This is a genomic window from Streptomyces sp. NPDC051909 (genome assembly GCF_040681095.1).
GTDB lineage: Bacteria > Actinomycetota > Actinomycetes > Streptomycetales > Streptomycetaceae > Streptomyces.
In genome coordinates, this window is sequence record NZ_JBFAYA010000006.1 from 1 (window position 1) to 113,288 (window position 113,288).

103 protein-coding genes, 3 tRNA genes, 4 pseudogenes and 1 riboswitch (1 of these 111 running past the window's edge) are annotated in these 113,288 nt (G+C 71.6%); of the genes and pseudogenes, 74 read left to right on the plus strand and 36 right to left on the minus strand.

The annotated features are described in order from the left end of the window. Positions 1-262: 262 nt before the first annotated feature. On the plus strand, positions 263-397 hold the full coding sequence (locus AB0M18_RS11190) for a hypothetical protein (protein WP_365756588.1): 135 nt from the start codon (positions 263-265) through the stop codon (positions 395-397). A gap of 13 nt (positions 398-410) precedes the next feature. Here AB0M18_RS11190 and AB0M18_RS11195 read toward each other — a convergent pair whose 3' ends face one another. Further along, positions 411-1,712 carry an MFS transporter gene (locus tag AB0M18_RS11195; RefSeq protein WP_365756589.1) on the minus strand — a complete coding sequence of 434 codons (1,302 nt, stop codon included), beginning with the start codon at positions 1,710-1,712 and terminating at the stop codon, positions 411-413. Between the two features lie 83 nt (positions 1,713-1,795). On the opposite strand from AB0M18_RS11195, the gene AB0M18_RS11200 reads away from it, so the two are divergent. The 4 genes from AB0M18_RS11200 to AB0M18_RS11215 all read left to right on the plus strand — a co-directional run bounded on the left by AB0M18_RS11200 (position 1,796) and on the right by AB0M18_RS11215 (position 6,224). Then, positions 1,796-2,758, plus strand: coding sequence for a LysR family transcriptional regulator (locus tag AB0M18_RS11200; protein ID WP_365756590.1), 963 nt, complete (start codon positions 1,796-1,798; stop codon positions 2,756-2,758). A 229-nt stretch (positions 2,759-2,987) separates the two neighbouring features. After that, positions 2,988-4,343, plus strand: coding sequence for a nitrate/nitrite transporter (locus tag AB0M18_RS11205; RefSeq protein WP_365756591.1), 1,356 nt, complete (start codon positions 2,988-2,990; stop codon positions 4,341-4,343). 108 nt (positions 4,344-4,451) lie between these two features. Then, complete coding sequence (locus AB0M18_RS11210; RefSeq protein ID WP_365756972.1) at positions 4,452-5,609, plus strand: uroporphyrinogen-III synthase; 1,158 nt, start codon at positions 4,452-4,454, stop codon at positions 5,607-5,609. Positions 5,610-5,675: 66 nt separating this feature from the next. Further along, positions 5,676-6,224 carry a GNAT family protein gene (locus AB0M18_RS11215; protein ID WP_365756592.1) on the plus strand — a complete coding sequence of 183 codons (549 nt, stop codon included), beginning with the start codon at positions 5,676-5,678 and terminating at the stop codon, positions 6,222-6,224. An 18-nt stretch (positions 6,225-6,242) separates the two neighbouring features. On the opposite strand, the gene AB0M18_RS11220 is transcribed toward AB0M18_RS11215, so the two are convergent. Beyond that, positions 6,243-7,070 (minus strand): helix-turn-helix domain-containing protein, encoded by an 828-nt coding sequence (locus AB0M18_RS11220; RefSeq protein ID WP_365756593.1) that lies wholly within the window; start codon positions 7,068-7,070, stop codon positions 6,243-6,245. Between the two features lie 362 nt (positions 7,071-7,432). Between AB0M18_RS11220 and AB0M18_RS11225 the strand changes: the two genes are divergently transcribed. From AB0M18_RS11225 to AB0M18_RS11240, 4 genes are all read left to right on the plus strand, one after another. Then, positions 7,433-7,990: an ABATE domain-containing protein gene (locus AB0M18_RS11225; RefSeq protein ID WP_365756594.1), complete on the plus strand. Its 558-nt coding sequence runs from the start codon at positions 7,433-7,435 to the stop codon at positions 7,988-7,990. 62 nt (positions 7,991-8,052) lie between these two features. Then, entirely contained in the window at positions 8,053-10,431 is a 2,379-nt protein-coding gene (locus AB0M18_RS11230) for a UvrD-helicase domain-containing protein (RefSeq protein ID WP_365756595.1), read from the plus strand. A gap of 381 nt (positions 10,432-10,812) precedes the next feature. Then, the gene (locus AB0M18_RS11235) at positions 10,813-12,240 is read left to right on the plus strand and encodes an NAD-dependent malic enzyme (protein WP_365756596.1); all 1,428 of its coding nucleotides are present in this window, start codon (positions 10,813-10,815) and stop codon (positions 12,238-12,240) included. A 344-nt stretch (positions 12,241-12,584) separates the two neighbouring features. Then, entirely contained in the window at positions 12,585-12,866 is a 282-nt protein-coding gene (locus AB0M18_RS11240; RefSeq protein WP_128983783.1) for an HU family DNA-binding protein, read from the plus strand. Positions 12,867-13,316: 450 nt separating this feature from the next. On the opposite strand, the gene murA is transcribed toward AB0M18_RS11240, so the two are convergent. After that, the gene (murA, locus tag AB0M18_RS11245) at positions 13,317-14,657 is read right to left on the minus strand and encodes a UDP-N-acetylglucosamine 1-carboxyvinyltransferase (RefSeq protein ID WP_365756597.1); all 1,341 of its coding nucleotides are present in this window, start codon (positions 14,655-14,657) and stop codon (positions 13,317-13,319) included. Positions 14,658-14,955: 298 nt separating this feature from the next. Between murA and AB0M18_RS11250 the strand changes: the two genes are divergently transcribed. From AB0M18_RS11250 to AB0M18_RS11305, 12 genes are all read left to right on the plus strand, one after another. Further along, the gene (locus AB0M18_RS11250; RefSeq protein WP_365756598.1) at positions 14,956-15,516 is read left to right on the plus strand and encodes a YqgE/AlgH family protein; all 561 of its coding nucleotides are present in this window, start codon (positions 14,956-14,958) and stop codon (positions 15,514-15,516) included. Positions 15,517-15,555: 39 nt separating this feature from the next. Next, positions 15,556-15,852, plus strand: a complete 297-nt coding sequence (locus tag AB0M18_RS11255; RefSeq protein ID WP_265868080.1) for a DUF3039 domain-containing protein — start codon at positions 15,556-15,558, stop codon at positions 15,850-15,852. 210 nt (positions 15,853-16,062) lie between these two features. Further along, positions 16,063-17,745, plus strand: a complete 1,683-nt coding sequence (locus AB0M18_RS11260) for a beta-N-acetylhexosaminidase (protein WP_365756599.1) — start codon at positions 16,063-16,065, stop codon at positions 17,743-17,745. A gap of 257 nt (positions 17,746-18,002) precedes the next feature. Further along, positions 18,003-18,890 carry an FAD binding domain-containing protein gene (locus AB0M18_RS11265; RefSeq protein ID WP_365756600.1) on the plus strand — a complete coding sequence of 296 codons (888 nt, stop codon included), beginning with the start codon at positions 18,003-18,005 and terminating at the stop codon, positions 18,888-18,890. Beyond that, positions 18,887-20,149, plus strand: coding sequence for a (2Fe-2S)-binding protein (locus AB0M18_RS11270; protein ID WP_365756601.1), 1,263 nt, complete (start codon positions 18,887-18,889; stop codon positions 20,147-20,149). The genes AB0M18_RS11265 and AB0M18_RS11270 overlap by 4 nt, the downstream gene beginning before the upstream one ends. Beyond that, positions 20,146-22,428 carry a molybdopterin cofactor-binding domain-containing protein gene (locus tag AB0M18_RS11275; RefSeq protein ID WP_365756602.1) on the plus strand — a complete coding sequence of 761 codons (2,283 nt, stop codon included), beginning with the start codon at positions 20,146-20,148 and terminating at the stop codon, positions 22,426-22,428. The genes AB0M18_RS11270 and AB0M18_RS11275 overlap by 4 nt, the downstream gene beginning before the upstream one ends. A 127-nt stretch (positions 22,429-22,555) precedes the next feature. Continuing rightward, positions 22,556-23,104 carry a hypothetical protein gene (locus AB0M18_RS11280; RefSeq protein WP_365756603.1) on the plus strand — a complete coding sequence of 183 codons (549 nt, stop codon included), beginning with the start codon at positions 22,556-22,558 and terminating at the stop codon, positions 23,102-23,104. A 36-nt stretch (positions 23,105-23,140) separates the two neighbouring features. Further along, positions 23,141-24,664 (plus strand): hypothetical protein, encoded by a 1,524-nt coding sequence (locus tag AB0M18_RS11285; protein ID WP_365756604.1) that lies wholly within the window; start codon positions 23,141-23,143, stop codon positions 24,662-24,664. A gap of 20 nt (positions 24,665-24,684) precedes the next feature. Then, the gene (mycP, locus tag AB0M18_RS11290; RefSeq protein WP_365756605.1) at positions 24,685-25,911 is read left to right on the plus strand and encodes a type VII secretion-associated serine protease mycosin; all 1,227 of its coding nucleotides are present in this window, start codon (positions 24,685-24,687) and stop codon (positions 25,909-25,911) included. 430 nt (positions 25,912-26,341) lie between these two features. Next, positions 26,342-26,770, plus strand: a complete 429-nt coding sequence (locus tag AB0M18_RS11295; protein WP_365756606.1) for a hypothetical protein — start codon at positions 26,342-26,344, stop codon at positions 26,768-26,770. Between the two features lie 17 nt (positions 26,771-26,787). Next, positions 26,788-29,142: a hypothetical protein gene (locus tag AB0M18_RS11300; protein ID WP_365756607.1), complete on the plus strand. Its 2,355-nt coding sequence runs from the start codon at positions 26,788-26,790 to the stop codon at positions 29,140-29,142. A 25-nt stretch (positions 29,143-29,167) separates the two neighbouring features. Further along, a complete protein-coding gene (locus AB0M18_RS11305) occupies positions 29,168-29,812 on the plus strand; it encodes a hypothetical protein (protein WP_365756608.1) in 645 nt (214 codons plus the stop codon). A 51-nt stretch (positions 29,813-29,863) separates the two neighbouring features. On the opposite strand, the gene AB0M18_RS11310 is transcribed toward AB0M18_RS11305, so the two are convergent. Next, positions 29,864-29,935: transfer RNA gene (locus AB0M18_RS11310), tRNA-Cys, on the minus strand. Between the two features lie 177 nt (positions 29,936-30,112). On the opposite strand from AB0M18_RS11310, the gene AB0M18_RS11315 reads away from it, so the two are divergent. The 5 genes from AB0M18_RS11315 (at position 30,113) to AB0M18_RS11335 (ending at position 35,367) form a co-directional block, all read left to right on the plus strand. Next, positions 30,113-31,726, plus strand: a complete 1,614-nt coding sequence (locus tag AB0M18_RS11315) for an MFS transporter (protein WP_365756609.1) — start codon at positions 30,113-30,115, stop codon at positions 31,724-31,726. A 9-nt stretch (positions 31,727-31,735) separates the two neighbouring features. Then, positions 31,736-31,954 (plus strand): hypothetical protein, encoded by a 219-nt coding sequence (locus AB0M18_RS11320; protein WP_365756610.1) that lies wholly within the window; start codon positions 31,736-31,738, stop codon positions 31,952-31,954. Beyond that, complete coding sequence (locus AB0M18_RS11325; protein ID WP_365756611.1) at positions 31,951-32,346, plus strand: type II toxin-antitoxin system death-on-curing family toxin; 396 nt, start codon at positions 31,951-31,953, stop codon at positions 32,344-32,346. The genes AB0M18_RS11320 and AB0M18_RS11325 overlap by 4 nt, the downstream gene beginning before the upstream one ends. 135 nt (positions 32,347-32,481) lie before the next feature. Continuing rightward, the gene (locus AB0M18_RS11330) at positions 32,482-34,278 is read left to right on the plus strand and encodes a DEAD/DEAH box helicase (RefSeq protein WP_365756974.1); all 1,797 of its coding nucleotides are present in this window, start codon (positions 32,482-32,484) and stop codon (positions 34,276-34,278) included. Positions 34,279-34,725: 447 nt separating this feature from the next. Beyond that, a complete protein-coding gene (locus tag AB0M18_RS11335) occupies positions 34,726-35,367 on the plus strand; it encodes a helix-turn-helix domain-containing protein (RefSeq protein WP_352080204.1) in 642 nt (213 codons plus the stop codon). A 639-nt stretch (positions 35,368-36,006) separates the two neighbouring features. Here the strand turns inward: AB0M18_RS11335 and AB0M18_RS11340 are convergent. Beyond that, positions 36,007-36,993, minus strand: a complete 987-nt coding sequence (locus AB0M18_RS11340) for a helix-turn-helix domain-containing protein (RefSeq protein ID WP_365756612.1) — start codon at positions 36,991-36,993, stop codon at positions 36,007-36,009. 85 nt (positions 36,994-37,078) lie between these two features. Between AB0M18_RS11340 and AB0M18_RS11345 the strand changes: the two genes are divergently transcribed. Continuing rightward, entirely contained in the window at positions 37,079-38,119 is a 1,041-nt protein-coding gene (locus AB0M18_RS11345) for an acetylhydrolase (RefSeq protein WP_365756613.1), read from the plus strand. A 36-nt stretch (positions 38,120-38,155) separates the two neighbouring features. Beyond that, positions 38,156-38,959, plus strand: a complete 804-nt coding sequence (locus AB0M18_RS11350; RefSeq protein WP_365756614.1) for a S16 family serine protease — start codon at positions 38,156-38,158, stop codon at positions 38,957-38,959. Here AB0M18_RS11350 and AB0M18_RS11355 read toward each other — a convergent pair. The 4 genes from AB0M18_RS11355 to AB0M18_RS11370 all read right to left on the minus strand — a co-directional run bounded on the left by AB0M18_RS11355 (position 38,892) and on the right by AB0M18_RS11370 (position 41,836). Further along, on the minus strand, positions 38,892-40,292 hold the full coding sequence (locus tag AB0M18_RS11355) for an MFS transporter (protein WP_365756976.1): 1,401 nt from the start codon (positions 40,290-40,292) through the stop codon (positions 38,892-38,894). The two genes, AB0M18_RS11350 and AB0M18_RS11355, sit on opposite strands and share 68 nt — an antisense overlap. Before the next feature lie 61 nt (positions 40,293-40,353). Beyond that, the gene (locus AB0M18_RS11360; protein WP_365756615.1) at positions 40,354-40,566 is read right to left on the minus strand and encodes a hypothetical protein; all 213 of its coding nucleotides are present in this window, start codon (positions 40,564-40,566) and stop codon (positions 40,354-40,356) included. Between the two features lie 44 nt (positions 40,567-40,610). Then, complete coding sequence (locus AB0M18_RS11365) at positions 40,611-41,261, minus strand: helix-turn-helix domain-containing protein (RefSeq protein WP_365756616.1); 651 nt, start codon at positions 41,259-41,261, stop codon at positions 40,611-40,613. Positions 41,262-41,353: 92 nt separating this feature from the next. Then, positions 41,354-41,836 (minus strand): Lrp/AsnC family transcriptional regulator, encoded by a 483-nt coding sequence (locus AB0M18_RS11370; protein WP_365756617.1) that lies wholly within the window; start codon positions 41,834-41,836, stop codon positions 41,354-41,356. Positions 41,837-41,957: 121 nt separating this feature from the next. Here AB0M18_RS11370 and hppD point away from each other — a divergent pair, with 121 nt between their 5' ends. After that, complete coding sequence (hppD, locus tag AB0M18_RS11375; protein ID WP_365756618.1) at positions 41,958-43,103, plus strand: 4-hydroxyphenylpyruvate dioxygenase; 1,146 nt, start codon at positions 41,958-41,960, stop codon at positions 43,101-43,103. A gap of 258 nt (positions 43,104-43,361) precedes the next feature. Here hppD and AB0M18_RS11380 read toward each other — a convergent pair whose 3' ends face one another. Next, positions 43,362-44,825, minus strand: a complete 1,464-nt coding sequence (locus AB0M18_RS11380) for a hypothetical protein (RefSeq protein WP_365756619.1) — start codon at positions 44,823-44,825, stop codon at positions 43,362-43,364. Between the two features lie 98 nt (positions 44,826-44,923). Between AB0M18_RS11380 and AB0M18_RS11385 the strand changes: the two genes are divergently transcribed. Further along, a complete protein-coding gene (locus AB0M18_RS11385) occupies positions 44,924-46,312 on the plus strand; it encodes an FAD-linked oxidase C-terminal domain-containing protein (RefSeq protein WP_365756620.1) in 1,389 nt (462 codons plus the stop codon). An 11-nt stretch (positions 46,313-46,323) separates the two neighbouring features. On the opposite strand, the gene AB0M18_RS11390 is transcribed toward AB0M18_RS11385, so the two are convergent. Beyond that, entirely contained in the window at positions 46,324-46,815 is a 492-nt protein-coding gene (locus AB0M18_RS11390; protein ID WP_365756621.1) for an SsgA family sporulation/cell division regulator, read from the minus strand. Positions 46,816-47,136: 321 nt separating this feature from the next. On the opposite strand from AB0M18_RS11390, the gene AB0M18_RS11395 reads away from it, so the two are divergent. Both AB0M18_RS11395 and AB0M18_RS11400 read left to right on the plus strand, forming a co-directional pair. After that, the gene (locus tag AB0M18_RS11395) at positions 47,137-48,561 is read left to right on the plus strand and encodes an RDD family protein (RefSeq protein WP_365756622.1); all 1,425 of its coding nucleotides are present in this window, start codon (positions 47,137-47,139) and stop codon (positions 48,559-48,561) included. A gap of 47 nt (positions 48,562-48,608) precedes the next feature. Continuing rightward, the gene (locus AB0M18_RS11400) at positions 48,609-49,337 is read left to right on the plus strand and encodes an RDD family protein (protein WP_365756623.1); all 729 of its coding nucleotides are present in this window, start codon (positions 48,609-48,611) and stop codon (positions 49,335-49,337) included. An 87-nt stretch (positions 49,338-49,424) separates the two neighbouring features. On the opposite strand, the gene AB0M18_RS11405 is transcribed toward AB0M18_RS11400, so the two are convergent. Beyond that, positions 49,425-49,706 (minus strand): hypothetical protein, encoded by a 282-nt coding sequence (locus AB0M18_RS11405; RefSeq protein ID WP_365756624.1) that lies wholly within the window; start codon positions 49,704-49,706, stop codon positions 49,425-49,427. A gap of 333 nt (positions 49,707-50,039) precedes the next feature. Here AB0M18_RS11405 and AB0M18_RS11410 point away from each other — a divergent pair, with 333 nt between their 5' ends. Both AB0M18_RS11410 and AB0M18_RS11415 read left to right on the plus strand, forming a co-directional pair. After that, positions 50,040-52,454 (plus strand): immune inhibitor A domain-containing protein, encoded by a 2,415-nt coding sequence (locus AB0M18_RS11410; protein WP_365756625.1) that lies wholly within the window; start codon positions 50,040-50,042, stop codon positions 52,452-52,454. A gap of 144 nt (positions 52,455-52,598) precedes the next feature. Next, positions 52,599-52,901 (plus strand): hypothetical protein, encoded by a 303-nt coding sequence (locus AB0M18_RS11415; RefSeq protein WP_365756626.1) that lies wholly within the window; start codon positions 52,599-52,601, stop codon positions 52,899-52,901. Positions 52,902-52,919: 18 nt separating this feature from the next. On the opposite strand, the gene AB0M18_RS11420 is transcribed toward AB0M18_RS11415, so the two are convergent. Beyond that, on the minus strand, positions 52,920-53,513 hold the full coding sequence (locus AB0M18_RS11420) for an isochorismatase family protein (protein ID WP_365756627.1): 594 nt from the start codon (positions 53,511-53,513) through the stop codon (positions 52,920-52,922). 89 nt (positions 53,514-53,602) lie between these two features. Then, positions 53,603-54,931: a nicotinate phosphoribosyltransferase gene (locus tag AB0M18_RS11425; RefSeq protein WP_365756628.1), complete on the minus strand. Its 1,329-nt coding sequence runs from the start codon at positions 54,929-54,931 to the stop codon at positions 53,603-53,605. 105 nt (positions 54,932-55,036) lie between these two features. Between AB0M18_RS11425 and clpS the strand changes: the two genes are divergently transcribed. The 7 genes from clpS to AB0M18_RS11460 all read left to right on the plus strand — a co-directional run bounded on the left by clpS (position 55,037) and on the right by AB0M18_RS11460 (position 59,831). Then, complete coding sequence (gene clpS / locus AB0M18_RS11430) at positions 55,037-55,351, plus strand: ATP-dependent Clp protease adapter ClpS (RefSeq protein WP_361583099.1); 315 nt, start codon at positions 55,037-55,039, stop codon at positions 55,349-55,351. Further along, entirely contained in the window at positions 55,351-55,935 is a 585-nt protein-coding gene (locus AB0M18_RS11435) for a DUF2017 domain-containing protein (protein ID WP_365756629.1), read from the plus strand. Before clpS ends, AB0M18_RS11435 begins: the two co-directional genes overlap by 1 nt. 336 nt (positions 55,936-56,271) lie before the next feature. Then, complete coding sequence (locus tag AB0M18_RS11440; RefSeq protein ID WP_365756630.1) at positions 56,272-57,708, plus strand: amino acid permease; 1,437 nt, start codon at positions 56,272-56,274, stop codon at positions 57,706-57,708. A 96-nt stretch (positions 57,709-57,804) separates the two neighbouring features. Then, the gene (locus AB0M18_RS11445; RefSeq protein ID WP_365756631.1) at positions 57,805-58,230 is read left to right on the plus strand and encodes a M67 family metallopeptidase; all 426 of its coding nucleotides are present in this window, start codon (positions 57,805-57,807) and stop codon (positions 58,228-58,230) included. 107 nt (positions 58,231-58,337) lie between these two features. Continuing rightward, positions 58,338-58,454, plus strand: coding sequence for a putative leader peptide (locus AB0M18_RS11450; protein WP_365756632.1), 117 nt, complete (start codon positions 58,338-58,340; stop codon positions 58,452-58,454). Between the two features lie 133 nt (positions 58,455-58,587). Beyond that, positions 58,588-58,866, plus strand: a complete 279-nt coding sequence (locus AB0M18_RS11455; RefSeq protein WP_356074708.1) for a MoaD/ThiS family protein — start codon at positions 58,588-58,590, stop codon at positions 58,864-58,866. Positions 58,867-58,880: 14 nt separating this feature from the next. Continuing rightward, positions 58,881-59,831, plus strand: coding sequence for a cysteine synthase (locus AB0M18_RS11460; RefSeq protein ID WP_365756633.1), 951 nt, complete (start codon positions 58,881-58,883; stop codon positions 59,829-59,831). A 22-nt stretch (positions 59,832-59,853) separates the two neighbouring features. On the opposite strand, the gene AB0M18_RS11465 is transcribed toward AB0M18_RS11460, so the two are convergent. Beyond that, a complete protein-coding gene (locus tag AB0M18_RS11465; RefSeq protein ID WP_365756634.1) occupies positions 59,854-60,354 on the minus strand; it encodes a type II toxin-antitoxin system PemK/MazF family toxin in 501 nt (166 codons plus the stop codon). 202 nt (positions 60,355-60,556) lie between these two features. On the opposite strand from AB0M18_RS11465, the gene AB0M18_RS11470 reads away from it, so the two are divergent. Continuing rightward, positions 60,557-61,309, plus strand: coding sequence for an MBL fold metallo-hydrolase (locus tag AB0M18_RS11470; RefSeq protein ID WP_365756635.1), 753 nt, complete (start codon positions 60,557-60,559; stop codon positions 61,307-61,309). Between the two features lie 90 nt (positions 61,310-61,399). On the opposite strand, the gene AB0M18_RS11475 is transcribed toward AB0M18_RS11470, so the two are convergent. Together AB0M18_RS11475 and AB0M18_RS11480 are read right to left on the minus strand one after the other, a co-directional pair. Next, positions 61,400-62,665 (minus strand): PTS transporter subunit EIIC, encoded by a 1,266-nt coding sequence (locus tag AB0M18_RS11475; RefSeq protein WP_365756636.1) that lies wholly within the window; start codon positions 62,663-62,665, stop codon positions 61,400-61,402. Between the two features lie 247 nt (positions 62,666-62,912). Then, a complete protein-coding gene (locus AB0M18_RS11480; protein WP_365756637.1) occupies positions 62,913-64,214 on the minus strand; it encodes a PTS transporter subunit EIIC in 1,302 nt (433 codons plus the stop codon). Between the two features lie 140 nt (positions 64,215-64,354). Here AB0M18_RS11480 and AB0M18_RS11485 point away from each other — a divergent pair, with 140 nt between their 5' ends. The 4 genes from AB0M18_RS11485 (at position 64,355) to rdgB (ending at position 66,599) form a co-directional block, all read left to right on the plus strand. Continuing rightward, a complete protein-coding gene (locus tag AB0M18_RS11485) occupies positions 64,355-64,645 on the plus strand; it encodes a PTS glucose/sucrose transporter subunit IIB (protein WP_365756638.1) in 291 nt (96 codons plus the stop codon). Between the two features lie 84 nt (positions 64,646-64,729). Further along, positions 64,730-65,461 (plus strand): ribonuclease PH, encoded by a 732-nt coding sequence (rph, locus tag AB0M18_RS11490; protein WP_265869068.1) that lies wholly within the window; start codon positions 64,730-64,732, stop codon positions 65,459-65,461. Positions 65,462-65,568: 107 nt separating this feature from the next. Beyond that, positions 65,569-65,937, plus strand: coding sequence for a hypothetical protein (locus AB0M18_RS11495; protein WP_365756978.1), 369 nt, complete (start codon positions 65,569-65,571; stop codon positions 65,935-65,937). A 59-nt stretch (positions 65,938-65,996) separates the two neighbouring features. Then, positions 65,997-66,599 (plus strand): RdgB/HAM1 family non-canonical purine NTP pyrophosphatase, encoded by a 603-nt coding sequence (gene rdgB, locus AB0M18_RS11500; protein WP_365756639.1) that lies wholly within the window; start codon positions 65,997-65,999, stop codon positions 66,597-66,599. A gap of 1 nt (position 66,600) precedes the next feature. Here the strand turns inward: rdgB and AB0M18_RS11505 are convergent. Together AB0M18_RS11505 and bcp are read right to left on the minus strand one after the other, a co-directional pair. After that, positions 66,601-66,684: transfer RNA gene (locus tag AB0M18_RS11505), tRNA-Leu, on the minus strand. A gap of 54 nt (positions 66,685-66,738) precedes the next feature. Next, a complete protein-coding gene (gene bcp / locus AB0M18_RS11510) occupies positions 66,739-67,212 on the minus strand; it encodes a thioredoxin-dependent thiol peroxidase (RefSeq protein WP_365756640.1) in 474 nt (157 codons plus the stop codon). Between the two features lie 163 nt (positions 67,213-67,375). Here bcp and AB0M18_RS11515 point away from each other — a divergent pair, with 163 nt between their 5' ends. From AB0M18_RS11515 to AB0M18_RS11525, 3 genes are all read left to right on the plus strand, one after another. Then, positions 67,376-67,696 (plus strand): DUF3618 domain-containing protein, encoded by a 321-nt coding sequence (locus tag AB0M18_RS11515; protein WP_365756641.1) that lies wholly within the window; start codon positions 67,376-67,378, stop codon positions 67,694-67,696. A 23-nt stretch (positions 67,697-67,719) separates the two neighbouring features. Beyond that, positions 67,720-68,055 carry a co-chaperone GroES gene (locus tag AB0M18_RS11520; protein WP_265869063.1) on the plus strand — a complete coding sequence of 112 codons (336 nt, stop codon included), beginning with the start codon at positions 67,720-67,722 and terminating at the stop codon, positions 68,053-68,055. A 98-nt stretch (positions 68,056-68,153) separates the two neighbouring features. Continuing rightward, positions 68,154-68,215, plus strand: a riboswitch (guanidine-III (ykkC-III) riboswitch). Positions 68,216-68,253: 38 nt separating this feature from the next. Beyond that, positions 68,254-68,574 carry a multidrug efflux SMR transporter gene (locus AB0M18_RS11525; protein WP_365756642.1) on the plus strand — a complete coding sequence of 107 codons (321 nt, stop codon included), beginning with the start codon at positions 68,254-68,256 and terminating at the stop codon, positions 68,572-68,574. Here the strand turns inward: AB0M18_RS11525 and AB0M18_RS11530 are convergent. After that, the gene (locus AB0M18_RS11530) at positions 68,552-70,978 is read right to left on the minus strand and encodes a transglycosylase domain-containing protein (RefSeq protein ID WP_365756643.1); all 2,427 of its coding nucleotides are present in this window, start codon (positions 70,976-70,978) and stop codon (positions 68,552-68,554) included. The two genes, AB0M18_RS11525 and AB0M18_RS11530, sit on opposite strands and share 23 nt — an antisense overlap. A 158-nt stretch (positions 70,979-71,136) precedes the next feature. Between AB0M18_RS11530 and AB0M18_RS11535 the strand changes: the two are divergent. After that, positions 71,137-71,712, plus strand: a pseudogene (locus tag AB0M18_RS11535) (transposase); the annotation flags it as partial. A gap of 203 nt (positions 71,713-71,915) precedes the next feature. Beyond that, positions 71,916-73,184: a DUF445 domain-containing protein gene (locus tag AB0M18_RS11540; protein WP_365756644.1), complete on the plus strand. Its 1,269-nt coding sequence runs from the start codon at positions 71,916-71,918 to the stop codon at positions 73,182-73,184. Here AB0M18_RS11540 and AB0M18_RS11545 read toward each other — a convergent pair. Next, positions 73,162-73,473 carry a hypothetical protein gene (locus AB0M18_RS11545; protein WP_365756645.1) on the minus strand — a complete coding sequence of 104 codons (312 nt, stop codon included), beginning with the start codon at positions 73,471-73,473 and terminating at the stop codon, positions 73,162-73,164. The two genes, AB0M18_RS11540 and AB0M18_RS11545, sit on opposite strands and share 23 nt — an antisense overlap. A 330-nt stretch (positions 73,474-73,803) precedes the next feature. After that, positions 73,804-74,340 carry a hypothetical protein gene (locus AB0M18_RS11550; RefSeq protein ID WP_365756646.1) on the minus strand — a complete coding sequence of 179 codons (537 nt, stop codon included), beginning with the start codon at positions 74,338-74,340 and terminating at the stop codon, positions 73,804-73,806. 368 nt (positions 74,341-74,708) lie between these two features. Here AB0M18_RS11550 and AB0M18_RS11555 point away from each other — a divergent pair. Next, a pseudogene (locus tag AB0M18_RS11555) lies at positions 74,709-75,011 on the plus strand (glycosyltransferase); the annotation flags it as partial. Between the two features lie 172 nt (positions 75,012-75,183). Here the strand turns inward: AB0M18_RS11555 and AB0M18_RS11560 are convergent. The 8 genes from AB0M18_RS11560 to AB0M18_RS11595 form a co-directional block, all read right to left on the minus strand. Continuing rightward, on the minus strand, positions 75,184-76,491 hold the full coding sequence (locus tag AB0M18_RS11560; RefSeq protein WP_365756647.1) for a DNA cytosine methyltransferase: 1,308 nt from the start codon (positions 76,489-76,491) through the stop codon (positions 75,184-75,186). Between the two features lie 51 nt (positions 76,492-76,542). Next, entirely contained in the window at positions 76,543-78,282 is a 1,740-nt protein-coding gene (locus AB0M18_RS11565) for a DUF6339 family protein (protein ID WP_365756648.1), read from the minus strand. Next, positions 78,282-79,052, minus strand: a complete 771-nt coding sequence (locus AB0M18_RS11570) for a hypothetical protein (protein WP_365756649.1) — start codon at positions 79,050-79,052, stop codon at positions 78,282-78,284. The genes AB0M18_RS11565 and AB0M18_RS11570 overlap by 1 nt, the downstream gene beginning before the upstream one ends. Before the next feature lie 122 nt (positions 79,053-79,174). After that, entirely contained in the window at positions 79,175-81,118 is a 1,944-nt protein-coding gene (locus AB0M18_RS11575) for a hypothetical protein (protein WP_365756650.1), read from the minus strand. Then, complete coding sequence (locus AB0M18_RS11580) at positions 81,115-82,140, minus strand: PD-(D/E)XK motif protein (protein ID WP_365756651.1); 1,026 nt, start codon at positions 82,138-82,140, stop codon at positions 81,115-81,117. Before AB0M18_RS11580 ends, AB0M18_RS11575 begins: the two co-directional genes overlap by 4 nt. Then, positions 82,137-84,686, minus strand: a complete 2,550-nt coding sequence (locus AB0M18_RS11585) for a Z1 domain-containing protein (RefSeq protein ID WP_365756652.1) — start codon at positions 84,684-84,686, stop codon at positions 82,137-82,139. Before AB0M18_RS11585 ends, AB0M18_RS11580 begins: the two co-directional genes overlap by 4 nt. A 218-nt stretch (positions 84,687-84,904) precedes the next feature. Next, positions 84,905-85,387, minus strand: a complete 483-nt coding sequence (locus tag AB0M18_RS11590; RefSeq protein ID WP_365756653.1) for a very short patch repair endonuclease — start codon at positions 85,385-85,387, stop codon at positions 84,905-84,907. 69 nt (positions 85,388-85,456) lie between these two features. After that, the gene (locus AB0M18_RS11595; RefSeq protein ID WP_365756654.1) at positions 85,457-86,464 is read right to left on the minus strand and encodes an SEC-C domain-containing protein; all 1,008 of its coding nucleotides are present in this window, start codon (positions 86,462-86,464) and stop codon (positions 85,457-85,459) included. Positions 86,465-86,598: 134 nt separating this feature from the next. Here AB0M18_RS11595 and AB0M18_RS11600 point away from each other — a divergent pair. Beyond that, positions 86,599-87,252 (plus strand): annotated as a pseudogene (locus tag AB0M18_RS11600) (class E sortase); the annotation flags it as partial. On the opposite strand, the gene AB0M18_RS11605 reads toward AB0M18_RS11600, so the two are convergent. Beyond that, positions 87,219-88,673, minus strand: a complete 1,455-nt coding sequence (locus AB0M18_RS11605) for an MFS transporter (protein WP_365756655.1) — start codon at positions 88,671-88,673, stop codon at positions 87,219-87,221. The pseudogene AB0M18_RS11600 and the gene AB0M18_RS11605 overlap by 34 nt on opposite strands. A gap of 122 nt (positions 88,674-88,795) precedes the next feature. Here AB0M18_RS11605 and AB0M18_RS11610 point away from each other — a divergent pair, with 122 nt between their 5' ends. The 4 genes from AB0M18_RS11610 (at position 88,796) to AB0M18_RS11625 (ending at position 91,573) form a co-directional block, all read left to right on the plus strand. After that, positions 88,796-89,323 carry a helix-turn-helix domain-containing protein gene (locus AB0M18_RS11610; RefSeq protein ID WP_365756656.1) on the plus strand — a complete coding sequence of 176 codons (528 nt, stop codon included), beginning with the start codon at positions 88,796-88,798 and terminating at the stop codon, positions 89,321-89,323. A gap of 64 nt (positions 89,324-89,387) precedes the next feature. Next, positions 89,388-89,702: a DUF6412 domain-containing protein gene (locus AB0M18_RS11615; protein ID WP_365756657.1), complete on the plus strand. Its 315-nt coding sequence runs from the start codon at positions 89,388-89,390 to the stop codon at positions 89,700-89,702. A 96-nt stretch (positions 89,703-89,798) separates the two neighbouring features. After that, a complete protein-coding gene (locus tag AB0M18_RS11620; RefSeq protein ID WP_365756658.1) occupies positions 89,799-90,530 on the plus strand; it encodes a YidC/Oxa1 family membrane protein insertase in 732 nt (243 codons plus the stop codon). 185 nt (positions 90,531-90,715) lie between these two features. Continuing rightward, entirely contained in the window at positions 90,716-91,573 is an 858-nt protein-coding gene (locus AB0M18_RS11625; protein WP_365756659.1) for a fumarylacetoacetate hydrolase family protein, read from the plus strand. Positions 91,574-91,645: 72 nt separating this feature from the next. Here AB0M18_RS11625 and AB0M18_RS11630 read toward each other — a convergent pair whose 3' ends face one another. Further along, entirely contained in the window at positions 91,646-92,113 is a 468-nt protein-coding gene (locus AB0M18_RS11630) for a heme-degrading domain-containing protein (protein WP_365756660.1), read from the minus strand. After that, entirely contained in the window at positions 92,110-93,189 is a 1,080-nt protein-coding gene (locus AB0M18_RS11635) for a Gfo/Idh/MocA family oxidoreductase (protein WP_365756661.1), read from the minus strand. Before AB0M18_RS11635 ends, AB0M18_RS11630 begins: the two co-directional genes overlap by 4 nt. A 56-nt stretch (positions 93,190-93,245) precedes the next feature. Between AB0M18_RS11635 and AB0M18_RS11640 the strand changes: the two genes are divergently transcribed. From AB0M18_RS11640 to AB0M18_RS11685, 10 genes are all read left to right on the plus strand, one after another. Continuing rightward, complete coding sequence (locus tag AB0M18_RS11640) at positions 93,246-94,397, plus strand: ROK family transcriptional regulator (RefSeq protein WP_365756662.1); 1,152 nt, start codon at positions 93,246-93,248, stop codon at positions 94,395-94,397. 164 nt (positions 94,398-94,561) lie between these two features. Then, a complete protein-coding gene (locus tag AB0M18_RS11645) occupies positions 94,562-95,497 on the plus strand; it encodes a hypothetical protein (protein WP_365756663.1) in 936 nt (311 codons plus the stop codon). Between the two features lie 134 nt (positions 95,498-95,631). Further along, positions 95,632-96,384 (plus strand): GntR family transcriptional regulator, encoded by a 753-nt coding sequence (locus AB0M18_RS11650; protein ID WP_365756980.1) that lies wholly within the window; start codon positions 95,632-95,634, stop codon positions 96,382-96,384. Positions 96,385-96,528: 144 nt separating this feature from the next. After that, positions 96,529-97,650, plus strand: a complete 1,122-nt coding sequence (locus tag AB0M18_RS11655; RefSeq protein ID WP_365756664.1) for a TIGR03364 family FAD-dependent oxidoreductase — start codon at positions 96,529-96,531, stop codon at positions 97,648-97,650. Positions 97,651-97,667: 17 nt separating this feature from the next. Beyond that, entirely contained in the window at positions 97,668-98,345 is a 678-nt protein-coding gene (locus AB0M18_RS11660) for a phosphonatase-like hydrolase (RefSeq protein ID WP_365756665.1), read from the plus strand. Next, a complete protein-coding gene (locus AB0M18_RS11665) occupies positions 98,342-99,415 on the plus strand; it encodes an ABC transporter ATP-binding protein (RefSeq protein ID WP_365756666.1) in 1,074 nt (357 codons plus the stop codon). The genes AB0M18_RS11660 and AB0M18_RS11665 overlap by 4 nt, the downstream gene beginning before the upstream one ends. Continuing rightward, on the plus strand, positions 99,408-100,286 hold the full coding sequence (locus AB0M18_RS11670; protein WP_365756667.1) for a 2-aminoethylphosphonate ABC transporter permease subunit: 879 nt from the start codon (positions 99,408-99,410) through the stop codon (positions 100,284-100,286). Before AB0M18_RS11665 ends, AB0M18_RS11670 begins: the two co-directional genes overlap by 8 nt. Next, positions 100,273-101,070, plus strand: a complete 798-nt coding sequence (locus tag AB0M18_RS11675; protein ID WP_365756668.1) for an ABC transporter permease subunit — start codon at positions 100,273-100,275, stop codon at positions 101,068-101,070. Before AB0M18_RS11670 ends, AB0M18_RS11675 begins: the two co-directional genes overlap by 14 nt. Before the next feature lie 34 nt (positions 101,071-101,104). Then, a complete protein-coding gene (locus AB0M18_RS11680) occupies positions 101,105-102,175 on the plus strand; it encodes a 2-aminoethylphosphonate ABC transporter substrate-binding protein (protein WP_365756669.1) in 1,071 nt (356 codons plus the stop codon). 136 nt (positions 102,176-102,311) lie between these two features. Then, positions 102,312-103,856, plus strand: a complete 1,545-nt coding sequence (locus AB0M18_RS11685) for an alkaline phosphatase family protein (protein WP_365756670.1) — start codon at positions 102,312-102,314, stop codon at positions 103,854-103,856. Between the two features lie 55 nt (positions 103,857-103,911). Here the strand turns inward: AB0M18_RS11685 and AB0M18_RS11690 are convergent, their stop codons facing one another. After that, positions 103,912-104,691, minus strand: coding sequence for an HAD-IIA family hydrolase (locus AB0M18_RS11690; protein ID WP_365756671.1), 780 nt, complete (start codon positions 104,689-104,691; stop codon positions 103,912-103,914). A gap of 70 nt (positions 104,692-104,761) precedes the next feature. Beyond that, on the minus strand, positions 104,762-105,136 hold the full coding sequence (locus AB0M18_RS11695; protein WP_365756672.1) for a hypothetical protein: 375 nt from the start codon (positions 105,134-105,136) through the stop codon (positions 104,762-104,764). Positions 105,137-105,851: 715 nt separating this feature from the next. On the opposite strand from AB0M18_RS11695, the gene AB0M18_RS11700 reads away from it, so the two are divergent. The 5 genes and pseudogenes from AB0M18_RS11700 (at position 105,852) to AB0M18_RS11720 (ending at position 109,323) form a co-directional block, all read left to right on the plus strand. After that, positions 105,852-106,400: a GNAT family N-acetyltransferase gene (locus AB0M18_RS11700; RefSeq protein WP_365756673.1), complete on the plus strand. Its 549-nt coding sequence runs from the start codon at positions 105,852-105,854 to the stop codon at positions 106,398-106,400. Positions 106,401-106,437: 37 nt separating this feature from the next. Then, positions 106,438-107,634 (plus strand): RNA-guided endonuclease TnpB family protein, encoded by a 1,197-nt coding sequence (locus AB0M18_RS11705; RefSeq protein ID WP_365756674.1) that lies wholly within the window; start codon positions 106,438-106,440, stop codon positions 107,632-107,634. Between the two features lie 99 nt (positions 107,635-107,733). Beyond that, positions 107,734-107,952 (plus strand): annotated as a pseudogene (locus AB0M18_RS11710) (HAD hydrolase-like protein); the annotation flags it as partial. A gap of 80 nt (positions 107,953-108,032) precedes the next feature. Continuing rightward, the gene (locus tag AB0M18_RS11715) at positions 108,033-108,665 is read left to right on the plus strand and encodes a hypothetical protein (protein WP_365756675.1); all 633 of its coding nucleotides are present in this window, start codon (positions 108,033-108,035) and stop codon (positions 108,663-108,665) included. Between the two features lie 13 nt (positions 108,666-108,678). After that, a complete protein-coding gene (locus AB0M18_RS11720; protein ID WP_365756676.1) occupies positions 108,679-109,323 on the plus strand; it encodes a class F sortase in 645 nt (214 codons plus the stop codon). Between the two features lie 246 nt (positions 109,324-109,569). On the opposite strand, the gene AB0M18_RS11725 is transcribed toward AB0M18_RS11720, so the two are convergent. Then, positions 109,570-109,643: transfer RNA gene (locus tag AB0M18_RS11725), tRNA-Lys, on the minus strand. 183 nt (positions 109,644-109,826) lie between these two features. On the opposite strand from AB0M18_RS11725, the gene AB0M18_RS11730 reads away from it, so the two are divergent. Both AB0M18_RS11730 and AB0M18_RS11735 read left to right on the plus strand, forming a co-directional pair. Beyond that, positions 109,827-111,227 (plus strand): peptidoglycan-binding protein, encoded by a 1,401-nt coding sequence (locus AB0M18_RS11730; RefSeq protein ID WP_365756677.1) that lies wholly within the window; start codon positions 109,827-109,829, stop codon positions 111,225-111,227. 708 nt (positions 111,228-111,935) lie between these two features. After that, positions 111,936-113,288 carry the 5' portion of an SPFH domain-containing protein gene (locus AB0M18_RS11735; protein ID WP_365756678.1) on the plus strand. 765 nt of this gene lie beyond the right edge of the window, so the window shows 1,353 of its 2,118 coding nt (coding positions 1-1,353); its start codon is at positions 111,936-111,938; its stop codon lies off the right edge, out of view.

A 113,288-nucleotide genomic window follows, 5' to 3' on the forward strand; every position in this document is an offset into this window, starting at 1 on the left:
GTCGCGGGGGGGGGGGGGGGGGGGGGGGGGGGGGGGGGGGGCGGGGGGGGGGGGGGGGGGGGTGTGGGGGGGGGGGGGGGGGGCGCCCCCCCCCCCCCCCCCCCCGGGCAGGCACAGCACCGCAGGCCTCTACATCGCGTACGGGCGCAGCCCGCTGCCCGAGTGCACCGACTACGCGAACTCGCTGCAGAAGGCGACCGGGGACTGGGTCGGAAACGCGGCCCCGAACGGGGCCGGGACCACGTCAGGCCTGCTCGGCTACATGTTCTGGGCGGCCGAGAAGCCGTCCACCCGCGGGCTCGGCACCCAGGAGCCGGACGGCTGCGCGGGCGGGGTGGGCGCCGGGGCCACGGCGTTCGGCGTCCAGGTGCCGATGGGGCCGCTGCGGCAGAGCTGATCAGGAGATCCGGTCAGGAGCGGTTCAGCGCGCGTGCGCGGCGGCCCGGGAGGGTCGTCGCGCACAGCAGGAGGGCCAGGGCCGCCGCCGCGGGTGGGGTCAGGTAGCCGTAGAGCGGGGTCGGGGCGTGGTCGGCGAGCCAGCCGCCGGTCGCCGAGCCGGCGGCGATGCCGCCGAGGAGGGCGGTCACCGCGAGGGTCATGCCCTCGTTGAGGCGGCCCGGCGGGGTGAGGCGCTGGACCAGGCCCATGCCCGTGACCATGGTCGGGGCGGTGGCGGCGCCCGCGAGCAGCAGCGCGCCCGCGAGGGCGGGCAGGGAGCCGGTGAGGGCGGCGGCGAGGAGGGGGAAGGCCATCAGGATCGCCATCGCGGCGAGGCAGGCCGCGAGCGGGGCCGAGCGGCGGGCCCGGCCGTAGACGAGGCCGGCCAGGCAGGAGCCCGCGGCCTGGAGCGCGAGGACCGGACCGGCGGCCGGGCCGTCCACGTACGCCAGGGTGACGATCTCCATGGAGCCGAAGACCGCGCCCGTGGCGAGGAAGACCGCGAGCAGCCCCGGCATGCCGGGCGCCCGCAGCGGGGAACCCGCGGAGCCGCGCGCCGCGACCGGCGGCTCGGTGGACCGCTGCGCCGCGAAGATCAGCACCCCGGTGAGGAGGAGCGCGGCGGCGGCGAGGGCGCCCGCCTCCGGGAAGAACGCCGAGCAGAGGAACGCGGCGAGCACCGGGCCGAGCATGAAGCACAGCTCGTCGGCGGCCTGTTCGAAGGCGTTGGCGGTGTGCCGGGCGTCCGGGTCGTCCTTCAGCAGGTGTGCCCAGCGGGCCCGGGCCATGCCGCCCAGGTTGGGCATGGTGGAGCCGAGCACGGTGGCGGCGAACAGCGTCCAGACCGGGGCCCGCAGATGCGCGCACAGCACCAGTGTCAGCAGGCCCAGGACCGCCCACACGGTGGTCGGGACCGCGATCCGCGCCTGCCCGTGCCGGTCGACGAGCCGGGCCACCCAGGGCGCGGTGACGGCGCCCGCGACGAGGCCGGCCGCGCCGACCGCGCCGGCGAGGGCGTAGGAGTCGTACGTCCCGGCGATCAGGACGACGGTGCTGACGCCGAACATGCCCACGGGCAGCCGGGCGATCAGATTGCCGGCGGTGAAGGCGCGGGCGCCGGGGAGCGCGAAGAGGCGCAGATACGGGTTGCGGGGGAGCGGGCGGCGCGGGAGCGGGGCGACGGGCGCGGACGCGCCGGAGGAGTAGGACGGGGCCGGGGCGGGCCCGGCGGGAGTCAGGATCGGCGGGCGGGACGGGTCTGGCTGGTACGGCATGACTCCAGGCTCCGTTGGCATGCCCCTGCCGGTCCAACACCTATCCGGTGGCGATTCACGCACCCGTGTTGTTAAAAAGGCGTGTGGCCCACTCCGACGACCTCGACCCCCGACTCCTGCGCGCCTTCGTCGCCGTCGCCGAGGAACTGCACTTCACCCGCGCCGCCGGCCGGCTCTTCGTCGCCCAGCAGGCCCTCAGCCGGGACATCCGGCGGCTCGAACGCGCCCTGGGCGCCGAGCTGTTCCTGCGCACCACCCGGCAGGTCGTGCTCACCCCGGACGGCGAGCGGCTGCTGCCGTACGCCCGCCGGGTGCTCGCCGCGCACGACGAGCTCGCCGAGGCCTTCCGCGCCGAGCCCCGCCCCTTCCTCGTCGACCTCAACAGCGCCGGCCTCTGCCACGAGCGGGTGCTCCACCGGGCCCGCGAACTCGCCCCGGAGCTCGAACTGATGGCCCGCTACGAGAGCGGGCTCACCGGCGCCGCCCGGGACCTCCTCGCCGGGCGGCTCGACGCCTCCTTCGGGCGGTACGGCGGGCTCGCGCCCGGCCTGCGGGCCGGTCTGGAGGCGCAGCTCGTCCGGTACGAGCCGATGGCCGTGCTGCTGCCCGAGGGCGACCCGCTGGCCGGGCTGCCCAGGGTCCCGCTGGACGCGCTCGCGGGCCGTTCCGTCTACGCGGGCGCCGGCAACGACCGTACGCCCGAGTGGACCGACCTCGCCGAACGGCTCTTCGCCGGCCGGGGCATCCGGGTCGCGGCGCCCGCACCGCTCGTCGTCGGCAAGGAGGAGTTCCGCCGGGTGATGGCCAAGGCCCCGACCCCGGTGCTCGCCGTGGTCGATTTCCCGCCGATGCCGGGCAGCGTGCTGCGACCGCTGACCGACCCCGTACCGCTGTCACCGGTGAGCCTGGTGTGGCGCAAGGGGCTGCGGCACCCCGGTCTGGACGTCCTGCGACGGGCCGCGGCCGAGCTCGCCGCCCGCGAGGGCTGGCTCACCCGCCCGCCCGGCTCCTGGCTCCCGGAGGGCGAGGAACCCGGCCTGCCGTAGGGGACCTCGCAGGCCGTCCCGCAGGGGACGCCGTAGGGACCTCTCGTCGGGGACCCCGTAGGGACCTCTCGTAGGGGGCCTCGCAGGGGGCGCTCACCGCGGGCGCTCACAGCCGGGCCGCGCTCCGGGTGAGAGCAAGGTTCCGCGCTCGTCACCGTCCACCGCCGCCGTATGAAACGCGCCGTTCCTAGCGTCGCCCGCAACAGGACGAACAGCGTGGAGGTGCGGGATGAGCGGTCGGTGGATCGAACGCTGGGAGCCGGAGGACGAGACCTTCTGGCGAGAGACGGGCGAGCGGATCGCGAAGCGGAACCTCCTCTGGTCCGTGATCTCCGAGCACATCGGGTTCTCCATCTGGAGCATGTGGTCGGTCATGGTCCTCTTCATGGGGCCGGCGTACGGCGTCGACCCGGCCGGGAAGTTCTTCCTCATCGCGACCGCCACCCTGGTCGGCTCGCTCATCCGGGTCCCGTACACCTTCGCCGTCGCCCGCTTCGGCGGCCGGAACTGGACCGTCTTCAGCGCGCTGCTGCTCCTGCTGCCGACCGGCGTCGCGTACGCCGTGATGGAGCCCGGCACCTCGTACGGCACGTTCCTGCTCGTCGCCGCCCTCACCGGCGTCGGCGGCGGCAACTTCGCCTCCTCCATGACCAACATCAACGCCTTCTTCCCGCTGCGGAAGAAGGGCTGGGCGCTCGGCCTCAACGCGGGCGGCGGCAACATCGGCGTCCCCGTGGTCCAGCTCGTCGGTCTGCTCGTCATCGGCACCGCCGGCGCCATGCACCCGAGGATCGTCCTCGGCGTCTACGTCCCGCTCATCGTGCTCGCCGCCCTCGGCGCCGCGCTGTACATGGACAACCTCACCCCGGTGAAGAACGACACCGGCGCCGCCAAGGAGGCCGTGAAGGCGGGCCACACCTGGATCATGGCCTTCCTCTACATCGGCACCTTCGGCTCCTTCATCGGCTACAGCTTCGCCTTCGGGCTCGTGCTCCAGACCCAGTTCGGGCGCACCCCGCTGCAGGCCGCCTCGCTCACCTTCATCGGCCCGCTGCTCGGCTCGCTCATCCGCCCGGTCGGCGGCTGGCTCGCCGACCGGCACGGCGGCGCCCGCATCACCCTGTGGACCTTCGCCGCGATGGCCGCCGCCACCGGCGTCGTCATCTACGCCTCGGTCGCCGAGTCCCTGACCGTCTTCCTGGTCGGCTTCGTCGGGCTCTTCGTCCTCACCGGCCTCGGCAACGGCTCCACGTACAAGATGATCCCGGCGATCTTCCTCGCCCAGGGGCACCGCAAGGGCCTCGCGGGCGAGGCGGCCGAGGCGTACGGGCGGCGCATCTCCGGCGCCTCGATGGGCCTGATCGGCGCGGTCGGCGCGCTCGGCGGCCTCGGCATCAACCTCGCCTTCCGTCAGTCCTTCCAGACCGTCGGCTCCGGCACCGGCGCCTTCGTCGCCTTCCTCGCCTTCTACGCGGCGTGCATGCTCGTCACCTGGGCGGTATACCTTCGCCGGCCCGCCTCCGTGGCCCCCGTGCCGGACACCGCCGCCGGTGCCGAGCCGGACCGCGCGCCGGCCGAGGTGTGAGCGGCCGAGGGATGCGTCACAGTGGACCCGCACGGCCGTAACGACCAGGAAATACATGTGAACCGAGACGGACATCCTTCCCCGGCAGTGTCGGTCGGCATGGCGGACATGGACGAGCGGGACGAGCGGCGAGAGCCGGGCCACGGGCCCCTGGCGGGCTTCACCGTCGGCGTCACGGCGGCGCGGCGCGCGGACGAACTGATCGCGCTGCTGCGCCGGCGCGGCGCGGGGGTCGTCCACGGCCCCGCGCTGCGGATCGTGCCGCTCGCCGACGACACCGAGCTGCTGGCCGCCACGAAGGACCTCATCGACCATGCCCCGGACGTCGTCGTCGCCACCACGGCGATCGGCTTCCGGGGCTGGGTCGAGGCGGCCGACGGCTGGGGCTTCGGGGAGGCGCTGCTCGACCGGCTGCGCGGGGTGGAACTCCTCGCCCGGGGCCCCAAGGTGAAGGGCGCGGTGCGCGCGGCCGGACTCACCGAGTCCTGGTCGCCGTCCTCCGAGTCGATGGCCGAGGTCCTCGACCGGCTGCTCGGCGAGGGCGTCGCCGGGCGCCGGATCGCCCTCCAGCTGCACGGGGAGCCGCTGCCCGGCTTCGTGGAGGCGCTGACCGAGGGCGGGGCGGAGGTCGTGCCCGTACCCGTCTACCGCTGGATGCCGCCGGAGGACCTCGGTCCGCTCGACCGGCTGCTCGACGCGACCGTGGCCCGCGCCCTGGACGCGGTGACCTTCACCAGCGCCCCGGCCGCCGCCTCGCTGCTCGGCCGGGCGCGCGAACGCGGCCTGACCGAGGAGCTCCTGACGGCCCTTCGGCACGATGTGCTCGCCGTGTGCGTGGGGCCGGTCACGGCCCTGCCGCTGCAGGCCCACGGCATCGACACCCACCAGCCCGAACGCTTCCGGCTCGGCCCGCTGGTGCAGCTCCTCTGCCGCGAACTGCCCGCCCGCGCCCGGGTCCTGCCGGTCGCCGGGCACCGCGTCGAGATCCGCGGCCACGCCGTCCTCGTGGACGGCGAGCTGCGCCCGGTCCCACCGGCCGGCATGGCCCTCCTGGCCCTCCTCGCCCGCCGCCCCGGCTGGGTCGTCGGCCGCCCCGACCTGCTGCGCGCGCTGCCCGGCGCGGGCCGCGACGAGCACGCCGTGGAGACGGCGATGGCCCGGCTCCGTACCGCCCTCGGCACGCCGAAGCTGATCCAGACGGTGGTGAAGCGGGGGTACCGGCTTGCGCTCGACCCGGCGGCGGACACGAAGTACGGGGACGCATGAGCGCGGCCGGGGACGGGTCCCCGGATGAGGGCCTGTCCGGCGGCGCGGGGCGGTTACGGTACGCGGATGACCACCGTCGCGATCAGACCCGCCGAGACCGAGTCCGCCGCCGAAGCCGCCGCCCTCGCCGCCGCGTTGCTGCGCAACCGGGCGTACATGCGGCCCTGGGAGCCGCGCCGGGAGGAGGCGTACTACACCCCCGAGGCGCAGGCGGGGCGGCTCGCGGACGGCGCGCGGCGCTGGTTCGCCGTGGACGGGGACACCCTGGTCGGCGGCATCACGCTGACCGGGATCGTCCTCGGGCCGTTCCGCAGCGGCTCGCTCGGCTACTGGGTGGACGCGGAGTACGCGGGCCGGGGCCTGGCCACGGCCCTGGTACGGGAGGCGTGCCGGGCGGCCGCCGAGGAGATCGGCCTGCACCGGGTCGAGGCGAGCACGGTGCTCCACAACCACGCCTCGCAGCGGGTCCTCGCCAAGTGCGGCTTCGAGCGGGTCGGCACCGCGCCCCGCTATCTGCACATCGACGGCGACTGGCGCGACCACCATCTCTTCCAGCGGATCCTGCACGACGACCCGCCGCCCGGCTTCGGGGCCGCCGGCCCGGACGCCACCTAGGGCCTGTCCGGAGCGTCGCTAAGGGGTCGCGCGCAGCATCGGGGCGCGTGCGTGGGACTTCTCGGGGCCCGACCGGAACAGCATGATGATCAGGCGGGAGCCGGGCGCGGTGAGCGGCTGGGCGGCGCAGATCGTGACGTGGCCGGGGCCCAGGAGGGCGTGGCGCAGCGGGCGTTCGACCCCGTCGGGGTGGAGGTGCGCGCCGCCCGCCTCCCACAGCGGGCCGAGGAAGGTGTCGGCGCGGACCTCCCGCTCGATCTGCCGCAGCGTCACGTCCTCGGGGCGCGCGGCGAGCGCGGCGCGCAGCTGGGGGAGGACCGGCGGCGCCCACAGGGTGTGCCAGTCGATCAGGTTCTGCTCGCGTGCGCTCTCGTCGAAGAGCATCCAGCGCATGGTGTTCGCGGGGGCCCTGCCGCCCGGGTACATCTCGGCGAAGTGCCGGTTGTGGGCGAGGACGTTCCAGGAGGCGTCGCTGACGTACGCCATGTGCCCGATGCCGTCGACGGCCTCCTGCCACGCCCCGGGGACCTCCAGGCCGGAGGAGGGGGTGAGCGGGCCGGGCGGGTCGCCGATGCCCGCGTACCGGCAGAGCATCACCCACTCCCGCTCGTTGAGGCCGAAGAGGCGCCCTATCTGGCGCAGGTAGTCGGCGGGCGGGTTGGGGTAGCGCCCGGTCTCCAGGCGGTTGTACGTGTCGACCGCGCGGCAGGTCAGCTCGTCGACCTGCTGCTGCGCGAGGCCGCGGGCCCGGCGTCCGCGCCCGGTGGGCCGGGAGAGGCCGTGGGCCTCGGGGTCGATCAGTTCACGGCGCTCCTTGAGCAGGGCGCGCAGTGCCGTCTTGTTCACGTCTCTTTCACCAGCCCTCCGAATTGTCCGCACGCGAATTGTTAAGAAAAACGGTCCGTAGATAATAGACGGTTCAACATTCATGCTGTGGGTGCCCCGTGCTGAACGCCCGCTTTGCGGCGCTGACCTGCGGGGACACCACCGAACCACCGGACGGCCCTCCCCCGAGCCGACCGGTTCCATAGTCGGCCCGGGCGGCTCCCCCGTACGCCCGGGCCGACTGCTTTCCGCCACCCGGTCTCAGGCCCCAGATCTCAGGCCTCAGAGCTCGGCCTCCGCCCCGCCCTCTGGTCACCCGCGCGCTCCGGGAGCACTCTGGTCGGGCCGACGAGGACATCTCCGACGGGAAAGGTGGCAGGGGCATGCCAGGGCGATTCGAGGCCGGGCGGGTGTGTCTCGAACTCGCCGACGAGGCGCTCGACCGGGTCGAGGGGCTCGTCGTGTTCCTGCGCGGGGCCGGGGTCGTGCCCGCCGGGGCACGCCTCGCGGGGGTGGACCGGCGGTGGCTCGGGCCGTTCCGGGAGCTGCGGGACTGCGTCGCCGAGCTGGTCGGCGCCCAGCTCGCCGGGCACCCCGCCCGGCCCGCCGCCCTCGAACTGCTCAACGCGCTGGCCGCCGCCGCGCCGCCCGCGCCCCGGGTCGTACGCACCCGCTCCGGGCTGCTCGTGCGGACCCTCGGGGGTGAACCCGACTGCCGGGCCCTGCTGGCCGCCGTCGCCCGCGACGCCGTCGAACTCCTCACCGATCCGGCCGCCCGCGCCCTGCTCCGCCGCTGCGAGGGACCGGGCTGCCGGCGCTGCTATCTGGACACCTCACGGGGCCGCCGGCGGCGCTGGTGTTCCAGCGAGGAGTGCGGCAACCGGGCCCGGGTCGCCCGGCACCGTGCCGCGCATCCCCGGACCGGCCGCCACCAGGCCTGACATATCGCCCCCTGGTGGCGTACGCTCGACGGCTGCCCAGTGCACGTCAGAAGGGGGCCCGGGTGGCCGCGCAGGAAGCCGTCGACACGGTCAGAGACCGTGAGATCGGTGTCGAACAGGAACATCTGGATCAGGTCTACCGCCGCCTGGAGGAGAAGATCCACGAGGCGGAGTTCCTGATGCAGGACGCCGCCCGGAAGGGCCATGTCGGCACGCCCGGCGCGCTCGCCGAGCGCGACGCCCAGGTCTTCCGGGCGGGCGTCCACCTCAACCGGCTCAACAACGAGTTCGAGGACTTCCTCTTCGGCCGGATCGACCTGCTCCACGGCAAGGACGGCAAGAAGGGCCCCGACGGCGCCTACACCTCCGTCGAACCCGCCGAGGACGCCATCCGCACCGAGGGCACCCGGCAGTACGCCGACATCGGCGAGACCCTGCACATCGGCCGCATCGGCGTTCTCGACGCCGACTACGCGCCCCTCGTCATCGACTGGCGCGCCCCGGCCGCCGCCCCGTTCTACCGCTCCACCCCCGTCGACCCCGGCCGGGTCGTGCGCCGCCGCGTCATCCGCTCCAAGGGCCGCAGGGTCCTCGGCGTCGAGGACGACCTGATGCGCCCCGAGCTCAAGGCCACCCTCGACGGCCACGAGCTCCCCGTCATCGGCGACGGCGCCCTGATGGCCGCGCTCGGCCAGGCCCGCGGCCACACCATGCGCGACATCGTCGCCTCCATCCAGGCCGAGCAGGACCTCGTCATCCGCGCCCCCGCCGCCTCCGTCACGTACGTCGAGGGCGGCCCCGGCACCGGCAAGACCGCCGTGGCCCTGCACCGCGCCGCGTACCTGCTCTACCAGGACCGGCGCCGCTACTCCGGCGGCATCCTCATCGTCTCGCCGACCCCGCTGCTCGTCTCGTACACCGAGGGCGTGCTGCCCTCCCTCGGCGAGGAGGGGCAGGTGGCCATCCGCGCCCTCGGCTCCCTCGGCGAAGACACGTCCGAGGCCGACGCGTACGACGAGCCCGCCGTCGCCCGGGTCAAGGGCTCCTCCCGGATGCTCGCCGTGCTCCGCAAGGCCGCCCGCGGCGCCCTGGAGACCCCCGCGCCCAAGACCCCCGCCGGGGACCAGCTCGCCCTCGGCATCGACGAGGACGAGAACCCGGCGGCTCCCGCCGGCACCCCCACCCTCCTCCGGGTCGTCGCCTTCGGACGGCGCCTCGAACTCGGCGCCGACGAGCTCCGGCGGATCCGGCAGAACGTGCTGTCCGGCACCGCCCCCGTCAACCTGCTCCGCCCGCGCGCCCGCCGGCTGCTCCTGGACGCCCTGTACGCGAAGTCCGGCGCCGCCGGCCGGCACAGCGACCCCGAGCTCGCCGCCGAGCTGCGCTCCTCCTTCGACGAGGACGTGTCCACGGAGGACTCCTTCCTCGGCTTCCTCGACGCCTGGTGGCCCGAGCTCACCCCGCGCGGGGTCCTCGACGCCATGGCCGACGAGAAGCGGCTCGGCCGCTGGGCCCGCCGCGTCCTCAACCCCGGCGAGGTCCGCCGGCTCGCCCGCTCGCTGCGCCGCCCCGGCCTGTCCGTGCACGACGTGGCGCTCCTCGACGAGCTGGCCACGCTCCTCGGCGCCCCCGCCAGGCCCCGCAAGAAGCGCGAGTACGACCCGCTGGACCAGCTCACCGGCCTGGAGGAGCTCATGCCGGTACGGGAGGAGACCCAGCGCGAGCGGGCCGAGCGGCTGGCCGCCGAGCGCACCGAGTACGCCCACGTCATCGTCGACGAGGCGCAGGACCTCACGCCCATGCAGTGGCGGATGGTCGGCCGGCGCGGCCGGCACGCCACCTGGACGGTCGTCGGCGACCCCGCCCAGTCCTCCTGGTCGGACCCGGACGAGGCGGCCCAGGCCCGCGACGAGGCCCTCGGCACCCGCCCCCGGCGCCGCTTCGAGCTCACCGTGAACTACCGCAACCCCGCGGAGATCGCCGAGCTGGCCGCCAAGGTGCTCGCCCTCGCCATGCCCGGCAAGGAGTCGCCGCGCGCGGTGCGCTCCACCGGTGTCGTGCCCCGCTTCGTCCCCGTGGGGGAGAAGGGCGCGGCCGGGAAGGGCGCTCTGGCCGAAACCGTACGTTTGGAGGCCGAGCGGCTCCTGAGCGAGGTCGACGGAACGGTCGGCGTGGTCGTCGCCATGGACCGGCGCGCCGAGGCCGCCCGCTGGCTCGACGGGCTCGGCGACCGGGTGGTGGCGCTCGGCTCCCTGGAGGCGAAGGGCCTGGAGTACGACGCCACGGTGGTGGTCTCACCGGCGGAGATCGCGGACGAGTCGCCGGCCGGTCTGCGCGTCCTGTACGTGGCGCTGACCCGCTCCACGCAGGCGCTCACCGTGGTCTCGGGCGAGCGCGACCTGCCGGACGCGGACGGCGTACCGGACCTTCTGAGGGACTGATTTCGCGTCAACCCGCGCGGGAGGAATCACGTTCGGGGGTGGTTTGTTAGCCTGGTCGTGGCACCGGCTCGATCCAAGCCCCCGGGCCCAACCTTCGTCCCTCAGAGGGACCACTTGCCGCGAGGCGAGCATGGCGGGTCGGTGCCATCTGCTTGTAGAGGTCCCCGTCACCTTCAGGTGACGGGGACCTCTGTCGTTGGTCCGGGCCGCCGGCTCTTCTGTTTGGCAAGCATCTCTCGTATGGTGGAAACTACTTTCCGAAAACGAAAAGACCGTATTACCTGCTACCGGCAGGTAGGTGCGACGATCGGAGGGCGCCGCCGGGCGAACCAGCCGGGGCGGCGTAGCAACGAAGCTCAGGGAAAGCAGAGGAACACGGCCATGGCAACGGCGCCCAGCGTCTCGTACTCGATGACGGTCCGCCTGGAGGTGCCGGCGAGCGGCACGGCGGTCTCCCAGCTCACCACGGCCGTCGAGACCCACGGCGGCTCCGTCACCGGCCTCGACGTGACCGCATCCGGCCACGAGAAGCTCCGCATCGACGTCACCATCGCCGCGACCTCCACCGCGCACGCCGACGAGATCGTCGAGCAGCTGCGCGGCATCGAGGGCGTCACCCTCGGCAAGGTCTCGGACCGTACGTTCCTGATGCACCTCGGCGGCAAGATCGAGATGGCGTCCAAGCACCCCATCCGCAACCGTGACGACCTGTCCATGATCTACACCCCGGGCGTGGCCCGGGTGTGCATGGCGATCGCCGAGAACCCCGAGGACGCCCGCCGCCTCACCATCAAGCGCAACTCCGTCGCAGTCGTGACGGACGGCTCCGCCGTCCTCGGTCTCGGCAACATCGGCCCCAAGGCCGCGCTGCCCGTCATGGAGGGCAAGGCGGCCCTCTTCAAGCGCTTCGCCGGCATCGACGCCTGGCCGATCTGCCTGGACACCCAGGACACCGACGCCATCGTCGAGATCGTCAAGGCCATCGCCCCCGGCTTCGCGGGCATCAACCTGGAGGACATCTCCGCGCCGCGCTGCTTCGAGATCGAGGCCCGGCTGCGCGAGGCCCTGGACATCCCGGTCTTCCACGACGACCAGCACGGCACCGCCATCGTGGTGCTCGCCTCGCTGACGAACGCCCTGCGTGTGGTCGGCAAGGGCATCGGTGACGTACGGGTCGTCATGTCCGGTGCCGGCGCCGCCGGTACGGCCATCCTGAAGCTGCTGATCGCCGCCGGCGTGAAGCACGCCGTCGTCGCCGACATCCACGGCGTCGTGCACGCGGGCCGCGAGGACCTGGTCGACGCCAGGCCGGGCACGCCGCTGCGCTGGATCGCCGACAACACCAACCCGGAGGGCGTCACCGGCACCCTCAAGGAGGCCGTCGTCGGCGCCGACGTCTTCATCGGCGTCTCCGCCCCGAACGTGCTGGGCGGCGAGGACGTGGCCGCGATGGCGGAGGGCGCGATCGTGTTCGCGCTCGCGAACCCGGACCCCGAGGTGGACCCGGCGGTCGCCCGCCAGACGGCGGCCGTCGTGGCCACCGGCCGCTCGGACTTCCCCAACCAGATCAACAACGTGCTGGTCTTCCCGGGCGTCTTCCGCGGTCTGCTCGACGCGCAGTCCCGGACGGTCAACACGGACATGATGCTGGCCGCCGCCAGCGCCCTGGCCGACGTCGTCACCGAGGACGAGCTGAACCCGAACTACATCATTCCCTCGGTCTTCAACGACAAGGTCGCGGGAGCGGTCGCCGGTGCCGTGCGCACCGCGGCGAAGGCGGCCGGCGCGGGCGCCGACAACGGCAACTGACGGACGGGCGGGGGGTGCGCGTGTCGTGCGTCGCCGCACCCCAAACCCGCCTTTAGGGTGGTAGTCCGGCTCCGCATTGTCCGCGCGGAGTCGACGCTACGTCACCACCGAGGGCCACTGGCGCTTTTCGTGTGACCCCATGGGGTGCCGGATTGGCGTTCCCGCCGCTGGTGGGGGCAGGATGCGGTCTGGGCGCGAGGGTCTGTCACCAGACCCGGGTCCGGGCACTGTCCGAGGGCCCTGGCAGCATCGGCTTCGCAGTGCCCGACATGCGGCTCATGGCCGCGTGGCCCGCCTCACAGGCAACCCGCCTCACAGGCAAGAAGAAATACGGGAGTAACGAAATGAACCGCAGTGAGCTGGTGGCCGCCCTGGCCGACCGCGCCGAGGTGACCCGCAAGGACGCCGACGCCGTGCTGGCCGCCTTCGCCGAGATCACCGGCGAGATCGTCGCCAAGGGCGACGAGAAGGTCACCATCCCCGGCTTCCTGACCTTCGAGCGCACCCACCGTGCCGCTCGCACCGCGCGCAACCCGCAGACCGGCGACCCGATCAACATCCCCGCCGGCTTCAGCGTGAAGGTCTCCGCGGGCTCGAAGCTCAAGGAAGCCGCCAAGGGCAAGTAAGTCGCCTGCAGGCAGCGCGCCAGGAGGCCGTACGACGGCCTGAGGCAAGCGGAGAGGGCGGTCACCCTGTCAGGGGGTGACCGCCCTCTCGTATGCCCTCTGGCAGGCCCTCAGGGGTCCCTGAGGCCTGAGGGGCCGGTACGGGCCCCTCAGCCCCCTACGCGCCCCTCGGCCACTAACGGGCCCCTCAGCCCCTACGGGCTCAGACCAGCGCGCTGCCCGGCAGCTCGACCTTCGCGCCCAGCTCCACCAGTTTCTCCATGCTGTGCTTGCCCGGGGGACAACCCCCGGACCCCCGGCAACGGGCCCGGCGGGTGACCGCCGCGTCAGACGAGCGCGCTGCCCGGCAGCTCGACCTTCGCGCCCAGCTCCACCAGCTTCTCCATGCTGTGCTTGCCCGGGGGACAACCCCCGGACCCCCGGCAACGGGCCCGGCGGGTGACCGCCGCGTCAGACGAGCGCGCTGCCCGGCAGCTCGACCTTCGCGCCCAGCTCCACCAGTTTCTCCATGAAGTTCTCGTAGCCGCGGTTGATCAGGTCGATGCCGTGGACGCGGCTGGTGCCCTGCGCCGCGAGGGCGGCGATCAGGTACGAGAAGCCGCCGCGCAGGTCCGGGATGACCAGGTCGGCGCCCTGCAGCTTGGTCGGGCCGCTGACGACCGCCGAGTGCAGGAAGTTGCGCTGGCCGAAGCGGCAGTCGGAGCCGCCCAGGCACTCGCGGTACAGCTGGATGTGGGCACCCATCTGGTTCAGCGCCGAGGTGAAGCCGAGCCGCGACTCGTACACCGTCTCGTGCACGATGGACAGGCCCGAGGCCTGCGTCAGGGCGACGACCAGCGGCTGCTGCCAGTCGGTCTGGAAGCCGGGGTGCACGTCCGTCTCCAGGGCGATCGCGTTGAGCGAGCCGCCCGGGTGCCAGAAGCGGATGCCCTCGTCGTCGATCTCGAAGGCGCCGCCGACCTTCCGGTACGTGTTGAGGAAGGTCATCATCGAGCGCTGCTGCGCGCCGCGCACGTAGATGTCGCCCTCGGTGGCCAGCGCCGCCGACGCCCAGGAGGCCGCCTCCAGGCGGTCGGAGAGGGCGTGGTGGTTGTAGCCGCCGAGCTTGTCGACACCGGTGATCCGGATGGTCCGGTCGGTGTCCATGGCGATGATCGCGCCCATCTTCTGCAGCACGCAGATGAGGTCCTCGATCTCCGGCTCCACGGCCGCGTTGGACAGCTCGGTGACGCCCTCCGCGAGGACGGCGGTGAGCAGCACCTGCTCGGTCGCGCCGACGGAGGGGTACGGGAGGGCGATCTTGGTGCCGCGCAGCCGCTGCGGGGCCTCCAGGTACTGCCCGTCCGCGCGCTTCTCGATCGTCGCGCCGAACTTGCGGAGCACGTCGAAGTGGAAGTCGATCGGCCGGCCGCCGATGTCGCAGCCGCCCAGACCCGGGATGAAGGCGTGCCCCAGGCGGTGCAGCAGCGGACCGCAGAAGAGGATCGGGATCCGGGAGGAACCGGCGTGGGCGTCGATGTCGGCCACGTTGGCGGACTCGACGTGCGTCGGGTCGAGGATCAGCTCGCCCGGCTCCTCGCCGGGGCGGACCGTCACACCGTGCAGCTGGAGCAGTCCGCGGACCACGCGGACGTCACGGATGTCGGGCACGTTGCGCAGGCGGCTCGGCTCGCTGCCGAGCAGGGCGGCGACCATCGCCTTGGGCACGAGGTTCTTCGCGCCGCGGACGCGGATCTCGCCCTCCAGCGGGGTTCCGCCGTGGACAAGCAGGACATCGTCTGTGCCGGTCATGAATCTCGCGTTCCGGATCGTCGGTCGGGGTGGCCGTCAGGTGGGCCAGGGAAAAGGGTAAGGGGCGAGGACACCCCACTTGTATGGGCCAGGGGGCCCCTCGAACGTAATGAATTCGGCACAACACCCTCCGTCCCCGTGATCTTGCGGAGTGTCACCATCCGCTTCTTCCCGTTCCTCCTCCTCGCGCCCGCGCCGGTTCGGGGCTGACCTGCGACGGACTCGCGACGGCGCCCGCCTACCCCGGACCGGTCCGGACAACCCCCGCGAACGCCGAAAGTGCGGAATCATGTGTCGCATGACCGAGGTGTCCTCGCTCACAGGCCGGCTGCTCGTCGCCACCCCCGCGCTGGCGGACCCCAACTTCGACCGCGCGGTGGTCCTCCTGCTCGACCACGACGACGAGGGCTCCCTCGGCGTGGTCCTCAACCGCCCGACCCCCGTGACGGTCGGCGACATCCTCGCCCCCTGGGCCGCGCTGGCCGGCGAGCCCGGCGTCGTCTTCCAGGGCGGCCCGGTCTCCCTCGACGCCGCGCTCGGCATCGCCGTCATCCCCGGCGACGAGGGCCCGCTCGGCTGGCGGCGGGTGTACGGGGCGATCGGCCTGGTCGATCTGGAGGCCCCGCCCGAACTGCTCGGCCCCGCCATCGGCGCCCTGCGGATCTTCGCCGGCTACGCGGGCTGGGGCCCCGGCCAGCTGGAGGGCGAGCTGCGCGACGGCGCCTGGTACGTCGTCGAGTCCGAGCCCGGCGACGTCTCGTCCCCGCGCCCCGAGACCCTCTGGCGCCAGGTGCTGCGGCGCCAGCGCGGCGAGCTCGCGATGGTGGCGACGTACCCGGACGACCCGTCGCTGAACTGACCGCCGTCTTCCCTTCGGTCATTCAGTACCCTGGGCACCATGAGCACTCTCGAGCCCGAGCGCGGGGCAGGTACGGGAACCCTCGTCGAGCCGACGCCGCAGGTGTCCCACGGTGACGGCGACCACGAGCGCTACGCCCACTACGTCCAGAAGGACAAGATCATGGCGAGTGCCCTCGACGGCACTCCCGTGGTGGCACTGTGCGGCAAGGTCTGGGTACCGGGGCGCGACCCCAAGAAGTACCCGGTGTGCCCCATGTGCAAGGAGATCTACGAGTCCATGGGCTCCGGCGGAGACAAGGACAAGGGCGGCAAGGACGGCAAGGGCGGCAAGTAGTCCCCAGTCCTCAGCGGTCGGGGACGGCCCCCGGCGTCGGGCACCTGTGCGGTGCACGCGCCGGGGGCCGTTTCGTCGGCGCTGTTCCGTTGGCGCCGCTTCGTCAGGGGCCTTTCGTGGCGGAGTGGCGGAGTGGCGGAGACCGCTTGTCGTGCCGTCGGCTCGCCTCTAACCTCAGGCGTGTTGTGCAGCGCGAAACAGTCGTTGCATATGTTGCAACGCGCTCGGAGGGGGGCCGCCGTGGAGCTGGGGTTGATCCCCGCGCCCGTACGCGTCGAGGGGCCGCACCGCTGCGGCTTCGCCCTCGACGAGCGCACGGTCCTGGACGCCGCCCCCGGCACCGAGACCACCGAGCGGTGGCTGCGGGCCACGCTCGGTCCCGCCCTCCGGCTCCCGCTGCGGAACGCGGGCGGGCCGGACGGGCCCGACAGCATCCGCCTGCGCGTCGACGACACCCTCGGCCCCGAGGCGTACCGGCTCCACGTCGTCCTGGACCAGTACGTCGAGATCACCGGCGGCGGCCCCGCCGGGGTGTTCTGGGGCGCCCAGACCCTCCGTCAGCTCCTCGGGCCCGCCGCCTTCCGTAAGGCGCCCGTGCACCCCGAGCTCACCTGGGGCGTGCCCATGGTGGGCATCGAGGACGCACCCCGCTTCCCCTGGCGCGGCCTCATGCTCGACGTCGCCCGTCACTTCATGCCCAAGGACGACGTCCTCCGCCAGCTCGACCTGATGGCCGCGCACAAGCTCAACGTCCTCCACCTCCACCTCACCGACGACCAGGGCTGGCGCATCGAGATCAAGCGCCACCCCCGCCTCACCGAGGTCGGCGCGTGGCGGGCGCGGAGCACATGGGGGCACCGGGCGTCACCGCTGTGGAACGAGACCCCGCACGGCGGGTACTACACCCAGGACGACATCCGCGAGATCGTCGCCTACGCCGCCGACCGGCATATCTCGGTCGTCCCCGAGATCGACGTGCCCGGCCACTCGCAGGCCGCCATCGCCGCGTACCCCGAACTGGGCAACACCGACGTCATCGACACCACCGCCCTCTCCGTCTGGGACACCTGGGGGGTCAATCCGAACGTACTCGCCCCCACTGACACCGTCCTCCGCTTCTACGAGGGGGTGTTCGAGGAGGTCCTCGACCTCTTCCCGGCCGAGGTCTCGCCCTTCGTGCACATCGGCGGCGACGAGTGCCCCAAGGACCAGTGGAAGGCCTCGCCCACCGCCCAGGCACGGATCAAGGAGCTCGGCGCCGGCGACGAGGACGGGCTGCAGGCGTGGTTCGTGCGCCACTTCGACCGCTGGCTCGCCGCGCGCGGGCGGCGGCTCATCGGGTGGGACGAGATCCTGGAGGGCGGCCTGACGGAGGGCGGCCTCTCGGAGGGCGCCGCCGTGGCGTCCTGGCGCGGCTACGCGGGCGGGATCACCGCCGCCGAGGCCGGCCACGACGTGGTGATGTGCCCCGAGCAGCAGGTCTATCTGGACCACCGCCAAGCGCCCGGCGAGGACGAGCCGATGCCCATCGGCTACGTGCGCACCCTCGCCGACGTCTACCGCTTCGAGCCCGTGCCGCCCGGCCTCGCCCCCGAGGCCGCGGCCCACGTCCTGGGAACCCAGGCCAACGTGTGGACCGAGGTCATGGAGAACCGCGACCGCGTCGACTACCAGACCTACCCCCGCCTCGCCGCCTTCGCCGAGGTCGCCTGGTCCCGGCTGCCCGCCCCCGAGGCGCGCGACCTGGCCGGTTTCGAGCGCCGCATGACCGCCCACTACCCGCGCCTCGACGCCCTCGGCGTCGCCTACCGCCCGCCCGGCGGCCCCCACCCCTGGCAGCGCCGCCCCGGCGTCCTGGGCCGCCCCGTCGAGGGGTCGCCCCCGAACGTGTGAGACACGCATGCGCGACGCGTGTGAGGTACCTATCGCCCCGGTGTCACCCAAGGGCGGCAAAAGGGAAGTTACTGTCCCTCCTGGGATGCCCCCGCACCGCTCCCGCGGAGCCGTCCTTCGCGGACCCTCGCGACGTACGGCTCGGAAGATGTGCCAGAGTTGCCACGTCCAGGCTGTGAGCACGTACGGTACGGCCACACAGGCGTGACAGCCGGGGACGGTCGGGGATCACCGGGACACCGGGAAGGGGCAGCGGGTTGACCACGCACGCACCACAGACGGCATCACGGACGGCGCGGTCCGTGACGCTGCCCGCCTCGCTCGACGAGGCAGTGGCGGCGCTGACGGCCATGCCGGCCGCCGTTCCCGTGGCGGGCGGGACCGACCTGATGGCCGCCGTCAACCGAGGACAGCTGCGCCCCGCCGGCCTGGTCGGACTCAGCCGGATCAACGAGATCCGCGGCTGGCAGTACCAGGACGGCCACGCCCTGCTCGGCGCCGGTCTCACCCACGCCCGGATGGGCCGCCCCGACTTCGCGGCCCTCATCCCCGCCCTGGCCGCCGCCTCGCGCGTCGCGGGACCCCCGCAGATCCGCAACGCCGGCACCCTCGGCGGCAACATCGTCTCCGCCGCGCCCACCGGCGACTCGCTCCCGGTGCTCGCCGCCCTGGAGGCCGAGCTCGTCGTCGTCGGCCCGCTCGGCACCCGCGAGCTGCCCGTCAGCCACCTCCTGGCCGGCCGCGACCTGCTGAACCCCGGCGAGCTGGTGGCCTTCGTCCGCGTCCCGCTGCTGCACGCCCCCCAGGTCTTCCTCAAGGCCACCGGCCGCACCGGCCCGGCCCGCGCCACCGCCTCCGTCGCCGTCGTCCTCGACCCGGCCCGCCGCGGGGTGCGCTGCGCGGTCGGCGCCATCGCGCCGATGCCGCTGCGGCCGCTGGAGGCCGAGCAGTGGATCGCCTCGCTGGTGGACTGGGACGCGGAGCGGGGACTGGCCCCGGAGGCGCTGACGGCGTTCGGCGAGTACGTCGCCGCCGCGTGCATTCCGGACCCGCAGGGCGACGAGCAGTTGCCCCCGGCCGTACTGCACCTGCGGCGCACGGTCGCCGCGCTGGCCCGACGGGCACTGGGGAGGGCGCTGTCGTGAGCGACGAGTCACAGGGGAACCAGAGGAACCAGGGGAACCAGGGGACGGGCGGCTGGGAGCCGATCCCGCAGAGCGAGGGCTACGACGGCGACGCCACCGCCTTCGTCCAGCTCCCCCCGGAGTTCATGCTGGAGGGCACCCCGCTGGAGGCCCCCGGCCACGGGTACGTGCCCCCGCCGATGATCGTCCCGCTCACCCCCGTCGCGGCGGAGCAGGGCTACGAGTACGAGGCCGAGCAGGGGTACGAGAGCGAGCGGGGTTACCAGGGCGAGCAGGGCTACGAGGGGGAGCGGGGGTACGAGGGCGGGGCCGCCGCCTCGTACGCCGACACCGCCGCGTACGACACCGCGCCCGACCCCGGGGCCACCGGCCAGTGGACCATCCCGACCATCGAGGACGGGGCGGACGCCCTGGACGACTCGGGCGAGTACACCGCCTCCCGTCTGACGCAGTACGCGAGCAGTGCGCCTGCGACTCTGCCGGGCGGCGCGCCGGCGCCGTGGGCGGACGCGTTCACGGAGCCGGAGCGGGAGGCCCACGAGCCCGAGGCCCTGGACGCGGAGCAGATCCAGGAGGTGGCGGAGCCCGTACCCGCCCCCGTACCGGAGCCGGAGGCCGAGGCGGAGCCCGTACCGGACCCCGCACCCGTACCCGTACCGGAAGAGCTGCTGCCGCCCACCGACAGGTCGGCCGACAGCGACGAGCACCCCACCACCTCGTACGCGCTGCGCGTGAACGGTGTGGAACGGCCGGTGACGGACTCCTGGATCGGCGAGTCGCTGCTCTACGTACTGCGCGAGCGGCTCGGGCTCGCCGGTGCCAAGGACGGCTGCTCGCAGGGCGAGTGCGGCGCGTGCAACGTACAGGTCGACGGCCGGCTCGTGGCCTCCTGCCTGGTGCCGGCGGCCACGGCGGCGGGTTCCGAGGTGCGGACGGTCGAGGGCCTGGCGGTGGACGGCGAGCCGTCCGACGTACAGCGGGCGCTCGCCAAGTGCGGGGTGCAGTGCGGCTTCTGCATCCCCGGCATGGCCATGACCGTGCACGACCTGCTCGAAGGCAACCACGCGCCGACCGAGCTGCAGACCCGGCAGGCGCTGTGCGGCAACCTGTGCCGCTGCTCCGGCTACCGCGGTGTCCTCGACGCCGTGAGCGAGATCGTCGCCGGGCGCGGCCCGGCGTCCGGGGCCGGCGACGGCACCGATCCCGCCGCCCGCATCCCGCACCAGATCCCCCACCCGCACGACGGAGGCACGGCGTGAGCAGCGACCCGACGACCACGGAGCCCGAGGGCCTCGGCCTGGGTCTCGGCGTCTCGCTCCCGCAGGCCGACGCGCGGGCGAAGACCGAGGGCACCTTCCCGTACGCCTCCGACCTGTGGGCCGAGGGCCTGCTGTGGGCGGCCGTCCTGCGTTCCCCGCACCCGCACGCCCGGATCGTGTCGGTCGACACCTCGGCGGCCGTCGAGATGCCGGGCGTACGAGCCGTGGTCACGCACGCCGACGTGCCGGGCGCCGCGACGTACGGCCGGCAGGTCGCCGACCGTCCGGTCTTCGCCTCCGACCTGGTCCGCCACCACGGCGAGGCGATCGCCGCCGTGGCCGCCGACCACCCGGACACGGCGCGGCTCGCGGCCGCCGCCATCGCGGTCGAATACGAGGTCCTGGAGCCGGTCACCGACCCGGAGAAGGCGTTCGCCGCTCCGCCGCTGCACCCCGACGGGAACCTGATCCGGCACATCCCGCTGAGCTTCGGCGACCCGGAGGCGACCGGCGAGATCGTCGTCGAGGGCCTGTACCGGATCGGCCGGCAGGACACCGCACCGATCGGCGCCGAGGCCGGGCTCGCCGTGCCGCGACCCGACGGCGGCGTGGAGATCTACACGGCCTCGACCGACCCGCACACCGACCGCGACCTGGCCGCGGCCTGCTTCGGGCTCGCCCCCGAGCAGGTCAAGGTGGTCGTGACGGGCGTGCCCGGCGCCACCGGCGACCGCGAGGACCCGGGCTTCCAGATCCCGCTCGGCCTGCTCGCGCTGCGCACCGGCTGCCCGGTGAAGCTCACCGCGACCCGCGAGGAGTCCTTCCTCGGCCACGCCCACCGCCACCCCACCCTGCTGCGCTACCGCCACCACGCGGACGCCGAGGGCCGGCTCGTGAAGGTGGAGGCGCAGATCCTGCTCGACGCGGGCGCGTACGCGGACTCGTCGGCGGAGTCGCTGGCCGCGGCCGTGTCCTTCGCCTGCGGCCCGTACGTCGTGCCGCACGCCTTCGTCGAGGGCTGGGCGATGCGCACCAACAACCCGCCGTCCGGCCATGTGCGGGGCGAGGGCGCGATGCAGGCGTGCGCGGCGTACGAGGCGCAGATGGACAAGCTCGCGTCCCGGATCGGCCTGGACCCGGCGGAACTGCGGATGCGCAACGTCCTGGCGACCGGCGACATCCTGCCCACCGGCCAGACCGTGACCTGCCCGGCCCCGGTGGCCGAACTCCTCGCCGCCGTACGCGACTTCCCGCTGCCCTCGCTCCCCATGGACTCCCCGGAGGAGGACTGGCTGCTGCCCGGCGGCCCGGACGGCGCGGGCGAGCCCGGCGCGGTGCGGCGCGGTGTCGGCTACGCGATCGGCATGGTGCACATGCTGGGCGCCGAGGGCACCGACGAGGTGTCGACGGCGACGGTACGGGTCCAGAACGGCGTGGCCACGGTCATCTGCGCGGCCGTCGACACCGGCTCCGGCTTCTCGACCCTGGCCCGCCAGATCGTGCAGGAGACCCTGGGCGTCGACGAGGTGCACGTCGCCCCGGTCGACACCGACCAGCCCCCGGCCGGCCCGGCCACCCACGGCCGGCACACCTGGGTCTCGGGCGGCGCGGTCGAGCGGGCCGCGAAGATGGTCCGTACGCAGCTCCTCCAGCCGCTGGCCCACAAGTTCGGCATGTCGGCCGAGCTGCTCCAGATCAGCGACGGCAAGATCACCTCGTACGACGGCGTCCTGTCGACGACGGTCGCCGAGGCGATGGACGGCAAGGAACTCTGGGCCACCGCCCAGTGCCGCCCGCACCCCACCGAGCCCCTCGACGAGTCCGGCCAGGGCGACGCCTTCGTCGGCCTCGCCTTCTGCGCGATCCGCGCGGTCGTGGACGTCGACGTGGAGCTCGGCGCGATCCGGGTCGTGGAGATGGCCGTCGCCCAGGACGTCGGCCGCATCCTCAACCCGGCCCAGCTGACCACCCGCATCGAGGCCGGCATCACCCAGGGCGTCGGCGCGGCCCTCACCGAGAACCTCCGCACCTCCCGAGGCCTGGTCCGCCGCCCCGACCTGACCGGCTACGCCCTCCCCACCTCCCTCGACGCCCCCGACATTCGCATCGTGAAACTCGTCGAGGAACGCGACGTCGTCGCCCCCTTCGGCGCCAAACCGGCCAGCGCCGTCCCCGTGGTCACCTCCCCGGCCGCCGTCGCGTCGGCCGTCCGCGCGGCCACCGGCCGCCCGGTCAACCGCCTCCCGATCCGGCCTCAGGCGGCGGTGGTGACGGCCTGACCTCCCCCGGTGCGTGGCGCGGGACCGCAACCTGTGGATGGGCTTCGCTCGTCCTCGTGGTTACAGTGAACTCCTGGGCGTGAGCCAGGGGTTACGGGTGCGGGTGCACGGGGGAGGAGCGCCAGGCATGGAAGCCTATGTGGACGGGGCGGGCAGCGGCTACGCCCTGGGCGGCATGAGCCGGGAGGCCCTGCTCTACAACTCCGAGTCGATGCTGGAGTTCAAGCGAGGGGTCGACGAGCTGATCGCCGACCTCCTGGCCTCACCGGCCGCCCCCAAGAACATGAAGGCGGACCAGGTGGCCCGCGGCCAGTTCGGCGGGGGCGGGGCCGCGTGGATCGAGGCCAACGAGATCTTCACGTCGTACAAGAGCGTGCTCGCGGAACTGACCAGGCTGTCCGGTCTGTTGTCCGACTGCCTCGAGGGTCTGGGCATCGCCGTCGGCATCTCCAAGAACGGCATGGAGGACACCGACGAGGACATCCGGGCCAAGATGCTGGACATCAGCAGGCGGACGAGCGACGCCAAGGCCGCGGCCGACGCGAAGGCCGGCTACGACACGACACCGTCCGGCAAGCCGGACGCCACGGCTCCCACCCAGCAGCAGCCCGCGCAGCCCCCGGCCCAGCCGCAGGGCACCGAGACCGCCACCGGCGGCGCGGCAGGCCTCGGTTAGCCCGGCCACGAGACACGGGGAAGGAGTGACTCTCGAATGGAGCTGAACGAAGGCGGCGGGGGCGGCGGGAGAACGGACTTCCGCTCCATGTCGCACGAGCAGATGCTGAACTGGCTGAACGAGGCCAGCAGTTTCTACGTACGGGACGCGAGCGACCGGCTCACGAAGGCCGCGGCGAAGATGCGGGAGATCGCGAGAGAGCTGCAGAAGCGGCCCGGCCGCGTGGAGTGGGACAGCCAGACGGCGACGGCGTTCAAGGAGTGGACCGCCAGCCTGGCGAGCACGACCCACAGCCTCGCCGACTACAGCGAACACTCGTCGTCCTGGCTCGTCGAGGCCGCCGACGCCATCGCCACCGCCCAGAGCTCCATCCCGCGCTACACCTCGAACGCGCAGGCCAAGGAGAACCTGGAAGCGGCCCAGAAGTACCACAACGACCCCGACGCCCAGACGATCGCGCGCAACGCCCGCAACCAGATGGCCCCGGCAGACGCCGACGCCGCGGCGATCAAGGCGAAGGAGGACGCCAACCGGCAGGCGGCGGCAGCGGAGATGGAGCGGCTCTCGGCGACGTACGAGTGGTCGAGCCGGCAGATGACGGGCTTTCAGATGCCGTCGTTCCAGCCGCCGCCGGACACGTTCGTACCCGAGCGTGCTCGGGACGAGAGTTCCACCTATCTGTCGCGGCCGTCGGACCGAGAAGACAGTTCGACGGGTGTCACCGACTCCCGAACGCCCATGACGCGATCCGACGGCGACCGGACGACGGCCGACGTGGGGAAGATCCCACCGTCCCGAGAGGCGAACCGTCCCGTCCCTGTGGTGCGCCCCGAAGTGCCCGCCGACCTGGGCATCGACAGCGTGGGGACGTTGCCGCCGCCCACCACGACAGGTCCTTCGCCGACCACGAACCAGCCGCCGTTGGCCAAGCCGGACCCCGTCGCGACCCCGCCCTTCACCATTCCGACGGGTCCGACCGCCGTCCCGCCCCAGCCGAGCAAGTCCGCCCCAGGGCCGATTGCTCCCGTCACCGGAACTCGTACACCGCTCGGTCCTGGGGGCAGAAACCTCCCGGGCCCCAACAGCCCACTGCCGGGGATGCCGCGCGAGGGCATCACCGGCGGTCGTGCCGTTCCCACCAACCAAGGGCGGCCGGCCACGGGGATTCCGCGGAACACCGTGATCGGCCAGGAGCCCACCGGGCGCAACGGCAACGGTCTCGGCCGCGCCCCCATGGGTGGCCAGGGCATGGTGGGCCCCGCTGCCGGTGGCGGGCAGAGCGGCATCAGCGGGGGCCGGCGGCTCGCCTCGGAGCCCGGCGGCGTCGTCGGCGGCCGGGCGCAGCGGCCCGGTGCGGCAAACGCCCGCCCGTTCACGCCCGGGGGGTCGGGCCTCGTGCGCGACGGCGCGCAGGGGACCGGTCCCGTGGGGCGCGGCGGTTCCGTACCCGCTGCGGACCGTGACGAGGAACAGCGGGGCGAGCGCCCCGACTACCTTGTCGAGGACGAAGAGACCTGGCAGCAGGGCAGTCGCCGCGTGGCGCCGCCCGTCATCGACTGATCGGCGCGAGGAAGCAGCAGATGTCTAGCAGCAGTATTCGACGGCGTCGTGTCCGAGCCACCGCCTCGGCCGCCTTGGGGATGCTGCTGGTAGGCATCGCTTCCGTCCCCGCCCATGCCGAGAGCATTCGTTCGCAGCAGTGGCACCTGGACACCCTGCACGCCGAGGAAATCTGGCAGATCAGCAAGGGGGAAGGCGTCACTGTCGCGGTGATCGACAGCGGGGTGGACGACAAGAACCCCGATCTGCTCGGGCAGGTGCTCGACGGCAAGGACTTGGCTCCTCGTGAATCAGGAGACGAGCACACGGACTACGCCGCACACGGCACGGGCATGGCAGGCCTGATCGCAGGTACCGGACAGAGCAGTGGAGGCGACGGCGCGTTCGGCCTTGCGCCGGGCGTGAAGATCCTTCCGATTCGGGTCGCCGGGGTGTCAACGGCCAAAGGGAACACGCTGGTGAGTGACAGCGCGTTCAATCGACTGGTCTCTCAGGCCATCAGCTACGCGGCCGACTCCGGAGCCAAGGTCATCAACGTCTCTCTGGGGTCGAGCACCGGATCCCAGCAGCTCACCGACGCCGTGAAACACGCCTTGGACAAGGGATCCCTCGTCTTCGCGTCCGTGGGCAACAGCGCACAGAGCGGGAACGCGGTCGAGTACCCCGGCGCCACCCCCGGCGTCGTCGGCGTCGGTGCCATCGACCAGAAGCTGACCCGGCTCAAGAACTCCCAGTACGGACCCCAGGTCGACGTCGTCGCCCCCGGCAAGGACACGGTCCACGCCTGCGGCGGCGGCACCGGCCTGTGCAAGTCGACCGGCACCAGCGACGCCACCGCCCTCGCCTCCGCCTCCGCCGCCCTCATCTGGGCCGAGCACCCCGACTGGACCAACAACCAGGTCCTCAAGGTCATGCTCAACACCATCGCCGCGCCCAACGACGGCGCCGGCCGCAACGACTACATCGGCTACGGCGCCATCCGCCCGCTCCGCGCACTGAAGACCCCCGGCGACCCCGGTCCCGCCGACGTCCGGCCGATCCCGGACCTGCCGTCGGAGCAGACCGCCTCGGCCTCGCCGTCCACGGAGTCGCCCTCGAACACCAACACCCCCGCCCCGGCGCCTGCGCCGCAGGCGGACGACGCGGCGGGCGGGGGCGACACCACGCTCTGGATCGGCCTGGGGGTCGGCGCGGCAGTGCTGTTGGGGGCGGCTGTCGCCGTTCCCGTTCTCCGCCGTCGGCGTTGACCGAAGCGGTCCCCGGCCGGCCGGCAGGCCGGTCGACGGAGGCCGGCATATGGAGAGTTGGCCGATGCGCGCGCGGGAATCGAACGAGTCCGGGCGAGGCGGAGGACGGGGCGCGATGAATCGAAGGAGCTTCATGACGTGCTTCCTGGGCCGCCGAGGGCGGCTGATGGCGGCCCTCGCCCGCGCCGTCGCCGACCGGCTCGGCTGCACCGACACCAGCCTGGGCGAGGGAGTGCCTGCGCCACGTTGACCGAGTGGCCGTACTCGTACGGGTGCCAGTCGGCCGCCCTGCGGGCCTGGGCCCGCCCGGCCCCGCACCCCTGCCCGCCGGGGCGGGCAGGCGCGGTGTTGACGTGGGGCCCCTCAACCGGTCGTACGCGTGCGTACAGTCCGGTGCTCCGACAGCGAGGACGGTTGGGGTGGGGGAGTCGTGTCGTTCGACGAGGAATGGGCCGCCGCGCGGAGCGCCGCGGCGGATCGCGTGGGCATGCGCCTGAACCAGGCGGCCCCCGGATCAGGCGGCAGCGGAGGCGGAGGTGCCGATCTCGCGGTCCGGCAGGGCCACCTCGGCGCCATCGGCCATGCCGCCTACGAGTTGCACGGCCGCCTGGCCAGGGACGGCCACCATGCCCGTACCGACACGTCGGAGGCGGCTGCCGGCCTGTCGAGGAACGGCTTCCGCACCGGCGCGGCCCTGACCGCCGTGCAGGAGACCTGGGCCTCCCAGCTCGGCACCCTCCTCGACGCCTGCGCGCACATCTCCAACCACCTCGACCACAGCGCGGCCGCACACGCGAAGGACGACGAGGAGATCAGAACGGCGCTCGCCGTGTCCAGGATCAGCGAGTACTTCAAGTAGGGGGCGGGGAGGGCATCGTGCTGACCTTCGACGACGTGTACCACGCGCCGCTGGACAAGATGAAGGCCGCGGCGGACCGCTGGTCCGAGATGAAGGGCAAGCTGGACGCACTTGCCGAGGACGCGCGCAGGACCATGGCCGCGAAGGCCGAGGCCGACGACTGGCGAGGTGTGAACGCCGAGGTCACGAAGCCCTTCGTCGACAAGACCGCGAAGGAGTTCGCGGACGCGGCGAAGGCCGCCGACGGCATCCACAAGGTGCTCGAGAACGGCTATAACGCCTTCAGGAAGGCGAAGGCCGAACTCGCCACGATCGTCGAGACCGACGCCCCGCACCAGGGGCTCGTGGTGAAGGGCGACGGCGTCGTCGAAGCCGCCTTCTCGCTGGAGCGGGACGCCGTCGCGCACCACGACCGCGACAACGCCGAGGCCCTGCGCAAGCAGCGCGTCGACATCGCGGCGCTGCAGCGCCGCCTCGACGCGGTCATCGACACCTGCGACGACGCCGACGAGGCGTGCGCGAACGCGTTGCGGGCCGACATCACCGGCGACAAGAACCAGTTCAGCGCCCCGAAGTACGGCAGCCTGGACGCGGAGAAGGCGGACCGCGCGCTCGCCCTGGCCGGGAAGGGCCGGGAGATCTCCCACGAGGAGCTGGTGCGGCTCAACGAACTGCTGGGCGACAACAAGGACTCGAAGGAGTTCTCCCGGACGTTCTACGACGGGCTCGGGGCCAAGGGCACGCTGGAGCTGTTCGGACAGCTCTCCGGGGACGCGACCGGCGGCGTGAAGGTGGACAAGCAGCGCCTGGAGGACGTCCGGGCGCTGCAGAAGAACCTGGGCTTCAACCTGGCCACGGCGACGCAGGGCGGTGACGCGTGGACGGAGAAGTGGTCGACGGAGATACGGAGGCTCGGCACCGAGCGCATTCCGCTCTCCCCGCGCGACCACAACCCGGCGTTCGGCTACCAGCTGCTCGGCGGCATCATGCGCTACGGCGACTACCACCCCAGGTTCCTCGTTCCGATCGCCGAACACGTCGCCCAGCTCCACGCGAAGGACCCGCGCCTCTTCGCCGACAACAGGCCGGCGATGGGCGGCTGGTTCCACGACAGACTCAACCCGTCGGGCGTCAACGGCGCCGGATACGACCCGGTGATCCCGATGCTGGAGGCACTGGGGCACAGCCCGGAGGCGGCGAAGCTGTTCTTCTCCGCCGATCCGACGGCGTACGGGGAAGGCGGCGGCACCGGAGGCACGCTTGATCTCGGCAGGAACAAGGACGGCGAGGCGATCACCGACTACCTCGACTTCTTCGCCGACGAGACGTACGAGTCCTTCCACGACATCGACGGCCCCGACCGCGACCGGAAGAAGGAGGCCGGGGACTACATGCCGGACGCGTTGGGGCATGCGCTGGAGGCGGCGACGCTCGGTCACGCGTGGGACGATCCCAGGCCGGAGCTGAGGCGGGACGAGACGACGGCCGGGATCATGGCCAGAATCGTCGGCACGTACGGCGGCGATGCCGAGCTCCTCAAGAAGCACCATTCCGCCCTGGCGGACAGCCTCGGCAACATGGGCGCCGGCTACATCGACGACCTCAACTGGGCCCTGGCCGACAACGAGCCCGACAGCGCCCTCGCACCGAACACCAAGGGCAAGCACGCTGAGGCGGTGCTGGCGGCGCATCCGAGGCTCGGGCGCGACGCGGCGGTCGACTTCCTCAGTACGCTGGGTCAACACCCGGACGCGTATGCCACGGTGTCCACCGCCGATCGTCTATACACCACCAGTGTGCTGGAGGCCCAGGTCGGACAGGACGGCCGGATCGCCGAGGACCGGGCCCGGGAGGCCGCGCGTATGGGCGCCAACCTCCAAGGCGTGCTCGACGAGTCTCGTGCACGGCAGGTCGAGGCCGAGGGCATCAAGGCCCATGAGGACTACGAGAAGGCGCAGGCGAGCAAGGCCGCCTGGGTGGAGTTCGGGACCACGGCCGCGATCGCGGCCGGTGTCGCCTTCCTGCCGGCGACGGCCGCTGCCGCCGGAGCCGCCGCGATCGTTGTGCCGCTCGCAGTCGATACCGGCTCGGGTGCCATGGAAACGCTGGCGGGGCAAATTGTCGGCGACCGGTCCGACAAGACCGTCGAGGATCACAAGGACGCCACCGAGGACAAGATTCACGAGGGCACGAAGGGGATCTACCAATCCGGTAGGCGCGGCGCCGAATCGCCAGTGAGGCACTTCGTCTCGGAGCACCGCTCCCGGGTGAGCGGCGACTTCAAGCAGGATCTCAGCGATGCAGTCGACATCGGATACGGGAAGGGCAACTCCTTCGCCGGGCAGACGGGGAATGCCCCGGAGGCGGGCTGACCGGGCGATGCGGACGAGGAGCGCCATGGGGAGAACGGTCCGGTCCGGCGCCTTCGCGCTCACAGCCTTGCTTCTGCTCGGTGCCTGCGCCGACGGCGAGAAGCCGGAGCAGCGCGTCAGCGCCGGACAGCAATGCGACGACACGCTGTCTCCGGCCGCCGCCCGCGCCCTTGAGACGGTGCTGAGGACCAGGATGTTCGAGGACGCTCCGCGGGGCGGTCTGGACCGCGTCGTGGCGCAGCTGACCGAGGACCACGCGGCCGGAGGGCTGCGCTCGCGGAGCCGACGGCTGTGCCGTACCTCGCCGGCCGACCGTACGGATCAGGTCGACATTCTCTTCGGGCGCTATGACGACAGCGATCTCATCGGGGACGGCGGGCCCGTCGGACTGCACCCTTACGTGGTGGGCCGGGAGGCGTGGTCCGGGCCGGAGCAGGCATATCTGTTCGTCACATGCGCCAGCCCTCGGCTCAAGGGGTCCAAGGAGGCGCCCGCCCGCATCCGGGGGGCTCTGCGCTTCGTCTCCTCCGGATTGCCCGACACCCCCGCCATCCGCGAAGCCAACCTCACCGTCCTCCACTCCGTCACCCTCGCCCTCGTCAAGAAGCTCGGCTGCGAGAACAACGCGGGGCTCCCAGAAAAGCCCGTGTTCAAGCCCAGGCCTCAGTAGAAAGGAAATGGGGCGGCTCCAAAAAGCGGAGCCGCCCCATTTCCTTTCCGGAGACCGTGATCGGAATCGAACCGACGTAACTCGCTTTGCAGGCGAGCCCCTCAACCACTCGGGCACACGGTCGTGGTGACGAGAAAGACGTTAGGCGGGGGCGAAGAGCGGCCTCAATGGTTCTGCCGGGGCTGCAACACGACTGCCATGTCGCGTTCACGGTCGTGCCGTGGTCGTACGACCATCGGGGCAGGAGGGATGGGACTCACGACAGGGGCCACATCCGCCTACGACCCTTACGCTGGGCGTATGAGCGCCCCCGAACCGCGTGACGTCGACGTCGACGCCGACGTCACCGCACCGCCGTCCGCCGCCGTGCCCTCCGAATCCGCAGGCGGCGGGTCCGTGCTCGATCGGGGGCATCGGGCGCTCAGTGTCGGGATCGTGTCCGTCGTGCTGCTGATCGCGTTCGAGGCGACCGCCGTCGGGACGGCGATGCCCGTCGCGGCGCGGGAGCTGGACGGGGTGCCGTTGTACGCGTTCGCGTTCTCCGCGTACTTCACGACCAGTCTGTTCGGGATGGTGCTGTCCGGGCAGTGGGCGGACCGGAGCGGGCCGCTCGGGCCGCTGACCGTCGGGATGAGCTGCTTCGCGGCCGGGCTGCTGCTCTCCGGGACCGCCGGGACGATGTGGCTGTTCATCCTCGGGCGGGCCGTGCAGGGGCTCGGGGGCGGGCTTGTGATCGTCGCGTTGTACGTGGTGATCAGCCGGGCGTACGAGGAGCACCTGCGGCCGGCGATCATGGCCGCGTTCGCCGCGAGCTGGGTCGTGCCCTCGGTCGTCGGGCCGCTGGCCTCCGGGACGATCACCGAGCAGCTCGGCTGGCGCTGGGTCTTCGTCGGCATCCCGGCCCTCGTCGTGTTCCCGCTCGCGCTCGCGCTGCCCGCGATCCGGCGCACCGCGTCCGGCCCCGCCGACCCCGACGCGCCCGTCGTGCCGTGGGACCGGCGGCGGATCCGGCTGGCGTTCGCGATATCGCTCGGGGCGGCCCTGCTGCAGTACGCCGGGCAGGAACTGCGCTGGCTCTCACTGCTGCCCGCCGCGGCCGGTGCCGCGCTGCTCGTGCCCGCCGTACGCGGGCTGCTGCCCCGCGGCACCTACCGGGCCGCCCGCGGGCTGCCGTCCGTCGTACTGCTCCGCGGCATCGCGGCCGGTTCCTTCATCGCGGCAGAGTCCTTCGTACCGCTCATGCTGGTCACCCAGCGCGGACTGAGCCCCACCCTCGCCGGGCTCTCGCTCGCCGCCGGTGGCCTGACCTGGGCGCTCGGCTCCTGGGTGCAGTCGCAGCCGCGCACGGAGCCGTACCGCGAACGCCTTGTCGTCCTCGGCATGGTGCTGGTCGCGCTCTCCGTCGCCGCCGCCCCGAGCGTCCTGATCCAGGGCGTGCCGGCGTGGGTGGTCGCCGTCGCCTGGGCCTTCGGCTGCTTCGGCATGGGCATGGTCATCGCGTCCACCAGCGTCCTGCTGCTCAAGCTCTCCGCGCCCGAGGAGGCCGGGGCGAACTCCGCCGCCCTCCAGATCTCCGACGGCCTCTCCAACGTCCTCCTGCTCGCCGCCGGCGGCGCCGCCTTCGCCGCGCTCGGCGGCGGCGCGGTCGGCCACGCCGCCTCCGAGGCCGGTGCCGCCGCCGGGGCCGCCAGCGGTTCCCACCCGGCCGCCTTCGCCGCCGTCTTCCTGCCCATGGCCGGCGTCGCCGCGATCGGCGGCTGGGTCGCCACCCGCCTCGGAGAGGGGAAAGGGGAGGGGAAGGGAGAAGGAGAGGGGCACGGAAAGGGACAAGGAGAGGGACAAGGAGAGGGACAAGAAAAGGCGGACGGAACGGGGCGCGGAAAAACGGTCGCTCACGATCCCGCCGCTGCCTAGGGTGCGCGCATGCGACAGCACCCCGACCGCCCGGACCGGACCGACCGCCTCGACTTCGCCGACCGGCCCGACCTCGCCGATCTCGCCGATGCCCGCGGCGTCTCCGTCGACGACCTCGTCGACGAGGCCGTACGCCGGTACGTCGACCTCGAGACCACCCGCGTCACGCACGCCGCCATGCGGCTCGCCCTCCGCCACCACGGCCTCCTGAAGCGGCTCGGCACATGACCGGGACCCGCTTCCTCACCGTCGCCGAGGTCACCGCCGTCGCCCGCCTCGCCTTCACCGGCGACGGCGACCCCGAGCTCCGCGCGCCCGGGCTCCTGGAGTCCGCGGTGCACCGCCCTCGTGCCCGTATGTTCGGCGAGAGCGCGTACCGCGACCTCTACGAGCAGGCCGCCGTCCTCCTCCACGCCATCGCCTCGAACCACCCCTTCGTCGACGGCAACAAGCGTGCCGCCTGGCTCTCCGCCGCCGTCTTCCTCGCCGTCAACGGAGTCGATCTCGCCGACGCCGACCAGGACCGGGCATACGACCTGGTCGTGGGCGTGGCGAGCGGCGAGATGGGGGATATTCCAGACATCGCGGGGCGATTGGCCGTGCTTTCGGGAGGGGTGTGAGGGCGGATGTGAGGACTCTCTCACGGTGCCTCGACGCGGGCTCGTTCGTACGGGGTCGACGCGATCGCACCGGTAAGGTGGCCCGGTTGTCATATCTGGACGAGCGTCTGGACGAGCGTCGAACCGTAACCGGAGATCGTGACTACCACCGCCACCTCCTCACATCACCTCTCTCCCGCCTTCCCCGGCCGTGCTCCCTGGGGCACCGCCAACAAGCTGCGAGCCTGGCAGCAGGGCGCGATGGAGAAGTACATCCAGGAGCAGCCCCGTGACTTCCTCGCGGTCGCCACGCCCGGCGCCGGCAAGACCACCTTCGCGCTGACCCTCGCGTCCTGGCTGCTGCACCACCACGTGGTGCAGCAGGTCACGGTCGTCGCCCCCACCGAGCACCTGAAGAAGCAGTGGGCGGCCGCCGCGGCGCGGATAGGGATCAAGCTGGACCCGGACTACAGCGCCGGGCCGCTCAGCAAGGAGTACGACGGGATCGCCATCACGTACGCCGGCGTCGGCGTACGGCCCATGCTCCACCGCAACCGCAGCGAACAGCGCAAGACCCTCGTCATCCTCGACGAGATCCACCACGCCGGAGACTCCAAGTCCTGGGGCGAGGCCTGCCTGGAGGCCTTCGAGCCGGCCACCCGCCGACTCGCCCTCACCGGCACGCCGTTCCGCTCCGACACCAACCCGATCCCCTTCGTCACGTACGAGGAGGGGAACGACGGCATCCGCCGCTCCTCGGCCGACTACACCTACGGCTACGGCAACGCGCTCGGCGACGGCGTCGTCCGGCCGGTCATCTTCCTCTCCTACAGCGGCAACATGCGCTGGCGCACCAAGGCCGGCGACGAGATCGCCGCGCGTCTCGGCGAGCCGATGACCAAGGACGCCATCTCGCAGGCCTGGCGCACCGCGCTCGACCCGCGCGGCGAGTGGATGCCGAACGTGCTGCGCGCCGCCGACCAGCGGCTCACCGAGGTCCGCAAGTCCATCCCGGACGCCGGCGGCCTGGTGATCGCCTCCGACCAGGACTCGGCCCGCGCCTACGCCAAGCTGATCCGCGAGATCACCGGCACCAAGGCCACCGTCGTGCTCTCCGACGACACCGGCGCCTCGAACCGCATCGACGAGTTCAGCGAGAACACCGACCGCTGGATGGTCGCGGTCCGCATGGTGTCCGAGGGCGTCGACGTGCCGCGCCTCTCCGTCGGCGTGTACGCGACGACGATCTCGACCCCGCTGTTCTTCGCTCAGGCCGTCGGACGCTTCGTGCGATCCCGCAGGCGCGGCGAGACCGCGTCCGTGTTCCTTCCCACCATCCCCAGCCTCCTCGGCTTCGCCACCGAGATGGAGGTCGAGCGCGACCACGTGCTCGACAAGCCGAAGAAGGCGGGCGAGGACGAGGATCCGTACGCCGAGTCCGAGAAGGAGATGGCGGAGGCGGAGCGGCAGCAGGACGAGGACACCGGCGAGCAGGACATGCTGCCCTTCGAGGCGCTGGAGTCCGACGCCGTCTTCGACCGCGTCCTCTACAACGCAGCCGAGTTCGGCATGCAGGCCCACCCCGGCAGCGAGGAGGAGCAGGACTACCTCGGCATCCCCGGTCTCCTCGAACCCGACCAGGTGCAGCTGCTCCTCCAGAAGCGGCAGGCCCGGCAGATCGCGCACAGCCGCAAGAAGCCGGACAGCGAGGCGGACCTGTTGGAGCTTCCGGCGGAGCGGCGCCCCGTCGTTTCCCACAAGGAGCTGCTTGAGCTGCGGAAACAGCTCAACACCATGGTCGGCGCGTATGTGCACCAGAGCGGCAAGCCGCACGGCGTCATCCACACCGAGCTGCGGCGGGTGTGCGGCGGGCCGCCGAGCGCCGAGGCGACCGCCGGGCAGATCCGCGAGCGGATCAAGAAGGTGCAGGAGTGGGCCACCCGGATGCGGTGAGCCCCCACGCATGGCGATTCGAGGCCCGTACGCGGACGGCGTACGGGCCTCGGCCGTGTCCGGAACCTGCCCCCACGGTCGGCCCCGACCGGTCCCCCGACCGGCCCCCGACCGGTCCCCCGTTCGTCCCCCCGTTCGTCCCCCGTGCGCCCCCACGCTACGGGCGCAGGGCGGGCGATCTTGTCCGTCAAAGTCCCCTGTTCAGCCGACTTAGGTCCCGAACCGCCCGTATCCGGGCGTCGGCGCCCGGATTCTGGACGAGGTCTTCCGCTGAGCGGAGCACGCCGCTACTGTCCCGGCTCAAGCAAACGCCCCGTGGCAGCGCCGCCGCGGAGCGCAGCCGGTGTACCCCGTCCTGCCGGCGGCCTCTGACGTGCGTCGCCGATGGGACCGGTGTCGCAGCTCTCGTACGAGTCCGCTGTCACTCACTCCGAAGGAGAGGGCGTCGTGACCGCGGAGACCTCCCAGACGCTCGACCGGGGACTTCGAGTCCTCAAACTGCTCGCCGACACCGACCACGGCCTGACCGTCACCGAGTTGTCCAACCGACTCGGTGTGAACCGGACCGTCGTCTACCGACTGCTCGCCACGCTCGAACAGCACGCGCTCGTCCGCCGCGACCTGGGCGGCCGCGCCCGCGTCGGGCTGGGCGTGCTGCGGCTCGGCCGCCAGGTGCACCCGCTGGTGCGCGAGGCCGCGCTGCCCGCGCTGCGCTCGCTCGCCGAGGACATAGGCGCCACCGCCCACCTCACCCTGGTGGACGGGGCCGAGGCGCTCGCCGTCGCCGTCGTCGAACCCACCTGGACCGACTACCACGTGGCCTACCGGGCCGGCTTCCGGCACCCGCTGGACCGCGGGGCCGCCGGCCGCGCCATCCTCGCCGCCCGCCAGGGCGAGCTCATCGAACCCGGCTTCACCCTCACCCACGGCGAACTGGAGGCCGGCGCCAGCGGTGCCGCCGCGCCCCTGGTCGGCGTCACCGGCATCGAGGGCAGCGTGGGCGTCGTGATGCTCGCGGACGCCGTCCCGGAGCGCGTCGGCCCCCGCGTGGTGGACGCGGCCCGCGAGGTCGCCGACGCGTTGCGCTAGAGCGCGCGGCTGCCAGGACTACGGGCCTGGGGCGTACGGCCTCCCCTCGGTCCGGCTCCTGGAAGCGCGGGCGCTTGCGCACGCGTCTGCCGGGGCACGGGCCTGCGGCGGCCGGGCCTCGTCCGCCGGCATGTGCGCCCCGCCGCATGGCTGGGCCGTGGGCCTGCGCGCCGCCCCCTAGGGCTTCGCCCCGGGGGACCCGGGCCCGCGTGGGTTACGGTCCGGGGCGCGGCTCGCGTGCGTGGCCTGGTCGTGGGGTGTGGGTCGTAGGCCTGTGGCCGACCCCTGGGGCTCCGCCTTGGGGGATCCGGGCTCGCGTGGGTTACGGTCCGGGGCGCGGCTTGCGTGCGTGGCCTGGTCGTGGGGTGTGGGCCGTGGGTCTGCTGTTGACCCCTGGGGCTCCGCCCCGGGGTACCGGAGGCCTCCCGGCGGTACATCGTGCCCGGCCCCCTGGGGCTCGCCCAGGAGGACCGGCGAAGCTCGCTGCGGGACGCGCGCCCGCCCCCGCGCTCCCGGGGCTTCGCCCCGAGGCGTCCAGCGGGTTACGGCCCGGGGCGCGGGCCCCGCACGCGCGGCCCGCCGCACGGCTGGGCCGTCGGCCTGAGCCCGGCCCCCAGGGCTTCGCCACCGCCCCGGCCCCTAGGGCTTCGCCCCGGTGGGGCGGGGGCCCGTCATCAGGTCTGCCATCGCCGTGCGTGCGTGGTTCACCGATCTGCCCGTGCGGGTTGTCGTCAGCAGGCCGGCCGTTCTCAGGGCGGCCGCGTGCTCCGAGGCCGTCGCCGCGCTCACCCGTAGGGCGCGGGCGAGCTGGGTGGTGGTCAGGGGTTCGTCGAGCAGGCGGAGGAGGGACGCGCGGGTGCGGCCCAGGGCTGCTGCCAGGGGGTCGTCGGGGTTCACCTGCTCCTGCTGCTGCTCCGGTACGGGTGGGAGGGCGGAGGCGGACGGGTAGGTGAGGACCAGCGGGTGGGGCGGGAGATCCTGGAGGAGAGGGGCCGAGGGGTGGTGGAAGGTCGGGAGGAGGAGCAGGCCGCGGCCGGCGGGGCGGATGTCGCGGTCGGGGGCTGAGGGCCACTCCCAGACGGCGCCGTCGAAGCGGGTGCCCGGGGCGAGCGAGGTGAGGGCGGCGGCCAGGCCGTGTTCGGCGACCGTCAGGGCGTGGCGGGCGAAGGCGTCGCGGTGGAGGTCCTGGACCAGGGGCCAGACCGGCGCGAGAACCGTCTCGTACGCGGCCCGCTGAGCCCGGCGCACGGCACGCCAGGACGCCTCCTCGCCCGCGTGCAGGCCACGGATCCAGCGCGGCGCGGGGCCGGAGCCGTACACCCGCTCCAGCTCGGCCCGCACGACCGCCGGGCGCGTCGCGCGGATCCGGGCGAAGGCCTCGTCGAGCGTGTCGCCGAGGACGTCGAGGAAGGCCGGCGGGCGGCCGCCCGGCACCAGGTCGGCGAGCGGGTCCGCGGCGGCCGGCAGGGAGCGCAGGACCCGGGCGCGCCAGTGCCCGAACAGCGGGGCCGACGAGAGCGGCGCGACGGCGGTCGCCAGGGCCGCGTGAAGCTCCTGGAGCGGGGCCGGGCGCGGCGCGAAACGCACCCGGGCCAGATCGTCCGCCGTGAGATGGATCCGCAGCACCCGTACAACTCCCCGTTCTCCGCAAGCCTTTCGGTCAGGGCCTGAACCTTCGCGGTGCGCCCCGCCCCGCTCCCAGGATGCTCGCATGACCTCTCGACGGACCCTCCTCAAAGGCGCCCTGATCGCCCCCATCGCCGCCCGCTCACCGCTCCACCCTGCGTTGCCGCTGCCCGCGCCGACCGGGCCGTACCCCGTCGGGCTCCGCACCCTCGCCCTGACCGACCCCTCCCGTACCGACCCCTGGGTGGGCGGGGCACGGGAGGTGATGCTCACCGTCCTGTACCCGGCCGCCGGGGTGCGCGGCTGCCCGCGCGCTCCCCAGCTCACCCCGGCCGAGGCGCGGGAGTTCGCCGGGCTGGCGCCGTGGATCCACCAGGGCCTCCCGGCGGAGGGCACGGTGGACTGGGGGACCGTCCGCACTCACGGGCACGTTGGCGCGCCGCCACTGCCGGGGCGGCGACCGGTGCTCCTCTACAGCCCGGGCGGCGGGGACTTCCGCACCCTCGGCAGCAGCCTGGCCGAGGACCTGGCGAGCCACGGCCGGACCGTGGTCCTCGTCGACCATCCCGGCGACGCCAGCCAGGTGGAACTGCCGAGCGGACTGCGTACCACCGTCCTGTTCGGGCCGCCGGACCCGGCGGCCTTCCGCACCATGATCGACACCCGGGTGGCCGACCTCCGCTTCGTCCTGGACCAGGTCCCCCGCCTGCTGCCGGAGGCATCGTCCATCGGGATCTACGGGCACTCCGCCGGCGGCACCGCCGCCGTGTACGCCGCCGGTGCCGACCCCCGCGTCCGCGCCGTCGCCGACCTGGAGGGCTACCTCGATCTGGACCCGGTGCCGGACACCGACCGACCCCTGCTCCTCTTCCGCACCGACGGCTTCGCCGAGGGCGCCGCCCGGATCGACTCCTCCTGGGCGGGGGTCCCGGGGGAGCGGGCGCTGCTGCGGGACGCGAACCACTGGGCCTTCACGGACTACGCGGCCCTGGTGCCCCGACTGCAGGCCGCGGGGCTCGTCACAGCGGCGGCGCGGGCCGCCCTCGTCGGCACCGGCGACCCGGACCGGACGGTCGCGGCGGTACGGCGCCGGGTGGGCGGCTTCTTCGCCCGCCACCTGGCCTAGCGGGGCCCGGGGCGGGCGCCCAGTAGATTGGGGGGCGTGCTCTCCCGTCTCGCCGGTCTTCCGCGCACCCGTGCCCTCGCGCTCTGCGCCCTGCCCGTCGCCGCGCTGTTCGCCGTCGTCGGGCTCGCGCCGCTGCCGTACGCCATCGCACAGCCCGGTACGACCGTCGACGTGCTCGGCAAGGACCAGGGGCGTGAGGTGATCACGGTCACCGGTGTCCCGGTCCGCCCGACCGACGGACAGTTGCGGATGACGACGATCCTGGCGACCGGACCGTCGGCGTCCATCGACCTGGGCGAGGTGGCCGACGCCTGGTTCCGGACCGACCGGGCGGTGCTGCCGAAGTCCTCGGTCTATCCGACGGGGCAGTCCGACGAGGAGATCGAGCAGCACAACCTGGGGCAGATGAAGGAGTCGCAGGACGCCGCGACCCTCGCCGCCCTCGGCTACCTCAAGCTGGACCCGAAGAAGGTCGAGGTCACCCTCCAGCTCGCCGACGTCGGCGGCCCGAGCGCCGGACTGCTGTTCTCCCTCGGCATCGTCGACAAGATCGACGGGGACGGCGACGGCGGCGACCTGACCGGCGGCCGGACCGTCGCCGGTACGGGCACGATCGAGCCCGACGGCACCGTCGGCGCGGTCGGCGGGGTCTCCCTGAAGACGCAGGCCGCCGCCCGCGACGGCGCCACCGTCTTCCTCGTACCGAAGGCGGAGTGCTCCGACGCCCGGGCCGAACTGCCCAAGGGTCTGCGCCTCGTCCCCGTCACCGCGCTCAGCGACGCGGTGGCGTCCCTCCGGGCGCTGGAACAGGGACAGGAGTCGCAGGTCCCGAGCTGCTAGCACCCGCCCCGGCCGCCGTACCGGCCGCACCGGCGTCGACGGTCTCTCCGGCCACTCCGGCTCCTCCGGCCTCACCCGACGGCCTGGCCGGGGCGTCCAGCTCGCGCCAGACCGGGAAGAACAGCGGCGACAGGGTGGCCAGGACGAACGCCCCGCCGACCGTGAGCAGCGCCCACGTGATGCCCACGCTCTCGACCAGGAAGCCGGCGGCCAGGCCACCGAGCGGGGTGGTGAGCAGCACGGCGGCCGTGCTGGCGCCGCCCACGCGGCTGCGCAGCTCCTCGGGCACCACCTCGTAGAAGGCGGTGGTGAGGATCGGGTTGAGCACCCCGGCGCCGAGTCCGCCGAACGCCGCCGCCACCACCATCGGCGCGACGGTGTCGGTGAACGCGGCCGTGAGGATCGGCCCGGCGGATATCAGGAAGCCGACGGTGAAGACCGGCCGGCGCGGGAAGCGGTGGCCCACCGCGCCGTAGAGCAGCGCGCCGGCGAGAGCGCTGCCGCCGAAGACGGCGACCAGCAGGCCCTGCGCCGCAGAGCCGCCGAGCTCCTCGCGGGCGTGGATCGGCAGCAGCACCGCGGTCCAGCTCAGGGCGAGCCCGTTGGTGACCATCACCATGAGGTCGACGGCGAGCAGCAGCCGGGTGCGCAGCAGGAAGGAATAGCCCTCGCGCAGGTCGGCACGGTAGGCGGTCAGGTTCAACGCCGGTGCGTCGCGCAGGGGTTCGGCCGCCGGGACGCCGCGCAGGCCCGCCAGGACGAGCAGCGCGGAGAGCAGGAACGTGCCGGCGTCCACGTACAGCACCGTGTCGGCGCCTATCAGGGCCACGAGCAGGCCGCCGACGGCTGCGCCGGTCATCCGGGCGCCGCGCGAGACGGCGTCGTAGAGGCTGGCGGCGCGGGACAGCGGGGTGCCCGCGCACCGGGCGAGGTCGGGGACGAGCACATGACGCGAGGTCTCGCCGGGCGCGTGGAAGAGGCCGGTGACGGCCATCAGCGCGCAGAGCATCCCGAACTGCAGCAGACCGGCCCGGTTGAGCAGCGGGATCGCGGCGAGCGCGAGGGCGCAGATCAGATCGGAGGCGACGGAGACCCGGCGGCGGCCGATCCGGTCGATGACGGGACCGCCCGCGATGGCGGAGACGACCACGGGCACGGCGGCGCAGAAGGCGACCAGACCGGCCTTGCCGGCGCTTCCGGTGGTCTCCAGGGCGAACCACGGGACGCCGATGAGGGTGAGCGAATTGCCGCTGATGGAGATGGCGTTGGCCGACAGGACGGCGGTCAGCGGCAGACGGGAGCCGGAGTCGGAGTCGGAGTCGGAGCGTGAGATTGAGTGTGCGTGTGCGTCGGTGCGCGCGGGCACGGTGGTTCCCCCCGGTTTCGGTTGTCGGTCAGGCGGCGACGGCGTGCGCGGCGCGGGAGGCGGTGGCGCGACGTCCCTCGGGCAGCGCGAGCCGCAGCCCGAACTCGACGATCTGCCATCCGAGTTGGACGCGCACCGGGACGGCGGGCGTGGTGTGCGTGGTGGGGGCGACGAGGGCGGCGGACTGCTCGCGCTCGGCGGCGGCGAGCTGGTGCAGCGTCAGGTGGATGTCGGCGTGCATGGTGAGAGTGGCCTTTCCGGTGAGTGCTGCGCGGGGGAGCGGGGTCAGTTGGTGCCGTGCTGGGGGAAGGCGTGCAGGTGCATCCGTATCCGCTGGGTCTCGGAGCCCTCGGGGTCGGCGCCGGTGCGGTATTCCTCGATCAGGTCGTGGATCCTCTCGTTGAGCTCGTGCGCCCGTTCCGGCGAGAGGTGGAGCGTGAAGTCGCTCATGTCGGAGGAGTCCCGCCAGATCTCGTCCCACTGGTGGCGGGTGCCGAGGTAGGTGTTGAGCTCCTGGGTGTGGATGTTCGCGATCTCGTGGAGGTAGACCTCGACGGCGCCCTGGACCTCCGGGTCCGGGTTCTTGTACAGCGCGCCGTCGAACGTGGTGCCCTGCTGCATCGCCTTCCACCAGCGCTCCCGGCCCTTGCCGAGCTCCGGGGCGTCCTCGACGAAGCCGTGGGCGGCGAGCTGGCGCAGGTGATAGCTGGTGGCGCCACTGGACTCGCCGAGCCGCTCGGCGAGCTGGGAGGCGGTGGCCGGTCCGTGGTGGCGCAGCGCGCGCAGCATCTGGATCCGCAGCGGGTGGGCGAGGGCCCGCAAGGAGCGCGGGTCGAGGACCCGGCTCACCGGCGCCTCGCTCCCGCCCCCGTTCCCGTTCCCAGTCCCGGTCCCAGCCCCGGGCTCGTTCTCGTTCTCGTTCTCGTTCTCGGGCATGACACAACAGTAGAGTTGCAAAGAACCCTCTGCAACCCTTTTTTGCAGAACTTCTTTGCAACTCGTCCGAGGGGGTCCCGGGCGCTCCGGGGCTACCGCGGCGGGGGCGTGTCCTCCGCGGCCTGTTCCACCAGCGGGATGATCCGCAGCGGGACCGGGTTCTCCATGACGATCGCCGTGGAGGCCCGGACGATGCCGTCGAAACCGACGACCCGGTCGATCACCCGCTGGAGATCGGCGTTGGAACGGGCCACGAGCCGGCAGAGCATGTCGCCGTGGCCGGTGGTGGTGTGCAGTTCGAGGACCTCCGGGACCGTCGCCAGGTGGCCGCGCACGTCCGCGCCTTGGCCCTGCTTGATCTCCAGGGTGGCGAAGGCGGTGACCGGATAGCCGAGGGCCGCGGGGTCGACCTGGGGGCCGAAACCGCGGATGACGCCACTCGACTGAAGCCGGTCGAGCCGGGCCTGCACGGTGCCGCGCGCCACGCCGAGCCGACGTGAGGCCTCCAGGACCCCTATCCGGGGCTCCTGTGCGAGCAGCACGATGAGCCGCCCGTCCAGATGATCGATCGCCACGGCGGCCTCCCGGTGGTCATCATGTACAAGTCGTCCGCCCATACTGAAGGGTCACTGTGCAGATTGACCAGCCAACCAAGAAACTATTGCGCACCTTGCGAGTCGGCGGGACGCTCACCCTATGACTGAGACCATCGATCACACCCCGACCACCGCGCGTGAGGCCGATCCCTTCCCGGTGAAGGGAATGGACGCGGTCGTCTTCGCCGTCGGCAACGCCAAGCAGGCCGCGCACTACTACTCCACGGCCTTCGGCATGAAGCTCGTCGCCTACTCCGGACCGGAGAACGGCAGCCGCGAGACCGCCAGTTACGTCCTCACCAACGGCTCCGCCCGTTTCGTGTTCACCTCCGTCATCAAGGCCGCCACCGAGTGGGGCCGCTTCCTCGACGCCCACGTCGCCGAGCACGGCGACGGCGTGATCGACCTGGCGATCGAGGTGCCGGACGCCCGCGCCGCGTACGCCTACGCCGTCGAGCAGGGTGCCACCGGCCTGGTCGAGCCGCACGACGTGAAGGACGAGCACGGCACCGTCGTCCTCGCCGCCATCGCCACCTACGGCAAGACCCGCCACACCCTCGTCGAGCGCTCCGGCTACGACGGCCCCTACCTGCCGGGTTACGTCGCCGCCGACCCGATCGTCGAGCCGCCGGCCAAGCGCACCTTCCAGGCCATCGACCACTGCGTCGGCAACGTCGAGCTCGGCAAGATGAACGACTGGGTCGGCTTCTACAACAAGGTCATGGGCTTCACGAACATGAAGGAGTTCGTGGGCGACGACATCGCGACCGAGTACTCGGCGCTGATGTCGAAGGTCGTCGCGGACGGCACCCTCAAGGTGAAGTTCCCGATCAACGAGCCGGCGATCGCGAAGAAGAAGTCGCAGATCGACGAGTACCTGGAGTTCTACGGCGGCGCCGGCGTGCAGCACATCGCCCTCGCCACCAACGACATCGTCGCCACGGTGCGCGCGATGCGGGCCGCCGGTGTCCAGTTCCTCGACACCCCCGACTCGTACTACGACACCCTCGGCGAGTGGGTCGGCGACACGCGCGTGCCGATCGAGACCCTGCGCGAGCTGAAGATCCTCGCCGACCGCGACGAGGACGGCTACCTGCTGCAGATCTTCACCAAGCCGGTCCAGGACCGCCCGACCGTCTTCTTCGAGATGATCGAGCGCCACGGGTCGATGGGCTTCGGCAAGGGCAACTTCAAGGCTCTGTTCGAGGCGATCGAGCGCGAGCAGGAGCGGCGCGGCAACCTGTAGCCGCCGCTTCCCCCATACGAGGGGCCCGGCGCCGGGGTACGTCCCCGGGGCCGGGCCCCTGCATGCCCCCGGCGCACGCCGACCGCGCCCGGGGGCACCTCCGGGACTCCCCGGGCGAGTACGGGGGGCTCGCCCGGGGGCCGGACGCACGACGGACGGGAGCGGGGGACGTGCAGGGGGTCGCGTTCGGGACGTAGAGCGTGATTTGTGGCGCGGAAGCAGGGCGTCCGGGCTTCTCGGTCCCGACCGCGCCGTAAATCATGCAGTCCCGGACGCGGCCACCGGAGCGGCCCCCGCGCCACCCACACCCGCCGTCGCCCCACCCGCCGTCGCCCCACCCGCCGTCGCCCCACCCGCCGTCGCCCCGGCCGACTCCTCCGCAGGCCGCGCGTCCTTCGGGAGCTCGTCCGGGAAGTCGCCCAGCGCCGCCACCGCCTCCTTCGCCCGCGGCGCCAGCAGCGGCGAGAAGTACGGGTTGGTGCGGAGGGCCTCCGCGAGGTGGCGGCGGGCCGGGCCCAGGGCGTCCAGGGCGCGCTCGATCTCGGCGCGGTGGTACGCGAAGAGCGCGCTGCGCAGGCCCTCGTCGGTGGCGCGCTTGGCGTACTCCAGGGCCTCCTTCGGCTCGCCCGACCGGTACAGCGCCCAGCCCAGCGCGTCCGCGACCCGCACCGACCGGTGCCCGCCCGCCCACGCGGCCCGCAGCCGCCGCACCGCCGCCGCCGGGTCGCCGTGGTCCGCGTCGAGCAGGCCGAGCTCCACCTCGGCGCCCGGCCAACGGCCCGCCCGCAGCCGCTCGTACAGCCCGCGCGCCTCCCCGTCCCGGCCCAGCGACTCCGCCAGCTCGCCCGCTTCGAGCAGATACCCGGGCAGCGGAAGCCGGCCGATCGCCGCCCGCCAGTCCCGTACCGCCTCCTCCGTCCGCCCCAGCGCCGCCCGCGCCCGCGCCCGGCCCGCCAGCGCGGGCCCGTGATCCCCGACGAGCCCCAGCGCGGCCCCGTACTGCGCCAGCGCCTCCGCCGGCTCGCCCCGCTCCCACGCCAGGTCGCCGAGCCGGGACAGCGCGACCGCCTTCTCCGCTCCCGTCTCCGCGAGCGCCACCGCGTCCAGGGCCGCCGCGCCCGCGTCCTCGCGCCAGCCGCGGTCGCGGTACAGCTGGGCCGAGCGGCCGCTGACCGCCGCGCCCGTGTGCAGCTCGGCCAGCGTCTCGGCGGCCTTGCCCGCCGCCTTGTAGTCGCCGAGACCGTTGTACGCGTCGATGAGCACCGGGTACGCGGACCAGCGCTTCGGGTCCGCCTTCCGCACCCGCTCGCCCCACGCCCTGCCCGCCGCCCAGTCGCCGCGCGCGTTCGCGAGGGCCGCCATGCCCACCTGCGCGTCCAGGCTGCCGGGCGCGCGCTTCAGGGCCGCCTCGGCCCGCGGCAGGTCCGCGGGGTCGGCGCGCCGCAGCGCCCGCTCCGTGTAGGCCGAGCCGAGCACCGCCCAGGACGCCGCGTCACCGGGGTGGGCCCGCAGCCACTTCTCCCGGTCGCCGATCAGCGCGACCAGATCCGGCAGCGCCGCCTGCGCCCCCGCGGTCGCCGCGTGCGCCGCGCGCTCGGCCGGACCGGGCGGGGGCGGCGCGGACCGGCCGGCCAGCTCGGGAACGTACAGCAGCGCCGTCGCCGCGAGCACCGCGCCCACGCCCGAGGCGAGGACCGTCCGCGACACGTTCTCGGGTCTCATGGCGCACACTGTGCGCCCGTACGCCGCTGTACGAAGAGCACACGAGCCCCCGGCGACGGCGGGTTCACACCGATGGCCCCGGGTGCCACGCTGGACGCATGGACGATCTTCACGAGAGGCTCCACACCCTGCACACCCTTCTGCGCGCCGGGCTCCCGGCCGAGGCCGTGCTCACCGACCCCGACGTCATCGCCTCCTACGCCCACGACATGGCGAGCTTCTGCACGGCCGGCACCCCCGCGGCCGTCGTGCTTCCGCGCACCGTCGAACAGGTGCGGCACGTCATGCGCACCGCGACCGAACTGCGCCTGCCGGTCGTCCCGCAGGGCGCCCGCACCGGTCTGTCCGGCGCGGCCAACGCCTCCGAGGGCTGCATCGTGCTCTCCCTCGTCAAGATGGACCGCATCCTGGAGATCGACCCGGTCGACCGGATCGCCGTCGTCGAACCGGGCGTGATCAACGCCGTGCTGTCCCGGGCCGTCGCCGAACACGGCCTGTACTACCCGCCGGACCCCTCCAGTTGGGAGATGTGCACCATCGGCGGCAACATCGGCACCGCGTCCGGCGGTCTGTGCTGCGTGAAGTACGGGGTCACCGCCGAGTACGTGCTCGGGCTCGACGTCGTCCTGGCCGACGGCCGACTCTTCCGCACCGGCCGGCGCACCGCCAAGGGCGTCGCCGGATACGACCTGACCCGGCTGTTCGTCGGCTCCGAGGGCACCCTCGGCATCGTCGTCGGAGCCGTGCTCGCGCTCAAGCCGCAGCCGCCCGCGCAGCTCGCGCTCGCCGCCGAGTTCCCCTCGGCGGAGGCCGCCTGCGAGGCCGTCTGCACGATCATGGAGCGCGGCCACACACCCTCGCTCCTCGAACTCATGGACGGCACCACCGTCCGGGCCGTCAACAAGCTCGCCCACATGGGCCTTCCCGACACCACCGAGGCGCTGCTCCTGTGCGCCTTCGACACCCCTGACCCGGCCGCCGATCTGGCCGCCGTGGCGGAGCTGTGCCGGGCCGCCGGGGCGACCGAGGTCGTACCGGCCGACGACGCCGCCGAGTCCGAACTGCTCCTCCAGGCCCGCCGGCTCTCGCTCACCGCCCTGGAGACCATCAAGACGGCCACGATGATCGACGACGTGTGCGTGCCGCGCACCAAGCTCGCCGCCATGCTCACGGGCACGGCGGAGATCGCCGGGAAGTACGGGCTGACCATCGGGGTCTGCGCGCACGCCGGCGACGGCAACACCCATCCCGTCGTCTGCTTCGACCACGCCGACGAGGACGAGTCGCGCCGGGCGCGCGAGTCCTTCGACGAGATCATGGCGCTCGGCCTCGCGCTCGGCGGCACGATCACCGGGGAGCACGGGGTGGGCGTGCTGAAGAAGGAGTGGCTGGCCCGGGAGCTCGGGCCGGTGGGCGTGGAGCTGCAGCGCGGGATCAAGCAGACCTTCGACCCACTGGGCCTGCTGAACCCGGGAAAGCTCTTCTGAATCCGCTCGGCTCACAGCTCACCGTCACCGGACTCGTCCGACGGCCACGGGTCGCGCAGCCACAGCTCGTCCGCCACCACGGTGGTGGCGAGCAGTTCGGCGAGCCCGTCGTCGATGCCGAGCTGCTCGGTCTCGGTGCCCGGCGGGACCGCGCGCAGGGTCCGCTCCAGCCACGCGGACACCTGCGCGGACGGCGCCTCCAGGAGCGCGTCGCCGTCGGGGGAGGACAGCGCCATCAGGATGACGTTGCGGCCGTCGACCTTCGTCGGCCAGATCCGCACGTCCCCGTGGCCGCACGGCCGGAAGACGCCCTCCACGAGCAGCTCGCGGGCGAACGTCCAGTTGACGGGGTGCTCGGAGCCGATGTGGAAGGTGATGTGGACGGCGTACGGGTCGTCCACCCGGTACGCGAGCCGGGCCGGGACCGGCACCGAGCGCTCCGGGGACAGGACCAGCTTCAGCTCCAGCTCGCGCTCGACCACGTTGTTCTCGGTGTTCTGCATGGCGTGCGGCCTCTCTCTTGGGTCTCTCACGTACGGGCCCGCGGTGGGCCTGCACAGGGGGAGAGAGGGGTCGGGCCGGTTCATTACGCGACTTCGGGAAATTTTCTGAGGAATTTTTTCCGGGCCTCATGGGTAGGGCCCGAGAATCACGGTGAGTGACGAAATTCCGGGACTGTCGCTCGAAGGCGGGCTTTCTGGCGGGCTCCTTCTCCCTGCGGCGGCGTTCTTCGTTACTGTCCTCCCTGGGGCGCGGGGCGGTCGGCGCGGACGCCGCGCGGCCCGGGCGGATCAACGGCGTTGTGACTGAACGGAGTCGGGGCAGTGGCTACTCCACCTGGAGGCGGCGGAGAGGTACCGCAGGCGGGCTACTACCCGGACCCGTCGATTCCCGGGTACATCCGCTTCTGGAACGGCGGCGCGTGGGTTCCCGGTACGAGTCGGCCCGCGCCCAAGGAGGGCGAGGCGCCGCCGGCGCCGCCCGTGCCGGTCGCCCCGCAGGTGGCGCCGAGCCCGGCCCCGGCGCCACGACTCCCCGCGGCCCCGGCGGCCCCGGCCGTCCAGGCCGTCCCCGCGGTCCCGGCCGTCGAGGAGACCGGCCCGGTCTTCCTCGACGACGAACCGGAACCCGCCGCGGCCGCTCCCCAGGAGCCCGCCTCCGCCTGGCAGGCCAGCACCTCCCGGCAGACCGGCTTCGGCGGCGAGCGCGACCAGAAGGTCTCGTGGGGTGTCCAGGACGAGCAGCAGCCCACCGCGCCGGCCGCCTCCGCGGCCGCGGGCGTTGCCGCTGCCGCCGATCCGCGCGCCGCGGCCGCCTGGCCGTCGGCCGGCGGCCAGGCGGCGCCCGCAGGTCCTGCCGCCGCTTCCGGTGGCGGGGTCTCGATGCGCCGCGACCCGGCGACGGCCGTCGCTCCCCTGGAGGGGGCCGCCCCGGAGGCCCCGGCCACCCCGGCCCCGGCCCCCGCCTGGCCGGAGGCCGGCGGCACCGTCCCCGAGCAGCGCCCCGCCGCCGCGCCGGTCGCTCCGGCCGCGCGCCTCGGCGGCATGCCCGTCACCCCCGCGCCGGCCCCGGCCACGTGGAGCCCGCAGCCCGCGCACCCGGCCGTCCCGGCGCCCGTACCGACTCCCGCCCCCACGCCCGCTCCCGCCCCCACGCCCGCGCCGGCCCCCGCCCCGACTCCGGCCGCGCAGGACCCGCAGCAGCCCGTCGTGCCGTGGAAGCCACCCGTCGAGGACGTGTTCCAGGCGGCGGCGCGGGCGCAGGCGGCGGCGCGGCCCGCCGGGCTCGGACGGCGGCTGCTCGCCCGCCTGGTGGACGGCGCGGTGCTCGGGGCGCTGGTCGGCGCCGTGTCGTACCCCTTCGTGACCGCCGCGATCGAGCACCTCCAGGAGAAGATCGAGGCAGCCCGGCAGACCGGCGTCACCGTGCAGGTGTGGCTGGTCGACGGCACCACCTCCGTGCAGTTCGGCATCGTGCTCGCCGCGTTCCTCGTCCTCGGCACGCTGTACGAGGCGCTGCCCACCGCCAAGTGGGGCCGCACGCTGGGCAAGAAGCTGTGCGGCATCGAGGTCCGCGACATCGAGGGGCAGCACCCGCCGACCTTCGGCGCCGCGCTGCGCCGCTGGCTGCTCTACGGAGTGCTCGGGCTGCTCGGCATCGGCCTGTTCAACGTCGTCTGGTGCCTCTTCGACCGCCCGTGGCGCCAGTGCTGGCACGACAAGGCGGCCGGCACCTTCGTCGCCCGGTAGGGCCAGCCCGGATTGCGGGGGTCCGGTGCCCGGGGTGCACTGCCCCCATGAGCAACGACCAGCCGCCGCCGCCCCCGGGTCAGCCGCCGCCCGACGACGACCCGTTCCGCAAACGGCCCCCGCAGGAGCCGCCGCAGCAGCCCCCGCAGGAGCCTCCGTCGGGGAGCCCGTACGACCGGATGCCCCCGCCGCCTCCCTCGTACGGCGGTGGCGGCGGCGATCCGTACGGCGGCGGAGGACCGTACGGAGGGGGCGGGGGTCCTTACGGCGGTGGGCCCTACGGCGGGACCGATCCGCTCGCCGGGATGCCCCCGCTCGCCGAGTCCGGCCGGCGCATCGCCGCCCGGGTCGTCGACTGGCTCATCATCGCCGTGCCGCTGGCGGTCATCGGCATCCCGTTCGACGTCTACGACCGGGCCGGGAACGGCAACGACTGGGACGACACGGTCAACAGCCTCAACGGCGGCGGGCAGCTGGTCTTCCAGCTCATCACGATCGTCGCGTTCGTCGCGTACGACGCCGTCATGGTCGCCAAGGGCGGCCAGACGCTCGGCAAGAAGTGGCTGAAGCTGCGGGTCGCGATGCTCAACGACGGGTCCACGCCGTCGATGAACGCCTCCCTGATCCGCTCGGTCGTGCTCTGGCTGCCGACGCTGATCTGCTGCGCGTGCCTGTGGCCGCTGCTCCTGCTGATCCTGATCCTCGTGGACAAGCCGTACAAACAGGGCCTGCATGACAAGGCGGCGAAGACGGTCGTGGTGTCCGTCCCGCAGTAGTCACGCCCGCGGTAGTCCCGCCGGCAGTAGCCCCGCAGTGGTCCCGCAAGAGCAGGAAGCCGCCAACCGTACGAAACGGAAGAGCGGTTACGAACCGATCCGGGTGTCCGCGCCCGCGCCCACGGGTGCGGCGGGCACCCGGATCGCTGTGTCCCGGGCCACGTCGACAGAAGTCGCCGCGGAGGTCTTGACGTGCCGCGCTCCTACCGGCATCGTCACCGCAACCAGCACGCCGAGCATCAGACCCGCGGCGGAGATGACCGCGATGCCGAGGGTCGTGGTCGTGCCGGAGAGCAGCAGCAGGGCGACGGTCGAGAGTACGACGGTGGCCGAACCGGTGGCGTACTGAGCGGCGTTCGGTCGCTGCATGGCGGTTACCGTCCCTCGGGGGCGCTGGGCGAGTGCGACTCTACGACGGTGGATGCCCGGCCGCAGGGGAACTAAGCGTGACCTAACCCACGCTCCGATGCACGGGGGGCGCAGGGGCGCACGGTCATGTCGCATATGCGGGCGACGGAAGTTCGTTCGATGTTCGACTATCGGAAATCCGATCCCGCATAGTGCAGTTGGCCTGCACAAGTCAAGGTCTGTCTTTTCTGCTTCAACTCCGGTCGAATGTCGTCACTTGTGACGCGTCACCCGTCCGGCGGACACCCCACCACCGATCCGCCGCGCGAGGTGCGCCGGGGAGGACAGAAACAAGTGAACAACAGACGACGGGCGATCCGCGCGTCCGCGATCGTGGTGGCCCTTGCCGCCACCGCAGCGACCGCTTCGACCTTCACCGCGTGGGCGGACACGACCACCCCCGCGCAGGCCGCCACCGCGGCCCGGGCGAACGCCGCCGACAAGACCACGGTCGACCACGACCTCGACGGTCCGTACAGCAAGCAGCAGGCCGCGCAGCGCCAGGCCGCCATCGAGCAGGTGCTCAACGGCGAGACCAAGGTCGAGCGCCGCAACGGCTCCCAGGTCGTCAAGCTCGACAGCAAGAAGTACGTCGAGCTGGCCCGCGAGAAGACCGACAAGATCTTCACCATCCTCGTCGAGTTCGGCGACCAGGTGGACAACACGACCCTGGTCGACCGCAAGGACGACGACACGACCGAGCTCAAGCCGAAGTACGGCGGCCAGCCCGGCCCGCTCCACAACTCCATAGCCCAGCCCGACCGGTCGACGGACAACTCGACCGCCTGGCAGGCGGACTACAACCAGCAGCACTTCCAGGACCTGTACTTCGGCACCGGCAAGGACAAGAAGGGCCAGCCGAAGCAGTCCCTGAAGACCTACTACGAGAAGACCTCGTCCGGCCGCTACTCGGTCGACGGTGCGGTCTCCGACTGGGTCAAGGTCCCGTACAACGAGGCCCGTTACGGCTCCAACTACTGCGGCCAGACCAACTGCGCCAACGTGTGGGACACCGTGCGCGACGGCCTCGTCGCCTGGAACGCCGACCAGAAGGCCAAGGGCAAGACCGACGCCGAGATCAAGGCGACGCTGGCGCAGTACGACCAGTGGGACCGCTACGACTTCGACGCCGACGGCAACTTCAACGAGCCCGACGGCTACATCGACCACTTCCAGATCGTCCACGCGGGCGAGGACGAGTCGGCCGGCGGCGGCGTCGAGGGCAAGAACGCGCTCTGGGCGCACCGCTGGTACGCCTACGGCACCGACGCCGGCAAGACCGGCCCGGCGAACAACAAGTCCGGCGGCACCCAGATCGGCGACTCGGGCATCTGGGTCGGCGACTACACGATGCAGCCGGAGAACGGCGGCCTGGGCGTCTTCGCCCACGAGTACGGCCACGACCTCGGTCTGCCGGACCACTACGACACCGCGGGCGGCGAGAACTCGACCGGCTTCTGGACCCTGATGTCCTCCGGTTCCTGGCTCGGCACCGGCAAGGACTCGATCGGCGACCTCCCCGGCGACATGAACGCCTGGGACAAGCTGCAGCTCGGCTGGCTGAACTACGCCAAGGTCAACGACTGGCAGCGCGGCACCAAGACCACCCACAAGCTGGGCGTCTCGGAGTACAACACCAAGCTGCCGCAGGCGCTCCTCGTCGAGCTGCCGAAGAAGGCCGTCACCACCGACATCGTCGCTCCGGCCGAGGGTGCCACCCAGTGGTGGAGCAACATGGGTGACGACCTCAAGAACACCCTGACCCGCTCGGTCGACCTGACCGGCAAGACCTCGGCCTCCCTGGAGCTCCAGGGCTGGTACGACATCGAGCTGGACTACGACTACCTCTACACCGAGGTGTCGACGGACGGCGGCGCCAACTGGACCGCCGTGGACGGCACCGCCGACGGCGTGGCCATCCCGAAGGACGCCTCGGGCGCCCCGGCGCTGACCGACGTCTCCGGCACGCACAAGAAGCTCGTCTACAACCTGGACGCGTACGCGGGCAAGAAGTTCGACCTCCGCTTCCGCTACCAGACGGACGGCGGCGCGGGCGGCAAGGGCTTCACCGCCGACGCCATCACGCTGACCGCCGACGGTGCCGCCGTCTTCTCGGACAACGCCGAGAACGGTGACAACGGCTGGGTCGGCAAGGGCTTCTCGCGGGTCGGCAAGGGCTTCACGAAGGAGTACGAGCAGTACTACATCGCGGAGAACCGCCAGTACGTCTCGTACGACAAGACCCTCAAGGTCGGCCCGTACAACTTCGGCTGGACCGGCGACAAGGCGAGCTGGGTCGAGCACTACGCGTACCAGAACGGTCTGCTGATCTGGAAGTGGGACCTGTCCCAGAAGGACAACAACACCTCCCAGCACCCGGGCCAGGGTCTGGTCCTCCCGATCGACTCGCACCCGAGCCCGCTGAAGTGGCGTGACGGCACCCTGATGCGCAACCGCGTCCAGGCGTACGACTCGCCGTTCACCATCGCCCGCACCGACGGCTTCCAGCTGCACAGCAAGGACGTCGCCACGTGGGTCCCGTCGCAGGCCGGCAACCCGGTCTTCGACGACAAGAAGGGCGTGTACTGGTTCGCCGAGAACCCGCGCGCCGGTGTCCAGGTAACTGACACCAACACCAAGATCCAGGTCGTGAAGGAGCCGAAGGACGGCCAGTCCGTCACGGTCCAGGTCGGCCCCTCGGTGAAGTAGAAGTTAATTCTCCTGCGTCTTCGCAGGTCAGAGCATGATCGGCCGTCGCCCCCTAGCGGGCGGCGGCCGATCGTGTTTAGGTGCGTCTACGGCTCATCGCCGTCCGACCTTATTGACAGTAGTTCCACGGGGGAGTGGTTCCGCATGCCCAGCGGAGGGTTCTGCAGACTGCCGGGAGGCAGTGTCGTCGTCGCCATCGGCCTGCCCAGCCCGGCCGGCGACGGGGCCACCGTGCGCTTCCTGGTGCACGCGGCGAACCGGGCCCGCGCCCTGACCAGGCTGCGGAACCTGGGGCTGCGCGCGGTCTACCTCCGCGGCAACGCCGAGCCGCCCACCCCGGACGAGATCACGGCCGTGCTCCACCACCCCGAGGGGATGCTGTGGCGCAGCTGCCCGCAGGAGCTGTGGCACCCCATACGGTCGCTGCCGAAGGCCCCGGCGGCCTGAGGAAGGCCCTCAGGGGTGCTACGGGGCGACGACCGGCTTGCCGGTCAGCTCGACGCCCGCCGCGCGCAGCTCCTCCAGGGCCCGGTCCGTGGACTCCTTCGCCACGCCGGCCGTCAGGTCGAGCAGCACCTGGGTGCGGAAGCCCTCGCGGGCCGCGTCCAGGGCGGTCGCCCGCACGCAGTGGTCGGTCGCGATGCCGACCACGTCCACCTCGGTGACCTTGCGGGCGCGCAGCCAGTCGGCGAGCGTGCTGCCGTTCTCGTCGCGGCCCTCGAAGCCGCTGTACGCGGCCTCGTACGCGCCCTTGTCGAAGACCGCGTCGATCGCGCCGCTGGCGACGGCGGGCGCGAAGTTCGGGTGGAACCCGACGCCCTCGGTGCCGGCCACGCAGTGCCGCGGCCAGGAGGTCAGATAGTCCGGGTGGTCCGAGAAGTGCGGGCCCGGCTCCACGTGGTGGTCGCGGGTCGCCACCACGTGCTGGTAGCCGGCCCCGCCCGCCGCCCCGATTAGCTCGGTCACGGCGGCGGCGACATCGGCGCCCCCGGCCACCGCGAGGCTGCCGCCCTCGCAGAAGTCGTTCTGAACGTCCACAACGATCAATGCGCGGTGCATGGCGGGTGTCCTTGCCGAGACGGGGCGGGTGGGGTCGGATTCGAGCCTAGAGACTTCCCCCTCCCGGCGGGAGGGGGCGCCAGGAGGCGTTACAGGTATTCCGTGGGCAGCACCGGCTCGCCCCGCGACAGCTGGATCGCCGACATCGGGAGCGCGGCGCGGGCCGCGATGTGGCGGGCGCGGGCGGCCTCCAGGGGTTCCCGGGCCACCACGTCACCGCCCTTGACCAGCTCGACGAGCAACTGCCGGTCGACGAGCTCCGGCGGGACCTGGCCGGTGCCGACGACCTCGGCCTCGGCGACCCCGGCGGCGTCGGCGCGGCGGGCCGCCCACTTGCGGCCGCCGATGGAGGCCTTGCCGCCCACCGACTTCTTCGCCACCGGCGTCAGCGGCGCCTTCGGGTCGGCCGAGGAGGCCCGGGCGACCAGCTTGTAGACCATGGAGCAGGTCGGGTGGCCGCTGCCGGTGACCAGCTGGGTGCCCACCCCGTACGCGTCGACCGGCGCGGCCGCGAGCGAGGCGATGGCGTACTCGTCGAGGTCCGAGGTGACCACGATCTTCGTGTCGGTGGCGCCCAGCTCGTCCAGCTGCGCCCGCACCCGGTGCGCGACGAGCAGCAGGTCGCCGGAGTCGATGCGGACGGCTCCGAGCCCGGGGCCCGCCACCTCGACGGCGGTGCGGACGGCCTCGGTGACGTCGTACGTGTCGACGAGGAGCGTGGTGCCGTCGCCCAGCGAGTCGACCTGGGCCCGGAAGGCGTCCCGCTCGGTGTCGTGCAGCAGGGTGAAGGCGTGGGCGGAGGTGCCCACGGTCGGGATGCCGTAGCGGAAGCCTGCCGCGAGGTCCGAGGTGGCCTCGAAGCCGCCCACGTAGGCGGCGCGCGAGCAGGCCACGGCGGCCAGCTCGTGGGTGCGCCGGGCGCCCATCTCGATGAGCCGGCGGCCGCCCGCGGCGGCCGACATCCGGGAGGCGGCGGCCGCGATCGCCGAGTCGTGGTTGAGGATCGACAGGATCACCGTCTCCAGGAGCACGCACTCGGCGAAGGAGCCCTCCACGCGCAGGACCGGCGAGCCCGGGAAGTACACCTCGCCCTCGGGGTAGCCCCAGATGTCGCCGGAGAAGCGGTAGCCGGCCAGCCACTGGAGGGTCGGCTCGTCGACGATGCCCCGCTCGCGCAGGAAGCCGAGCACGGCCGGGTCGAAGCGGAAGTTCTCGACCGCGTCCAGGACCCGTCCGATGCCCGCCACCACGCCGTAGCGCCGCCCCTCGGGCAGCCGGCGGGTGAAGACCTCGAAGACGGACCGGCGGTCCGCCGTGCCGGCCCGGAGGGCCGCCTGGAGCATGGTCAGCTCGTACTGGTCGGTGAAGAGCGCGGTCGACGGAACATCCACCGGCAGCCCAAGGTCCGCAGCGTTCATATGAGGAATGCTAGCGGGTATTCGTCAGTTTGACGAATACCCCTGCCGGACGAGTGGACCCGCGCAGGTGACCCGTTTGTGCGACGGGCCGGTAAGGGTGGCAGCATGGGACAAGTGAGTGTTGCGCCTATCGAGATCGAGCGGACCGAGTCGGCCGAGGAGGTCTCCGCCGTCGTCGAACCGGACGTGCCGTGGGTGACCCTCGTGCACAACGACCCGGTGAACCTGATGAGCTATGTCACGTACGTCTTCCAGGCGTACTTCGGCTACTCCAAGGACAAGGCGCACAAGCTGATGCTCGACGTGCACAACAAGGGCCGCGCGGTGGTCTCCAGCGGCACCCGCGAGGAGATGGAACGGGACGTGCAGGCGATGCACGGCTACGGCCTGTGGGCGACCCTCTCCCAGGACCGCGGCTGATGGCGGGGCGTTTCGAGGCCGTTCCGGGCGGCGGCGCGGCCGTCGCGCTCGACGAGGTCGAGATCTCCATCCTGCGCTCCTTCGCCGTCCAGCTCATGGAGCTGATCGGTCCCGGCGACGAGCCGGCCGAGGACGCCGACCCGCTGGCCGCGCTGTTCGTCGAGGGCCCCAGCGAGCCGCCCGCCGACCCGGCGCTGCGCCGGCTCTTCCCCGACGCGTACGGGGACGACACCGACGAGCTGCGCCAGGCGGCCGCCGACTTCCGCCGCTACACCGAGAACGACCTGCGGGCCCGCAAGCGCGACGACGCGCACACGGTGGTGCGCAGCCTCGACTCGCTCAGCACCGACGCGGTGGGGGAGGGCGGCGGCATCCTCAAGCTGACCGCCGACGAGTCCCGCGCCTGGCTCGGCGCGCTCAACGACCTCCGGCTGACCATCGGCACCCGCCTGGAGGTCACGGAGGACGACGAGAGCGAGGAGCTGTACCGGCTGCCGGACGACGATCCGCGCAAGCCGATGGTGATGGCGTACCTGTGGCTGGGCGCGCTGCAGGAGTCCCTCGTCGAGACTCTGCTGCCGTAGGCGTGGCCGTCGCGGCGTGCGTCGCGGCGTGTTCGCTCAGCGGACGCTCAAATCCGGATAACGAATACGTTATCCAAGTGCCCTTCTTGCTCTGTTGAGTCCCTTTCGTCCGCTCTTTCGAGTGGTGTGGGTCACGCGCACAACGGTCGATCACGGTGAACCCCGTGATAAATCTTCACGACCACCCGGGGACGCCACCCCTGTCCCCGGGGGCGCTTTGACCGGCTGACCGCCGGTGGCACTCCATTCCACATCCGGGGGGATCAGGACCTGATCCGCAGCACGGACGGCCGAGTCGGCCGGTGCGCGGATCAGCATGGAGAAAGGCGCACCACCATGACCTCAGTGCAGGTCGACAAGCAGCACGACGGCAATGAGGCCGCGGACACCGCAGCCGGCGAGGGCTATCACCGGGCGCTCGGCGCCCGTCAGATCCAGATGATCGCGATCGGCGGCGCCATCGGCACCGGCCTCTTCCTGGGCGCGGGCAAGGGCATCTCCATCGCGGGCCCCAGCCTGATCCTCGCGTACGCCATCGCGGGCCTCGTCATCTTCTTCATCATGCGGGCGCTCGGCGAGCTCCTCATGTACCGCCCGGTCTCGGGCTCCTTCTCCGAGTACGCCCGCGAGTTCATCGGCCCGTTCGCGGGCTTCGTGACCGGCTGGACGTACTGGCTCTTCTGGGTCGTCACCGGCATCACCGAGGTCACCGCCGCGGCCACCTACATGACGTACTGGTGGGACATCCCGCAGTGGCTGTCCGCCCTCGTCTTCACGGTGATCCTCTACGCCGCCAACCTGATCTCGGTGAAGCTCTTCGGTGAGCTCGAGTTCTGGTTCTCCATGGTCAAGGTCACCGCCATCGTCGGCATGATCCTGATCTGCGCCGGCATCCTCACCCTCGGCTTCTCCGACGCCGGCGACACCGCGTCCGTGACGCACCTGTGGGACCTGGGCGGCTTCTTCGCCGGCGAGAACGGCATCGGCTCGACCCTGATGACCCTCCAGATGGTCATGTTCGCCTTCCTCGCCGTCGAGCTGGTCGGCGTCACCGCGGGCGAGTCCAAGGACCCGAAGACGGTCCTGCCGAAGGCCATCAACACCGTGCCGTGGCGCATCGCCGTCTTCTACGTCGGTGCGCTGATCATGATCCTGTCGGTCGTCCCGTGGACCGAGTTCCAGCCGGGCGTCTCCCCGTTCGTCGCCGCCTTCGAGAAGATGGGCCTCGGCATCGGCGCCGCCATCGTGAACTTCGTGGTGCTCACCGCCGCCCTGTCGTCCTGCAACTCGGGCATGTACTCCACCGGCCGCATGCTGCGCGACCTCGCGCTCAACGGCCAGGGCCCGAAGGTCTTCACCAGGCTGACCCGCAGCGGCACCCCGCTCGTCGGCACCACCGTCTCGGCCGCGCTGATGACGGTCGGCGTCTGGATCAACTACCAGTGGCCCGGCGAGGCGTTCAACTACGTCGTCTCCTTCGCCACCATCTCCGGCATGTGGGCCTGGATCGTCATCCTGATCTGCCAGATCCGCTACCGCCTCAAGGCCGACCGCGGCGAGCTGCCCCAGTCCTCCTTCAAGGCCCCCGGCGGCATCTGGCTCAGCGTCTTCTCGCTCGCCTTCATCGGCATGGTCATCGTGACCATGGGCATGGACAAGGACAACCGCGTGGCGCTGTACGGCGCCCCGGTGTGGGGCCTGATCCTGGCCGTCTCCTACCTGGTGCTCAAGGCCCGCAACCCCGAGGGCGCCGCGTTCGTCAAGAAGGCCTGACCGGCTCCGTACGGCTCCGACCTGCAAGGTCTCAGCATCCGGGCCGTCTCGTACCGCACCTCGGTACGGGGCGGCCCGTCTGCTTATCCTGTCGGCATGCTGACCATCACCCGAGCCCTGTACGACCAGATCGTGGAACACTCCCGCGCGGACCACCCCGACGAGGCCTGCGGCGTGGTCGCGGGACCGGCCGGCAGCGGCCGCCCCGAGCGCTTCATCCCGATGCTCAACGCGGCGCGCTCGCCCACCTTCTACGAGTTCGACTCCGCCGATCTGCTCAAGCTCTACCGCGAGATGGACGACCGCGACGAGGAGCCGGTGATCGTCTACCACTCGCACACGGCGACCGAGGCCTACCCGTCCCGCACCGACATCTCCTACGCCAACGAGCCGCAGGCGCACTACGTCCTGGTCTCCACCGCCGACACCGACGGCGCGGGCCCCTTCCAGTTCCGCTCGTACACGATCGTCGACGGCGTGGTGGAGGAGGAAGAGGTCAAGGTCGTCGAGGCGTACGAGTAGGGCGTACGGCCGGCGGCCCGCTCCCCGGGTCCGGCAGGCGAACGCGATCAGTCCGGGATGTGAGATCACATTCCGGAACCCGGACCGGGAATCGATACGATGAGCGCATGGTTTCCCACGACGTGAGCGAAGAGACGCCGGGCACCCCCCTGCTCGTGGCGCGGCTGCACGTCGACCTGTGCCGCCTCGCCAGCGCGATGTGTCCGCCGCGCGCCGCGCTCTGAGCGACCGACCGACCGCACGGCCCGAGCGCACGCCCCGCACCACCCCCCTTCGCGCGGGGGCCGCACGCGCGCCCATCACGCCACCACGCCCGCTGCACGCCAGCCACTACGCCCCTCTCAAGGAGCCCACGCCATGGCCATCGAGGTCCGCATCCCGACCATCCTCCGCACCTACACCGACGGCGCCAAGGCCGTCGAGGGCAAGGGCGACACCCTCGCCGAGCTCTTCGCCGACCTGGAGACGCGCCACACCGGGATCGAGGCCCGCATCGTCGACGGCGGCAAGCTGCGCCGCTTCGTCAACGTGTACCTGAACGACGAGGACGTCCGCTTCCTCGACGGCATCGAGACCAAGCTCGCCGACGGCGACAACGTCACGATCCTGCCGGCCGTCGCCGGCGGCATGGTCTGAGCGGACCGGTCCCCATGCGCTACGACTCCCCGCTGGCCGCGGTCGGCAACACGCCCCTCGTCCGGCTGCCGCGCCTGTCCCCCTCGGACGACGTCCGGATCTGGGCCAAGCTGGAGGACCGCAACCCCACCGGCTCGGTCAAGGACCGCCCCGCGCTCCACATGATCGAGCAGGCCGAGAAGGACGGCCGGCTCACCCCCGGCTGCACCATCCTCGAACCCACCAGCGGCAACACCGGCATCTCGCTCGCCATGGCGGCCAAGCTCAAGGGCTACCGCATCGTGTGCGTCATGCCGGAGAACACCAGCGAGGAGCGCCGCCAGCTGCTCGCCATGTGGGGCGCCGAGATCATCTCGTCCCCCGCCGCCGGCGGCTCCAACACCGCCGTCCGGGTCGCCAAGGAGCTCGCGGAGCAGCACCCGGACTGGGTGATGCTCTACCAGTACGGCAACCCGGACAACGCGGGCGCCCACTACGCCACCACCGGCCCCGAGATCCTCGCCGACCTGCCCTCCATCACGCACTTCGTGGCGGGCCTCGGCACCACCGGCACCCTCATGGGCGTCGGCCGCTACCTGCGCGAGCACAAGCCCGACGTCAAGATCGTCGCCGCCGAGCCGCGCTACGACGACCTCGTCTACGGCCTGCGCAACCTCGACGAGGGCTTCGTGCCCGAGCTGTACGACGCCTCCGTGCTCACCACCCGCTTCTCCGTCGGCTCCGCCGACGCGGTCACCCGCACCCGCGAACTCCTCCAGCGGGAGGGCATCTTCGCGGGCGTCTCGACCGGCGCCGCCCTGCACGCGGCGATCGGCGTCGGCAACAAGGCCGTCAAGGCCGGCGAGAGCGCCGACATCGCCTTCGTCGTCGCCGACGGCGGCTGGAAGTACCTGTCGACCGGCCTCTACACGGCCGCGACGACCGAAGAGGCGATCGCGACGGTCCAGGACCAGCTCTGGGCGTGAGCCGCTCGGCCCCCGGCGCCCGCTAACGCGCCAGATGGCGGACCTGGTCCCACACGACCGGGTCCGCCGTTCCCACTCTCCGGCGGAACTCCCACACCGGCACGTCCCGCAGCTCGTCCGTCTCCAGGAAGCTCGGCCGCCCCTGCGCGTCGCCCACCGAGCCCGGCGGCAGCGCGATCACCCCCGGCCGCTCGTCGTGGTACTTGCTGGTGATCTTCGCGACCAACGCGCAGTCCCCGCGCAGCGCGAGCACCAGACACGGCCGGTCCTTCGACCCCGGCCCGTCCTCGAACGGCACGTCCGCCCACCAGATCTCGCCCGGCCGCGGCTGCCGTTCCGGCGCCGGCCCGCGCGGGGGAGCGGTCCGCTCCGGCCGGGCCGGCGGACGCGTACGGCCCGCGGGCCGACGGCCCGAGCGGCGCCACCCTCCCCCGGACTTCGTCCGGGGGGACCCCCAGGCCAGCGCCACCGCGAGTGCGAGCACCACCACCGCGACGAGCGCGGGCCACCACGACATGTCCATACCTCAAGACCGTACCGCCGCGCACGCCGCGCCGCCGGGACGCCCCGCCATCCATCCGAACCGGTGACAGCGCCCGTGAGTTCCCCCACAACGGGCCGCCACGGAGGAGCGACCGGCCGCCACGCGCCGTACTCTCGACAGACCGCACGACCTCCCCGCCAGCAGCGCGCTTTCCGCACCCGTCCACGGAGGTTCACGCTCCATGAAGCTCACCGTCGTCGGCTGCTCCGGGTCGTTCCCGTCCGCGGAATCGGCCTGTTCGAGCTACCTCGTAGAGGCCGACGGCTTCCGGCTGCTCCTCGACATGGGCAACGGCGCCCTCGGCGAGCTGCAGCGCCACATCGGTCTGTACGACCTCGACGCGATCTTCCTCAGCCATCTGCACGCCGACCACTGCATCGACATGTGCGGCTACTTCGTCGCCCGCTACTACCGTCACGACGGCGGCCGCTGCCCGGCCCTGCCCGTGTACGCCCCCGAGGGTGCGGAGCAGCGCCTGACCACGGCGTACGCGGACATCCCGACGCCCGGCGCGATGGGCGAGGCCTTCGACTTCCGCACGCTGAGCTCCGGCAGCTTCGAGATCGGCCCCTTCCGGGTGCGTACGGAGAAGGTCCAGCACCCGGTCGAGGCGTACGGCATCCGGGTCGAGCACGGCGGCCGCTCCCTCACCTACTCCGGTGACACCGGCGTCTGCGACGCCCTCCACGAGCTGGCGGACGGCACCGACCTCTTCCTCTGCGAGGCCTCCTTCACCCACGGCAAGGAGGACATCCCGGCCCTCCACCTCAACGGCCGCGAGGCCGGCGCCCACGCCGCCCGCGCCGGCGTCGGCCGCCTGGTCCTCACCCACATCCCGCCGTGGACGGACGGCGAGCGCAACCTGGCCGACGCGCGCGAGGTCTACGCGGGCCCGGCGGAACTGGCGCGCGCGGGCGCGGTGTACGAGATCTGACCACGAGATCTGACTACGAGATCTGAGCGGAACGGCCGAAGCCCCTGCCCCTCGACGAGGAGAGGCAGGGGCTTCGGTGTGCGCGGGAGGCTACTTCGCCTCCGCCTTCTGCAGCTCCGCGAGCTCCTCGTCGGACTCGCGGCCCGGGGTCGGAAGGTTGAACTTGATGATCGCGAAGCGGAAGACCACGTAGTAGACGGCCGCGAAGCAGAGGCCGACCAGCGCCAGACCCCACGGGTTCGAGGCGATACCGAGGTTCAGGAAGAAGTCGACCGCGCCGGCGGAGAAGCCGAAGCCGTCCTTCATGCCGAGGGACCAGGTCAGCGCCAGCGAGACACCGGTCAGGACCGCGTGGATCGCGTAGAGCACCGGGGCGATGAACATGAAGGTGAACTCGATCGGCTCGGTCACGCCGGTGACGAAGGAGGTGAGCGCGAGGGAGAACATCATGCCGCCGACCACCTTGCGCCGCTCCGGGCGGGCGCAGTGGACGATCGCGAGGCAGGCCGCGGGCAGGGCGAACATCATGATCGGGAAGAAGCCAGTCATGAACTGTCCGGCGGTGGGGTCGCCCTCCAGGAAGCGGGCGATGTCGCCGCTCTTGCCGTTGAACTCGCCGGCCTGGAACCACGGGAAGGAGTTCAGCAGGTGGTGCATGCCGACCGGGATCAGCGCACGGTTGGCGACACCGAAGATGCCCGCGCCGACGGCGCCGGAGTTGACCAGGCTCTCACCGAACCAGTGCAGACCGGACCCGAGCCACGGCCAGATCAGGCCGAACACGACGCCGGTGAGCAGACCGGCGAAGGCGGACAGGATCGGGACGAGGCGGCGACCACCGAAGAAGCCCGCCCAGTCGGGCAGCTTGGTGCGGTAGAAGCGCTGGTAGAGGAGGGCGACGATGATGCCCATGACCACGCCGCCGAGCACCTTGGCGTCGACCGCCTGCTCCACCAGGACGATCTTGCCGTCGACGATGGCTTCCTTCTTGGGCAGGCTGCTGTCCGTGAACGTGCCGAGCACGCTCTTGAAGACCAGGTAGCCCGTCACGGCCGCGAGGGCCGTGGACCCGTCCGACTTCTTGGCGAAGCCGATCGCGATGCCGACGGCGAACAGCAGCGCCATGTTGTCGAGCAGGGCGCCGCCACCGGCGGCCATGTAGCCGGCGATCTTGTTGATGAAGGTCGGGAACGATTCCCTGCCGAGCATGTCGGGCTGGCCGAATCGGACCAGGAGCGCGGCGGCGGGCAGCACCGCGACCGGCAGCATGAGGCTGCGGCCGATGCGCTGCATGACGGCCATCGGGCCGGCGCCCCTCTTCTTGTCGGCCGCGGGAGCGGCGGTTGCCGTAGACACAACTTCCTCCAGTGGGCAAGGCGCCGCCAGGGACAGGTGCTACGGGGGTGACGGCGGCGTCTCGGGGAACGCGGTGGTCTGGACCGCGTGGTCTACACCAATGAGTGGTGTAGACCAGTTTTAGCACGTGAGACTTAGATAAGGAACCTGTGAATTCTGTGGGCTTCGGCAAAGCCGGACAGGCGACGACAAAGGGCCCCCGGACCGTGAGGTCCGAGGGCCCTTGGGGGCGGGTCGTGCGGCTGATTCACGCCTTCGTGACGTCCCGCTCCATCTCCTCCTCCAGCTCCTCCGGCTCGCGCCCCGGGGTCGGCAGGTCGAACTTGGTGATCGCGAACCGGAAGATCGCGTAATAGACGACGGCGAAGCACAGCCCGATCGGAATGATCAGCCACGGCTTGGTCGCCAGGTTCCAGTTGATCACGTAGTCGATCAGGCCGGCCGAGAAGCTGAATCCGTCCTTCACGCCGAGCGCCCAGCTCACCGCCATCGAGACACCCGTGAGCACCGCGTGGATCGCGTACAGCACCGGCGCGATGAAGAGGAAGGAGTACTCGATCGGCTCGGTGATGCCGGTGACGAACGAGGTCAGGGCGACCGACAGCATCAGGCCGCCGATCTCCTTGCGCCGGTGCGGCTTGGCGCAGTGGGTGATCGCGAGCGCGGCGGCCGGCAGCGCGAACATCATGATCGGGAAGAAGCCCGTGGTGAACTGGCCGGCCTCCGGGTCGCCCGCGAGGAACATGGTGATGTCACCGTGCACCGTGACGCCGTCCGGCTTCGTGTACGAGCCGAACTGGAACCAGATGGGCACGTTCAGGAACTGGTGCAGGCCGATCACGAGCAGCGCGCGGTTCGCGACGCCGAAGATGCCCGAGCCCCAGGCGCCGAGCCCGACCAGCCAGTCGCTGAAGTTCTCCAGGCCGTCGCCGATGGGCGGCCAGACCCACACGCTCAGCGAGGCGACGGCGATCCCGACGAAGGCCATGATGATCGGGACGAGCCGCCGGCCGTTGAAGAAGCCCAGCCAGTCGACCAGCTTCGTACGGTGGTACCGCTGCCACAGATACGCCGTCAGCAGGCCCATGATGATGCCGCCGAAGACCCCCGGGTTCTGGTACGTGTAGCCGACGAAGGCCTCGTCCGGCGCGAGGCAGCCGCCGCTGATGTCCTTCGTACCCGGCGGACAGGTCTTCGGGAACTGCCGCAGCACGTTGAAGTAGACGAGGAAGCCGACCGTCGCCGCCAGCGCCGTCGAGCCGTCCGCCTTCTTCGCCATGCCGATCGCCACGCCGATGCAGAACAGCAGGGGCAGACCGAGACTGCCGTCGAGCAGCGCGCCGCCCGCCCCCTTCATCACCTTGGCGACGTTGTCCCAGCCGAGGCCGTCCGGGCCGAAGACGTCATCCTGGCCGAGCCGGTTGATGATGCCCGCCGCCGGCAGCACCGCGATGGGTAGCTGGAGGCTGCGGCCCATCTTCTGCAGCCCCTGGAAGAAGCGGCTCCCCGTCGAGCCCTTCGGCGCGGCGGCGGCACTGGCGCTACTCATCGGCGTCCTCCCTGGGTCCTGCGGATGCATACTGGTGTAGACCAGTTGCGGTAGGGTCCCGGAGGTCGCTCAGGGCAGGCCGCCGGTGATCGTCATCATTCGGCAGAACGGCGGCATCCGCTCGCGAGGTTGGGCCAACCGTGCGTTACCGTGACAAAGCGGACCGCAGGTGCGCAGAGACGGACAGGGAGAGACATATGGCCAGCAAGGCTGAGAAGATCGTCGCCGGCCTCGGCGGCATCGACAACATCGAAGAGGTCGAGGGCTGCATCACCCGCCTCCGCACCGAGGTCGTCGACCCGTCCCTCGTCGACGACGCCGCTCTCAAGGCCGCCGGCGCCCACGGCGTCGTGAAGATGGGCACCGCCATCCAGGTCGTCATCGGCACCGACGCGGACCCGATCGCCGCCGACATCGAAGACATGATGTGACGCGCTGACACCGGCCGAGGTCAGCAGGAGGGGTCCGTTCCGGCAGGGGAACGGGCCCCTCCGTCATGGGGCTACGCTCGTGGCATGTCTCGTATCGACGGCCGTACGCCCGAACAGCTCCGCCCCGTCACCATCGAACGCGGATGGAGCAAGCACGCCGAGGGATCCGTACTGATCTCCTTCGGCGACACCAAGGTCTTCTGCACCGCCTCCGTCACCGAAGGCGTCCCCCGCTGGCGCAAGGGCAGCGGCGAAGGCTGGGTCACCGGCGAGTACTCCATGCTCCCGCGCGCCACCAACACCCGCGGCGACCGCGAATCCGTCCGCGGCAAGATCGGCGGCCGCACCCACGAGATCTCCCGCCTCATCGGCCGCTCCCTGCGCGCCGTCATCGACTACAAGGCCCTCGGCGAGAACACCATCGTCCTCGACTGCGACGTCCTCCAGGCCGACGGCGGCACCCGCACCGCCGCCATCACCGGCGCCTACGTCGCCCTCGCCGACGCCGTCGCCTGGGCCCAGGGCAAGAAGCTGATCAAGGCCGGCCGCAAGCCGCTCACCGGCACCGTCGCCGCCGTCTCCGTCGGCATCGTCGACGGCACCCCGCTCCTCGACCTCTGCTACGAGGAGGACGTGCGCGCCGACACCGACATGAACGTCGTCTGCACCGGCGACGGCCGCTTCGTCGAGGTCCAGGGCACCGCCGAGGCCGAGCCCTTCGACCGCAAGGAGCTCAACGCCCTCCTCGACCTCGCCTCCGGCGGCTGCGCCGAACTGGCCGAGATCCAGCGCAAGGCCCTCGAAGGAACTCTGTAGGACGCCACCGCGTCCTTCACGACACGGGCGCACGGGTCGAACCGTGCGCCCCGTCCACGTCTGTACGTACATAGGGGGAGGACCCGAACGTGAAGCGCCGCCGCACCATAGCCCTCGCCGTCGCCACGGCCGCCTTCGCAGTCACCGGCCTGACCGGCTGCGGAGCGCTCGACAAGGCCGCGGACTGCATCAAGACGGCCGATGCCATCGCCACCTCCGTCGACAAGCTCTCGCAGGCCGTGAGCAACGCCTCCAACGACCCCACCCAGATCGAGGAAGCCCTCAACAGCATCGACACCGAGCTGGGCAACCTCAAGAACACGACGGACAACGCGGACCTGTCCAAGGCCGTCGACGACCTCACCAAGGGCGTCGAATCCGTCCGCACGGCGGTCAAGAACGGCGACACCACGCCCGACATCAAGCCGATCACCGATGCGGCCACCGAGGTGGGCAAGGTCTGCACCCCCGGCTAGGGCCTGTCCGGCCCTGGGCCGCGCGTGGTCCGTGTGGCGGGGGCTCGGATAATCGGGGCATGACCCGTCTGATCCTCGCCACCCGCAACGCGGGCAAGATCTCCGAACTCCACGCGATCCTCGCCGACGCGGGCCTCGACCTCGAACTCGTCGGCGCGGACGCGTACCCCGAGATCCCCGACGTCAAGGAATCCGGCGTCACCTTCGCCGAGAACGCCCTGCTCAAGGCCCACGCCCTGGCCAGGGCCACCGGCCTGCCCGCCGTCGCCGACGACTCCGGCCTCTGCGTCGACGTCCTGAACGGCGCCCCCGGCATCTTCTCCGCCCGCTGGGCCGGCACCCACGGCGACGACAAGGCCAACCTGAACCTTCTCCTCGCCCAGCTCGCCGACATCGACGACGCCCACCGCGGCGCCCACTTCGCCTGCGCCGCCGCCCTCGCCCTCCCGGACGGCACGGAACGCGTGGTCGAGGGCCGCCTCCCCGGCACCCTCCGCCACGAGCCCGTCGGCACCAACGGCTTCGGCTACGACCCGATCCTCCAGCCGGACGGCTATGAGGTGACCTGCGCCGAACTCACCCCGGCCGAGAAGAACGCGATCAGCCACCGCGGCAAGGCCTTCCGGGCCCTGGTGCCGGTGGTGCGGGAGCTGCTCTCATAAGTGCGGCCGGGGGGACTCGAACCCCCACGGGTATTACCCCACTGGGACCTAAACCCAGCGTGACTGCCAATTCCACCACGGCCGCTCGCTGCCCGGTCATGCTACTGGCCGGGCAGTCCTGCTCACAGACCGCCGTCGGTCAGGCCTCGATCTTCAGGTCCTTGATGATCTTGGCGACGTGGCCGGTGGCCTTCACGTTGTAGAGGGCGCGCTCGACCTTGCCCTCCTCGTCCACGACGACGGTCGAGCGGATGACGCCCGTCACCGTCTTGCCGTAGAGCTTCTTCTCGCCGAAGGCGCCGTACGCCTCCAGGGTCTTCTTCTCGGGGTCGCTGACCAGCGTGACCTTGAGGTTCTCCTTCTCGCGGAACTTCGCCAGCTTCTCCGGCTTGTCCGGGGAGACGCCGATGACGTCGTAGCCCGCGCCCGCCAGCACGTCCAGGTTGTCGGTGAAGTCGCAGGCCTGCTTGGTGCAGCCGGGGGTCAGCGCGGACGGGTAGAAGTAGACGATGACCTTGCGGCCCAGGTGGTCCGCGAGGGAGACCTCGGTGCCGTCCGCGTCGGGGAGGGTGAAGGCGGGGGCGGTGTCGCCGGGCTGCAGTCGCTCGCTCATGGCTGGCTCTCCTCGGGAAAACTCGCTTACGCGATGAGAGCCTAATGGGGGTCGGGGACAACCCGCGGCGGGGGAAGCTGACAGACTGTCTGTCAACGACCGGAACACCACCGGAACACACCACCGGAAGACACGACCGGAACACCACTACGGAGGCAGCTCGGTGTCGGACGCCAGGACCCCTGCGCAGATCGAGGCGGACATCGTCCGCCGGCGCGAGCAGCTCGCCGTCACTCTCGACGAGATCGGCATTCGGATGCACCCGAAGACGATCATCGGGGATGCGAAGGCGAAGGTCGCCGCCCAGGTCGACCACACCGCCGGCCGCGCGTTCGTGGCCGTCAACCGGGTCGTCTCGGACGTGAAGGCCCGCTTCACCCACGACGACGGCACGCCGCGCCTGGAGCGCGTGGTGCCGGTGGCGGTCGTCGCCGTCGCCGTGATCGGGCTCCTGGTGAGCTCCTCCCGGCGGCACAAGGACTGAGCCGGGCGGGTAGGTTCGTTCCCGTGAGCGAGAACACCCACGACAAGCTGCCCATCCGGATGCTCCACGACCGGATCCTGGTCCGGACCGACACCCCCGAGGGGGAGCGGCGGTCGGGCGGCGGCATCCTGATTCCGGCGACCGCGGCCGTCGGCCGTCGCCTTGCCTGGGCGGAGGTCGTCGCGGTCGGGCAGAACGTCCGCACCGTGGAGATCGGCGACCGGGTCCTGTACGACCCCGAGGACCGCGCGGAGGTCGAGGTGCGGGGCGTGGCCTATGTGCTGATGCGCGAGCGCGATCTGCACGCGGTGGCGGCGGACCGGTTCCAGAGCGCGGACTCGACCGGCCTGTACCTGTAGCCGTAGCCGTAGCCGTAGCCGGAGCGATTGCCGGAGCCGTAGTCCGGATGGCCCAAGGCCCTGGTGACCGGTGTCACCAGGGCCTTTGCCTGTCCTTCGCTAAGCTCGACAGCATCCCGACGAGACGCGCCGTACCGGGTTCACGACAAGACGACGCACCCCTGTTCCGTCTTGCTCGTCTCTCGGAGGTGCGTCGTCATGGCCTGGGTCCTTCTCCTGCTCGCCGGTCTGCTCGAAGTCGGCTGGTCCATCGGCATGAAGTACACCGAGGGCTTCACCCGCCTCTGGCCGAGCGTCTTCACGGTCGCCGGGATCATCGCCTCCATGGTGCTGCTCGCCCAGGCCACCAAGTCCCTCCCCATCGGTACGGCCTACGGCGTCTGGGTCGGCATCGGCGCGGCCGGTGCGGCGGTGCTCGGCATGGTCGTGCTCGGCGAGCCGGCGACCGCCGCCCGGATCTTCTTCGTCTGTCTGCTGCTCGTGGCGGTGGTCGGTCTCAAGGCGACGTCGGGCCACTGACGCCGCCGCCGCCGCCGATGCCGCTGACGGGCGTCACCGGCGCACCGGAGTCCACGGGGGCCGCCGCCACGGGTGCCTCGGTCGGCTGTACGGGTACGGGTACGGGAGCAGGTGCGGATTCGGGCTCGGGTCCCGGCTGCGGCGGTGCCTGCACCGGCTGCGGCACCTGCAGGGGAGGCTCCGCCGGCCTCGCGGGCTCCTCCCGGCGCGGCTCGCGCCGCACCGGCTCGGCGCCCCGCTCCCGTACCGCCGCCGTCCTGGGCACGTGCGCCGCCTTCCCTCGGGGGCGCTGCGGCCCCTCGTACCCCTCGCCCGGATGGTCCGACAGCGGAGGCTCCAGCGACAGCTCCTCCGCGCCCTCCATCAGCCGCAGGTCGAACTCCTTCGCCGGCACCCCGGCCAGCGCGTCCCGCGTGAAGCGGGCCCAGATCTCCGCGGGCGCCCCGCCCCCGTTGATCCGCGGCTGGCCGAGGGCCCCGTACAGCGGCAGCTGGCGGCCCGTCTCCGGGTCCTGGCCCATCATCGCGACCACGGTCGCGAGCTCCGGGGTGAAGCCGGCGAACCAGGCCGCCTTGTCGTCCTCCGCCGTGCCCGTCTTGCCCGCCGCGGGCCGCCCGGCCGCGAGGGCCGCCGTGCCCGTGCCGTCGCGCACCACACTGCGCAGCACGGAGGTGGTGGTGTCGGCGGCCTCGCGGGACAGCGCCTGCCGCCCGTCGGTGTCCCGCAGCTCCAGCTCCTCGCCGTCCCGGGAGACCTTCTCGACCAGCGTGTACGTGCTGTGCCGGCCGTGGTTCGCGAGCGTCGCGTACGCCTGCGTGAGGTCCAGGACGCTCGCGGTGGCCGGGCCGAGCGCGATCGACGGCGTGGCGGTGAGGTCGGGGGTGCGGGCCGGCAGGCCGAGTGCCACGGCGGTGTCGCGCACCCGGGCCGGGCCGACGTCCACCGCAAGCTGCGCGTACACCGCGTTCACCGAGCGGTCGGTGGCCGTGCGGACGCTGATCGGGCCGTAGCTCTCGTCGTCCTCGTTCGCGGGGTCGTAGGGCGCGCCGTCCTCCCCGCTCCAGCCCTGCACCGGGCGCCGGTTGTCCCCGTCGTACACGGTGTTCGGGGTGATCCGCTCGCCCTCCTGGGTCTGCGCCCCGTTCTGCAGCGCGGAGGCGAGCACGAAGGGCTTGAAGGTGGATCCGACCTGGTAGTCGCGGCGGGTGGCGTTGTTGACGAACTGCCGGGTGTAGTCGATGCCGCCGTAGAGCGCCACGACCCGGCCGGAGCCCGGCTCGATGGCCGCGCCCCCGACCCGTACGAAACGGTCGGTGGGATTGCGCCGCGGGTCCAGTCTCGCCGTCACGTTCTCCTCGACGGCCTTCACGAAGGCGTCCTGCTTGGCGCGTTCCAGGGTCGTGGTGATCCGGAAGCCGCCGGCGGCGAGGGTCTTCTCGTCGACGATGCCGTGCTCGGTGAGGTACTGCTCGACGGCCTGCACCAGATAGCCGCGCTGTCCGGACAGGCCGGCGGAGGCGCGGGCCGGCTGCGGCTCGGGGAAGACGGCGGCGGTGCGGGCGGCGGGGGACAGCCAGCCCTCGGAGACCATGCCGTCCAGGACGTAGTGCCAGCGGGCGAGCACCCGGTCGCGGTTCTCGGGGTGCTCGGTCACGTCGTACGCGTTCGGCGAGTTGAGCAGCGAGGCGAGGTACGCGCCCTCGGCGGTGCTCAGGCCGTGGGCGTCCTTGCCGTAGTAGGCGCGGGCGGCGGCCTGCACGCCGTACGCGTTGCGCCCGAAGTAACTGGTGTTCAGATAGCCCTCGAGGATCTCGTCCTTGCTCTTCTCGCGGCCCAGCTTGAGCGCGATGAAGAACTCCTTCGCCTTGCGGGTGAGGGTCTGTTCCTGGCCCAGGTAGTAGTTCTTGACGTACTGCTGGGTGATGGTGGAGCCGGACTGGCGGCCCTTGCCGGTGAGGGTGTTCCAGGTGGCGCGGACCATCGCGCGCGGGTCGACGGCCTGCGAGGTGTGGAAGTCGCGGTCCTCGGCGGCGAGCACGGCGCGCTGCACGCCGAGCGGGACCCGGGCCAGGCTGACGTTCTCGCGGTCGACCTCGCCGTCCCGGGCGAGCTGGGTGCCGTCGCGGTAGAGGAAGAGGTTGGACTGGGCGACGGCGGCGGCGTTGGCGGCCGGTACGTCCACGAGGAGGTAGCCGGCGACGAGCCCGCCGAGCAGGAGCAGCGCGCCGAGCGCGGCGAGGCCGAACAGGCGCCGGAGGAGGCGGCGGAGACGCCGGGGCCGACGGGGTCGGGGGTGGGGCTGGGGGCCCGGGCGTCCGGGGGCGCGCGGTGGGAGGGTCGGGTCGCGGGGCTCCCAGGCCTCCGGCTCCGACGGCAGGGCCTCGCTCGCCGCACTGGTGGGCATACCGGATGAAGGGGACATAACACTACATCCTGCACGCGTGGCGCCGGAAGTCCGCAAAACGACTCGACTCCGCTCCCCGGTCTGGTCCATTCCGCGAGCGGAGCGTCATCCTCTGGCCGCGCATTGTTGTTCACGCGCAACCTGGCTGGTTTGTGAGGGCGCTTGCCGTTCGTACGGAGGCGTGGGCGCGGCAGGGGCGGGTCGACTACAACACCACATCGGCGATGCTGACGGCGTGGAAGAAGACCGAAGAGCTGGCATTCCTGAACGAGGTGTCCTCGGTGCCGTTGCAGCAATGCCTGCGGCACCTGCAGACGGCGTTCACTCATTTCTTCGGCAAGAAGGCGAAGTATCCACGCTTCAAGTCGAAGAAGAAGTCGCGGAAGTCCGCCGAGTACACCACGTCCGGGTTCCGGTTCCGTGACGGGAAGCTGACGCTGGCGAAGATGGCGGAGCCACTGACGATCGCGTGGTCGCGTCCGCTCCCAGAGGGGGCCGAGCCATCCATGGTGACCGTGTCGCAGGACGCGGCCGGGCGCTGGTTCGTCTCGCTGTTGTGCGAGGATCCCGGCGTGAAGCCGCTGCCCGCGAACGGCATCGACGTGGGCATCGACGTGGGCATCGACGTGGGCATCGACGTGGGACTTGATCACCTTCTGACCCTGTCCACTGGTGAGAAGATCGCCCACCCCCGGCATGAGCGCCGTGACCGTGCGCGGATCGCCCGGGCCCAGCACGGAGAACTCCGGGCGGGCAGCCTGCTGCGAAGCAGAAAACCCCACTGCGCGAGCTGTAGGACTCCCCCTTGCTCGCGAGGGGGTGGAAGTCAACCTGTCGTACACCTATGCCGGAAGCCGGATGCCAGGGTCCGCCTGCGAGGAACTCCGGATGCGGCCTGGGAGTCTGTCAGGTATGGAGGTGGAGTGGTGACGGTGCGATGGTGAGCTTCACGTACACGGCGGCGGACGAGGAGAAGAGCCGAGGCGTCCGGCGCATGAAGGCGCTGGCGACGGGCCTGCTCGCCCTGGTCGCGACGATCTTCGCCCTGGCGACCTGGGCGAAGTCCTCGGACGCGGGCGCCTGGGCGGGCTATGTCGCGGCGGCGGCCGAGGCCGGCATGGTCGGTGCGCTCGCGGACTGGTTCGCGGTGACGGCGCTCTTCCGGCGCCCGCTGGGGCTGCCCATTCCGCACACCGCGATCATCCCGACGAAGAAGGACCAGCTGGGCGCCTCGCTCGGCTCCTTCGTCGGCGAGAACTTCCTCTCCGCGGATGTCGTACGGGGCAGGCTGCGCGGCTTCGGCATCGCCCGCCGCCTCGGCATCTGGCTCGCGGACCCGGCCCACGCGGACCGGGTCACCTCCGAACTGGCCGCCGCCCTGCGGGGCGCGCTGACGGTGCTGCGCGACTCGGACGTGCAGGCGGTCGTGGGCGAGGCGATCACCCGGCGGGCGGAGGCGGCGGAGATCGGCCCCGGCCTCGGCAAGACCCTGGAACGGATGGTGGCCGACGGCTCCCACCACCGCGCCGTCGACCTCGTCTGCGCCCGCGGTCACGACTGGCTGATCACCCACCGGGACTCGGTGATGGAGGCCATCGAGGGCGGCGCGCCCGGCTGGACCCCGCGCTTCGTGGACCGCAGGATCGGCGAACGGGTCTACAAGGAGCTGCTCCGCTTCGTGACCGAGATGCGCGACATGCCGGGCCACCCGGCGCGCGGCGCGATCGACCGCTTCCTGACGGACTTCGCCGCCGACCTCCAGGGCGACACCGACACGAGGGCGCGGGTGGAGCGCCTGAAGTCCGAGCTCCTGGCCCGCCCGGAGATCCAGGACGTCATCGCCTCCGCCTGGTCCTCGGTCCGCGCCCTGATCCTGGCGGCGGCCGAGGACGAACACAGCCAGCTCCGCCGCCGCGCCCGCGCCTCCCTGATCTCCCTGGGCACCCGCCTCTCGACCGACGCCCGCCTCCAGACGAAGGTCGAGGGCTGGGCGGAGGACGCCGCGGCCTACGTCGTCACCACCTACCGCGCCGAGATCACCTCACTGATCACGGACACGGTCGCCGGCTGGGACGCCACCCAGACCTCCAAGAAGATCGAGGCCAACATCGGCCGCGATCTTCAGTTCATCCGCATCAACGGCACGGTGGTCGGCGCACTGGCGGGCCTGCTGATCTACACGGTCAGCCACGCGCTGGGCGGCTGACCACGTAGGCCGCTCCGGCCATCGCCCCGGCCACGGAGAACACCGCAGGCCACGCCCCGATCTTCTTCGCGAGCGGATGAGACCCGGCGAAGGCCCCTACATATGCGGCGGTCAGCCCGGCCGCCGCCTTCCCCCCGGCCACCTGCGTCCACTCCCGCGCCGCCACCCCACCGGCCACGGCCAGCACCACTCCACCAAGCGGCCGCTTCTTGGTCCACCGCGCCACGGCGTACCCGCCGACGAGCCCGGCGGCGGCGATGGCGGGGGAGAGGGTACGGGCGCTGGGCATGGCGAGGTCCAATCAGTCGGCGAGGTCTCTCGTACTCACGAGCCTAACGAGAGGCCTGAGGGGTGAGGTTCCTGCGCAGGGGCCGGGGATCGCTCAGCTGAGGGGACCCTTCCGTCCGGTGGGTGGGGGCCCGGTTCGTGGCAGGGGCCAGCGGGACTCATGCCCCGCCGGTCACAGTCGGAGGGCGATGCAAACCCCGCTCACGGGAGTCCTTGGGCCCTGTGGCCGCCTCTGAAGTCACAGGAGTTCACACCCGCCCCATTTCGGCTGAGGATTGCCGACTTTGCTCGGCCGGGTCGGTGTCGTGGGAGGGGCTCCCTTTTCCTCGGCTCAGTCTTCGAGCGTCTTGGACAGGGCCTCGGTGATCATACGGGTGGCGAAGTCGGGGTCGTCGGTGAGGCGGTTGATGTGCTCCGCGAGCAGAAGGGCGGTGGCTTCGAGGGGAGTCAGCTCCTCCTTGGTCCAGTCTCCGTACTGCTTTCGCCAGAGGTTGGGGCTGAGGCCGGTGCCCGCGGCGACGACGAGGCCGGCCATGGTGGGGATGGCCTCGGGCCGGACGCTCTTGTGCATCATGCGCATGGTGCCCACGAGGTTGGGCACGACGTACTCGATGACGTCCTTGTCGTGGTCCTCGTAGGCCATCCGCAGCCACTGCATGAACATGTAGATGAGCGTGCACGCACCGTCCAGCACGTCATCGGCTCCCCCGGGACCCAGGGAGGCCGCGACCTGGGCGACCCACGACCGTTGTTCGGGGTCGGTCCCGTCCTTGCCGTTGCGGATGGCCGTGAGCTGAGAGTCGATCATCATGAGCGCGGTGCCCACGTCGCCGACGGGAGCGTGCCGGGGGTGACAGGGAGATGGCACAGGGACTCCTCCTGTTATGACCGCTGTGGGTAATGCGGTGCGTTCGTACGGTAGTCGGCGGTAGGCCCGAGGGTCAGGGAAATCCCACGGATCGCTCCCCGGTACCGACTCCGGAAGCCCTTCACGCGCCCCACCGTGATCACGCACGCCCCCTGGGCGAACCCGTCCGCGCCGAAGCCGCCCGGGAAGCCACTCGAAACTCCTCTGCCGTCACCGGAGTTCACTCCTTCCACGCTCGGGATGGAGGCGCGCACTTGGCCGCTGTGCCGGGTCACCAGCGAACCATCCGTCACATGGGCTCGACTCCGTTCCACCGGCGGCGACCGATGTGCCCGCCTGGCCTCGACGGTCCGCCGGCGGAACCTTCGCCTCAGTGCGCCGCCGTGGTCTGCGTCGCCCTGTACAGGGCCGACTTCCTCACGGAGGTCGAGGGGGCCGCGGCTTCGACTGGACCGAGTGCCGCGCAGAGTTCGGTCTGCCGCCGGACGTGATCGGCGTGTACGCGGGCGAGGACGTCGACCGTGAACAGTACCTGCGGCTGCTGTGCGCGTGCGATGTCGGCGTCTTCCTCCCCCAGATGCGGGAGGGCTGGAGTCGCTGCGCGGCCGTGGCCCTGCTGCTCGGCCTGCCCTGCCTGATCCCCGGTGGCCGGACTGGGCGACCTCGCCTCGCACTGGTCGTCGTTGAAATAAAGCGACCGCATTCGGTTGCGACATCGAAGGAGGAGGCGCTCAACAATGTTCCGCGGGATTAGTCAGACTTCAGGGAGCGCACGACTACGAGGCCGGTCAATCATTTTGGCCGGCCTCGGCATTCTGTTGCGGCTGTCGCCGATCGATATGATCAACCGCGAAGATATGCGTAGATGGCTGAAGCTATTGCCCGCCCCAGCGGGATAGGTACAGCGTTCCCGATCTGAGTCGCGATCTCGGTCTTCGACCCACACCAGCGAAATTCCGCCGGGAAGCCCTGGATGCGAGCAGCCTCGTAGTGGGTGATCGGGCGGTCCTCGACCGGATGCAGGTATCTGCCTTTTTCGGGTTTGAAGAACTCGGTTCGAATGGTGACCGAGGGCTCTCCGAGGCGGAGGCGTCCCATGACATCCCCTGTGCCGCTGTTGTGCTTGTCCCAGCTTTCGGTCGACAGATACTTCACCGGAGTTCGCACGCCGGGGGGATTCTTGCTGTCCAGGAGAGAGATCTGACCCGTCTCGTCGACGGTGAACCACTTCCCGCGCAGGTCCTTCCGGTTACCACCGCGAGGGATGGCCTTGTAGCGTGCGATCGAAAGCAGCTCGGGATTCCTCCCGAAGTGAAGGTCCGTCGTTGTGAATGCGCCCGGCATCATGGCATCGACGTCTGGAATGTGGTCCTTGTCATCTGGCAGCTCGGTTCCCCGGATCTCAAGCTTGGAGGACTCCGCGAAGACGCTGTCCACAGGCTTCCAGAACGAGAACCCCATGTCGACGCCATCCAGCTGCCCGGGCATGTCGTTGGTCCGCCTGGGGCGGCGGACATGGGTTCGCGGCGGGTAGGACATGGCACGACCATTGTCGAGATCGCGACGAACGCCGATGACGATGGCCCTGCGACGCGCCTGAACCGCACCGTAGTCGGCAGCGTTGAGGAGGTAGCGACTGTTCCGCTTCTCCTCGGTGTCCGATGCCTCGATGCCGGGAGGGGCGACGAGCTCGTAGTTCTCGAGCAGGCCTCCCTTCTTCACCTCTTGGAGCAGGTTCCGAAACTCGTCCGACTTGAGGAACCGGTCGACGTTCTCGATGACGAACACCTTGGGACGGATCGCTCCCACGATGCGCACGTACTCTTCCCAGAGACGATTGCGCTCGCTGCCCTTCTTCTTGCGGTTCAGCGCGGAGAAGCCCTGACAGGGCGGGCCGCCGACGATCACGTCTGCATGGAGTGCTTCCGGAGTCGGTTCCCATTCCTCGATGTCGCCGAGGTGTACCCGTGCCCCCGGGCGTGACTGGTCCGGGCGACCCGTGCCGAAGTTGACCGCATAGGTGGCAGCCGCAGCCTTGTTGTGCTCGACTGCCGCGATGCTGTGGAAGACGGGTCCGCCGCCGTCCCCGCTGTCCGGCCTGAACTCGTGAAACCCCTGGGTGAAGCCGCCGCAGCCGGCGAAGAGGTCCACGACGGTGATGGGCTCGGGGGGGGTGGGACGGGACGCACGCATGGTGCGATCTTAGCTTCGCAGAGCCGCTGCGATGGCATGTCCGACCGCCGCCGCCAGAGGAGGCGGCATCGCATGGCCGATCTGACGGTACCTGGACGTCTTGCCGCCGGAGAACCTCCACTCCGAGGGGAACGACTGAATCATCGCGGCCTGCTCGACCGTCAGCTTGGGATGGGCGTCCGTCGGGAAGTCGGGGCCGGGTGGTTCGTCACCGAGGCTGTTTCCGTTCACGCCCAGGGCGGCCCAGGCCTTCTTGCTACCCGTGGGCCCGAGGTCGGCACCGCCTCGCCGGTCGGATCCCCCGATCAGGGCCGGCGCGATGCGGTCGGCGTTCTTGATCCACTGTTCTGCACCGAGCCAGCCGTGTGAGGCCATCGATGGACCGAGCACGGCACCGACTGTCGGCGGCGGGGTTGCCTGTGCCTCCGGCCAGATGAAGCGTGAGAAGTGCGGCTCGCGCATCGCGATCAGGAAGCCACTGCTTCGGTTCTGAGGGACACCGAAGTTCGAAGCGTTGAGGACTCGCCAGCTTGAACGATAGCCCGCGCTGACAAGCTTCTTCTCGATCCAGGCGCGATCTTCGTCGAAGGCCGGGCTCTCCACCAGATCCGGTACGTTCTCAAGCAAGACGGCCTTCGGTCCGATCGAGCATGCCAATTCGACTGTCGCTCGAAGGACCCTTCGCTCTTCGGTGTCCTCGTCTCGCCCGACGGTGGCCGGCGATTTCACGCGGGGCAAGCCGCCGCTCAGCAGATCGACGCCGATGATGTCCGGACGCATGTCGGAGCGGAACTGCACGACGTCCATGCAGACGACGTCCCAGGTGGGGCGATTCAGGTCGATGCTGAAGCAGGCGTCGGCCTTGCTGTCGATGAGGAGCAACGGATCGAATCCTGCGAGCTCGAGGCCCAGCGCCTGAGCTCCTGCTCCAGCGCATATCTCCACCGACGTGAACCGTGTCCTCGTCGTAGGTGAGGGTGAGGGTGAGGGTGCAGGTGCGGGGCGCTGAGCGCCGATGGACTCCTGCGCCACGGCCCGTAGCTCGGTGTCCAGGGCGCCGTCCTCGATCCCGTCGAAAAGCACGAAGGGAGCCAGCCGAAGGAGACGCTTGAGGAAGTCGCGCAGCGTGTCCCGCTCATTGAGCCCGTGCAGGTCCAGGTCGTTCCAGACCCGAAGGATCGCGCGCACCATGTGAGGGCTTCCACCCAGAGCAGTGCGTCGGGCATAGATCTGGTCGAACGCCGCTTCACCGAGGATCGACAGAGCACTGTAGGGATTCGCAGAGTCGGAAGATCGCACGAGCTGCGCACGCCACCAGAGTCGACCGAACACATGCCGAGTGAGGTCGGTTCCGAGGACACGGTCTCTCGGGGGCTGCGGATAACGCCAGTACGCGACATCGGGAAGTACGACGAGGGCGAGGAAGGCCCAGACGTCTCGGGAGGCGGCCTCCGCGGGGACCATGCCCGTCTCCGCGTGGAGGAGGGCGGCCAGCCCGAGATCGAACTCGGCATTACGGGCGCGGTCGGAAGTGTGAGGGAAGCCCGCGCGTTCGGCCAGCTCGACGACGGCCCGACGCAGCTCCTTGAGCCGCTCCATCGAGACTCGATCGCCGCCGGTGGCCACGTACACCGCCGACGGGTGGGAGTGGGACACCCGTCCGCCGAGCTCGGCGGTCGAGAGGTCGCGGTATTCCTCGTAGAACTGTCTGGCCTGCTGGATGAGCAGCCGCGGATAGAGAAGGCTCATCACGACACCTCGAAGATCTTGACGGCGGCTTGAAGGTCCGAGGCGAAGATCGCCGGTGACTGGAGACGGCGCAGCCGGAGATCGGTGATGGACTGATCGGGGAACAGTTGGTCGAAGAGGCTCAGAAGGGTGGCCCCGAGGGAGTCCTCCGCGTAATCGGACTCCTCTGAGAAGTCCTCATGGGAGAGCGCATACTCGATCATGATGCGGGCCGCGTCCGCGTACACCGCGGACAGTACGACCTGATCGACAGCACGCGGCTTGTGGGCGTTCTCGAAGGCGGCGGTGGTGATCTTGTTTCGTTCGTTGACGAGCAGCAGAAGGGAGCCCATGGTCGCGTTCTCCAGTCCGCCGCTGATCTGCAGGTGCCAGGCCGCGCCGTCCGGAAACGAGGTGTTGGCGAAGTCGATCACGGCCATGGGGAATTGCGGCGCATCACCCTGAAGGCGGACCGAGTCCCGCTCACTCCACAGGACGGAGCCTGCACGACGGGGAGACGACGGCCTGCCGTCGCTCCGACGTTCGGCCAGCACCAGGGCCGTGTCGAGGACGAGGAGTCCACCGAGATCGGCTCCGGGAAGTCGGACCTCCAGGTCGACGGCGCAGACGCCACGGTCGGTGAGCCGCGTCCGGTGTGCCGGGCCGCTCAGGTTGGAGCCGCTGGCCGTCCACACGGTGGCCAGCATCAGCACGGTCTCTTCAGGCAGGCCGCACTGGGCACGAACGCGATCGAGGTCGACGTGTACGGTTCTCCGCAGAGTCAGGTCCATGCGGTAGTCCCAGTGGGGCAGTGCCTCGGGTAGAGGCACCTCCCCGTCGTCGACGACGAGTCGCCAGGGCTCGGCGGCGACCACGTCTTCGGACGGGCTGCGGTACGGAAGAACACGTCTACTCATGGTGTGCTCACCGCCTCGACCCTGATGCCGATCTCGGTCATCGTGTCGGGTGCGGGTTGCACGACGGCACGCCAGACGGATTCGCCGCCTTCGATCACACAGGTCTCCGTCGTGTACAGACGCCCGTCGGTGTCCTCCCACCCCACGAGTGTCGGCATGTGCGCCCCGATGGGCGGATCCGTCTCACGGCCTCCCACTCCGGGCAGTGCCACAGCCAGGTCGACGTGCACCCGCTGAGGCATGGATACAGGCAGACGAAACTCCTGAACGAGCACAGTCACGTCATCGCGATCGTCGAAGTAGGGATCACCGACGTACTGAACTCGCGGTCGCCGGCGACGCCCGGGGGCGTCCGTCTCACCAGCGTCGGCGAAGGTGCCGTCTCCCTCACTCGCATTCCAGGCGCCGCGAGTGATACCGCCGGCCGTGGCCCGCTTCTTCTTCCCCGCGATCTCCTGAGCTCCGGCTCGCGTCGCTGTGCTCCCGGGCTTGGAGTAGGCGGTCGCTCCGCCGATGCCCCAGGCGCCGCCGACCAGACCGGAGAAGAGCGTGCTCGCTGCTCCCAGCGCAACGCTGCGTGATCCCGCACGTGCGCCGCCGCCGAGTGACAGCAGTTGATCCAGCGCCTCGTCTATGCGGCGGAACGTCGTGTGGACGTATGTGCTCTCGGGCCGCTCCAGCGATTGCGGGTTCCAGGCGTCGTGAGTGGGGGGCTCGGCCTTGGCGTAGACCTCGTCCATGGACTCGTCGGCCCGGAACACTCCGGCGTATGCGAGGTTCTCGCTCGGAGGCTTCGGACCTGGTCGATAAGTGACGACCAGCTCGGCCGGCCGCATCAGACAGACGTGATGGACGAGGCTCTCGATATTCAGCATGCGGCCCGCACGACTGGGCTCCAGCGGGGGCCGAATACGCTTCACGGCCCCGAATCGCCCGAGATGGCGCTTGGGCTTGAAGCACTGCAGGTCGCTGCCGTCGGCTCCTTTCATCACCTCGTAGGCGGAGACGAACATGTCGAGTGGGGCGGTCTCTCGTGGATCCGGGACCGGATGGTCGACTCCGTCGCAGGTGACGGAGAAGCGCATGGCGGGGTTGCCGCCCTCGGTGGAGACCATCTTCGGCCAGAGGTGCCAGGCGATGGTCTCGGCCAGATAGTCCGCTGCCTCGGATGGCTCCAGCTCGTCCAGACTCGGGTCGATGACGACGACGGTCGTGCCGGTCTCCTCGGTGGCGAACGGTCTCAGCCCGAGGCGACGCGCCACTGTGTCGGCCTGCGTTCCTGTCAGCGGCTCGATCACGTCGGTCGAGGGGGCGCCCCACCAGTGTCGCCCGGTGAAACGACGGCTTTCCCCGTTCTGGACGGCCACGTGGCTCTTCCAGAGGGTGCAACCGATCAGTCGTGTCTCGAGCTCACCCTGCGGAGTTCGACACCGGGTATGGACGAGAATCGTCCCCGGTTTCGAGAGCAGGTAGAAGATGCCCTTGCCGAAGCCGTAGGTTCCGCCGCCAAGAGCCCTGTCACGGGGCTCGCCGATATTGCGGATGAAGGAGACGAAGTCCCGATCGGTCCCCACGGCATCGTTGGCGCGAGTCGGGCCTCCCAATCCGCGGGTCCCGCGATCCGACACGGAGAGAAGCCGGACAGGTCCGTACCTGAGCGTGTCGCGTAGGGGGAATTCCTCCGCCTTCGCCGGTGCGCCCGAGAGAAGGAGCTCGCGCCATGTACCGATGTGGGCAGGGCCGACGGTGGACACGTCGATGCGATAGTCGACAGGGTCTGCCGATGTCGTAGATCGGGCGTCCCAACTGTTCTGGGCCGACTCACGTACGAGGATGGTGAGCAAGTCGAGCTCGGGGCGACCGAGTTGGTTCCGGATGCCCTCGGCGGCGCTCGCCCCTTCCGGCGGATACGGCTGGGAGAACCAGCGGGGCTCGGTCACCGGGCCTCCTGAAGGATGTCGTCGATCACTTGCGATACCTCTTCGTCTGTCAGCGTGACGGGGAGGTCACCCGAGAGATCTATCGTGTATTCGACGTTCTGGACGGACACCGGCAGCCCCGCCTCGATGAGGGCCCTGGTCGTGATGCCGGGAAACCCGGGACCCACCTCGTACCACCTCTCCTCTTCGATGAGGAACCGCACGCCCTGGTAGCGGTCGGCATCCACTGGGCGGTATCCGGCGGTGGCGAGCAGTGCGAGGAGAGAGCCCTCGTCGTCGCAGAGCCTGTTGGCCCGATCGACGAGCTCGACGACGGACGTGCCGAGCGAACCGCCGGCGGTGGGCTGCAGACGAAACCACACAAGGGCGAGGGATCCGGCGGTCGGCCGATCGAGCTGGTCGAGACCGTGGATGCGTGGCCTTCGCCCCGCGGAGGTGCCGGCCTTCACCTCGACGGCCGTGGATCCGGATGAGAAGTCATGCCTGTGGCCCTCAGGCCCAAGCCATAGGCGATGTGCACTCGGATCCTTCTCCAACAGGCGGCAGAGGACGGCGAGTTCACCGAAGAGGCCGGTGAGCTGCTCGCCGGTCAGAGGACTGCCCTGAGTGCGGAAGAGCTCCCTCCAGCGGTCGAGGACATGATGGAGGGCCTTCAGTGGATTCTCCGGATGTCCTTCGGCCATGCTCAACACGTCGATACACAGCTCGGTGAAGAGATCGTTGAGATCGCTCCGCAGGCACGCCAGATCCGCATACGTCTGGTAGGTGTCGTCATCCTCCAACGGGCGCTTGCGCAGCTGAAGCACAGGCCCATCCAGTCCGGGCCGCACTCGGCGATGCGCTGGTATGGGAACGAGGACGTGGCGGAATCCCCGGTGGTCCACGGCCACCGCCAGGGGATTGTCGTGCTCGACGACGATCGGGAGGTGAGAGACGCGAAGGCGTCTCTCACCCGTGGTCTGCTCGGCCTCGAGTGCGGTCCAGCGTTCCTCGACGAGACTCCGCAGTATCTCCTCGCTCATGCGTCGTCGCCGTCGAGGATGCTGCTGTAGTCCTCGTCCTCGAGACGGATCTTCGACAGATCGGCCGAGATGTACTTCTCGACAGTGCTGTCGTGCAGGGGTGCCGGGAAGACCAGGCCCACACCGACGACATGTTCTTCGGCGTTCAACGCTTCACGCCGCAGTTTCGAGGGGCTCGGCGCCGAGACCTTGTCGATCGGGTACAAGACCAGCAGGCCGGTGTCGGGGAGCTCGACGCGGCGCCGGTCCATGATGCCCTTCTCGGTCAGACTCGAGACGTCCCCGTCGAGGTCCACCGCAGCGTCCCGACGGCTCATCAGGGTCTTGATGTCGGCGAGACCCGGGGTCGGATACGGCGTGGAGAGGCGTGCGCGCACGTTGCGTCCCACGGAGACACCGGGAGCGAATTCGAAGTCCTCGCCTCGGGGATTGCCGACGATCGCGATATTCCATCGTCGAAGCGATCCCGCCGCGACGCGCTTGCGAATGTAGTCCGCCAGCAGCTCGGCATCGTTCTCGGGGGACTGCTCGTGGAACCGGTAGGAGGACAGGAAGTCCATGACCAGGTCGTAGGGGACGCCGCGATACACGAACCGGCCCTCCGCGGGGCGCATGTCGGCCATGACAGCGTTCACGACCGCCGCACCGACCAGATCGCGGGCGGCGGCGATGTTTCCACGCAGCCACTCACCGTCTGTGTGGAAGTAATGGGTCTGGACACGCTTGCCGCCGTAGGAGGACGCCGCCGTCACGGCATCGCGCATCTTGGCCGCCGCCGTCACACGAAGGGCGGGGTGAGTCCTCAGACGTACCGCGAAGGTGAGCGGCGTCTCGTCCTCGGTCATGTAGATGTCGACGTCGCGGCGCATCTCGGTCTCGACCGTGGCGAGGTGCCTGAACCATTCGGCCAACTCGTCCGTCATCCAGATGCGAGGGAGGTCGGCGTAGCCGTTTCGGAAACCGAACCAGCGGCCCATCTGGAGCAGGGTGTCGTACGCCGATACAGCCCGGACGAAGTAGCTGACCGACAGGCCCTCGAGAGTCAGACCCCGTGACAGGGTGTTACCGCCTACTGCTATCGCCGTGACCGGACCGTTCTCGTAGTCCAGACGATCCTCGCTGCTCGAGTTGTCCATGATGATGCGGCAACTCTTGAGCACCTCGGGCAGCTCGGGCAGCAGCGTCTCGAACGGAACCTTGCTCTCTTCGAACTCCTCGGCGGGTACTCGAGCGGTCTCCCGATCCCACAGCCCTCGCAGCCGCAACAGGAAGGCCTCGTCCGACAGCGAGACGGCGGTGCGATCACGCAGGTGCTCGAGCGGCCTGCGGAAGCTGTTGTGCACCGTGGTGTTGACGCTGGTGTGGATCAGCATCGTGTTGTGCTGGTTCCCCGTGCCGCGCACACGCCGTGCGGCGGTGGCCAGCCAGAAGTACTCGATCGCCGTCTGAAGGGTGTCGGTGACGACCGGTTCGAAGCCCTCGACGTCCGACTTCGTCATGGGGCGTACACAGGGCACGTCGTCCTCGGGAACGGATCGGATCATGTCGTGACCGTCGTCGACCTGCTCGGGGTCTTCGCCGTCGAGGGCATAGCGGCCGAAGAGGACCTCGGTGCCGAAGTGCCCCTGCGGCTTGGGCAGGTTGACCACGAAGTCCTTGGGGTAGAGGTCCTCCGCACTCGGGTCGATCAGCAGGTTCGCGAACGGTGAGGCGGTGTAGCCGACGTAGGCGCACCTCGGCAGGGTGCTCATGATGTTCATGATCAGCGGGTTGATCGACTTGGTCGCCACTGTCGCCTGGTCGGCCTCGTCGTCGATGATCAGAGTCGGGCAGTCCTTCAGGTAGTCGGACGCCTTCTCAAGCCATCGGAACAGCTTGCGCAGTACCGTCGCGTTCTTCTTCACCACGCAGAGCACACGTGTCCCGTTGCTCTTGCCGAAGTAGGAGGCGGGGTTCTCCTGGGGAGTGAAGTCCCGGTCGAGGCCTGTCAGCTGTGACCACATCGCAGGGTTCGGTTCGACGAGCTGCTGCACCAGGCGCGCCTGGGTCTGCCGGCGCAGCCCGTTGTGGACGCCGGCGAGAACGATGAAGAGTTTGTAACCCCGGTCGGCCGCCTTGGCGATCACGGAGGTGAAGTTCGTCGTCTTGCCCGACTGTACGTACCCGACGACGAGCCCGCGTGTGGAGAAGGACTTCTCCTTGGGGTGGTTCAGCAGAGAGACCACACGCGTTGAGGAGTCGTCCAAGGAGTTGACGGCAGGGTCCTCCGGCCATCCGTCCTTGCGAAGGATGTCGACGATCGCAGGCCAGCACTTGTCCTTGGCGTGCGGTCCGGTGTACCAGGTGTCGCGGTTGCCCAAGATGACCGCATGGGGTTCCTCGAGCTCCCTGATGCGAACCGTCTGCTGTTCGTGCCGCTCGCGGATCTGCTCGATGGTCTCCGGGCTGACGTTGAACTGCTCCAGTCGCTTGACCGCTTCCGATGGGGGGAACGAGTCCAGGAGAGCCTTGAACGTGTCGTACATGCCGTCGATTGCCTCGGTCATGGGCGGTGACCGCTCCCCTGTCTCGTGCGCTTCAGGTCGGTTGAACCCAGGGGCGCTCCGACGTCGTGGGGGGCATCTGCTGAGCAGCGTGCCGGCACGTCACCTTTGTTCAAGGCCACACATTATTGGGTGCTTCGGCTCGCGAAAAAGGGCATCGATCTCACAACCGGTACGGAAGCGATCGTTCTGTGGCTGAAAGGCGATGGATCCGCCGAGCCTCAGCGTCGATTTCCGTCACCTTGTGTGGCGACGCGGCGATCGTAGAGTTCCCTCACGCGAGCTGCCGCCTCATGCGGGTCCTCGTGTTCCCATACCCGAAGAACGGCCCATCCGGCCTCCCGGAGCAGCTTGTCCGTCTGCCGATCGCGGGCCCGATTCTTCTCCGCCTTATCCGCCCAGTACTCGGGGTTGGTTCGGGAGACGGTGAAGTGTTCAGGACACACGTGCCAGAAGCAGCCGTCAAGGAACACCGCAATACGCGCCCGGGTGAACACCAGGTCGGCGGTTCTCCTGATGGCCGGAATCGGGCGCTTGGAGACCTGGTAGCGGAGGCCGAGAGCATGGACTTCGCTTCGCAGGGCCCGCTCGGGCTTGGTGTCGCGCCCCTTGTTCGACTGCATACTCCGGCGCGTCCCCGGGCTCGAAGCCCATGAGCCCTCGGGCAGCTCGGGTGCGGAGTCGCCGGTCATCTGATCCCTCATGGTCGAGTATGCCGCTGCACGATACCGCGGTGTCGGATCAGGGCCTCCGGTACGGTCGCCGCCCCAGTCCTATACACGCGTGTCCGCGCCGTGGCACTCGCCGTACGTCCGTCCCGAGCCGCACCAGCAGTCCGCCGTCCGGGCGGGCGGCCAGGGCGCCGCGCGGCCGCGGGCGGCGAGGGTGGTGGCGTATTGGGGGAGGAGGGAGGGGGTGGCGGGGGTGGAGGATTCGGAGGCGGCGAAGGCCTCGTAGGAGGGGACCGTGGCGGGGACGATGCCGAGGTTGGGGGTGCCGGACTGGGCGAGTTCGCGGAGGGAGGCCTCGATGTCGGTGAGGTGGGCCGTGTAAGTGGGGTACTCGGCCTCCAGCTCGGGGTAGGCCGCGAGGAGCTCGTCGAGTTCCGGTTCCGGCCAGTGGAGGACGGCGACCGGGAAGGGGCGGGAGAGGGCCGTGCGGTAGGAGCCCAGTTCCGAGCGGAGGCGGGTGATCTCGGCCCGGAGCTCGGCCGGGTCCGAGGAGCCGAGGGACCATAGGCGCTTCGGGTCGTGCAGCTCGTCCAGGGGGACCTCCGCCGTGTGGAGGCGGTCCGCGAGGGCGTCCCACGCGTCGTGCGGGAGAGCCAGCATCCTGCGCACTCGGTGGCGGCCCGACAACAGAGACTGCAACCCGTAGGAGGTCTCCTCGCCCGGCAGCACCAGCATCCCGGCCGCCTCCGTGAAGACCGCCTCCGCCTCCTCCAGCTCGTCGTGGGCCTCCAGCGTCTCCGCCACGATCTCCCACGGCGTCGGCTCCTCCGGGCGGGCGCGCCGGACGCCGTCGATGATCGCGCGGGCCTCGGCCTCGTGGCCGTACTCCCACAGGTTCGAGGCCTTCAGTGACCTGATGAGGAGGGGGTTCCCCGGCTCGGAGGCCAGCAGGTCGTCGTACAGGGTCGTCGCCCGCTCCCGCTCGCCCGCCAGTTCCAGGTGGGCGGCCGCACGCAGCAGCAGCGGTTCGCGGTCCTCCGGGTACTGCCCCGCGGTGCGGAGCAGACGCTCGGCTTCGGTGGTGTGGTCGGCAGGCGTGTCGGGGCGCATGTCCTCACCGTACTGCTGTACGGCCCTGGAGAGTTGGCGCCTCAGCGCTTATCGTGCCCGCCGTGCGAGAGAGGTCGCGTGGTCGGGTTCCGGTCGTCGTACAGACATCGCGGCGGTGCCGGGGCGGCGTCCGTGTGCTCCGTACCGTCGCCGAAGCGCTCGTCACCTGTGGTGTCGTCGTGCTGCTGTTTGTCGTCCACCAGCTCTGGTGGACCAATCAGCAGGCCCACGCCCAGGCCGTCCGACAAGTGCGCAACCTTGAGAAGGAGTGGGACTCCTCACCCCCACCGGAAACCCCCAGCCCGGCCCCGGCCCCGGCGCCCACGCCGGAAGCCGCCCCGACGGAAGCCGCCGCGCCCGCCTACGCCGTCCTCCGCATCCCCCGCCTCGGCCTCACCGTCCCTGTCGCCCCCGGCGTCGGCCGCCGCACCGTCCTCGACCGCGGTTACGTCGGGCACTACCCCGGCACCGGCGCCCCCGGGCGGCCCGGGAACTTCGCCCTCGCCGGGCACCGCAACACCCACGGCGAGCCCTTCCGGTACATCAACCGGCTCCGGCCCGGCGACACCCTCACCGTCCGCACCCGCGAGGGGACCCACACCTACCGCGTCGACCGGATCCTGCCGGTCACCTCGCCCCGCGACACCGGCGTCATCGCGCCCGTACCCCGGTCGCTCTACCACCCGGAGTACGGGTACGACCGGGCCGGCAGCTATCTGACCCTCACCACCTGCACGCCCGAATTCACCTCCACCTACCGGCTCGTCGTCTGGGCCAGACTGGTCACCACCGCGCCCGCCAGGCCGAGTGCCGCCGACGCGAGCAGCGCCGCGTCCGGGCCCGCCGTCGCGAGGGCCAGGGAGAGGGCGACACCCGCCGAGGAGCCGATGTAGCGGGCGGTGTTGTTGGCGCCGGAGCCCATCGCGGCCCGCTCCTGCGGTACGGAGTCGACGGCCAGGCGCGGCAGCGCGGCGTTCAGGAGACCGCTGCCCACGCCCGCCACCGTCAGGCCGGGCAGCAGGCGGAGGACGGAGCCGCCCTCCAGCGCGCCGAACAGCGCGAGGACTCCCGCCGCCGACAGGACGAAGCCGAGGACCAGTTGGTACGTGGCCGGGATCCGGCCCGCAAGGCGTCGCACCTGGAGCGCCACCACGAACGCCGTGCCCGACCACAGCAGGAACAGCCACGCCGTCGTCAGCGGCGCCAAGCCCGCGCCACCGTGCTGGAGCAGCGCCGGCAGCACGCTGAAGAAGCCGATCACGCCGAGGCCGGTGAACAGCGCGCCCGCCGTCGCCGCCCGGAACGCCGGGCGCCGGAACAGCGCCAGGTCGATCATCGGCGCCCGGACGCGCCGCTCGACGATGACGAAGAGCACGGTCAGGACGGCCGCCGCGAGCAGCAGCAGGCCCACCGACGGGCGCAGCCAGCCGTCCCGGCCCAGGGTCAGCGCGGTGAGCGCGGCGGCCAGGGCCAGGCCCAGGGTGAGCGCCCCGGCGAGGTCCACCCGGCGGCCGGTCCGCGGCGCGCGCGACTCGGCCAGGGCGCGGACCCCGAACGCGGCCGCGACCAGCGTGCCCGCCGCCAGCACCCCGTACGTGAGCCGCCAGCCGGCCAGTCCGCCCAGGCCGTCGCCCGGTTCGCCCACCTCTCCCAGGCCGCTCAGCCCGCCCGCGAGCAGCGGCCCGAGCGCGATGCCCGCGCTCACGAACGCGCCCCACACCCCCGTCGCCCGGATCCTCGCCGCGCCGCCGGGGTGGGCGTGGGCGATCAGGCCGAGGCTCGCGGCGAGCACGGCGGCGCTCGCCGCGCCCTGCGCGATCCGGGCCAGCGTGAAGGTGAGGGTGGAGCCGGCGAGCGCGCCGAGCGCGGTGGTGACACCGAGGGCGACGGTGCCGAGCAGGAAGACCCGGCGTCGGCCGTGCGCGTCGGCGAGGCTGCCGGCGACCAGGAGCAGGACGGCGAGGCCGAGCGGGGTGCCGTTGAGCAGCCAGGCCTGCGCGGAGGCCGGGGTCCCGAACGCGGCGGACATCGCGGGCAGGGTCAGCATCGGCGCCGTGTAGTTCATCAGCGTGAGCGCGGTGGCGGCGCTGGTCACGGCGAGGGTCGCGCCGGGGCGGGGCGCCCCGATCTCCCGGGCGGGCGAAGAGTCGGTGGCTGTGGCTGTGGCTGTGGCGGTAGCGGTTGCGATGGCTGTGGCGGTCTTGGGCATGCCGGGGCCTCGGCTTCGGTGAGCGGCGGCTGAAGCGCTGGGTTCGTTCAATGAACCTTGCGGGTTCGCTCACCGTACCAGGCCTGGTTCAATGAATGAACCCGACCGTTACACTCGTTCCCATGGCCCTCGGCAAGGACTACGCGACCCAGCAGTGCTCCATCGCCCGCGCCCTCGAAGTGATCGGCGAGCGCTGGACCCTCCTCGTCGTGCGCGACGCCTTCTACGGCGTGCGGCGCTACAACGACTTCCTCACCCATCTCGGCGCCCCGCGTGCCGTCCTCGCCGGCCGCCTCCAGGCCCTCGTCGAGGCGGGCGTCCTCGACAAGCGCCGCTATCAGGACTCCCCGGCGCGCTACGAGTACGTGCTCACCGAGCGCGGCATCGCACTGTGGCCCGTCCTGCGCTCCCTCGGCCGCTGGGGGCGCGACCTGCCCGGCATCGCCCCCATGCGCCACTTCCACCACGCCGACTGCGGCACCGAGCTCGGCCCGTACGGAGACTGCCCGGCCTGCCGGATCCCCGTCCCGCCCGCCGACGTCGAGATGCGCCCCGGCGCCGGACTCGACCCGGACCCCGCCGACCCGGTCAGCCGCGCCCTCCTCGCGCCCCGCCGCCTCCTCGTCCCCCTTGAGGCCGATCCGGCGTAACGGCCGATCCGGTATAACGGGAGGACGACAGCCGGTCGTACGGCGCAGTGAGGAGGAGGAAGGCATGGCCCGTGGGCCCCTGCTGCGCGTTCTCGCGCCGCTCCTCTTCCTCCTCGCCCTCGCCGACCTGCTGCTCTCCGACGGTGTCGGCAGCGGCGCCGGTGCCGGTCTCTCGGCCGCCTTCGCCGTGGCCGCCGGCGCCTTCGTCTGCGCCCTGATCGGTGGCGGTCGTACGGCTCTGCCCGTACCGCCCACCCGCGTACGCACCGCCCTGCGCGACCGCGCCCGGCGCACCGCCTTCCTGCCGCAACGCGACCCCGACGCCGCGGGCCGCCGCAGGCCCAGGGCACCCGGCCGTCCCCTCCCGACGGCCGCGTAGAGGTATTCCCGGCGCTCCTGGTCGAACCCCTCGACGTGTTCCGTCATGCCGAAAAGACCCGTTTCCCGGCACGACGAGACCCCACGGAGGGCTCCCATGTCCGTTTTCGCCAGCCTGGTCGAGCAACTCGCCGATCTGCTCCACCCCCTCTTCTCCGGCGCCGCGACCGCCGCCGCCATCGTCGTCTTCACGATGGCCGTACGACTCGCCGTCCACCCCCTGTCCCGCGCCGCCGCCCGCGGCCAGAAGGCCCGCGTCCGGCTCGCCCCGCAACTCGCCGAGCTGCGCAAGAAGCACGCCAAGAACCCCGAGCGGCTGCAGAAGGCGGTCATGGAGCTGCACGCCGAGGAGAAGGTCTCGCCCTTCGCCGGCTGTCTGCCGAGCCTGCTCCAGGCGCCCGCCTTCTTCCTGATGTTCCACCTCTTCTCCAGCGGGCGGATGGCCGGTCACAGCCTGCTCGCCGCCCCGCTCGGCGGCCACTACGCCGACGCCCTCGGCGCCGGCGGCGTCTTCGGCCCGGCCGGGCGCGTCTACCTCGTCCTCTTCGCGATCGTCGCCGTCGTCGCCACGTACACCTACCTCCGGACGAGGAAGCAGCAGGCCCTGAACCCGGTACAGGCGGTTCCCGACGGCCAGCCCGGCGCGGGGGCCATGGCCGCCATGACCAAGTACCTGCCGCTGCTCTCCTTCGCGACCCTGATCTCGGTCGCCGTCGTCCCGCTCGCCGCCGCGCTCTACATCGTCACCAGCACCACCTGGAGCGCCGTCGAACGGGCCTTCCTCTACCGCGACATGCCTGCGGCGGGCGCCCTGGCCCCGGCGGCCTGAGCCCTCCCGGCGCCGCGGTGTTACCCGTACGTAAGGGTCCAGGGTGTGAACGGGGGCTTGCACAGCGCCCCGAACTCTTGGAGGATCGACCAATCCTCCGATGGCCGCACTCCATCGGCCGGGGCAACCCAAAGGCCCGCCTCCCCGGGCCACCTCGACCAGAGGCACGACCTGAGGAGACCACCATGAAGCTGCTGCGCGTCGGCCCGGCAGGGGCCGAGCGGCCCGCCCTGCTGGACCAGGACGGGACGCTGCGCGACCTGTCCGCGCTGGTCGGCGACATCGACGGCGCCCTGCTCGCCGACGGCTCCGCGCTCGACCGGATCCGCGCCGCGCTCGGCGCGGGCGTGCTGCCCGCGCTCGACCCGGCCGGGCTGCGGATCGGCCCGCCGCTCGGCCGGATCGGCAAGGTCGTGTGCATCGGGCTGAACTACCACGGGCACGCGGCGGAGGTCGGGGCCGCGATCCCGGCGGAGCCCGTCGTCTTCCTCAAGGCCGCGGACACCGTCGTCGGCCCGGACGACACCGTGCTCGTGCCACGCGGTTCGGTGAAGACCGACTGGGAGGTCGAGCTCGCGGTCGTCATCGGCCGCACCGCCCGCTACCTGGAGACCGACGAACAGGCCCTGGCCCATGTCGCCGGCTACGCGGTCGCCCACGACGTCTCCGAGCGCGAGTTCCAGATCGAGCGCGGCGGCACCTGGGACAAGGGCAAGAACTGCGAGACCTTCAACCCGCTCGGGCCGTGGCTGGTCACCGCCGACGAGGTGCCGGACCCGCAGGCCCTGGGGCTGAAACTCTGGGTCAACGGCGAGCTGAAGCAGGACGGGCACACCTCCGACCAGATCTTCACGGTCGCCCAGGTCGTGCGCTACGTCAGCCACTTCATGACCCTCTACCCCGGCGACGTCATCAACACCGGCACCCCGGCGGGCGTGGCGATGGGGCAGCCCGAGCCCAAGCCGTATCTGCGTGCCGGGGACGTCGTCGAGCTGGAGGTCGAGGGCCTCGGGCGGCAGCGGCAGGAGCTCAAGGACGCCTGAGCCCGGCCCCCGGCCCAAGGCTTCGGACCCCGACCCTTGGCCCCCGGCCTCGGGCCCCCGGCCTCGGGCCCCTCAGGACCCGTACGCCGCCAGCAGCCGCTCCAGGCCGAGGACGACCAGCGCGTGGTCCTCGGCCTGCGGCAGGCCCGAGACCGTGACCGAGCCGATGACCCCGGCGCCCTCGACGGCGATCGGGAACGAGCCGCCGTGGGCGGCGTAGACGTCCGGGTCGAGCCGCGAGGAGGCCTCGAAGGTCGTGCCCTTGGCGCGGAAGCGGGCGCCGACGAGGAACGAGCTCACGCCGTACCGCTCGACGACCCGCCGCTTCCGGTCGATCCAGGCGTCGTTGTCGGCGCTCGACCCGGGCAGCGCGCAGTGGAACAGCTGCTGCGCCCCACGCCGTACGTCGATCGCGACCGGCGCGCGCCGCTCCCTGGCGAGGTCGGCCAGGATCGTGCCGAGGGTCCAGGCGTCCTCGTACGTGAAACGGGGCAGGACCAGCGCCGCCTCCTGCGCCGTGAGCTCTTCCACGCCGGTCACAGGGTCACCGCCACGCCCTCGCGGGCGGACTTCTTCGCCGCCTCCAGGACGTCGAGCGCGGCCGCGGCCTCGTGGGCCGTCACCGGGTTCTCGCCGGTGCCGCGCAGGGCGGCGGCGACGGCCGCGTAGTACGCGGGGTAGTCCCCTGGCTGGGTCTCGACGGGGGCGCCGCCGCCGGTGAGCGGGGACTCACCGGCGCCGAGCCGGCCCCACAGCGCCTCGGGTTCGAGGCCCCACGGGGCGTCGGGCTCGGGCCGCAGACCTTCACGGAGCGCCGCCTCCTGCGGGTCCAGGCCGTACTTCACGTAACCGGCCTTCTGGCCGAGAACGCGGAACCGCGGCCCCAGTTGGGCGGTGGTCGCGCTCACCCAGAGGTGCGAGTGCACGCCGCCCGCGTGCGTGATCGCGATGAAGGTGTCGTCGTCGGCCTCGGCGCCGGGGCGGCGCACGTCGGACTCGGCGTAGACGCGGACGGCCGGGCCGAAGAGGACCAGGGCCTGGTCGACGACGTGGCTGCCGAGGTCGTACAGCAGCCCGCCGATCTCCTCCGGCGCGCCCGACTCGCGCCAGCCGCCCTTGAGCTGGGGGCGCCAGCGCTCGAAACGGGACTCGAAGCGCTGCACCTCGCCGAGGGAGCCGTCGGCGATCAGGGCCTGGAGAGTACGGAAGTCGTTGTCCCAGCGGCGGTTCTGGAAGACCGAGAGCAGCAGCCCGCGCTCCTCGGCGAGCGCGGCGAGGGTCCGGGCCTCGGCGGCGGTGCCGGCGAGCGGCTTGTCCACGACCACCGGAAGACCGGCCCGCAGGGCGGCGGTGGCGACCGGGACGTGGGTCTTGTTGGGGGAGGCGATCACGACGAGGTCGAGCTCGGCGGCGCGGCCGAGCAGTTCCTCGGGGGAGCCCACGACCCGTACGTCCGGGTGCTCGGCGCGGGCCTGGGCGGCGCGCTCCGGGTTGCCGGTGGAGACCGTGTCGAGCACGAGGTCGGGGGAGGCGGCGATCAGCGGGGCGTGGAAGACGGAGCCGGCCAGGCCGTAGCCGACGAGGCCCACGCGGAGCGGGGTACGGGGGGAGCTCATGAGAACCACTTTGGCAACGCTGTTGCCAAAGTGCAAGCGCCCGGCACAATGGACACGTGAACAGGGACAAGGGGAGTGGGGGCGGCGGGGGCGGGGCCAACCTCCCGGCGCTGCGCAGCCACAACGCCGCGCTGGTGCTCGATCTGCTGCGCGGCGCGGGGGAGGGCGGTGTCAGCCGGCTCGAGCTGGCGGCGCGGACCGGACTCACCCCGCAGGCCGTCAGCAAGATCACCGCACGGCTGCGTACGGAGGGGCTGGTCGCCGACGCGGGCCGCCGCGCCTCCACCGGCGGGAAGCCGGCGACCGTACTGAGCCTCGTCCCCTCGGCGGCGTACGCCATCGGGCTCCACCTCGACCGCGACGAACTCACCGCCGTCCTCCTCGACCTGGCGGGCGAGCGGGTCGCCGTCCGCCGCGCCCCCCTCGACCTCGGCGCGGGCGCCGAACCGGTCCTCGCGGCGGCCCTGGCGGAGGTCGCGGCGCTGCTCGGGGCCGAGAGCAGGGCTGAGAGCAGGGTCGAGAGCAGGACTGAGAGCGGGGTCGAGAGCGGGGCCGAGGGCGGGAAGACGGACCTCCCCGTGCTCGGCGTCGGCGTCGCCATGCCGGGCCCGCTGGACCACCGGAGCGGACGGCCCGGGCGGGTCACTGGATTCCCCGAGTGGGACGGCTTCCCGCTGCGGGAGGAGCTGGCGCGGCGGCTGGGTCTGCCGGTCGTGCTCGACAAGGACACCAACGCCGCCGCCCTCGGCCTCGCCCTGCGCCCCGGCGCGCCCGGGTCCTTCGCCTATGTGCACCTCGGTACGGGCCTGGGCGCGGGCCTCGTCCTCGGCGGGGCGGTGCTGCGCGGCGGCCGCACCGGCGCCGGGGAGCTGGGCCACCAGACGGTGCAGCTCGACGGGCCGCGCTGCGACTGCGGCGGGCGCGGCTGCCTGGAGGTGCTGTGCCTCGCGGCCCTCGCCCGCGGCGACCTCACGGAGGCGGCGCGGGTGCTCGGCACCGGCGCCGCCAACCTGGTGCGGCTGCTCGACATCGACCGCGTCCTCCTCGGCGGCCGCGCCGTCCTCGCCGACCCGGCGGTCTTCGCCCACGGCACCCGCGAACTGCTCACCGCCCTCGACCTGCCCGCCACCGTCGAGATCGCGACGGGCCCGACGACGGTCGCGGACGGGGCGGCGCGGCTGATCCTGGCGCCGGTGTTCGGGAAGTAGACCTGTCCCATCCGGCAGAGGCAGCCGGTCCGAAAATACGCTGATCGGGCGGAACGCCCTCCCCGTCCGGCCCGATCCGCCGCGTCGGTGCCCCGCCCGCTCCGTCCCGCATGGCAGCGTCGCGGGCGATCCGTACGTCCGCGAGCAGCAAAGGCTTCGGCATCATGCGACCGAGGAGTCCGAGCAGTACCGCACTCGCCCTCGCCGCCCTGGGCGCGGCGGCAGGGCTGTCGGTGGCGGCGCCCACCGCGTCCGCCGTGCCCACCGCGTCCGCCGCGCAGGTCACCCCCGCGGCCCCGCTGGCTCCCGTGGCCCCGGTGACCCCCGCGGCCCTCGCCTGCGGGGCGGCCGCGGACAAGGAGTTCCCGCTGTCCACCCGGATCCACGGGGGGCCGGAGGTGTATCCGGCGGGCGGGGAGCTGCGGACCTGGAGCCTGGACCTCACCAACACCACCGCCGAGCCGTGCCGTGACGTGCACCCGATTCTGGTGCTCACCGACCGGGACAAGGTGCTGCTGCCCGGGCAGATCCGGGCCGAGTTCTACGACGCGGACGCGCGGATCTGGCGGCCGGTGGCCTTCGAGAGCACCGACCGGGCCGAGAGCGTGGGCGTGTTCGAGGGGCCGGAGCTCCAGACCGGGCCGGAGCGCCCGGTGCCCGCCGTGCCCCCCTTCGACGGCTTCGCGGTGCCCGCCGGCGGGACCCTCACCGTGCCCGTACGGCTCGCGTTCGGCGCCGACGCCGTGCCCGACGAGGTCACGGTCAGCGCGGCCGTCGTGCAGAAGCGCGGCGAGGACGGCGACTGGGTCGGCGCGTCCGGCGCGTACCGGCTGACGATCGGCCCCGCCGAACCGGACGGCGAGGACACGGAGGCCGCGGACCCCGCCACCCCCACGGACCCGGCGCCCGACCCCGCCGACCCGGGCGCCGGCACGGACCTCGCGGCTCCGGGCGGCCCGGAACTCGCCCGTACCGGACAGCAGAAGTCCGCCGCGAACACCGCGCGGCGCACCGCCCTGCGCCTCGCCCCGGTCGCCGCGGGCCTGTTCGCGGCCGGCGCGGCCCTGGTGCTGCTCGCCCGCCGCTCGCGGCGCTCGTAGGCCACCCTCCAGGCCACCCTCCGTACACCTTTCCGTTCACTACGGTCTGGGACGATCACCGGATGAGCGACACGAACGACAAGAGCGGCGCGGGCAGCGCGGGCAGTGCGGGCAGCGTGAGCAGTGCGGGCAGCATGGGCAACTGGCCGGGCGCGCCCATCCGCTCGGGCATCCCCGAGCACGGCCGCATCCCGAAGTACTACGCCGTGAAGGCGAAGGTCGCCGAGCTCGTCGACGAGCTGGGGGAGGGAGGGCTGCTGCCCACCGAGCGCGATCTCGCCGTGCGCTACGAGGTGTCGCGCGAGACCGTCCGGCAGGCCCTGCGTGAGCTGCTGCTCGAAGGGCGGCTGCGGCGGCAGGGGCGCGGCACCGTCGTCGCCGGGCCCAAGCTGGAGCAGCCGCTGTCGCTCGCCAGTTACACCGAGGGCGTGCGCCGCCAGGGCCGCACCCCGGGCCGTGCGCTCATCTCCCTGGACCGTTTCCCGTGCCCGCCCGAGCTGGCGCCCGAGGTGGGCGTGGCGGCCGGCGAGCCCGTGTGGCACATGGAGCGGGTGCTGCTCGCCGACGAGGAGCGGGTCGGCCTGGAGAGCACGTACGTCTCCGAGGCCCGCGCCCCGCGGCTCGACACCGAGTTCGACCCCGACTCCTCCTTCTACGCCTATCTCCACGAGCGGCTCGGCGTGGTCTTCGGGGACGCCGACGAGCGGATCGAGACGGTGCTCGCGACCCCGCGCGAGGCGCTGCTCATCGGCACCCCGCCCGCGCTGCCGATGCTGCTGATCCAGCGCGTGTCCCGGGACACCGACGGGCGTCCGCTCGAACGGGTCCGCACGCTCTACCGCGGCGACCGGTTCAGCTTCACCGCCCACCTCGGCCGCCAGGAATAGCCTGATTCGAACCGCTGAAACCGCTGTCCACCCGTCATCTGATCACGAGAAGGTAACGGGTCTAGGCCAAGCTTGTCGGTCCGTTCACCATCCCGTCGCCACCCCGCCCCGTCCGGGCCACCCGCCGCCACGACCGTGAACGGCATGAAGGTGATAGTCGTCGGAGCCGGCGTCGTGGGAACCATGCACGCCTGGCAGGCAGTCGAACGCGGCCACGAGGTCGTCCACATCGAGCGGGAGGCCGAGGCGCGCGGCGCCTCCCTCCGCAACTTCGGCCAGATCTGGGTCAGCGGGCGCGCGGGCGGGGAGGAACTCGACACCGCCCTGCGCGCCCGGGAGTTGTGGGAGGGCATCGGCGCCCGCGTCCCGAAGCTGGGCTTCCGGGCCATCGGTTCGCTCACCCCCGTGTGCGGCGCGCTCGAACTCGCCGTCGCCGAGGCCGCCGTGGCCCGCGGCGACGCCGCCGCCCGCGGCTACAGGCTGCTCACCCCCGAGGAGGCCCGGGCGGTCAACCCGGCGCTGCGCGGCGCCTTCGACGCCGCCCTCTGGTGCGAGCGGGACGCCGCCGTCGAGCCGCGCACCGCCCAACTCGCCCTTCGCGAGGCCCTGCTGGCCTCCGGCCGCTACACCTTCCTGCCGAACCGCGAGGTCCGCGAGGTGGTCGGCCGGAACTCCGTCCGCGACGACCACGGCGACACCCACACCGGCGACGCCGTCGTCCTGTGCACCGGCGCCTGGCTGTCCGGCCTGGTCCGCGAGGTCGCCGGCGACGTGCCGGTGCGCCGGGTCCGGCTCCAGATGATGCAGACCGACCCGCTCGGCGAGGCGCTCACCACCTCGGTCGCCGACGGCGACTCCTTCCGCTACTACCCGGCGTACCGGTCCGACGCGCTGGACGCGCTCAACGCACGCCAGGCGCAGGACCCGACGGCCGCCGCCCACAGGATGCAGCTGCTGATGGTGCAGCGCCTCGACGGCGGACTGACCATCGGCGACACCCACGAGTACGAGCACCCCTTCGCCTTCGACACCGTCGAGGAGCCCTACGAACACCTCACGCGCGTGGTCGAGTCCCTGCTCGGCCGCCCGCTGCCGCGCGTGCGCCGCCGCTGGGCCGGCGTGTACGCGCAGTGCACCGACACCACCCGGGTCGTCCACCGCCAGCAGGTGCGCGACGGCGTGTGGCTGGTGACCGGACCCGGCGGCCGCGGCATGACCTGCTCGCCCGCCATCGCCGAGACCACCGCGAACGAACTGGGCTGGTGAACCCCGTGACCGTAACCATGACCGACATGAACCTCGTCGTCCTCGACATGGCCGGGACCACCGTCGCCGACGACGGCCTCGTCGAACAGGCCTTCACGGCCGCCGCGACCCGCCTCGGCGAGGACCCCGCCACGATGATCGACCACGTCCGCGCCACCATGGGCGAGTCCAAGATCTCCGTCTTCCGCCACCTCTTCGGCGGCGACGAGCAGCGCGCACAGCAGGCCAACATCGCCTTCGAGGCGGCGTACGGAGAGCTGGTCACCGGCGGCCGGATCGCCCCCGTCCCCGGCGCCGCCGAGGCCGTCGCCGCCCTCCGCGAGCAGGGCCGTACGGTCGTCCTCACCACCGGCTTCGCCCGCGTCACCCAGGACGCCATCCTCGACGCCCTCGGCTGGCGCGAGCTCGTCGAGCTGACCCTCTGCCCGGCCGACGCGGGCGGCCGCGGCCGGCCCCACCCCGACATGGTGCTCGCCGCCCTCCTCCGCACCGGCGCCGTGGACGACGTCCGCCAGGTGGCCGTCGCCGGCGACACCTCGTACGACATGCTCAGCGGCGTCCGCTCCGGCGCCGGGATCGTCGCGGGCGTCCTGACCGGCGCCCACGACGAGGCCGCGCTCAAGCGGCACGGCGCCACCCACGTCCTCGCCTCGGTCGCGGAACTCCCGTCCCTGATAGGGGCGTACGAGGCATGACCGGCGGCATCCGCTTCGACGGCGTCACCGTCGCCTACGGCGGCAACACCGTCCTCGACTCCCTCGACCTGACCGTCGAACCCGGCGAGGTCATGGCCCTCCTCGGCCCCTCCGGCTCCGGCAAGACGACCGCCCTGCGCGCCGTCGCCGGATTCGTCCGGCCGGCCGCCGGGCGGGTGCTCATCGGCGACCGCGACGTCACCGCGCTCCCGCCGTACAAGCGGGGCATCGGCATGGTCGTCCAGCAGTACGCCCTCTTCCCGCACATGCGGGTGGACGCCAACGTCGCCTTCGGCCTCAAGGCGCAGCGGGACCCCAAGGTCCCCAAGGCCGAGATCCCGGGGCGGGTCGCCGAGGCCCTGGAGATGACCGGGATGGCGGCCTACGCACAGCGCTACCCGCGCGAGCTGTCCGGCGGCCAGCAGCAGCGCGTCGCCATCGCCCGCGCCCTCGCCATCCGCCCGAACGTGCTCCTCCTCGACGAGCCGCTGTCCGCGCTCGACGCCCGGCTTCGCTCCGGCATGCTCGCCGAACTCGCCACGCTGCACCGCGAGTTGCCGGACGTCTCCATCCTGTACGTGACCCACGACCAGGTCGAGGCGCTCACCCTCGCCGACCGGATCGCCGTCATGGACAAGGCCCGGCTGCGGGACTGCGGCACCCCGCAGGAGCTGTACCGCAGGCCCCGCACCGAGTTCACCGCCTCCTTCGTGGGCAACGCCAACCTGCTGCCGGTCGTCGTCACCCCCGACGGGACCGGCGCCTTTCTCGACGGTGTCCCGCTCGACGTGCCGGTCGCCGACGCCGCCGCACCCGGTGCGGGCGCCACCCTCTGCGTCCGCCCCCACCTCGTCGGCCTCGGCCCCGGCCCCAACGCTCTGACCGGCCGCATCGCCGAGGTCCAGTGGCGCGGCGCCACCCACCGGCTGTACGTGGAGGTGGGCTCAGGCCACCGCCTGAAGGCGGACGTACGCGAGCTGCGCGAGACACCGGCGCTCGGCGACGAGGTCACGCTGCACTTCGCCCGCGAGGACGCCGTACTCCTTGCCGCAGGGGTGAACGATGGCTAGCAGCCTCGCCCCGCCCGCCGAGCGCCGCCCGGTCACCCCGCCCCCGGCCGTGCCCGCGCGGCCGGACCGGCGGCGGGCGCCCGCCTGGCTCTGGGCCGCCCCTCCCGTGCTCGCCCTCGCCGTCGCCTTCCTCCACCCCCTCGCGCTCGTCGTCAGGGAGTCCCTGGCGCCCGGCGCGTACGCCCACGTCCTCGCCTCCGAATCATTCCGCGACGCGCTCTTGACGACCGTGTGGCTGGCCGCGGCGGCCACCGCCGGCTGTCTCGTCCTCGGCTTCGTGCTCGCCCTCGTCATCGCCTTCGTGCCCTTCCCCGGCGGCAGGGCGGTCGCGAGGTTCATCGACGTCTTCCTCTCCTTCCCGTCCTTCCTGATCACGCTCGCCCTGCTGTTCCTCTACGGCACGGTCGGCATGGCCAACGGGGTGTGGACCGACGTCACCGGCGCCGCCGAGGGGCCCTTCCACTTCCTGACCACCCCGTGGGGCGTGCTGCTCGCCGAGATCACGTACTTCACACCGTTCGTGATGCGCCCGCTGCTCGCCGCCTTCTCGCAGATGGAGACCGCCCAGCTGGAGGTGGCCTCCTCGCTCGGCGCCCGGCCGCTGCGGATCGTGCGCCGGGTGATCCTGCCCGAGGCGCTGCCCGCCCTCGCGGCCGGCGGCGGCCTCGTCCTCGTCATGTGCCTCAACGAGTTCGGCATCGTGCTCTTCACCGGCGCCAAGGGCGTCACGACCCTGCCGATGCTCGTCTACGGCAAGGCCATCCTCGAGTCCGACTACGCGGCGGCCTGCGTGGTCGCCGTCGTCAACGTCCTGATCTCGGTGGGTCTTTACGCGCTCTACCGGATGGTGAGTCGCCGTGTTGGTGCATAGCCGTACCGGCAGGTGGGGCGCCTGGGCGCTCTTCGCCGTCCTCTTCGTCCCGCTCTTCGCCCTGCCCCTCCTCGTCATCCTCGCCGCGTCCTTCTCCACCCACTGGTCCGGCGCCTTCCCCTCCGGACCGACCACCGCCCACTACGCGGCGGCCACCCGGGGCGAGTCCCTCCAGGCCCTCACCACCAGCCTGGTCACGGCCGTCACCGCGAGCGTGATCGCGCTGACCGTCGGCACCTGGGCGGCGCTCGCCGCGACCGACCTCGGCAGGAAGGGCAAGCGGCTGCTCGACGCCCTGTTCATGCTGCCGGTCGCCGTGCCGTCCGTGGTCGTCGGCCTCGCCGTCCTGGTCGCCTTCTCGCAGCCCCCGCTGCTCCTCAACGGCACCCGCTGGATCGTGATCCTCGCGCACACGATCCTCGTCACGGCGTTCGCCCACCAGTCGGTCTCGGCCGCCATCCGGCGCCTCGACCCGATGTACGAGCAGGCGGCGGCCAGCCTGGGCGCCCGCCCCTCGTACGTCCTGCTCCGGGTGCGGCTGCCGCTCCTGCTCCCGTCGCTGAACGCGGCGGCCGGCCTCTGCTTCGCCCTGTCCATGGGCGAGTTGAGCGCCACGATGATGCTCTACCCGCCGGACTGGCTCCCGCTGCCCGTACGCGTCTTCACGGCCACCGACCGCGGCTCGCTCTTCACGGGCTCGGCCCTCGCCGTGGTCCTGATGGCGGCGACACTCCTGGTCCTGCTCGCCGTCTCCCGTATCCGCACCAAAGCCTCGTACCGATGACCCACCTGTGACCCACCCTGGAGAGAACGACGTTATGCGTACGAACCCCCGGTACCTCAAGCCGATCGCCGCCGTCACCGGCAGCCTCGTCCTCGCCGCCACCCTCACCGCCTGCGGCGGCTCCTCCTCCGCCGCCTCCGACGAGAAGGTCGTCACCGTCTACAGCGCCGACGGACTCAAGGGCGAGGCGGGCGACGGCTGGTACGACAAGGTCTTCAAGGACTTCGAGAAGCAGACCGGCATCAAGGTCGAGTACGTCGAGGGCGGCTCCGGCGAGATGGTGCAGCGCGCCGCCCGCGAGAAGAGCAACACCCAGGCCGACGTCATCGTCACCCTGCCGCCCTTCATCCAGCAGGCCGACTCCAAGGGCCTGCTCCAGGCCTACACCCCGCAGGGCGCCGACATGGTCGGCGGCGGCGACAAGGCGGACGACGGCAAGTGGATCTCCGTCGTCAACAACTTCTTCGGGTTCATCCACAACAAGAAGGAGCTGACGGCCCCGCCGACCACCTGGGAGCAGCTGCTCGACGCGAAGTACAAGAACAAGCTGCAGTACTCCACCCCCGGCGTCGCGGGCGACGGCACCGCCGTCCTCATCAAGGCGATGCACGACTTCGGCGGCAAGGAGCCGGCGATGGAGTATCTGAAGAGGCTCCAGGCCAACAACGTCGGCCCGTCCTCCTCGACCTCCAAGCTCGCGCCGAAGGTCGACAAGGGCGAGATCCTGGTCGCCAACGGCGACGTCCAGATGAACTTCGCGCAGTCGAAGTCCATGCCGAACCTCGGCATCTGGTTCCCGGCGAAGGAGGGCGGCCGGCCGACCACGTTCGCCCTGCCGTACGCCGCCGGCCTGGTGCACAAGGCCCCGCACACCGAGAACGGCAAGAAGCTGCTCGACTTCATGCTGAGCGAGCAGGCCCAGCGCGAGGTCAGCTCCGTCGGCGGCGGCTTCACCGTCCGCAAGGACGTCAAGGCCACCGACGCCAACGCCATCGAGCTGGCGAAACTGATGGGCGGCGTCGAGGTCTTCGAGCCGGACTGGAACGACATCGACACGAACCTGACGGCGTACGTGGACGCGTGGAAGTCCGCGACCGGCAGCTGAAAGTTCACCGCGCGGCACTTTCCCCGCCGCGAAATGTAGCGGAAGGATAACGGGTACGGACCAAACCTCGCACGTGCACAACGCCCCTGAGAAATCAGGGGCGTTGTCGCGCACCCACCCCTCGGAGGAACCGAACATGCCGCTCAGCACCGGCGTATCCCGCCGCACCGTCCTCGTCGCCGCAGGCGCCGGCGCGGCCGTCGCCGCCACCGGCCTCGCCACCGCCCCCACGGCCCGGGCCGCGACCGCGGCCCCGACCCTCCCCGACGGCACCAGCCAGGACAAGGTGCTCTTCGTCGGCATGGACGGCCTGCGCCACGACCGCATCGACGCCGCCAAGGCCCCGCACCTCAAGTCCCTGATGGCGAACGGCACCTACGGCCGCTCCCTGCTCTACGCCAACCCGATGGCCGCCACCTCCTCCGGCCCGGGCTGGTCCACCATCTCCACCGGGGTGTGGCCCGACAAGCACGGCGTGAAGGACAACACCTTCACCGGCCGCGACTACGGCACCTACCCCGGCTTCCTCGCCCGCCTCCACCAGGTGCGCCCGGACCTCTCCCTCTTCGCCGCCGTCGACTGGCCCGAACTCGACACCTACGGCACGGTCACCCCCGGCGCCGACGCCAAGCTGGTGTACAACAACGACTACGCGGTCAACGACGCGCTGATCACCGACGCGACCGAGGACGTCCTCCGCAACCAGAACCCGGACGTCCTCTTCGTCTACTTCGGCGAGACCGACGAGATCGGCCACGGCTACGGCGCCGCGAGCCAGAAGTACCTCGACGCCATCGACGTCCAGGACGCCTACCTCGGCCGCCTGCTCGCCGCGATCAAGGCCCGTCCGACGTACCCGGCCGAGCGCTGGACCGTCATCGTCGCCACCGACCACGGGCACACCGACGCCGGCGGCCACGGCGGCTCCAGCATCGAGGAGCGCCGCACCTTCGTCCTCGCCGCCGGCCCCGGCATCGCCGCCGGCGCCCGCCCCCTCGACACCCGGCTCGTCGACGTCGCCGCCACCGTCTTCCGCCAGCTCGGCATCACCCCCGACCCCGCCTGGGGCCTCGACGGCAAGCCGATCCAGGAGCGGACCACCGACCCCTTCGACACCCTCCAGACCGCCCTCGCCGGCCGGGTCGACGAGACCGGCATCCCGACCGGCGTCCTCGGCTTCACCCACACCGCGCCCAGCGGCTGGTCCGTCATCAACAACGCCATGGGCACCGGCGGCATGACCGAGTGGCGGGGCTGGTCCTTCGCCACCGACGAGTTCTGGTCCCGTACCCAGCGCGACCAGTGGCGCGAGCTGAACGTGCGCGCCCGGGGCGTGTTCGCCGTCGCCGACTCCGACGAGTGGGCCGACAGGTCCTTCTCCGGTACGTACGACTCCACGCTGGTCAGCCCGGCGTACGCGGTCACCGGCGCGAGCCGCGTCACCCTCGACTTCACGACCCTCTACCGCCAGGAGGGCGCCCAGACCGCCCAGATCCTCGCGAGCTTCAACGGCGGCACCCCGACGGTCGTGAAGTCCTACACCGCCGACGTCCTCTCCAAGCCCCAGTCGCTCACGGTCCCGGTCCCCGCCGGCGCCTCCAACGTCAGCTTCCGCTTCCGTTACACGGGATCCAACAACTGGTACTGGGTGATCGACGGGGTCGGTATCCGCACTTCCTGACCTAGGCTGGGGGCGTCGCCAAGGCTTCGTCGCGGCGACGCCCCCCATCGTCTGATCAGATGTACTCGACCAGGTCCGCGATCGAGTCCTTGATGTGGGTCGGGCGGTAGGGGAACTTGTCGACGTCCCCGGAAGCGGTCAGCCCCGTGAGGACCAAGAAAGTCTCCATGCCCGCCTCCAGTCCGGCCAGGATGTCGGTGTCCATGCGGTCGCCGATCATCGCGCTGGTCTCGGAGTGAGCTCCGATGGCGTTCAGACCGGTACGCATCATCAGCGGGTTCGGCTTGCCGACGAAATAGGGGTCCTTGCCCGTCGCCTTCGTGATCAGAGCCGCCACGGCACCGGTCGCGGGAAGAGCCCCTTCGGCCGAGGGACCCGTCTCGTCCGGGTTCGTGGCGATGAACCGTGCACCGTTGTTGATGAGGCGGACGGCCTTCGTCATGGCTTCGAAGGAATAGGTCCGGGTCTCACCCAGGATCACGAAGTCGGGGTCGGTGTCGGTCAGGACGTATCCCACTTCGTGCAGGGCCGTGGTCAGACCGGCCTCGCCGATCACGTACGCGGAGCCGCCGGGGTGCTGATTGTCGAGGAACTTCGCGGTGGCGAGGGCCGAGGTCCAGATGTTCTCGGTGGGCACATCGAGACCGATGCGGCTGAGACGGGCGTTCAGATCGCGGGCCGTGTAGATCGAATTGTTCGTGAGCACGAGGAAGGGGAGGCCGGAGTCGCGCAGCTTCTTGATGAAGGCGTCCGCTCCCGGCACCGGGATGCCTTCGTGCATCAGCACGCCGTCCATGTCGGTGAGCCACGATTCGATGGGCTTGCGCTCTGCCATGTTGCCGGTCTCCTGTACGCGTGGTCTTGGTGGGCGCCGGACGACGCTGTGCCGACGCCCCCCAGCGTAGTCAGGGAAGGCGATGTTCCCACCGTAGTGAAGGTTGCTCGCCGACCCAGTGGGACGAGGTACGCGTCGTGATCCGTTGACCACCGATCCAGTAGGTGTGCGCTCGGTTGGTGATGTGAAGCCGTACGGCCGTGATATCGGGGCTGCCTGCCTCCTGCCAAGACGTGAGCGCGTCCTCGATGTCATCCCACAGGGCTGCCGGACCACCCTGGCGGACCGTCCAGCCGTCGCCGTCAGCGATGAATTCGGCGAAGGACTCCCGTTCCGGGGCGAAGACGAAGAGGAGGGGGTCTCCCGCGTGGGTGGTGGCCCGGACGAACTGTGCACCCGGGGCGGCAAGCTGGGCGAGGAACGCCGGCATCCATTCCTCCAGCATCGTGGGCGACACCTTCGTCCGCCGCTCGCTGTCGGGGTATGCGGTGCGAGCGGACAGATCACCGGCCACCGGCACGACAGCCTGGGGACCAGGCGATCCAGTTCCGGATCTGGTCGCATGCCGGGACGATGTACCGGCATATGGGTAGGCCGGGAGAGGCGGAGGCGGCGAACATGGTCGCCAGGAACCTTGGGATCGTTCGCAGGGACCCCATGTTCGCCTCCCTGGGACTGGCCCGGCATGGGGCGATCCACGCCGCCGGGGGAGACTCCAGGGCGGCCCGGCGTGCGTTCAAACAGGCGGAGGAAGCCTGGCATCGGACAGATCGTCGCGACGATGTGGGCAGGCCTTCGTGGCTCCTCGCCTTCTATGATCTCGCCGAGATCAACTCCCTCGCCCTTTGGGCCCACTTGAGTCTCGGGGACTGGGCGGACGCTGAGGCGCACGGCCACCGGGGCCTTGCCGCCCTCCGTCCTCAGATGTGTAGGTCGCGCGCTATCACGACAGCTCGCCTGGCCCGAGCGCAGCTCGAACAGGGGGAAGTGGAAGCGGCGATCGGCACGGCCATGCGGGTGCCGACGGACGCCGCGGAGAGTCACCCCCGAGTCGTCAGCATGCTCACCAGATTCGGCCATCGGCTCACCGAGCTCGCCCCTGCCAGCACGCACGTTGCCCTCTGGCAGGCTCACTCCGCACAGGTCAAGGAGAACCACAGGTGACAGAACGCACGGTCCGTCTGCGCAAGCACATCAGCTACGCCTCTCAGGTCCGCGAGGTGCTCGGGAAGATGTACGAGCAGGTGCGGGCCGACCTACTGCACCACCCGAACTACAAGCTGGACGTCTTCCTGGAGCGCTTGGACCGGCATGCGGGTGAGGCCGGCTGGGCGGTCGTCGTCGCGCACGACACGACAACCGGTGAGCCAGTCGGATACGCCTACGGCAACACCGTCGCCTCCGGCGACCGCTGGTGGAAGCGTATGAGCACGCCTCCGCCTGGCAGGTACGCAGGCCGGGACGCCGTCGCGGTCAAGGAGATCGGTGTTATCCCGGAGTGGCGAGGAGTCGGGGTCTCACGACAGATGCATGACGAGCTCCTGGCTGGGCGGCTGGAACCACATGCGACGCTCATGGTCAATCCGTCGGCGGGCGAAGGGAAGGTGATGCGGCTCTACGAGGGCTGGGGTTACGAGGAGATCGGGGTGGTCCAGCCATCGCCTGACGCTCCCTGGCTGGTGTGCATGGCCCGTAACATTCACCCATAGGTCTGATCTTTACCAGTTGACATGCTAGCTTGTGAGAATGGCCATCCAGGTGAGGCGGGCGTTCAAGTACCGCTTCTATCCGACTGATGCGCAGGCGGCGGAGCTGTCGCGCACGTTCGGGTGTGTGCGGAAGGTCTACAACCTGGCACTCGCGGCCCGAACGGAGGCGTGGGCGCGGCAGGAGCGGGTGAACTACAACCAGACATCGGCCATGTTGACGGCATGGAAGAAGACGGAGGAACTGGCGTTCCTGAATGATGTGTCGTCGGTGCCATTGCAGCAGGCGCTGCGGCACTTGCAGACCGCGTTCGCCGGCTTCTTCGCCAAGCGGGCGAAGTACCCGCGTTTCAAGTCGCGGAAGAAGTCGCGGAAGTCTGCCGAGTACACCACGTCCGGGTTCCGGTTCCGTGAGGGAAAGCTGACGCTGGCGAAGATGGCGGAGCCGCTCGATATCGTGTGGTCGCGTCCGCTACCTGAGGGTGCGAAGCCGTCCACCGTCACGGTGTCGCAGGACGCGGCCGGGCGCTGGTTCGTCTCCCTGCTGTGCGAGGACCCTTCGTTGAAGGCCCTCCCGCTCGTGGACTCGGCGATCGGCATCGATGTCGGCCTGGATCACCTGCTCACCCTCTCGACCGGGGAGAAGATCGCCAATCCGCGCCATGAGCGCCGGGATCGGGCGCGGCTGGCGAGGGCCCAGCGAGGGCTTGCCCGTAAGGCCAAAGGTGACGGAGCCAACCGGGCCAAGGCCCGACGGAAAGTTGCCAGGATCTACGCCGCGATCGCCGACCGCCGGCGTGACAGTCTGCACAAGCTGACCACTCGTCTCGTTCGTGAGAACCAAACGATCGTGATCGAGGATCTGACCGTGCGCAACATGGTCAGGAACCGGGCACTCGCCCGCGCCGTCTCGGATGCGGCGTGGGCGGAGTTCCGGAGAATGCTGGAGTACAAGGCAGCCTGGTGCGGGCGGGAAGTGATCGCGGTCGACCGCTTCTTCCCCTCCTCAAGGCTGTGCTCCCACTGCGGCGCCCTGCGTGGACGGCTGCCGCTGCATGTCCGTACCTGGACATGTGAGGGCTGCGGCACGACCCATGACCGGGACGTGAACGCGGCGAAGAACCTTCTGGCCGCCGGGCTGGCGGTGTCGGTCTGTGGAGCCGGTGTAAGACCCCAACGGAGAAGTCCGGGCGGGCAGCCGACGTCGAAGCAGAAAGCCCTACGGCGCGAGCCGTAGGGACTCTCCTCGTTTAGAGAGAGCAAGCCAACTGCACCAACCCCGACCGGGCTGCAAATGAGCGAGGGCGGGGCGGGGGTGAGGGTGGGTGGGAGGGAGCTGATGATGCGCACCGGCCTCAACGCGATCGGCGCGCACTCCGAGACCAGCGCCATGATCGGCGACCGGATGGACACCGACATCCTGGCCGGCCTGGAGGCGGGCATGCAGACCTTCCTGGTGCTGACCGGTCTGACCACGGAGGCCGAGGTGGACCGCTACCCCTTCCGCCCGTCGAAGATCGTGAAGTCGATCGCGGACCTCGTCGAGCGGATCTGACCGCACAAACCCCCTGGTGGGCCCCCTGCGGATGCGAACGGGGCCGAACCGGGTGACCCTGCCAGTACCAGGAGGTCACCATGCGTTCAGGTCCCATCGCTCTCCGTGCCGCAGGCGCGGCCGTGGCTCTGGTGCTCGCGCCCCCCGTCGCGGGCACCGCCCTCGCCCACGACGGCGTCCGGGCCACGGTCACCCCGGCCACCGCCGCGCCCGGCGCCGACGTCGACGTGCGCGTCACGGGGTGCAAGGGCACCACGGGCGCGGCCAAGTCCCAGGCCTTCGTCGCCGACGCCGAGCTCACCGGGCGCGACGGCGGGAAGAACCCGCTGTTCGGCGACACGACCCTGAAGTCGGGACTCGAGGACGGCACGTACAAGGTCACCGTGACCTGCGACGGCCACGACCACGCCGACGTCGGCAGCGTCCACGTCCGCCGTCACCAGGAGCCGACCCACCGGCCCACCCATCAGCCGACGCACCAGCCCACGCACCACGCGTCCCCGATCGCCCCGGTCCGGGCGGGCGGCGGTGGCGCGGCGGCCGCGTTCGCCGCGCCCGCGGCCCCCGGCGTCGCCCAGACGGCGGACGAGGCCGGCCTCGGCACCCCGTACACCCTCCTGGGTCTCGGCATGGCGGCCCTCGCGGCCGTCGCCGTCGCCCTCCGCAGCGCCGCCCGCCGGCGCGGCGGCGGCGCGGGCCGGAACACGGACTGACCGGGCGGGCCGGGTGTCCTCCGGGCGCGCTCTGACCGGTACGGCCTGGGCCGTCCTCGTGCTCGGCCTCTGGGTCTGGGGGAGGGACACGACCGAGGGCCCGGCGTACGGCTCGGTGCCGACCACCGGCGACATCGCCGCGGTCGGCCGCCCGCCCGGTGTGCCGCTGCCCCCGGAGCACACCCCGCTCGACCCGGTCGAGCCGCGCCGCGTGGAGATCCCCTCGGTGGGGATCTCCGCCCCCGTCGTCGCCCGCGGCCTGGACACGGACGGCGCGATCGACCCGCCGCCGTTCGAGATGCCGCACACCGTCGGCTGGTACGGCTCCGGCACCCGCCCCGGCGCCCCCGGCGCCGCCCTCCTGGTCGGGCATGTCGACACCGAGACCCGCCCCGCCGTCTTCTACGGCCTGAGCGCGGCGCGCCCGGGCGCGACGGTGACCGTGACCCGTTCGGACGGAAGCGTCGCGGAATTCACGATCGACGAGGTCGAGGTGCTGCCCAGGGACGGCTTCGACGCCCGTAAGGCCTACGGTCCGCACCGCTCGGGCCGCGCGGAGCTGCGCCTGATCACGTGCGGCGGCAGCTTCGACCGGGCGGCGGGCGCGTACACGGCGAACGTGGTGGTGTCGGCGTACCTGACCGGCACGAAGAGGTAGGACCGGGGCGAAGAGGTAGGACCAGGCCGAAGGGCAGGACCGGGGCGTAGCCGACCGGGGGCCGGCCGGCGGGGCGGTGAGCACCGGCCGCCGGCCGGTCCGGTCCTCGACCGCGGGCTCACGGGCCGCGGGAGGAGCCCGGAGCCGTCGCGGGAGGTCGGGATCCGCCCACTGTAGAGGAAGCGGAGGAAGCGGAAAGACGACCGAGGCCCTTCACCATTCGGTGAAGGGCCTCGGCCTTTCGCGTGCGCCGCCAGGGACTCGAACCCCGGACCCGCTGATTAAGAGTCAGCTGCTCTAACCAACTGAGCTAGCGGCGCCTGCTGACAGAGGTAACTCTACAGGACCTCTGACCGTGCTCTTGACCATTTACGGTCCCGCCCGGCCTGTCGGATGGTCGTATTGGGCCTTCGATCCGTCAAAATGCGATTTGTCCAGACAGTTGAGACGATGGCGCCCGTGCAAGAGCGCGAAAAGATCTTGACGAGTGTGGAGGGGAACGCATGAGTGTGCCGGTCTTCGAAGAAATCGAGCCCGCGGCCGACTGCGGCTGCCCGGGCTGTGCGCAGCGTCGGCGCGACCTCGCACTGGGACTTCCGGTACGGGCCGGGGGCCACCCGGCGGCGCACGGCGCACGCCGCGCGCTCGTCCTGGTGACGGCGGCGGGGGTCGTGTTCGGCGGGGGTACGGGCGGGGCGGCGGCACTGCCGGAGGACCCGGCGACGGACGTGGCCGCGGGTACGGGAGCGGGCGCGGGTACCGGAGCGGCCGGGGCCGACGGGGCCGGTGCCATCGAGCCCGGTGCCGAGCCCGGCCCCGACACCCCGCAGGGCGGCCGCAGCCCGCTGCACGGCGCGGCGGGCCCGGGCTCGGCACCGTCCCCGTACGCGGCCCCGACGACCAGTCAGATCTCGGTCCAGTCCCTGCGGAAGAGCACCCGCTCCGAGATCATCAACCGCGCGAAGAAGTGGGTGGCGTCGGCCGTCCCGTACTCGATGGAGAAGTACTGGAACGACGGCTACCGCCAGGACTGCTCCGGCTACATCTCCATGGCCTGGAACCTCCCGTCCAACGAGTGGACCGGCAGCCTCGACCGCTTCGCCGACCGCATCGCCCGGGCCGACCTGCAGCCCGGCGACATCCTGCTGTTCCACAACCCGGCCAACCCGACCCGTGGCTCGCACGTGACGATCTTCGGCGGCTGGACCGACTACACCCACACCTCCTACACCGCGTACGAGCAGACCCCGCCGCGAACGCGGAAGCAGGCGACGCCGCTCGCGTACTGGGAGAACTCCGACCGCTACGTCGCCTACCGCTACAAGGGCGTGATCAGCGGCGACGGCGGAAGCGCGGGCTCCGGCGCGACGACCGGGACGGCGTTCCCGGGGGCGGGGAGGTTCGGGCCGGGCGCGAACAACACGTACGTGACCCAGCTCGGCAGGCTGCTTGTCGCGCGCGGCGGCAAGCAGTACTACTCCGTGGGCCCCGGCCCGGTCTGGGGCGAGGCCGACCGCCGCGCCACCCAGGCCTTCCAGCTCGCGCAGGGCTGGCGCGGCAAGGAGGCGGACGGCCTGCCCGGCCCGGACACCTGGGCGCTGCTCGTGTCGGGCAAGGGCAGGAACATCGGCGGTTCGAGTGGTTCGAGCGGGTCGAGCGCATCTGCGAACGCGTTTCCCGGGCGTGGCTACTTCCGTCTCGGCCAATCCAACGCATATGTGGAGAAGCTGGGCAAACAACTGGTGAAGCGGGGCTACGGCAAGCACTACGTGTCGGGCCCCGGTCCGCGGTGGACGGAGGCGGACCGCCGCAACGTCGAGGCCTTCCAGCGGGCCCAGGGCTGGCGGGGCGCGACGGCCGACGGCTACCCGGGCCCGGAGACCTGGCGGCGCCTTTTCCGATGACCCCGAGAACATGAGGTGGACCGAATGACGGCATCGAACCCGACCCCGCCGGACAACGGCCCGGCCGCCACCCGCGACGCGGCCCGCACGGCCCGCCGCCTGACCGACGGCCGCCTACGCCCTGCGGGGCCGCCGGGTGGCGCCGCGGGCCCGGGCGCGGACGGTGCGGCCCTCCCGACCACGGGCCTGGCCCGCCCGGCGGTGTCTGGCGCACCGTCAGGGGCCGGTGTGGCGAATGGGGCTGCGGAGGGCGGGGTGGATCGGTCCGCCTCGTCCGAGGGCGGGGCGCCGTCGGGCACCGCCCCGGTCGCGGCCGGTGCGCATGTGCGGCTCGTCTCGTCTCCGGACGGGCCGGCGCCCGCAACCGGCCACCCGGGCACGGGCACGACGCCGGTGCCGGGCCACGGTCCGGCCTCGGCGGAGGCGGGTGCGGGTGCGGTTGCGGACGGGCTCGGCCGGCCGGATCCGTCCGCCTCTGGCCTGGGGTTGGCGTCGGCAGAGGGCGGTGCGCCGGCGGGCGGGCTCGGCCAGGGGCCGGCCACGCCACAGGCGGGTGCGGGCGGGCTCGCCGCGGGGCAGCCGGACCGGTCTGCGGCCGGGCGAGGTCCGGCCACGCCGCAGGCGGGGGGTGGCATCGCCAACCCGTCCGCCGACGCCTCCGCGGCTGCGGCCGGCCGGGGGCTCGCCACACCGCAGCCGGGCGGACCGGTGCCCGCGAGCGCGCCCGGCGGCCCGGCCTCGCCGGAGGCGGGTGCGCTTGCCGGCGGTACCCGCGGCGGCGCGTCCGGCTCGGCGAACGGCCGTCCGACCGGCACGGGGACCCATGCCGGCGCGGCGACGGATGGTCGCGGCGCCCACCGGGCCTCGGGGGCGGGAGCGACGGACGGTGCGGTGCGGGCCGCCGCGCCGGGGGCGAACGCCCCGGTGGGTGGTGCCGGCACCGGCATGTCCGGCTCGATGCAGTCCGCCCCGGCCGGCACCGGGATCCACGCCGGTGCGGTGCGGGCCGCCGCGCCGGGGGCGAACGCCCCTTCGGGCAGTGCCCGCACCGGCATGTCCGGCTCGGCGCAGGCGACCCCGCCGGAGGGGCATGCCCTTTCGGGGCATGTCCACGCCGGTGGGCCCGGCTCGGGGCAGCCGGCCTCGTGCCCGGACGGCCGTGTGACCGGGACGGGGACTCCTGCCGCCGGTGCGGCGACGCATGCGCACGCCGCACACCCGGCCTCGGGGGCGGGCGTGTCCGGCGGTGCGGCGCAGCACGCCCCCGCCGGTACCGGGATCCACGCCGGTGCGGCGTCGGATACGCGTGCCGCCCAGGCGGACCCGTCGGCCACCGGTCGCGGACCGGCCTCGCCGCAGGCGGGCACCCCCGACGAACCGCGCCCGGCGTCTGCGCCCGACGGCCCTGCCGCGGCCTCGCCGCAGGCGACCGCGTCCGCCACCGCGCCCAACTCGCCGCAGCCCCAGCCCCAGCCGCAGCCGCAGCCGCAGCCGCAGTCGCAGCCGTCCTCGGCCGGGGCCCCCTCCGTCACCGCGTCCGGCCCGGGGCCGGCCTCGCCGCAGGCGGGCTCCGCCACCGGCGCGTCGGCGCGGTCCGGATCCACGCCCCACGACGACTCCGTCGACTTCGGCTGGATCGCCGGGATGCGCGTCAAGGCCGTCACGCTGCCCGTCGCCGCCGACACCGAGCCCACCAGCCGCGCCAACCCCGCCCGGCGGCAGAAGGTGATCGCGGGGGAGACCACCGGGAGCATTCCGGTGCATCTGTTGTTCCGGGACGACGGGGAAGGGCCCGCCACCGTGCCCGTGCCCAAGGCGAAGGGCGACGAGCCCAAGAACAAGCCCGGGAACAAGAACAAGAACAGGGCCGCCGCCATCCCCGCGCCCACCCGCTCCGCCTCGCGGCCCGCGCCGACCGCCGATCCGAAGCTGGTCGAGCGACCGGGGCCGGTGCTGCCGGGGTGGGTCGGGGTGGTCGGCGGGATGATCGCGCTGGTCGGGTGCGCGGCGATCGTGTGGTGGACGGGCGCCGTTCCCGCCACCGCCGCGCGGATGCTGCGG

Bases quoted from the DNA above. Each gene is read 5' to 3' on its own strand.
- AB0M18_RS11315 (WP_365756609.1), top strand. From the start codon at position 30,113: ATGAGCGCCCCCGAACCGCGTGACGTCGACGTCGACGCCGACGTCACC.
- AB0M18_RS11545 (WP_365756645.1), bottom strand. From the start codon at position 73,473: ATGCCCAGCGCCCGTACCCTCTCCCCCGCCATCGCCGCCGCCGGGCTC.
- AB0M18_RS11650 (WP_365756980.1), top strand. From the start codon at position 95,632: ATGGGCAACTGGCCGGGCGCGCCCATCCGCTCGGGCATCCCCGAGCAC.
- AB0M18_RS11450 (WP_365756632.1), top strand. From the start codon at position 58,338: ATGGTTTCCCACGACGTGAGCGAAGAGACGCCGGGCACCCCCCTGCTC.
- AB0M18_RS11225 (WP_365756594.1), top strand. From the start codon at position 7,433: ATGCCAGGGCGATTCGAGGCCGGGCGGGTGTGTCTCGAACTCGCCGAC.
- AB0M18_RS11665 (WP_365756666.1), top strand. From the start codon at position 98,342: ATGACCGGCGGCATCCGCTTCGACGGCGTCACCGTCGCCTACGGCGGC.
- AB0M18_RS11670 (WP_365756667.1), top strand. From the start codon at position 99,408: ATGGCTAGCAGCCTCGCCCCGCCCGCCGAGCGCCGCCCGGTCACCCCG.
- bcp (WP_365756640.1), bottom strand. From the start codon at position 67,212: ATGAGCGAGCGACTGCAGCCCGGCGACACCGCCCCCGCCTTCACCCTC.
- AB0M18_RS11360 (WP_365756615.1), bottom strand. From the start codon at position 40,566: ATGCACGCCGACATCCACCTGACGCTGCACCAGCTCGCCGCCGCCGAG.
- AB0M18_RS11660 (WP_365756665.1), top strand. From the start codon at position 97,668: ATGACCGACATGAACCTCGTCGTCCTCGACATGGCCGGGACCACCGTC.
- AB0M18_RS11525 (WP_365756642.1), top strand. From the start codon at position 68,254: ATGGCCTGGGTCCTTCTCCTGCTCGCCGGTCTGCTCGAAGTCGGCTGG.
- AB0M18_RS11380 (WP_365756619.1), bottom strand. From the start codon at position 44,825: ATGAGACCCGAGAACGTGTCGCGGACGGTCCTCGCCTCGGGCGTGGGC.
- AB0M18_RS11435 (WP_365756629.1), top strand. From the start codon at position 55,351: ATGGCGGGGCGTTTCGAGGCCGTTCCGGGCGGCGGCGCGGCCGTCGCG.
- AB0M18_RS11405 (WP_365756624.1), bottom strand. From the start codon at position 49,706: ATGCAGCGACCGAACGCCGCTCAGTACGCCACCGGTTCGGCCACCGTC.
- AB0M18_RS11480 (WP_365756637.1), bottom strand. From the start codon at position 64,214: ATGAGTAGCGCCAGTGCCGCCGCCGCGCCGAAGGGCTCGACGGGGAGC.
- AB0M18_RS11440 (WP_365756630.1), top strand. From the start codon at position 56,272: ATGACCTCAGTGCAGGTCGACAAGCAGCACGACGGCAATGAGGCCGCG.
- AB0M18_RS11425 (WP_365756628.1), bottom strand. From the start codon at position 54,931: ATGAACGCTGCGGACCTTGGGCTGCCGGTGGATGTTCCGTCGACCGCG.
- AB0M18_RS11680 (WP_365756669.1), top strand. From the start codon at position 101,105: ATGCGTACGAACCCCCGGTACCTCAAGCCGATCGCCGCCGTCACCGGC.
- AB0M18_RS11255 (WP_265868080.1), top strand. From the start codon at position 15,556: ATGAGCACTCTCGAGCCCGAGCGCGGGGCAGGTACGGGAACCCTCGTC.
- AB0M18_RS11695 (WP_365756672.1), bottom strand. From the start codon at position 105,136: ATGCTGGAGGAATGGATGCCGGCGTTCCTCGCCCAGCTTGCCGCCCCG.
- AB0M18_RS11240 (WP_128983783.1), top strand. From the start codon at position 12,585: ATGAACCGCAGTGAGCTGGTGGCCGCCCTGGCCGACCGCGCCGAGGTG.
- AB0M18_RS11570 (WP_365756649.1), bottom strand. From the start codon at position 79,052: ATGGACCTGACTCTGCGGAGAACCGTACACGTCGACCTCGATCGCGTT.
- AB0M18_RS11280 (WP_365756603.1), top strand. From the start codon at position 22,556: ATGGAAGCCTATGTGGACGGGGCGGGCAGCGGCTACGCCCTGGGCGGC.
- AB0M18_RS11390 (WP_365756621.1), bottom strand. From the start codon at position 46,815: ATGCAGAACACCGAGAACAACGTGGTCGAGCGCGAGCTGGAGCTGAAG.
- clpS (WP_361583099.1), top strand. From the start codon at position 55,037: ATGGGACAAGTGAGTGTTGCGCCTATCGAGATCGAGCGGACCGAGTCG.
- AB0M18_RS11455 (WP_356074708.1), top strand. From the start codon at position 58,588: ATGGCCATCGAGGTCCGCATCCCGACCATCCTCCGCACCTACACCGAC.
- AB0M18_RS11305 (WP_365756608.1), top strand. From the start codon at position 29,168: ATGGGGAGAACGGTCCGGTCCGGCGCCTTCGCGCTCACAGCCTTGCTT.
- rph (WP_265869068.1), top strand. From the start codon at position 64,730: ATGTCTCGTATCGACGGCCGTACGCCCGAACAGCTCCGCCCCGTCACC.
- AB0M18_RS11260 (WP_365756599.1), top strand. From the start codon at position 16,063: ATGTTGCAACGCGCTCGGAGGGGGGCCGCCGTGGAGCTGGGGTTGATC.
- AB0M18_RS11400 (WP_365756623.1), top strand. From the start codon at position 48,609: ATGAGCAACGACCAGCCGCCGCCGCCCCCGGGTCAGCCGCCGCCCGAC.
- AB0M18_RS11705 (WP_365756674.1), top strand. From the start codon at position 106,438: ATGGCCATCCAGGTGAGGCGGGCGTTCAAGTACCGCTTCTATCCGACT.
- AB0M18_RS11685 (WP_365756670.1), top strand. From the start codon at position 102,312: ATGCCGCTCAGCACCGGCGTATCCCGCCGCACCGTCCTCGTCGCCGCA.
- AB0M18_RS11250 (WP_365756598.1), top strand. From the start codon at position 14,956: ATGACCGAGGTGTCCTCGCTCACAGGCCGGCTGCTCGTCGCCACCCCC.
- AB0M18_RS11530 (WP_365756643.1), bottom strand. From the start codon at position 70,978: ATGCCCACCAGTGCGGCGAGCGAGGCCCTGCCGTCGGAGCCGGAGGCC.
- AB0M18_RS11345 (WP_365756613.1), top strand. From the start codon at position 37,079: ATGACCTCTCGACGGACCCTCCTCAAAGGCGCCCTGATCGCCCCCATC.
- AB0M18_RS11320 (WP_365756610.1), top strand. From the start codon at position 31,736: ATGCGACAGCACCCCGACCGCCCGGACCGGACCGACCGCCTCGACTTC.
- AB0M18_RS11655 (WP_365756664.1), top strand. From the start codon at position 96,529: ATGAAGGTGATAGTCGTCGGAGCCGGCGTCGTGGGAACCATGCACGCC.
- AB0M18_RS11580 (WP_365756651.1), bottom strand. From the start codon at position 82,140: ATGAGCGAGGAGATACTGCGGAGTCTCGTCGAGGAACGCTGGACCGCA.
- AB0M18_RS11465 (WP_365756634.1), bottom strand. From the start codon at position 60,354: ATGGACATGTCGTGGTGGCCCGCGCTCGTCGCGGTGGTGGTGCTCGCA.
- AB0M18_RS11730 (WP_365756677.1), top strand. From the start codon at position 109,827: ATGAGTGTGCCGGTCTTCGAAGAAATCGAGCCCGCGGCCGACTGCGGC.
- AB0M18_RS11210 (WP_365756972.1), top strand. From the start codon at position 4,452: ATGGACGAGCGGGACGAGCGGCGAGAGCCGGGCCACGGGCCCCTGGCG.
- AB0M18_RS11235 (WP_365756596.1), top strand. From the start codon at position 10,813: ATGGCAACGGCGCCCAGCGTCTCGTACTCGATGACGGTCCGCCTGGAG.
- AB0M18_RS11590 (WP_365756653.1), bottom strand. From the start codon at position 85,387: ATGAGGGATCAGATGACCGGCGACTCCGCACCCGAGCTGCCCGAGGGC.
- AB0M18_RS11325 (WP_365756611.1), top strand. From the start codon at position 31,951: ATGACCGGGACCCGCTTCCTCACCGTCGCCGAGGTCACCGCCGTCGCC.
- AB0M18_RS11195 (WP_365756589.1), bottom strand. From the start codon at position 1,712: ATGCCGTACCAGCCAGACCCGTCCCGCCCGCCGATCCTGACTCCCGCC.
- AB0M18_RS11445 (WP_365756631.1), top strand. From the start codon at position 57,805: ATGCTGACCATCACCCGAGCCCTGTACGACCAGATCGTGGAACACTCC.
- AB0M18_RS11625 (WP_365756659.1), top strand. From the start codon at position 90,716: ATGAAGCTGCTGCGCGTCGGCCCGGCAGGGGCCGAGCGGCCCGCCCTG.
- AB0M18_RS11420 (WP_365756627.1), bottom strand. From the start codon at position 53,513: ATGCACCGCGCATTGATCGTTGTGGACGTTCAGAACGACTTCTGCGAG.
- AB0M18_RS11285 (WP_365756604.1), top strand. From the start codon at position 23,141: ATGGAGCTGAACGAAGGCGGCGGGGGCGGCGGGAGAACGGACTTCCGC.
- AB0M18_RS11415 (WP_365756626.1), top strand. From the start codon at position 52,599: ATGCCCAGCGGAGGGTTCTGCAGACTGCCGGGAGGCAGTGTCGTCGTC.
- mycP (WP_365756605.1), top strand. From the start codon at position 24,685: ATGTCTAGCAGCAGTATTCGACGGCGTCGTGTCCGAGCCACCGCCTCG.
- hppD (WP_365756618.1), top strand. From the start codon at position 41,958: ATGACTGAGACCATCGATCACACCCCGACCACCGCGCGTGAGGCCGAT.
- AB0M18_RS11585 (WP_365756652.1), bottom strand. From the start codon at position 84,686: ATGACCGAGGCAATCGACGGCATGTACGACACGTTCAAGGCTCTCCTG.
- murA (WP_365756597.1), bottom strand. From the start codon at position 14,657: ATGACCGGCACAGACGATGTCCTGCTTGTCCACGGCGGAACCCCGCTG.
- AB0M18_RS11565 (WP_365756648.1), bottom strand. From the start codon at position 78,282: ATGAGCCTTCTCTATCCGCGGCTGCTCATCCAGCAGGCCAGACAGTTC.
- AB0M18_RS11460 (WP_365756633.1), top strand. From the start codon at position 58,881: ATGCGCTACGACTCCCCGCTGGCCGCGGTCGGCAACACGCCCCTCGTC.
- AB0M18_RS11595 (WP_365756654.1), bottom strand. From the start codon at position 86,464: ATGCGCCCCGACACGCCTGCCGACCACACCACCGAAGCCGAGCGTCTG.
- rdgB (WP_365756639.1), top strand. From the start codon at position 65,997: ATGACCCGTCTGATCCTCGCCACCCGCAACGCGGGCAAGATCTCCGAA.
- AB0M18_RS11620 (WP_365756658.1), top strand. From the start codon at position 89,799: ATGTCCGTTTTCGCCAGCCTGGTCGAGCAACTCGCCGATCTGCTCCAC.
- AB0M18_RS11645 (WP_365756663.1), top strand. From the start codon at position 94,562: ATGCGACCGAGGAGTCCGAGCAGTACCGCACTCGCCCTCGCCGCCCTG.
- AB0M18_RS11205 (WP_365756591.1), top strand. From the start codon at position 2,988: ATGAGCGGTCGGTGGATCGAACGCTGGGAGCCGGAGGACGAGACCTTC.
- AB0M18_RS11215 (WP_365756592.1), top strand. From the start codon at position 5,676: ATGACCACCGTCGCGATCAGACCCGCCGAGACCGAGTCCGCCGCCGAA.
- AB0M18_RS11190 (WP_365756588.1), top strand. From the start codon at position 263: ATGTTCTGGGCGGCCGAGAAGCCGTCCACCCGCGGGCTCGGCACCCAG.
- AB0M18_RS11470 (WP_365756635.1), top strand. From the start codon at position 60,557: ATGAAGCTCACCGTCGTCGGCTGCTCCGGGTCGTTCCCGTCCGCGGAA.
- AB0M18_RS11615 (WP_365756657.1), top strand. From the start codon at position 89,388: ATGGCCCGTGGGCCCCTGCTGCGCGTTCTCGCGCCGCTCCTCTTCCTC.
- AB0M18_RS11540 (WP_365756644.1), top strand. From the start codon at position 71,916: ATGGTGAGCTTCACGTACACGGCGGCGGACGAGGAGAAGAGCCGAGGC.
- AB0M18_RS11365 (WP_365756616.1), bottom strand. From the start codon at position 41,261: ATGCCCGAGAACGAGAACGAGAACGAGAACGAGCCCGGGGCTGGGACC.
- AB0M18_RS11715 (WP_365756675.1), top strand. From the start codon at position 108,033: ATGCGTTCAGGTCCCATCGCTCTCCGTGCCGCAGGCGCGGCCGTGGCT.
- AB0M18_RS11690 (WP_365756671.1), bottom strand. From the start codon at position 104,691: ATGGCAGAGCGCAAGCCCATCGAATCGTGGCTCACCGACATGGACGGC.
- AB0M18_RS11605 (WP_365756655.1), bottom strand. From the start codon at position 88,673: ATGCCCAAGACCGCCACAGCCATCGCAACCGCTACCGCCACAGCCACA.
- AB0M18_RS11610 (WP_365756656.1), top strand. From the start codon at position 88,796: ATGGCCCTCGGCAAGGACTACGCGACCCAGCAGTGCTCCATCGCCCGC.
- AB0M18_RS11385 (WP_365756620.1), top strand. From the start codon at position 44,924: ATGGACGATCTTCACGAGAGGCTCCACACCCTGCACACCCTTCTGCGC.
- AB0M18_RS11635 (WP_365756661.1), bottom strand. From the start codon at position 93,189: ATGAGCTCCCCCCGTACCCCGCTCCGCGTGGGCCTCGTCGGCTACGGC.